The 115343-nt window shown below is 62.3% G+C and carries 108 protein-coding genes (2 of these 108 cut by a window edge); 26 read left to right on the plus strand and 82 right to left on the minus strand.

Annotated elements, in window-relative coordinates:
- The 56 genes from flhA to flgB all read right to left on the minus strand — a co-directional run.
- A protein-coding gene (flhA, locus tag IB229_RS15225; RefSeq protein ID WP_192331587.1) for a flagellar biosynthesis protein FlhA crosses the window boundary here: on the minus strand, positions 1-2007 show its 5' portion. 90 nt of this gene lie to the left of the window's left edge; 2007 of the gene's 2097 nt are visible here — the first part of the coding sequence; it begins with the start codon at positions 2005-2007; the stop codon falls past the left edge of the window.
- A 132-nt stretch (positions 2008-2139) separates the two neighbouring features.
- Entirely contained in the window at positions 2140-2943 is an 804-nt protein-coding gene (locus IB229_RS15230; RefSeq protein WP_192330448.1) for a hypothetical protein, read from the minus strand.
- Positions 2944-3065: 122 nt separating this feature from the next.
- A complete protein-coding gene (gene flhB, locus IB229_RS15235) occupies positions 3066-4202 on the minus strand; it encodes a flagellar biosynthesis protein FlhB (RefSeq protein WP_192330450.1) in 1137 nt (378 codons plus the stop codon).
- A gap of 3 nt (positions 4203-4205) precedes the next feature.
- Positions 4206-4982, minus strand: a complete 777-nt coding sequence (fliR, locus tag IB229_RS15240; RefSeq protein WP_192330452.1) for a flagellar biosynthetic protein FliR — start codon at positions 4980-4982, stop codon at positions 4206-4208.
- Positions 4982-5251 carry a flagellar biosynthesis protein FliQ gene (fliQ, locus tag IB229_RS15245; protein ID WP_192330453.1) on the minus strand — a complete coding sequence of 90 codons (270 nt, stop codon included), beginning with the start codon at positions 5249-5251 and terminating at the stop codon, positions 4982-4984. Before fliQ ends, fliR begins: the two co-directional genes overlap by 1 nt.
- Before the next feature lie 11 nt (positions 5252-5262).
- A complete protein-coding gene (gene fliP, locus IB229_RS15250; RefSeq protein ID WP_192330455.1) occupies positions 5263-6018 on the minus strand; it encodes a flagellar type III secretion system pore protein FliP in 756 nt (251 codons plus the stop codon).
- Complete coding sequence (fliO, locus tag IB229_RS15255; RefSeq protein WP_192330456.1) at positions 6015-6446, minus strand: flagellar biosynthetic protein FliO; 432 nt, start codon at positions 6444-6446, stop codon at positions 6015-6017. The genes fliP and fliO overlap by 4 nt, the downstream gene beginning before the upstream one ends.
- Positions 6447-6453: 7 nt before the next feature.
- On the minus strand, positions 6454-6924 hold the full coding sequence (fliN, locus tag IB229_RS15260) for a flagellar motor switch protein FliN (RefSeq protein WP_192330458.1): 471 nt from the start codon (positions 6922-6924) through the stop codon (positions 6454-6456).
- A gap of 62 nt (positions 6925-6986) precedes the next feature.
- The gene (gene fliM / locus IB229_RS15265) at positions 6987-7958 is read right to left on the minus strand and encodes a flagellar motor switch protein FliM (RefSeq protein WP_192330460.1); all 972 of its coding nucleotides are present in this window, start codon (positions 7956-7958) and stop codon (positions 6987-6989) included.
- Positions 7959-7972: 14 nt separating this feature from the next.
- Positions 7973-8512 carry a flagellar basal body-associated protein FliL gene (fliL, locus tag IB229_RS15270; protein ID WP_192330462.1) on the minus strand — a complete coding sequence of 180 codons (540 nt, stop codon included), beginning with the start codon at positions 8510-8512 and terminating at the stop codon, positions 7973-7975.
- Between the two features lie 344 nt (positions 8513-8856).
- Positions 8857-10140, minus strand: coding sequence for a flagellar hook-length control protein FliK (locus tag IB229_RS15275; RefSeq protein WP_192330464.1), 1284 nt, complete (start codon positions 10138-10140; stop codon positions 8857-8859).
- Positions 10141-10249: 109 nt separating this feature from the next.
- Positions 10250-10600, minus strand: coding sequence for an Hpt domain-containing protein (locus IB229_RS15280; protein ID WP_192330466.1), 351 nt, complete (start codon positions 10598-10600; stop codon positions 10250-10252).
- 29 nt (positions 10601-10629) lie between these two features.
- Positions 10630-12324 (minus strand): fused response regulator/phosphatase, encoded by a 1695-nt coding sequence (locus IB229_RS15285; protein ID WP_192330468.1) that lies wholly within the window; start codon positions 12322-12324, stop codon positions 10630-10632.
- Between the two features lie 5 nt (positions 12325-12329).
- Entirely contained in the window at positions 12330-12635 is a 306-nt protein-coding gene (locus tag IB229_RS15290; protein ID WP_192330470.1) for an STAS domain-containing protein, read from the minus strand.
- A gap of 76 nt (positions 12636-12711) precedes the next feature.
- Positions 12712-13161 carry a flagellar export protein FliJ gene (gene fliJ / locus IB229_RS15295; protein ID WP_192330472.1) on the minus strand — a complete coding sequence of 150 codons (450 nt, stop codon included), beginning with the start codon at positions 13159-13161 and terminating at the stop codon, positions 12712-12714.
- 3 nt (positions 13162-13164) lie between these two features.
- Positions 13165-14526: a flagellar protein export ATPase FliI gene (fliI, locus tag IB229_RS15300; protein ID WP_192330474.1), complete on the minus strand. Its 1362-nt coding sequence runs from the start codon at positions 14524-14526 to the stop codon at positions 13165-13167.
- Positions 14516-15295: a flagellar assembly protein FliH gene (gene fliH, locus IB229_RS15305; protein WP_192330475.1), complete on the minus strand. Its 780-nt coding sequence runs from the start codon at positions 15293-15295 to the stop codon at positions 14516-14518. The genes fliI and fliH overlap by 11 nt, the downstream gene beginning before the upstream one ends.
- 16 nt (positions 15296-15311) lie before the next feature.
- Complete coding sequence (gene fliG / locus IB229_RS15310) at positions 15312-16328, minus strand: flagellar motor switch protein FliG (protein ID WP_192330477.1); 1017 nt, start codon at positions 16326-16328, stop codon at positions 15312-15314.
- Positions 16321-18117 carry a flagellar basal-body MS-ring/collar protein FliF gene (gene fliF, locus IB229_RS15315; RefSeq protein ID WP_192330479.1) on the minus strand — a complete coding sequence of 599 codons (1797 nt, stop codon included), beginning with the start codon at positions 18115-18117 and terminating at the stop codon, positions 16321-16323. The genes fliG and fliF overlap by 8 nt, the downstream gene beginning before the upstream one ends.
- A 15-nt stretch (positions 18118-18132) precedes the next feature.
- Complete coding sequence (gene fliE, locus IB229_RS15320; RefSeq protein ID WP_192330481.1) at positions 18133-18468, minus strand: flagellar hook-basal body complex protein FliE; 336 nt, start codon at positions 18466-18468, stop codon at positions 18133-18135.
- Positions 18469-18607: 139 nt separating this feature from the next.
- The gene (gene fleR, locus IB229_RS15325; RefSeq protein WP_192330483.1) at positions 18608-20020 is read right to left on the minus strand and encodes a sigma-54-dependent response regulator transcription factor FleR; all 1413 of its coding nucleotides are present in this window, start codon (positions 20018-20020) and stop codon (positions 18608-18610) included.
- A 3-nt stretch (positions 20021-20023) separates the two neighbouring features.
- Entirely contained in the window at positions 20024-21250 is a 1227-nt protein-coding gene (locus IB229_RS15330) for a sensor histidine kinase (RefSeq protein WP_192330486.1), read from the minus strand.
- Positions 21251-21409: 159 nt separating this feature from the next.
- Positions 21410-22885 carry a sigma-54 dependent transcriptional regulator gene (locus IB229_RS15335; RefSeq protein ID WP_192330488.1) on the minus strand — a complete coding sequence of 492 codons (1476 nt, stop codon included), beginning with the start codon at positions 22883-22885 and terminating at the stop codon, positions 21410-21412.
- A 203-nt stretch (positions 22886-23088) separates the two neighbouring features.
- On the minus strand, positions 23089-23385 hold the full coding sequence (locus IB229_RS15340) for a flagellar protein FliT (RefSeq protein WP_192330490.1): 297 nt from the start codon (positions 23383-23385) through the stop codon (positions 23089-23091).
- Positions 23386-23413: 28 nt separating this feature from the next.
- Entirely contained in the window at positions 23414-23794 is a 381-nt protein-coding gene (gene fliS / locus IB229_RS15345) for a flagellar export chaperone FliS (protein WP_192330492.1), read from the minus strand.
- A gap of 175 nt (positions 23795-23969) precedes the next feature.
- A complete protein-coding gene (gene fliS / locus IB229_RS15350; RefSeq protein WP_192330494.1) occupies positions 23970-24359 on the minus strand; it encodes a flagellar export chaperone FliS in 390 nt (129 codons plus the stop codon).
- Positions 24356-25783: a flagellar filament capping protein FliD gene (gene fliD, locus IB229_RS15355; RefSeq protein WP_318652115.1), complete on the minus strand. Its 1428-nt coding sequence runs from the start codon at positions 25781-25783 to the stop codon at positions 24356-24358. The genes fliS (IB229_RS15350) and fliD overlap by 4 nt, the downstream gene beginning before the upstream one ends.
- 77 nt (positions 25784-25860) lie before the next feature.
- A complete protein-coding gene (locus IB229_RS15360; protein ID WP_192330496.1) occupies positions 25861-26232 on the minus strand; it encodes a flagellar protein FlaG in 372 nt (123 codons plus the stop codon).
- A 71-nt stretch (positions 26233-26303) separates the two neighbouring features.
- On the minus strand, positions 26304-27494 hold the full coding sequence (locus IB229_RS15365; protein WP_192330498.1) for a flagellin: 1191 nt from the start codon (positions 27492-27494) through the stop codon (positions 26304-26306).
- 287 nt (positions 27495-27781) lie between these two features.
- The gene (locus tag IB229_RS15370; protein WP_192330500.1) at positions 27782-32611 is read right to left on the minus strand and encodes a glycosyltransferase; all 4830 of its coding nucleotides are present in this window, start codon (positions 32609-32611) and stop codon (positions 27782-27784) included.
- Between the two features lie 48 nt (positions 32612-32659).
- Positions 32660-33709, minus strand: coding sequence for an NAD-dependent epimerase/dehydratase family protein (locus IB229_RS15375; protein WP_225579154.1), 1050 nt, complete (start codon positions 33707-33709; stop codon positions 32660-32662).
- A gap of 8 nt (positions 33710-33717) precedes the next feature.
- Positions 33718-35016 (minus strand): FkbM family methyltransferase, encoded by a 1299-nt coding sequence (locus IB229_RS15380; RefSeq protein ID WP_192330502.1) that lies wholly within the window; start codon positions 35014-35016, stop codon positions 33718-33720.
- A gap of 16 nt (positions 35017-35032) precedes the next feature.
- Positions 35033-36490: a glycosyltransferase gene (locus IB229_RS15385; RefSeq protein WP_192330504.1), complete on the minus strand. Its 1458-nt coding sequence runs from the start codon at positions 36488-36490 to the stop codon at positions 35033-35035.
- 153 nt (positions 36491-36643) lie between these two features.
- Positions 36644-37429, minus strand: a complete 786-nt coding sequence (locus IB229_RS15390; RefSeq protein WP_263864167.1) for an SDR family oxidoreductase — start codon at positions 37427-37429, stop codon at positions 36644-36646.
- A 53-nt stretch (positions 37430-37482) separates the two neighbouring features.
- Complete coding sequence (locus IB229_RS15395; RefSeq protein WP_192330506.1) at positions 37483-38235, minus strand: SDR family NAD(P)-dependent oxidoreductase; 753 nt, start codon at positions 38233-38235, stop codon at positions 37483-37485.
- A complete protein-coding gene (locus IB229_RS15400; RefSeq protein ID WP_225579155.1) occupies positions 38225-39055 on the minus strand; it encodes a sugar phosphate isomerase/epimerase family protein in 831 nt (276 codons plus the stop codon). Before IB229_RS15400 ends, IB229_RS15395 begins: the two co-directional genes overlap by 11 nt.
- Entirely contained in the window at positions 39055-39804 is a 750-nt protein-coding gene (locus IB229_RS15405) for an SDR family oxidoreductase (protein ID WP_192330508.1), read from the minus strand. Before IB229_RS15405 ends, IB229_RS15400 begins: the two co-directional genes overlap by 1 nt.
- A gap of 45 nt (positions 39805-39849) precedes the next feature.
- On the minus strand, positions 39850-41631 hold the full coding sequence (locus IB229_RS15410; protein ID WP_192330510.1) for a thiamine pyrophosphate-binding protein: 1782 nt from the start codon (positions 41629-41631) through the stop codon (positions 39850-39852).
- Positions 41632-41655: 24 nt separating this feature from the next.
- Complete coding sequence (locus IB229_RS15415) at positions 41656-42660, minus strand: acyltransferase (RefSeq protein WP_192330512.1); 1005 nt, start codon at positions 42658-42660, stop codon at positions 41656-41658.
- Positions 42657-44615 (minus strand): N-acetylneuraminate synthase family protein, encoded by a 1959-nt coding sequence (locus IB229_RS15420; RefSeq protein ID WP_225579156.1) that lies wholly within the window; start codon positions 44613-44615, stop codon positions 42657-42659. Before IB229_RS15420 ends, IB229_RS15415 begins: the two co-directional genes overlap by 4 nt.
- Positions 44597-45958, minus strand: coding sequence for a sugar kinase (locus tag IB229_RS15425; protein ID WP_192330514.1), 1362 nt, complete (start codon positions 45956-45958; stop codon positions 44597-44599). The genes IB229_RS15420 and IB229_RS15425 overlap by 19 nt, the downstream gene beginning before the upstream one ends.
- The gene (locus IB229_RS15430) at positions 45955-46647 is read right to left on the minus strand and encodes a sugar phosphate nucleotidyltransferase (RefSeq protein WP_192330516.1); all 693 of its coding nucleotides are present in this window, start codon (positions 46645-46647) and stop codon (positions 45955-45957) included. Before IB229_RS15430 ends, IB229_RS15425 begins: the two co-directional genes overlap by 4 nt.
- A complete protein-coding gene (rfbH, locus tag IB229_RS15435; protein ID WP_192330518.1) occupies positions 46647-47969 on the minus strand; it encodes a lipopolysaccharide biosynthesis protein RfbH in 1323 nt (440 codons plus the stop codon). Before rfbH ends, IB229_RS15430 begins: the two co-directional genes overlap by 1 nt.
- Positions 47966-49030 (minus strand): CDP-glucose 4,6-dehydratase, encoded by a 1065-nt coding sequence (rfbG, locus tag IB229_RS15440; RefSeq protein WP_192330520.1) that lies wholly within the window; start codon positions 49028-49030, stop codon positions 47966-47968. The genes rfbH and rfbG overlap by 4 nt, the downstream gene beginning before the upstream one ends.
- Positions 49021-49791 carry a glucose-1-phosphate cytidylyltransferase gene (gene rfbF, locus IB229_RS15445; RefSeq protein ID WP_192330522.1) on the minus strand — a complete coding sequence of 257 codons (771 nt, stop codon included), beginning with the start codon at positions 49789-49791 and terminating at the stop codon, positions 49021-49023. Before rfbF ends, rfbG begins: the two co-directional genes overlap by 10 nt.
- Before the next feature lie 239 nt (positions 49792-50030).
- Positions 50031-51278, minus strand: coding sequence for a flagellar hook-associated protein FlgL (gene flgL / locus IB229_RS15450; RefSeq protein WP_192330523.1), 1248 nt, complete (start codon positions 51276-51278; stop codon positions 50031-50033).
- Between the two features lie 104 nt (positions 51279-51382).
- The gene (flgK, locus tag IB229_RS15455; RefSeq protein ID WP_192330525.1) at positions 51383-53437 is read right to left on the minus strand and encodes a flagellar hook-associated protein FlgK; all 2055 of its coding nucleotides are present in this window, start codon (positions 53435-53437) and stop codon (positions 51383-51385) included.
- Between the two features lie 9 nt (positions 53438-53446).
- Positions 53447-54640: a flagellar assembly peptidoglycan hydrolase FlgJ gene (flgJ, locus tag IB229_RS15460; RefSeq protein ID WP_192330527.1), complete on the minus strand. Its 1194-nt coding sequence runs from the start codon at positions 54638-54640 to the stop codon at positions 53447-53449.
- Between the two features lie 11 nt (positions 54641-54651).
- Positions 54652-55752 (minus strand): flagellar basal body P-ring protein FlgI, encoded by a 1101-nt coding sequence (locus IB229_RS15465; protein WP_192330529.1) that lies wholly within the window; start codon positions 55750-55752, stop codon positions 54652-54654.
- Between the two features lie 14 nt (positions 55753-55766).
- A complete protein-coding gene (gene flgH, locus IB229_RS15470) occupies positions 55767-56480 on the minus strand; it encodes a flagellar basal body L-ring protein FlgH (protein ID WP_192330531.1) in 714 nt (237 codons plus the stop codon).
- Between the two features lie 58 nt (positions 56481-56538).
- Positions 56539-57324, minus strand: a complete 786-nt coding sequence (gene flgG / locus IB229_RS15475; RefSeq protein WP_192330533.1) for a flagellar basal-body rod protein FlgG — start codon at positions 57322-57324, stop codon at positions 56539-56541.
- A 46-nt stretch (positions 57325-57370) separates the two neighbouring features.
- Entirely contained in the window at positions 57371-58114 is a 744-nt protein-coding gene (gene flgF / locus IB229_RS15480; protein ID WP_192330535.1) for a flagellar basal-body rod protein FlgF, read from the minus strand.
- 201 nt (positions 58115-58315) lie between these two features.
- Entirely contained in the window at positions 58316-59809 is a 1494-nt protein-coding gene (locus tag IB229_RS15485; protein ID WP_192330537.1) for a flagellar hook protein FlgE, read from the minus strand.
- 47 nt (positions 59810-59856) lie between these two features.
- Positions 59857-60528, minus strand: coding sequence for a flagellar hook assembly protein FlgD (gene flgD / locus IB229_RS15490; protein WP_192330539.1), 672 nt, complete (start codon positions 60526-60528; stop codon positions 59857-59859).
- A 21-nt stretch (positions 60529-60549) separates the two neighbouring features.
- The gene (gene flgC, locus IB229_RS15495) at positions 60550-60993 is read right to left on the minus strand and encodes a flagellar basal body rod protein FlgC (protein ID WP_192330541.1); all 444 of its coding nucleotides are present in this window, start codon (positions 60991-60993) and stop codon (positions 60550-60552) included.
- A gap of 14 nt (positions 60994-61007) precedes the next feature.
- Positions 61008-61412 carry a flagellar basal body rod protein FlgB gene (flgB, locus tag IB229_RS15500; protein WP_192330543.1) on the minus strand — a complete coding sequence of 135 codons (405 nt, stop codon included), beginning with the start codon at positions 61410-61412 and terminating at the stop codon, positions 61008-61010.
- Here flgB and IB229_RS15505 point away from each other — a divergent pair.
- Entirely contained in the window at positions 61411-61635 is a 225-nt protein-coding gene (locus IB229_RS15505) for a hypothetical protein (protein ID WP_192330545.1), read from the plus strand. The two genes, flgB and IB229_RS15505, sit on opposite strands and share 2 nt — an antisense overlap.
- A gap of 53 nt (positions 61636-61688) precedes the next feature.
- Here the strand turns inward: IB229_RS15505 and cheR are convergent, their stop codons facing one another.
- Both cheR and IB229_RS15515 read right to left on the minus strand, forming a co-directional pair.
- The gene (gene cheR / locus IB229_RS15510; protein WP_192330548.1) at positions 61689-62516 is read right to left on the minus strand and encodes a protein-glutamate O-methyltransferase CheR; all 828 of its coding nucleotides are present in this window, start codon (positions 62514-62516) and stop codon (positions 61689-61691) included.
- A gap of 45 nt (positions 62517-62561) precedes the next feature.
- Entirely contained in the window at positions 62562-63494 is a 933-nt protein-coding gene (locus IB229_RS15515) for a chemotaxis protein CheV (RefSeq protein ID WP_192330550.1), read from the minus strand.
- A gap of 82 nt (positions 63495-63576) precedes the next feature.
- On the opposite strand from IB229_RS15515, the gene flgA reads away from it, so the two are divergent.
- The 4 genes from flgA to IB229_RS15535 all read left to right on the plus strand — a co-directional run bounded on the left by flgA (position 63577) and on the right by IB229_RS15535 (position 66160).
- A complete protein-coding gene (gene flgA / locus IB229_RS15520; RefSeq protein ID WP_192330552.1) occupies positions 63577-64335 on the plus strand; it encodes a flagellar basal body P-ring formation chaperone FlgA in 759 nt (252 codons plus the stop codon).
- A gap of 133 nt (positions 64336-64468) precedes the next feature.
- Entirely contained in the window at positions 64469-64810 is a 342-nt protein-coding gene (flgM, locus tag IB229_RS15525) for a flagellar biosynthesis anti-sigma factor FlgM (protein WP_192330557.1), read from the plus strand.
- A 53-nt stretch (positions 64811-64863) separates the two neighbouring features.
- A complete protein-coding gene (locus IB229_RS15530) occupies positions 64864-65337 on the plus strand; it encodes a flagella synthesis protein FlgN (RefSeq protein WP_192330559.1) in 474 nt (157 codons plus the stop codon).
- Positions 65338-65419: 82 nt separating this feature from the next.
- Positions 65420-66160, plus strand: a complete 741-nt coding sequence (locus IB229_RS15535) for a flagellar brake protein (RefSeq protein ID WP_318652116.1) — start codon at positions 65420-65422, stop codon at positions 66158-66160.
- A 24-nt stretch (positions 66161-66184) separates the two neighbouring features.
- Here IB229_RS15535 and IB229_RS15540 read toward each other — a convergent pair whose 3' ends face one another.
- From IB229_RS15540 to IB229_RS15550, 3 genes are all read right to left on the minus strand, one after another.
- Positions 66185-67525, minus strand: a complete 1341-nt coding sequence (locus IB229_RS15540) for a glutamine synthetase family protein (RefSeq protein ID WP_192330564.1) — start codon at positions 67523-67525, stop codon at positions 66185-66187.
- Positions 67526-67626: 101 nt separating this feature from the next.
- Positions 67627-67863 carry a glutaredoxin family protein gene (locus IB229_RS15545; RefSeq protein WP_192330565.1) on the minus strand — a complete coding sequence of 79 codons (237 nt, stop codon included), beginning with the start codon at positions 67861-67863 and terminating at the stop codon, positions 67627-67629.
- A gap of 36 nt (positions 67864-67899) precedes the next feature.
- Entirely contained in the window at positions 67900-69030 is a 1131-nt protein-coding gene (locus tag IB229_RS15550) for a DUF5610 domain-containing protein (protein WP_192330566.1), read from the minus strand.
- Between the two features lie 163 nt (positions 69031-69193).
- Between IB229_RS15550 and IB229_RS15555 the strand changes: the two genes are divergently transcribed.
- Entirely contained in the window at positions 69194-71155 is a 1962-nt protein-coding gene (locus tag IB229_RS15555) for a monovalent cation:proton antiporter family protein (protein ID WP_192330567.1), read from the plus strand.
- A gap of 77 nt (positions 71156-71232) precedes the next feature.
- Positions 71233-72540: a leucine-rich repeat-containing protein kinase family protein gene (locus tag IB229_RS15560; RefSeq protein WP_192330569.1), complete on the plus strand. Its 1308-nt coding sequence runs from the start codon at positions 71233-71235 to the stop codon at positions 72538-72540.
- 3 nt (positions 72541-72543) lie between these two features.
- Here IB229_RS15560 and IB229_RS15565 read toward each other — a convergent pair whose 3' ends face one another.
- The 6 genes from IB229_RS15565 to IB229_RS15590 all read right to left on the minus strand — a co-directional run bounded on the left by IB229_RS15565 (position 72544) and on the right by IB229_RS15590 (position 78247).
- On the minus strand, positions 72544-73473 hold the full coding sequence (locus IB229_RS15565) for a ZIP family metal transporter (protein ID WP_192330571.1): 930 nt from the start codon (positions 73471-73473) through the stop codon (positions 72544-72546).
- A 137-nt stretch (positions 73474-73610) separates the two neighbouring features.
- Positions 73611-74684 (minus strand): polyamine ABC transporter substrate-binding protein, encoded by a 1074-nt coding sequence (locus IB229_RS15570; RefSeq protein WP_192330572.1) that lies wholly within the window; start codon positions 74682-74684, stop codon positions 73611-73613.
- A gap of 68 nt (positions 74685-74752) precedes the next feature.
- Complete coding sequence (locus tag IB229_RS15575; protein ID WP_192330574.1) at positions 74753-75094, minus strand: cupin domain-containing protein; 342 nt, start codon at positions 75092-75094, stop codon at positions 74753-74755.
- A gap of 17 nt (positions 75095-75111) precedes the next feature.
- A complete protein-coding gene (locus IB229_RS15580) occupies positions 75112-76518 on the minus strand; it encodes an NAD(P)/FAD-dependent oxidoreductase (RefSeq protein ID WP_192330576.1) in 1407 nt (468 codons plus the stop codon).
- Between the two features lie 45 nt (positions 76519-76563).
- Entirely contained in the window at positions 76564-77385 is an 822-nt protein-coding gene (locus tag IB229_RS15585; RefSeq protein ID WP_192330578.1) for a helix-turn-helix domain-containing protein, read from the minus strand.
- Positions 77386-77437: 52 nt separating this feature from the next.
- Positions 77438-78247, minus strand: coding sequence for an AraC family transcriptional regulator (locus IB229_RS15590; RefSeq protein WP_192330580.1), 810 nt, complete (start codon positions 78245-78247; stop codon positions 77438-77440).
- 261 nt (positions 78248-78508) lie between these two features.
- On the opposite strand from IB229_RS15590, the gene IB229_RS15595 reads away from it, so the two are divergent.
- Genes IB229_RS15595 through IB229_RS15605 form a run of 3 tightly spaced genes read left to right on the plus strand, consistent with a single transcriptional unit; the run spans position 78509 to position 80814 of the window.
- Positions 78509-79450: a lipase family alpha/beta hydrolase gene (locus tag IB229_RS15595; RefSeq protein WP_192330582.1), complete on the plus strand. Its 942-nt coding sequence runs from the start codon at positions 78509-78511 to the stop codon at positions 79448-79450.
- A gap of 59 nt (positions 79451-79509) precedes the next feature.
- Positions 79510-80547, plus strand: a complete 1038-nt coding sequence (locus IB229_RS15600) for a lipase secretion chaperone (RefSeq protein WP_192330583.1) — start codon at positions 79510-79512, stop codon at positions 80545-80547.
- Positions 80548-80598: 51 nt separating this feature from the next.
- Positions 80599-80814, plus strand: coding sequence for a DUF2970 domain-containing protein (locus tag IB229_RS15605; protein ID WP_192330584.1), 216 nt, complete (start codon positions 80599-80601; stop codon positions 80812-80814).
- A gap of 6 nt (positions 80815-80820) precedes the next feature.
- Here the strand turns inward: IB229_RS15605 and IB229_RS15610 are convergent, their stop codons facing one another.
- A complete protein-coding gene (locus tag IB229_RS15610) occupies positions 80821-81879 on the minus strand; it encodes an ABC transporter substrate-binding protein (protein WP_192330586.1) in 1059 nt (352 codons plus the stop codon).
- A gap of 472 nt (positions 81880-82351) precedes the next feature.
- On the opposite strand from IB229_RS15610, the gene IB229_RS15615 reads away from it, so the two are divergent.
- Positions 82352-84010 carry a nitrite/sulfite reductase gene (locus tag IB229_RS15615; protein WP_192330588.1) on the plus strand — a complete coding sequence of 553 codons (1659 nt, stop codon included), beginning with the start codon at positions 82352-82354 and terminating at the stop codon, positions 84008-84010.
- Positions 83994-84491 (plus strand): DUF934 domain-containing protein, encoded by a 498-nt coding sequence (locus tag IB229_RS15620; RefSeq protein ID WP_192330590.1) that lies wholly within the window; start codon positions 83994-83996, stop codon positions 84489-84491. Before IB229_RS15615 ends, IB229_RS15620 begins: the two co-directional genes overlap by 17 nt.
- Before the next feature lie 116 nt (positions 84492-84607).
- Here the strand turns inward: IB229_RS15620 and IB229_RS15625 are convergent, their stop codons facing one another.
- A complete protein-coding gene (locus tag IB229_RS15625; RefSeq protein WP_192330592.1) occupies positions 84608-85186 on the minus strand; it encodes a TetR/AcrR family transcriptional regulator in 579 nt (192 codons plus the stop codon).
- Between the two features lie 115 nt (positions 85187-85301).
- On the opposite strand from IB229_RS15625, the gene IB229_RS15630 reads away from it, so the two are divergent.
- Entirely contained in the window at positions 85302-85739 is a 438-nt protein-coding gene (locus IB229_RS15630) for a hotdog fold domain-containing protein (protein ID WP_192330594.1), read from the plus strand.
- A 46-nt stretch (positions 85740-85785) separates the two neighbouring features.
- Here IB229_RS15630 and IB229_RS15635 read toward each other — a convergent pair whose 3' ends face one another.
- Both IB229_RS15635 and sohB read right to left on the minus strand, forming a co-directional pair.
- A complete protein-coding gene (locus IB229_RS15635) occupies positions 85786-86775 on the minus strand; it encodes a YhdH/YhfP family quinone oxidoreductase (protein WP_192330596.1) in 990 nt (329 codons plus the stop codon).
- Positions 86776-86786: 11 nt separating this feature from the next.
- The gene (gene sohB, locus IB229_RS15640; RefSeq protein ID WP_192330598.1) at positions 86787-87809 is read right to left on the minus strand and encodes a protease SohB; all 1023 of its coding nucleotides are present in this window, start codon (positions 87807-87809) and stop codon (positions 86787-86789) included.
- Between the two features lie 209 nt (positions 87810-88018).
- On the opposite strand from sohB, the gene IB229_RS15645 reads away from it, so the two are divergent.
- The 4 genes from IB229_RS15645 to IB229_RS15660 all read left to right on the plus strand — a co-directional run bounded on the left by IB229_RS15645 (position 88019) and on the right by IB229_RS15660 (position 91172).
- Entirely contained in the window at positions 88019-88729 is a 711-nt protein-coding gene (locus tag IB229_RS15645; protein ID WP_192330601.1) for a histidine phosphatase family protein, read from the plus strand.
- Positions 88730-88788: 59 nt separating this feature from the next.
- Positions 88789-89103 carry an SCP2 sterol-binding domain-containing protein gene (locus IB229_RS15650; RefSeq protein WP_076428759.1) on the plus strand — a complete coding sequence of 105 codons (315 nt, stop codon included), beginning with the start codon at positions 88789-88791 and terminating at the stop codon, positions 89101-89103.
- A 209-nt stretch (positions 89104-89312) separates the two neighbouring features.
- On the plus strand, positions 89313-90380 hold the full coding sequence (locus tag IB229_RS15655) for a phosphotransferase family protein (protein ID WP_192330603.1): 1068 nt from the start codon (positions 89313-89315) through the stop codon (positions 90378-90380).
- A gap of 24 nt (positions 90381-90404) precedes the next feature.
- Entirely contained in the window at positions 90405-91172 is a 768-nt protein-coding gene (locus tag IB229_RS15660) for an SDR family oxidoreductase (RefSeq protein WP_192330605.1), read from the plus strand.
- Between the two features lie 67 nt (positions 91173-91239).
- On the opposite strand, the gene IB229_RS15665 is transcribed toward IB229_RS15660, so the two are convergent.
- On the minus strand, positions 91240-91890 hold the full coding sequence (locus IB229_RS15665) for a hypothetical protein (protein ID WP_192330606.1): 651 nt from the start codon (positions 91888-91890) through the stop codon (positions 91240-91242).
- A gap of 101 nt (positions 91891-91991) precedes the next feature.
- Between IB229_RS15665 and IB229_RS15670 the strand changes: the two genes are divergently transcribed.
- Positions 91992-92777 carry a TSUP family transporter gene (locus tag IB229_RS15670; RefSeq protein WP_192330607.1) on the plus strand — a complete coding sequence of 262 codons (786 nt, stop codon included), beginning with the start codon at positions 91992-91994 and terminating at the stop codon, positions 92775-92777.
- On the opposite strand, the gene nudC is transcribed toward IB229_RS15670, so the two are convergent.
- The 7 genes from nudC to IB229_RS15705 all read right to left on the minus strand — a co-directional run bounded on the left by nudC (position 92745) and on the right by IB229_RS15705 (position 100739).
- Complete coding sequence (nudC, locus tag IB229_RS15675; RefSeq protein WP_192330608.1) at positions 92745-93578, minus strand: NAD(+) diphosphatase; 834 nt, start codon at positions 93576-93578, stop codon at positions 92745-92747. The genes IB229_RS15670 and nudC overlap by 33 nt on opposite strands.
- Positions 93578-95251, minus strand: coding sequence for a ferrous iron transporter B (locus tag IB229_RS15680; protein WP_192330609.1), 1674 nt, complete (start codon positions 95249-95251; stop codon positions 93578-93580). The genes nudC and IB229_RS15680 overlap by 1 nt, the downstream gene beginning before the upstream one ends.
- A 33-nt stretch (positions 95252-95284) precedes the next feature.
- Positions 95285-96097 (minus strand): crotonase/enoyl-CoA hydratase family protein, encoded by an 813-nt coding sequence (locus IB229_RS15685; protein ID WP_192330610.1) that lies wholly within the window; start codon positions 96095-96097, stop codon positions 95285-95287.
- Positions 96098-96330: 233 nt separating this feature from the next.
- Complete coding sequence (locus IB229_RS15690; RefSeq protein ID WP_192330611.1) at positions 96331-98577, minus strand: Orn/Lys/Arg decarboxylase N-terminal domain-containing protein; 2247 nt, start codon at positions 98575-98577, stop codon at positions 96331-96333.
- 122 nt (positions 98578-98699) lie between these two features.
- Positions 98700-99434, minus strand: coding sequence for a DNA polymerase III subunit epsilon (gene dnaQ / locus IB229_RS15695; RefSeq protein ID WP_192330612.1), 735 nt, complete (start codon positions 99432-99434; stop codon positions 98700-98702).
- Positions 99427-99882 (minus strand): ribonuclease HI, encoded by a 456-nt coding sequence (gene rnhA, locus IB229_RS15700; protein ID WP_192330613.1) that lies wholly within the window; start codon positions 99880-99882, stop codon positions 99427-99429. The genes dnaQ and rnhA overlap by 8 nt, the downstream gene beginning before the upstream one ends.
- A gap of 98 nt (positions 99883-99980) precedes the next feature.
- Positions 99981-100739 carry a methyltransferase domain-containing protein gene (locus IB229_RS15705; RefSeq protein ID WP_192330615.1) on the minus strand — a complete coding sequence of 253 codons (759 nt, stop codon included), beginning with the start codon at positions 100737-100739 and terminating at the stop codon, positions 99981-99983.
- A gap of 77 nt (positions 100740-100816) precedes the next feature.
- Here IB229_RS15705 and gloB point away from each other — a divergent pair, with 77 nt between their 5' ends.
- Complete coding sequence (gene gloB / locus IB229_RS15710) at positions 100817-101605, plus strand: hydroxyacylglutathione hydrolase (RefSeq protein ID WP_192330617.1); 789 nt, start codon at positions 100817-100819, stop codon at positions 101603-101605.
- Between the two features lie 90 nt (positions 101606-101695).
- Positions 101696-103297: a LysM peptidoglycan-binding domain-containing protein gene (locus IB229_RS15715; protein ID WP_192330619.1), complete on the plus strand. Its 1602-nt coding sequence runs from the start codon at positions 101696-101698 to the stop codon at positions 103295-103297.
- Positions 103298-103306: 9 nt separating this feature from the next.
- Here IB229_RS15715 and IB229_RS15720 read toward each other — a convergent pair whose 3' ends face one another.
- On the minus strand, positions 103307-104728 hold the full coding sequence (locus tag IB229_RS15720; RefSeq protein ID WP_412547805.1) for an HDOD domain-containing protein: 1422 nt from the start codon (positions 104726-104728) through the stop codon (positions 103307-103309).
- A gap of 167 nt (positions 104729-104895) precedes the next feature.
- Between IB229_RS15720 and IB229_RS15725 the strand changes: the two genes are divergently transcribed.
- From IB229_RS15725 to fabI, 6 genes are read left to right on the plus strand one after another with little or no spacing between them, the layout of a single operon-like run.
- On the plus strand, positions 104896-106725 hold the full coding sequence (locus IB229_RS15725) for an extracellular solute-binding protein (protein WP_192330623.1): 1830 nt from the start codon (positions 104896-104898) through the stop codon (positions 106723-106725).
- Positions 106722-108566 (plus strand): extracellular solute-binding protein, encoded by a 1845-nt coding sequence (locus IB229_RS15730; RefSeq protein WP_192330625.1) that lies wholly within the window; start codon positions 106722-106724, stop codon positions 108564-108566. The genes IB229_RS15725 and IB229_RS15730 overlap by 4 nt, the downstream gene beginning before the upstream one ends.
- On the plus strand, positions 108567-109652 hold the full coding sequence (locus IB229_RS15735) for a microcin C ABC transporter permease YejB (protein WP_192330627.1): 1086 nt from the start codon (positions 108567-108569) through the stop codon (positions 109650-109652). It abuts the gene before it with no gap.
- A gap of 1 nt (position 109653) precedes the next feature.
- Positions 109654-110673 carry an ABC transporter permease gene (locus tag IB229_RS15740; RefSeq protein ID WP_192330629.1) on the plus strand — a complete coding sequence of 340 codons (1020 nt, stop codon included), beginning with the start codon at positions 109654-109656 and terminating at the stop codon, positions 110671-110673.
- Position 110674: 1 nt separating this feature from the next.
- Positions 110675-112291 (plus strand): ABC transporter ATP-binding protein, encoded by a 1617-nt coding sequence (locus IB229_RS15745; RefSeq protein WP_192330631.1) that lies wholly within the window; start codon positions 110675-110677, stop codon positions 112289-112291.
- Between the two features lie 17 nt (positions 112292-112308).
- Positions 112309-113103, plus strand: a complete 795-nt coding sequence (fabI, locus tag IB229_RS15750) for an enoyl-ACP reductase FabI (protein WP_192330633.1) — start codon at positions 112309-112311, stop codon at positions 113101-113103.
- Positions 113104-113177: 74 nt separating this feature from the next.
- Here fabI and IB229_RS15755 read toward each other — a convergent pair whose 3' ends face one another.
- Together IB229_RS15755 and IB229_RS15760 are read right to left on the minus strand one after the other, a co-directional pair.
- Positions 113178-115040 carry a SurA N-terminal domain-containing protein gene (locus IB229_RS15755; protein WP_192330635.1) on the minus strand — a complete coding sequence of 621 codons (1863 nt, stop codon included), beginning with the start codon at positions 115038-115040 and terminating at the stop codon, positions 113178-113180.
- 183 nt (positions 115041-115223) lie between these two features.
- A protein-coding gene (locus IB229_RS15760; protein WP_192330637.1) for an HU family DNA-binding protein crosses the window boundary here: on the minus strand, positions 115224-115343 show its 3' end. The gene runs 153 nt beyond the window's last position; the window shows 120 of its 273 coding nt (coding positions 154-273); its start codon lies off the right edge, out of view; it ends in the stop codon at positions 115224-115226.

Below are 115343 nucleotides of genomic sequence, written 5' to 3' on the forward strand. Positions count from 1 at the left end.
GCGCGCAAAGCGCGAGAGCATCGACCGAACCGGGCCGGCAACCAGCAGGATCACCGGTTTGCCCAACATCTCCTGGCGCTGCGCCGCATCCACCAGGGAGCGCTGCAGCTTCTCGGCCATTCCGGGTTCCAGGAGGATGCCATCCTCGGAGCCCTGTCCGGCCTTCTGCAGACTGTTGAGCAATATCTGTTCCAACCTTGGTTCCAATGTGATGACAGGAAGCTCCGGCTCTAGTCCCACAATGCTTTGCACGATTGCGCGGGCCAACGCGACGCGCACCGCAGCGACCATCGCGGCGGGATCTTGACTCTTCGGTGCGACGTTGGCGATGGCCTCTGCGATGGTGCGGATATCGCGCACCGGTACCTGCTCCTGCAACAGCGCCTGCAGAACCTTGAGCAGGGTCGACAACGACACCAGGCCAGGCACCAGCTCTTCGGCCAGCTTCGGCGAACTCTTGGCCAGCAGTTGCATCAGCTGCTGCACTTCCTCGTGCCCAAGCAGCTCGTGGGAGTGCTTGTGCAGAACCTGGTTGAGGTGCGTAGCCACCACCGTGCTGGCATCCACCACCGTGTAGCCAAGCGACTGCGCCTGGTCGCGCTGGGTCGGGTCGATCCACACCGCCTCCAGGCCGAACGCCGGATCTTTGGCGGCAATGCCGTTGAGGGTGCCGAACACCTGCCCCGGGTTGATCGCCAGTTCACGCTCCGGGTACACCTCCGCCTCGGCCACGCTGACGCCCATCAGGGTCAGGCGGTAGGCGTTGGGCAGCAGGTCGAGGTTGTCACGGATATGTACGGAGGGCATGAGGAAGCCCATCTCTTGGGAAAGCTTCTTGCGCACGCCCTTGATGCGCGCGAGCAACTGCCCACCCTGATTACGATCAACCAGCGGGATCAGGCGATAACCGACCTCCAGGCCGACCATGTCCACCGGGGTGACATCGTCCCACCCCAGTTCCTTGACCTCCTGCGCGCGCTGGGCGGGGAGCAGCTCCTGCTGGCGCTGGACTTCCTGGGCCTCCACGTCCTTGGCCTTGCGCTGCTTGTTGGCAATCCAGTAGGCGCCGCCGGCGGCGACCAGGCCCAGGCTGATGAAGGAGAAATGCGGCATGCCGGGCACCAGGCCCATGGCGATCATGATCGCGGCCGACACTGCCAGGGCGCGCGGCGAGGCGAACATCTGCCTGTTGACCTGGGCGCCCATGTCCTCGGAGGTGGAAACCCGGGTGACCATGATCGCCGCGGCGGTCGACAGCAGCAGCGAGGGGATCTGTGCGACCAGGCCGTCACCGATGGTCAGCAGGGTGTAGATGCGCCCGGCGTCGGCGAAGCTCAGGTCGTGCTGAAGGATACCGATCGCGATGCCACCGATGAGGTTGATGAACAGGATCAGCAGACCGGCGACGGCGTCACCGCGAACGAACTTGCTGGCACCGTCCATCGAACCGTAGAAGTCGGCCTCCTGAGCCACTTCGGTCCGGCGCTTCTTCGCCTCGACCTGGTCGATGATGCCGGCATTGAGGTCAGCGTCGATGGCCATCTGCTTGCCGGGCATGGCATCCAGGGTGAACCGCGCGCTGACCTCGGAGATCCGCCCGGCACCCTTGGTGACCACCACGAAGTTGATGATCATCAAGATGGCGAACACCACGATACCGACCACGTAGTTGCCGCCGATAACCACTTCACCGAAGGCCTTGATCACCTGGCCGGCGGCGTCGTGGCCTTCCTGGCCGTGCAACAGGACCACACGCGTGGAGGCCACGTTGAGCGCCAGGCGCAGCAGCGTGGCGGCCAGCAGAATGGTCGGAAACACGGCAAAATCGAGCGGCCGCAGGGCATAGATCGCCACCAGCAGCACGACGATCGACAGAGCGATACTGAAGGTGAACAGCACGTCCAGCAGAAAGGGCGGGATCGGCAGCATGACCATGCCGAGCATGACCAGCAGCAACAGGGGAATACCCAGGTTGCCGTGGCGCAACCCGGCCAGGTTGCTGCGCATGTTGCCGACCAGCTCTGCTCTATCTACTGCCACGCGGTGTTACCCCAGTCGTTCAATCTTTTGACGCAAAACGGCGTCGTGCTGGGGTAAGGGCAAGAAGCATTCCAACTCACCGAAAATCGGCCAACTCGCTTAACCGCGTGGATCGCCCGGCAGGTAAGAGCCAGTGATCTGCCGATAGGCCGCCGAGGTTCGCGGCCCCGCCTCACCGTCGACCTTGACGAAAATGCCGGGAAAACCATTGAGCCAACGCTGCAGCGCCTCGGTTCTGGCAATCAGCAGCGGATCGCCCGGTTTGCTGGTGACGTAACGCACGATCAGCGGCGCATCGTCTGCCGGTACCGGCTGGTCTACGAAGCGCGTCTGGCCGTTCTCGGCCATGCGCCGCAACAGCACCGCGGCACCGCACTGCTTGGACACGGCGGTGTCCGACCAGAGCCCGTCCTTGACGTACTTGCCGCTGACATACTGGTTGGAATAGCTCCACAGGTACGGCGACTGCACCTGCGGATGAAACTGCCGGTAGCCAAAGCCGTTGTAGCGTTCGAGCTGATAGAGCATGCCGGCCAGGCTCCAGTCGATATGCGTGCCGAGCCTCTTGAAGGTCAGCGCATCACTGGCGCTCTCCTCCCAGGTGAATGGCGGCCCGCCGACTTTCGGCCGTCCGGACGGCACCTGCACGGTTCGCGCCGTCAAGGGATCGCCGTTATGCAGGTGTTTGCGAAAATCCAGGCTGCTTTCCATGCAATGGATCACCGCGATGAAATCCCAGGGCACGCCCACGGCGTTGCCGACGTGCTCGTAGCGCGGCTGATTGGCGCGGATCTGGCTGACCAGGCTCTCCACTTCGGCAGCCTTGCCGATGCGGATCTGACAGGTGTTGAACAGGCGTTCGTATTCGCTGCGCAAGGCAGCGGAAAGCGGTATCTGGGCCATGGGGCACTCCTTGAGAAGCAGGCGACTGCATTCAGGTCGAGTACCGCGGCACGAGCCACTCACCACCTACCGGTTTAGGCGGCATGCACGGCTTGTCAAATGGGATGGGAGCGAACGTACGATCAGTTGTCGCGACGCAGGTCCGGCGGGATCGGCAGATCCGGTAGCGGGCCTGGGCGCTTGGCCTTGCCGGCGCGGAACTGGCGCAGCTGGTAGACGTACGCCAGCACCTGGGCCACGGCCAGGTAGAGGCCGGCAGGAATCTCGGCCTCGACTTCTGTGGAATAGAACACCGCCCGCGCCAGAGCTGGCGATTCGAGCATGGTGACCTTGTGTTCCTTGGCGATCTCGCGAATCTTCAACGCGAGGAAATCGCCACCCTTGGCCAGCAGCACCGGCGCATTGCCGGACGCCGGGTCGTACTTCAGGGCGACCGCGAAGTGCGTCGGGTTGGTGATCACCACGTCGGCCTGCGGCACGGACTGCATCATGCGCCGCTCGGCCATCTCGCGCTGCAACTGACGGATCTTGCCTTTGACTTCCGGCTTGCCCTCGGAGTCCTTGTACTCGTCGCGCACTTCCTGCTTGGTCATCTTCAGCTTCTGCTTGGAATCCCACAGCTGAAACGGTACATCCACACCGGCGATCAGGATCAGCCCGCTGGCCAGCCACAAGGCGCTCCAGCCGACGATCTGCAGGCTGTGCATGATCGCCTGCTCGATCGGCTCGTTGGCCATCGCCAGAATGTCGTCCGTATCAGAGGAAAGCACTGCCAGCGCCACCATCAGGATCACCACGAACTTGGCCAACGCCTTGAGCAGCTCGGCCAGGGCCTTGAATGAAAACATGCGTTTGAGCCCGGCAAGCGGGTCCATGCGGCTGAACTTCGGAGCCAGTGCCTCCATGGAGAACAGCCAACCACCGAGAGAAATGGGGCCGAGAATCGAGGCGATCAGCAGGATGATGATGAACGGCTGCATCAGCTGCACGGCCGCCTTGCCGGCAGCCATCAGGTACTGCGCCATGGAGCCGTCGTCCATCAGCACTTCGCGCGGCAGGCTGAAGCTGTTGCGCATGATGCTGAGCAACGCATCACCCATCTCACCGCCGTACATTAGCAACGCGAAGGCACCCGTCAGGGTGATAGCGACGGTATTGAGCTCGCGCGAGCGGGCAATCTGGCCTTTCTTGCGCGCCTCTTCCAGGCGCTTGCCAGTGGGTTCCTCGCTCTTGTCGGCGCCACTTTCGCTTTCGGCCATGGCCTACCTCGCCTGCGCCAGTTCGCGCAGCAACTGCAGGGCATCGACGGTGAGCTCCTGAAAGTGCGCGAGAAAATCGGCCAGGCCGACCCAGAAGATGAAGATGCCCAGCACCAGGGTCAGCGGAAAACCGATGGAAAAGATGTTCAACTGGGGCGCGGCACGGGTCATCACACCGAACGCCAGGTTGACCACCAGCAGCGCGGTGACAATCGGCAACGCCAGCAACAGGCCGGCAGCCATCACCCAGGTCAGTTTGCCGGCCAGCTCCCAATAATGGTTGAGCAGCAGGCCACCACCCGGCGGCAGGGTGACGAAACTCTCGGCCAACACCTCGAACACCACCAGATGGCCGTTCATGGCAAGGAACAGCAGCGTCACCAGCATCAGCAGAAACTGCCCGAGCACCGGCACCGAAACGCCATTGGTCGGATCGACCATCGAGGCGAAGCCCAGGCCCATCTGGATCGCGATGATCTGCCCGGCAACGCTGAACAGGTGGAAATACAGCTGCAGGATGAAACCGAACATCACGCCAATGAGGATTTCCTGGCTAATCAACAGCATCGCCTGCACGCTCACCGCATCCACCACCGGCATCGGTGGCAACGTCGGCACCAGCAGCACGCTGATCGCCAGCGCCAGGTACAGGCGTACCCGCGTCGGCACGATCTGTGTGCCGATGATCGGCATGACCATCAGCATCGACGCGATACGGAACAGCGGAAGGAGGAACTGCCCGACCCAGCCGCCAATCTGCGCGTTCGAGAGCTCGAGCATCAGCCGATCAGCAAGGGAATGTTCTGGATCAGGTTCTGCGTGTACTCCATCAGCTCACGCACCAGCCAAGGCCCGGCCCAGATCAGGGTGAGCAGCATCACCAGCAGGCGCGGCACGAAGCTCAGGGTCTGTTCGTTGATCTGTGTGGCGGCCTGAAACATGGCTACCAGCAAACCGACCAGAAGGCTCGGCAGAACCATCAGGCCGACGATGATGGCCGTCAGCCAGAGCGCCTCACGAAACAGGTCGACAGCGATTTCCGGGGTCATCTGCGCGTCCTCTATAACGTGCCGAAACTGCCGGCCAACGTACCCATGATCAAGGCCCAGCCGTCGATGAGCACGAACAGCATGATCTTGAACGGCAGGGAAATGATCAGCGGCGAGAGCATCATCATACCCATCGCCATGAGAATGCTGGCCACCACCATGTCGATGATCAGGAACGGGATGAAGATCATGAAGCCTATCTGGAACGCAGTCTTCAGCTCGGACGTGACGAACGCCGGGATGAGGATGGTCAGCGGCGCCTGCTCGGGCGACACGATGTCGGTGCGCTTGGACAGGCGCACGAACAGCTCGAGGTCCGAGGCGCGGGTCTGCGCCAGCATGAAGTTCTTGATCGGCACTTCGGCCTTGGCGATGGCATCCTGCGCCACCATTTCTTCACGCAGGTAGGGCTGCAGCGCCTCACGGTTAATCTGGTCGAACACCGGGGCCATGATGAACATCGTGAGGAACAACGCCAGGCCGATGAGAATCTGGTTCGACGGCGTCTGCTGCAGGCCCAACGCCTGACGCAGGATGGAGAACACGATGATGATGCGGGTGAAGCTGGTCATCAGCATGACGAACGCCGGGATGAAGCTCAGCGCTGTCATGATCAGCAGAATCTGCAGGCTGACCGAGTATTCCTGCTGCCCTTCCGGGTTGGTGCTCAGGGTGATCGCCGGGATCGATAGCGGGTTCTCGGCGCCCAGCGCCAGCGGTGCCGCCACGACCAGCAGCAGGGTCAGCAGAATGCGCCAGGCGCTCATGTCTTGTCCTTATTGTCCTTGCCGAGCAACTCCATCAGGCGCTGCGCGAACTCCGGCGTCGCCGGCTCGGCTTCGGTCGCCAGCACCGGCTCTTTGAGCACGTGCAACGGCGTGATGCGCCCTGGGGTCAGGCCGAGCAGAACCTGCTCACCGCCCACCTGCACCAGCAATAGCCGATCGCGCGGGCCCAACGCCTGGCTGGCCACCAGCTTGATCACCTGGCCGCCACGCGGGCCGATCTGCTGCACACGGCGCATGACCCAGGCCAGCACGAAGATCAGGCCGATGACGAACAGCAGGCCGAGCAGCAACTGCACCAGTTGCCCACCAACATTGGTGGTGGCCAGTGGCGTGGCCGCCTTGGCAGCCGGCGTATCAGCCAGCGCGCTCAGTGGCAGTGCCAGCAACAAACCCAGGTAGTGGCGCATCACGGCCTCAGCGCAGCTTCTTGATGCGTTCGCTCGGGCTGATCACATCCGTCAGCCGAATACCGAACTTCTCGTTCACCACCACCACTTCGCCGTGGGCGATCAGCGTGCCGTTGACCAGCACGTCGAGGGGTTCGCCCGCCAGGCGGTCGAGTTCGACCACCGAGCCCTGGTTGAGCTGCAGCAGGTTGCGGATGGAAATATCGGTGCTGCCGACCTCCATGGAGATCGATACCGGAATGTCCAGGATCACGTCGAGGTTGGGGCCATCCAGGCTTACCGGGCCGTTGGATTTGGGCGCGGCGCCGAACTCTTCCATCGCTACGCGTGGCGCACTGGGCGCCGCCGGGGCGGCCTGCTGGGCCAGCATGGCATCAATGTCGTCCTGCCCCGCGTCGCCCGCCTCGGAGAGAGCCGCGGCCCACTCATCGGCCAGGGCCTGTTCCTCGGGAGAGGTGCTTTCGTTCTCGTCTGCCATCGGTCTGCCTCGGCTAACTGTTGTTCAGAAAGACCCGGCAAGCCGGGCCTGTGGGCATGCGCTCAGCGCACGCGCTCGATCGGTTCGATGATCTGCATGGCCAGGTTGCCCTTGTGCGCACCCAGCTTGACCTTGAAGGCCGGCACGCCGTTGGCGCGCATGATCACGTTTTCCGGCAGGTCCACCGGAATCACGTCGCCCGGCTGCATGTGCAGGATGTCGCGCAGGCGCAACTGGCGATGAGCCACGGTGGCGCCGAGCGGCACGCTGACGTCGAGGATGTCCTCGCGTAGGGCCTTGGTCCAACGTTCGTCCTGGTCGTCGACATCGGACTGGAAGCCGGCATCGAGCATCTCGCGTACCGGCTCGATCATGGAATACGGCATGGTGATGTGCAGGTCGCCGCCACCGCCGTCCAGCTCGATGTGGAAGGTCGAGACGACGATCACTTCGCTGGGGCTGACGATGTTGGCCAGCGCCGGGTTCACTTCCGAGTTGATGTACTCGAAGTTGACGTCCATCACCGCGTGCCAGGCTTCCTTGAGGTCGATGAATGCCTGGTCCAGCACCATGCGCACCACGCGCAGCTCGGTCGGGGTGAATTCGCGGCCTTCGATCTTGGCGTGGCGGCCATCGCCGCCGAAGAAGTTGTCGACCAGCTTGAACACCAGCTTGGCGTCGAGAATGAACAGGCCAGTGCCGCGCAGCGGCTTCATCTTCACCAGGTTGAGGCTGGTCGGTACGTACAGCGAGTGCACGTATTCGCCGAATTTCATCACCTGCACGCCACCGACGGCGACATCGGCCGAGCGGCGCAGCAGGTTGAACATGCTGATGCGGGTATAGCGGGCGAAGCGCTCGTTGATCATTTCCAGGGTCGGCATGCGCCCGCGGACGATACGATCCTGGCTGGTCAGGTCATAGCTCTTCACGCTGCCCGGATCGGAGTCGACCTCGGTTTCGACCAGGCCGTCGTCCACGCCGTGCAACAGCGCGTCGATTTCGTCCTGGGATAGCAGGTCCTGCACAGCCATTGCTTAACTCCTGCTCACTGCAATACCAGATTGGTGAACAACACCTGTTCGATCACCAGCTTGCCGGTTTCCTTTTGCGCCAGCTCCTGCACCGTGGCAGTAGCCTGCTGACGCAGCATTTCCTTGCCCACCGGGGTGATCAGCACGCCGAAATCCTGACCGGAAAAGAGCATCACCAAACGATTGCGCAGCACCGGCATGTGCACCTTGAGCGCATCCATCTCGGCCTGATCCCGAGCCATCAGGGCGACGCTCACCTGCATGTAGCGCTGGCGGCCCTGATAACTGAAATTGACCACGAAGGCCGGCACCATCGCTTCGTAGATCGCGACCTTCTTGACGGGGGCAGCCGCTTCGGCAGCAGCGTGTTCTTCCTTCGCGTCGTCCTTCTTGCTGTCGCCCTTGCCGAGGAAAAACCATGTCGCGCCGACCGACAGGCCGATGGCGAGCACCAACGCCACCACGATCAGAATAATGAGCTTGAGTTTGCTCTTGCCTGCCGGTTTATCGCCCGCACCCTCGGCAGGAGGTTGCGGTGCTGGTTTTTTTGCCATGCCAAAAATCCGTCGCTGATCTGGGTTTTGTCTACGGTCAAAGGGTTAGGAGCAAGTGTTATGCCACCTTATAAACAAAGTAGCTGCTCCGGCAACCGACGACACAGGCGGTCGATATACCAAGGCGCTGCCCGGCTGTCACCCGAAAACGACTGCGCCCGGTACATTTGTGCGTACCGGGCGCAATGAAGTTGCAGCGCTGTGCAGGCGTTCGATCCTGTTATGCGCGCGTGAACGAGACCTCTGGCGGATGAAATCGGCTCAGGATGCGAAGCTGCGAGCGGCTCATGAGCAGCCCGCAACATACACCCGCCCCGCTTTCGGCCGATCCGCGTGAACGACCGTCAGGCGTAATAGTCCACCAGACCGCGCGGCGCGGCACTGTTCGGATTACGGATCTCGCTCATGCCGGTGAGGACTTCCTCATCGCCACCGTCGCCACCGCGCCCCGAACCTCCCTGACGTCGACCCTCGTCACCATTGCCCTGCCAACCTCGCGCCAGCGACTGGTCGGAAACGTTGACGTCGAGCTGGCCCATGCCCTGCTGGCTGAACATGTCGCGCAGGCGCTGCATCTGCCCTTCCAGCTGATCACGCACGTTGGCGTTGGCGCTGATGAAGGTCACTTGGGCGGCCTGGTCCTTGTTCATCTCGATGCGCACTTCCATACGCCCCAATTCTGCCGGGTCGAGCTGGATCTCGGCGGACTTGAGGTTCTGGCTGGACAGCCACATCACCCGGTCCACCACTGCCTCGGTCCAAGCGCCCTGCATCGGCACCGGATGCCCCGGCACTACCGGCAGGCGCTGGGCGACGCTGCTCTGCTGATTGATCGCCTGACTCAGCGCACTGAGCTTGCTGGCGAACGCATCGGCACGCGCATCGCTCTGGTTCTCTCGTAACTCGGGCACGCTCTCCAGGCCTTCGGCCAGCAGATCCGCCACGGGGATTTCATCCTCGGCACTTTCTTCCGGCGCCGCCTCACCGGCAAAGGCTGCCAGCGCGTTGGCAAAGCCCTCGGTGGGGCTGACCGCTTTCTCCGCAGCAACCGCCCCCGGGCTCTGCTGCGCAGCCGCAGCGGCCTGATTCTGCGCACCGATCTCCAGTGCCAGGCGCACACCGGGCAGGCTGTTGAGCATGTCGAGCTCGGGATCATGGCTGGCATCGGTCATGCCTGGCGGCGCCCCTGTGGTGCCAAGCGTGCCACTCGGCGACAGCAGGTCACTGGTGCTCTCGACCGCGGGCTCGGTTTCTGCGCTGACACCCTCGACGGGCAACTGCCCGTTCATGGCCAGCAACAGCAGCGGGTCGATCACCTCCTGCTCGCCATCGGCCAGTTCCTCCTCCGGCAACGCATTGCCGCTATCGGCAACGATTGGCTGCTCCGCCGGCGTCTCGGCCTTCGCCGTGTCGCTTGGCTTGGCCTCGTCACTGCGCTCGTCGCGGGCCTTGGCCGCAGCTTCCTTGCGGTCGGCGGCCTTCGCCTGACGCTCCTTGGCGTAGACCTCGGCGAAGCTGGAAGCCTCGTTCTTGGCGGGTTCCGGCGCGTTGGCCGGCGCTTTCGTCGCCGAAGCTTTCGGCCTGACGTCAGGCGCCGGCTGAAGCAGGATATCGGGTGCGACGGACATGGGTACTCTCCGTTCAGGGTGGGTCGTACCGGGATATAGCAAGGCCTGGGCCAGGTTTGTCGCCGTGCAGAAAAACCGTGATCAGGCAGGCGATGGCACGCGGCAGAACCTAGCGGTAGCGCTGGCGCTCGGCGCGGAAGAGGATGCGCACGATGGCGAACTCACGCTCGATCTGCTCGATCAGCGCAGGTACGTCATCGAGTTGTTCGCGACGGGCGGCCTCCTCGAGCTGCTTGCACAGGTTGGCCAGCAGCACCGCGCCCATGTTGCTGCAGCTGCCCTTGAAACTATGCGCGGCCAGGCGCAGTGCCTGGGCATCGGCACTCTGGCGGGCGGCGACCAAGTGGCGCAGGCGCTCATCGGAGTCGGTCAGGAAGGTATCCAGCAGCACCGGATACTCGTCTTCCATGACGTCCTGCAGAGACGCCAGCACCGCGGCATCGAGATGGGAATCGGGCACCTGCTCACTCCATGATCAAGATGCGCGGATTATGCATGAGCCGGCCAGCAGAACTCCACGTTTACCCCGCGACCATCCGCTGCCCACTCGCAGCTCCAGGTCAATTGACGAATCAGGCGCAGGCCACGGCCACGCAGGCTTTGCGGCGCATGCTCAAGGTCCATTGCCGCGGCAACATCGAAGCCGCCACCGCTGTCCTCGATGTGAATCTTCAGACAGCCGAGATCAGGGCGCTGGAGCAGTTCGAGGTTGAAACGCACGTAACCGTCCTGCAGCGCCTGCAGGCGTTGTGTGCGCTCCTGGTAGTAGCGGGCGAAGCCTTCGGCACTGCACTTGAGCGAGGAATCCAGGCCCAGTACGCCATGCTCCAGCGCATTGGAATAAAGCTCGGCCAGCACCGTATAGAGCGGGCCTGCCTGGGCGCGCAGGCCTTGCACCTCCAGCAGCAACTGCAGGAGGAATGGCAACGGATTGAAGCGTTTGAGCGTCTCGGCACGGAATTCGAAACTGGCGGACCAGTCCAGCGGGCTGCTCTGCCCGCTGTCGGAGAACACCAGCGGTGGTCGGTTGAGCGCGCCCTCCTCGACCAGGCACAACTCGATCATGCTGACGTCGTCCTGGGCCTCGCCGCGGAATGCGACCAGTGCCTGCTGGATATCGTCGAACAGCCGTTGCGGGGCGTGCTGGTTGTCGAAGACCGCCTGCAGGCGCTCCTCACCGAACAGCTCACCCTGGGCGTTGCAAGCCTCGAGAATGCCGTCGGAAAGGAGGAACAGCCGATCGCCCTCCTCCAGCGGATAAACCTCGTAGGCGTCATTGAAACGGCTCGACTCCAGCACGCCCAAGGGCAGGTGCCGCGACATCAGGCGCACCCGCTCGCCATTGGCCGCCCGCAGCAGATAGCCATCGGGCAGGCCGCCGTTCCACACTTCGACCACTCGCCGCTGGAAACTCAGGCTGAGCAGCGTCGCACAGCAGAACACGCCAACCGGCAGGATGCGCTTAAGCTTGGCATTCATCTCGCGAAGGATTTCCGCGATGGAAAACCCTTTCGCCGTCATGCCGTAGAACACTTCGGCCAGCGGCATGGCGCCAATCGCCGCCGGCAGGCCATGCCCGGTGAAATCGCCGAGCAGCACGTGCATGTCGCCCGACGGCTTGAACGCGGCGAGCAGCAGGTCGCCGTTGAACAGGGCAAAAGGCGACTGCAGATAACGGATGTTCGGCGCGTTGAGGCAGCCGGAGTGCGCGACCTTGTCGAACACCGCCTTGGCCACGCGCTGCTCGGTGAGCAGATGTTCGTTGTGCTTGGCGATCAGGTCGCGCTGGCGCAGCACGGTGTCCTGCAGGCGCCGCAGGCGATCCATGGCGCGGATCTTGGCTTCGAGGATGGTGCGGTTGTAAGGCTTGGCGAGGAAGTCGTCACCGGCCTCCAGGCAGCGCACCAGGCCTTCACTCTCGGTCAGCGAGGTGAGGAAGATGATCGGTACCAGTGCCTCACCGGCCGCGGCCTTGATCCGCTCGGCAGCCTCGAAGCCATCCATCAGCGGCATCAACGCATCCATCAGCACCAGCTGTGGCCGCTCCTGCTCGAACAGCGCAACGGCCTCCAGGCCGTTGCTGGCGGTGAGCACGCGGTGCCCCTGGCGATTGACGATGGTGGACAGCAGCATCCTGTCCGCGGCGTTGTCCTCGGCAATCAGGATGGCCAGGCGCCCGGGCATGGCAGTCAGCCGATCTGGAACAGTTGTTCGAAGTTGGAGATAGAGAGGATCTTGCGCACATCGGGGTTGCAGTTGATCAGGCTGATGCGCGCATGATCGCCGCCGGCATGGTCGCGCAGCAGCAGGAGCATGCCCAGCGCGGAGCTGTCGAGATAGGTCGCACCCTGCAGGTCGACCAGGTAGCGCTTGGGTGTGATGTTCACCCGCTCGTAGGCATCGCGAAATTCCTGATGCGCGGAGAAATCGAAGCGCCCCTGAATCTGGATGGTCAGTTCCTGGCCATCGCTCGAGGGCAGCGCGGTGATCGTCATGGAGCACTCCTTGTCTGTGATGCGTGCTGTTCTGCGGACAGATTTAGCATTGGTGGCAAATGGCGGCAACCACCGCTCAGTATTGATCGCGAGCCGGCAGGCGTTGAGACAGTTCGTCGAGCAGTTTCTGCTCACGTTTGTCTTCGGCGATACGGGCTTCTTCGATGTAACGCTGGACCAGCTTGCGCAGGCCTTCCAGACGAGCATAGCGCTGCTGCCAGAGTGCGCGAGCCTTGGCCAGATTGTCGCGGTGCCAGTTGACGCTCTGCAGCTGCTGGCCGATGGCGGTTTCCAGCTGCGAGAGGAAGCGTTGATAGTTCATCAGCCACTGCCCGGAAACGCCGTGGCGGCCTTCGTTGATCCATTGTTGCTGATAGTCGCCGCGGTAGCGCTCCAGCTCGCTGAGCTGCAGTTCTGCCTTGCCCAGCAGGCCTTGGCAGTGGCCGAGCTGGCGCGCGGCTTCACGCTCAGCGCGCTCGGCCATGTCGATGACCGGCGCCAGGCGCGCGGCACGGCTGTTAGCCATTCATCAGGCGCCCGGAGCCGAAGGGTTGAGCACCTGCGCCAGTTGCGCGGCGCTGTCGGCCATGCTCTCGCTTTCGCGTAGGCCCTGGCGCAGGTAACGCGCCATCGCAGGCTGGCGGGCGATGGCCAGGTCGGTGTCGGGATCGCCACCCGGCACGTAGGCACCGACGCTGATCAGGTCGCGGCTCTGCTGGTAGCGCGACCACAGCTGCTTGAAGCGCTGGGCCATGCGCATGTGCTCCGGGCTGACCACCTGGGGCATGACCCGGCTGATCGAGGCCTCGATGTCGATGGCCGGATAATGGCCTTCCTCGGCCAGCCGCCGGGACAGCACGAAGTGGCCGTCGAGCACGCCGCGCGCGGCGTCGGCAATCGGGTCCTGCTGGTCATCACCCTCGGAGAGGACGGTGTAGAAGGCGGTGATCGAGCCACCGCCGGCCTCGGCATTGCCGGCCCGCTCGACCAGGCGCGGCAAACGGGCGAATACCGATGGCGGATAACCCTTGGTCGCCGGGGGCTCGCCGATGGCCAGGGCGATCTCGCGCTGGGCCTGGGCGAAACGGGTCAGCGAGTCCATCAGCAGCAGCACGTTCTTGCCCTTGTCGCGGAAGTACTCGGCGATCCGCGTGCAGTACATGGCTGCGCGCAGGCGCATCAGCGGCGCGTCGTCCGCAGGCGAGGCCACCACCACCGAGCGCTTGATGCCCTCCTCGCCGAGGATTTCCTCGATGAACTCCTTGACCTCGCGACCGCGCTCACCGATCAGTCCGACCACGATGATCTCGGCCTCGGTGAAGCGCGTCATCATGCCCAGCAGCACCGATTTACCCACACCGGTGCCGGCGAACAGACCCAGCCGCTGGCCACGGCCGACGGTGAGCAGGCCGTTGATGCTGCGGATGCCGACATCCAGTGGTACGTGAATCGGATCGCGGTTGAGCGGGTTGATGGTCGGCCCATCCATCGGCACCCAGTCCTCGGCCTTCATCCCGCCCTTGCCATCGAGGGCCCGCCCGGCGCCATCCAGCACGCGGCCCAGCATCGACATGCCCATGGGCAGACGGCCGGTATCCGGCAGCGGCACTACGCGCGCGCCCGGCGCGATGCCGGCCAGGCTGCCGACGGGCATCAGGTAGATCTTGCCGGAGGAAAAACCCATCACCTCGGCCTCGACCTGCACCGGGTGGTAACTGTCGTCATTGATCACCAGGCAACGGCTGCCCAGCGCAGCGCGCAGGCCCTCGGCTTCCAGGGTGAGGCCGACCATGCGCAGCAGGCGACCTTCGACCACCGGCTGACTGGGTAGCTCGATCGCCTCAGCGTAACCCGCCAGGCGTTTGGCAAAGCTGACGCGCTCAAGGCGCATGGTTGGCGTCCAGATCGACGGCGATATCCGCCTCCGGCGGGTTGGTGGCCTGTGAGCGTTGCTGGTCGAAGAGCTGCTTCAGGGCCAACGCCAGGCGCGTTTCCGCCGTTGCATCAATGCGGCTCTGCTCGCTCTCGACGCGACAACCTCCTGGTTGCAGGGCGTCGTCTTCAAGAATCCGCCAGCTTTCCTCATGCCGCTCGCGCAGGGCTTTGACCAGGTCGAAGTCCTGGGGATTGATGTGGATGCGCACGTTGCTCGCGCCCATCGGCAGCAGCTTGAGCGCCTCGCGCAGTACATGGCGGATTTGGCTGGAGTCGGTGGACAGTTCGCGCTGGATGATCTGCCGCGTCATCTGGCTTACGAGATTGATCAGCCCCTGCTCGACGGCCTGGTCCTGCTCGGCGATAGGCTCGAACAGCTGGGTCATCACCTGCTCGAGCTGAGCGACCTTGCCCTGCAGCAGTGTGTCGGCCTCCTGCTTGGCCTTGAGCTGGCCAGCCCGGAAACCGTCCTTCTCGCCCGTGGCGAAGCCCTCGTTGTAAGCGTCCTGGCGGATCGCCTCGACCTCGTCGAGCGTCAGCGGTTTGACTTCCTCGACGGCGACGTCCTCGACCTGCGAGATCGGCTCCGGCTCGGCCTGTTGCGGCTCGGGCTCCGGCTCGGGAGCGGCCTCCACCGCGGGGTCGAAACTGGGCAACGCCCAGCGGTCGAAACCACTCACGTCCTTCGCGCGAATCAGTTCGCTGGGAGCTTCCTTGGGGGCCATGCTGGGATTCCGCCGCTTAGATCATCGCCTCGCCGCCAGCCCCGCCGAGAACGATCTCGCCGGATTCGGCCATGCGACGGGCAATGGTGAGAATTTCCTTCTGTGCGGTCTCGACATCGCTGACGCGCACCGGGCCCTTGGCCTCGAGGTCGTCGCGCAGCAGTTCGGCAGCACGTTTGGACATGTTCTTGAAGACCTTTTCCTTGATGCCATCGTCGGCGCCCTTGAGCGCCAGCACCAGCACGTCGGAAGACACCTCGCGCAGCAGCGCCTGGATACCGCGGTCGTCGACGTCGGCCAGGTTGTCGAAGACGAACATCAGGTCCTCGATCTGGCTGGACAGGTCTTCGTCCACCTCGCGAATCGAGTCCATCAGCTGACCCTCCATCGAGCTGTCGAGGAAGTTCATGATGTCCGCTGCGCGCTTGACGCCGCCAAGGGTGGCGCGGGTGGTGTTGGCACTGCCGGAGAACTGCTTCTCCAGAATCAGGTTGAGTTCCTTGAGCGCGGCCGGCTGCACGGTGTTCAGCGAGGACACGCGCAGGACGATATCCAGGCGTACCTTGTGGTCAAAGTGACTGAGCACTTCGCCAGCCTGGTCCGGGTCGAGGTAAGCCACGACGATGGCCTGGATCTGCGGGTGCTCGTAACGGATCACGTCCGCCACGGCGCGCGGCTCCATCCACTTCAGGCTGTCCAGCCCGCTGGTACTGCCACCAAGCAGGATGCGGTCGATGAGGTTGCCGGCTTTGTCTTCGCCCAGAGCCTGGGTGAGCATCTTGCGAATGTAACCGTCGGCACCGACGCCCAGGCTGGTCTGGTCGCCGACGATCTCGACGAACTCGCCCATCACCTGCTCGACCTGCTCGCGGTGCACGTTGCGCATGCCGGCCATGGCCACGCCGACGCGCTGCACTTCCTTCGGCCCGAGATGACGCAGCACCTGGGCGGCATCGGTCTCGCCGAGGGACAGCAGGAGAATGGCGGCCTTGTCGACCTTGCTCAGCTTGGCGGTGGCGCGATTGTCATTCATCGGCGTTGATCCAATCTTTCACGACTTGGGCGACGCGGCCCGGATCTTCCGCCACCAGACTCTTGATGGCGTTCAGTTGCGCATCATACCCCTCCGAGGGGCTCGGCAGCAGGATGCTTTGCGGGCCACCGAGGCTGACCCGATCAGAGGCCAGCTCGCCTTCCAGGCCGCCCATTTCACCCAGTTCGACATCGCCATCACGGCCACCAGAACCGGCAGCACCTTTGCCACCGTTGGTGATGTTGTTGAGCACCGGGCGCAGCACGAACAGCACAAGAATAAGGATCAGCAAAGCCGGGAATAGTTGCTTGAGCAGCCCCATGGCCATCAGGAACAGCTCGCTCTGGTACCACGGGGTCTCGAAGACTTCGCCCACCTCGGTGGTGAATGCGCTGTTGATCACGCTGACGCTGTCGCCACGGCTCGCATCGAAGCCGACGGCATCCTGCACCAGGCGGGTGAAGCGCTCCAGCTCGGCGGCACTCCACGGCACACGGGTGGACTCGCCGCTCTCGGCATTGATGCTGACACGGTCATCCAGCACCACGGCAACCGACAGGCGCTTCAGGCGGCCTTGCTGCTGCTTGGTGTGGCTGATCGAACGGTCCAGCTCGAAGTTGCGCGTGGACTGTTCACGCTTGTCCGCCGGGTACGGCGCCAGCATGGGTTGGCCGGTGGCCGGATCGGTGATCTGCTGGCCGTTGGAGTCCAGCAGCGGTTGCCCAGCGGCAACCGGGCCGGCAGGCGCGGGAGCCGCGGCGGCAGCCTGTTGCGGAGCCGAAGCGGCACCTGGCGGCTGGTTGCTGACGGCACCCGGCACGCCCTGCGGCGGCAAGCTGCTGGTGCGCTGTTCGTTGACCTGCTGTTCGCTGCGCAGCGCCGGTTGGTCCGGGTTGAACATTTCCGAGGTCGACTCGACCGCGCTGAAGTCCACGTCGGCCGAAACTTCGGCCTTGTAACGGCCATTGCCCAGCACCGGCTGCAGGATGTTGTGCACGCGCTGGGTAAACAGGGTTTCCATGCGGCGGCTGTAGTCGAACTGCTTGCCGGCCACGCTCAGCTCGGACATTTCCTGCTGGTCGGAGAGCAGGTTGCCCTTCTGGTCGACCACGGTGACTTGCGATTTGGTCAGCTCCGGCACGCTGGTGGCAACCAGGTTGATGATCGCCATCACCTGGCTCGGCTCCAGCGCACGACCGGGATACAGCTCGACCAGCACCGAGGCACTGGGCTTGCGCTCGTCACGGACGAACACCGAGCTCTTCGGGATCGCCAGGTGCACACGGGCGCCCTTGACGTTATTCAGGCTCGACACGGTGCGTGCCAGCTCACCCTCGAGCCCTCGGCGATAACGAGTGGCTTCCATGAATTGGCTGGTGCCCAGGCCTTGCTCCTGGTCGAGGATTTCAAAGCCGACATTGCCATCGCTCGGCGCGACGCCGGCAGCGGCGAGGCGCATGCGCGCACGGCCGAGGTCTTCGGACTTGACCAGCAGAGCGCCGGAGTTCGGCTCGACGGTGTAAGCGATATCGGCGGCGGTGAGAATCTCCACCACCTGATTGGTATCCATGCCCGACAGATTCGCCAGCAGCGGGCGATAATCCGGCTGCTGCGACCAGAGCACCACGGCAAATCCGATGGCCACACTGGCAGCCAGACCGACCAACAGGCCGACCTGACGCAGCATGCTCATCTGCGAGAGGTTTTCCAGGAATGCCAGCCCGAACAGCGGCTTCTTCTCACCGGAGCCGGTAGTGGCGGGCACGTTTGCAGCGACTGCTTCAGCCATGAGTCAATTCCGCCCTTAAACCGGCATCTGCATGATGTCTTGGTACGCCTGAACCAGCTTGTTGCGCACCTGGGTCATCGCCTGGAAGGAAACGCTGGCTTTCTGCGACGCGATCATCACATCAGTGATATCCACGCCGCTCTGGCCCATCTCGAAGGCCGACGCCAGCTGCCCGGACGCCTGCTGCGTCTCGCTGACCTTGTTCACTGCCTGCCCCAGCATCTCCGAGAAGCTCGGCGCACCTGGCTCCGGCGCAGCGCTGATCATGGCCGGCCTGGACTTGGCCATGGCATCCATCTGCATGGAGCGCATTTCCAACATCAGACGATTGAATTCGATACCTTGGCTCATGATCTTCCTCCGACCGCAATATTTTGACGCTGCGCGGCTCTATACGGAGGTATTTGCAACAAGGGTGCCAAATCTGCAGGCAGGCAAAGGCCCGCACGGGGCGGGCCTTGGGATAGGACGTTGAAGCGTCGGGATGGCGTCAGCTGGCGTAAAGATAGGCCTCGACGTCCATGCCGGCATCACGCATCTGCGCCAGTTTGTAACGCAGGGTCCGCGGGCTGATGCCCAAGCGCTCGGCGGCCTCCTTGCGCCGGCCACGCTCGGAACGCAGGGTATCGATGATCAGCTCGAACTCGCGGCGACGCAGGTCCTCGCCCAGCTGTCCCGCCACTTCGCTCGCGGCCGATTCGACAGGCACTGCCGCCGTGGCAGCCGCGACCAGGGTCAATGGCTGCGGCGCTGGCGAAACGATCGCCATGCCGATTGGCGTGGTCAGACACAGGTCATGGGCCTGGATCTGCCCACCCTGCTGCAGGATCAGCGCGCGCTGGATGGCATTGTCCAGCTCACGAACGTTGCCCGGCCAAGCATGAGCCAGCATCGCCGCACGAGCATTGGGAGAAAGCTGCACCGCCGAGTGATTCATTTTTTTGACGTGCTTGGCCAACAGGCGCTCGGCCAGCGGCAGAATGTCGGCGGTACGCTCGCGCAGTGGCCGCCAGGCCAACGGGAACACCGAGAGGCGGTAGTAGAGGTCTTCACGGAACCGCCCCGCCGCCACTTCGCCCGCCAAGTCACGGTTGGTCGTGGCGATGACGCGGATATCCAGTTCGATGGGCTTGCGCGCACCGACACGTTCGACTTCCCGCTCCTGCAGCACACGCAACAGCTTGGCCTGCAGGCCGATAGGCATCTCGGAAATTTCATCGAGGAGGATGGTGCCACCGTCAGCCAGTTCGAACTTGCCCGGCTGCGCCGAAACCGCGCCAGTGAACGCCCCCTTCTCATGGCCGAACAGGGTCGCCTCCAGCATGTTGTCGGGGATCGCCGCACAGTTGATGGCGATGAATGGCTTGCCCGCCCGCGGCGACTGCAGATGGATATAGCGCGCGAGCACCTCCTTGCCGGTGCCGGACTCCCCGGAAATGAGCACGGTGGAACCGCTCTTGGCCACGCGCGACGCCAGTTCCAGCAGCTGCTGACTGGCGGGCTCGTTGGCGACCGGACCATCGCCCTCACCCGCGCTCGGATGACCAAGCGCGTGACGCCCGACCAGATCGAGCAACGCTTTGGGCTCGAAAGGTTTGACCAGGTAGTCGGCAGCCCCCTGGCGCATGGCATCCACGGCACGCTCGACCGCACCATAGGCAGTCATCAGCAACACCGGCAGTTGCGGGTAGCGGCTGCGGATCAGCCCGAGTAGCTGATGGCCATCCATGCCCGGCATGTTGACGTCGCTGACCACCAAGCCGAAAGACTCCTCGGCCAAGGCGTCCAGCGCATCCTCGGCGCACTCCACGGCGCGGTAGTCATGCCCGCCCAGCAACAAGGTGTCGGCCAGCGCTTCGCGCAACGCGCGGTCGTCTTCGACCAGCAGAACTTTGGCAGTCATGGCCTACTCCTGAATACGCGGCTGGATAGCCGATTGCGCCGCGCCGAGCAGCGGCAGAATGAGGGTGGCGCACGTGCCACGGCCCACGCGCGAGCGCAGTTGCAGCTCGCCCTGGTGAGCGCGTACCACGGCCTGAACCACTGCCAGGCCGAGGCCAGTACCGGTGGTCTTGGTGGTGAAGAACGGTTCGCCGAGACGCGCCAAGGTGGCCTTGTCGATGCCGGGGCCGTTGTCGCTCACGCACAGACGCAGGCTGTTGTCGCGGGCGTACAGGTGGATCTTCAGGCTCGCCTCGCGGCCGCCAGCCTGGATGGCGTTCTGCACCAGGTTGAGTACGGTGCCGACCAGGGTGTCGCGGTTGCACAGCAGCTCACCCAGGCGCGCGTCGCATTGCCAGCGCACATTCATGTCCTGCACGTGCGGCTCGGCCGCTGCGCGCAGCGCATCGAACAGCGCCGGTGGGGCCAGGCGATCCGGCAGCGGCAGCTCGCCGCGGGCGAATACCAGCATGTCGCGCACCTGGTGCTCCAGCTCGTGCAGGCGCTCTTTCAAGCGGCCGGCGAAACGCTGCTGCTGCTCGAGCGGCAACGCCTGCTCGGACAGATGACTGGCATACAGCAGCGCGGCAGAGAGCGGTGTACGAATCTGGTGGGCCAACGAGGCAACCATGCGCCCCAGTGCGGAGAGGCGCTCATGGCGAGAGAGCTGGTCCTGCAGGCGACGGGTTTCCGTCAGATCGGTGAGTAGAACCAGTTGCCCCGGCTCGCCATGCAGCGAACGGGTGGCGATGGACAGCCGGCGGCCATCCTTCAGGGAAATTTCGTGGCCATCGTCTTCGCGGGGGGCGAAGCTGCGCTGGATGACTTCGCGCCAGAGCATGCCCACCAGCGGCTTGACCAGCAGATTGCGGGCGACAGGGTTGGCTTCGCGGACCACGCCCTGGCCATCAATGACGATCACGCCACCCGGCAACAGATCCAGCAGGCTCTGCAGGCGATGCGCCAGACGCTCTTTCTCTGCCAGCTCCTGCATGCGCTGGGCGCTGACCAGCGCCAGCTGCCCCTTGAGCTCGGTGACCCGGGCCTCGAGCATGCTGTAGGACGCGCTGAGCTGCGTGGACATCTGGTTGAACAGGGTAAACGCCTGCTCCAGACTCTCGCGACTGGCCTGCTCGACCGGCGCGTTGGCATCGATCTCGGGGTTCGGGGATTTGGGGGCCGCTTGACTCATACTCATCTCTCGCGTGGCAAACCGTCAGCAGACGGTCAGTCAGCAGAGACATAGCAATCCCCGTGCCTAAAAAAATATCCTTATTTTTCAATGCCATAAAAAATAAAGCCGGAGACTGCGTCAAAGCTCCGGCTTCATTGGCATGGATGGCGACGGCAATCAGTCCTCGTCGACACCCTCATCATCACGGCGACTCATGCCGTACTTGCGCATCTTCTCGACCAGGGTCGTGCGACGAATACGCAGGCGCTCGGCCGCGCGTGCCACCACGCCACTGGCGTCATCCAGCGCCTGCTGGATCAGGCCCTGCTCGAGATTGCCCAGGTAATCCTTCAGGTCCAGGCCTTCCGGCGGCAGCATCGCCCCGCTGGTCATGCCCGGTAGGCCGGCACCGATGGCTGCGCGCTCTTCCAGCTCTTCACGCAGGCTGCTGACCAACTGCTCGTCGTCATCGTCAACATGACGGAATTTCTTCGGCAACTCGCCGACCCCAATAACGCCATAGGGATGCATGATCGCCATGCGCTCGACCAGGTTGGCCAGCTCACGGACGTTGCCCGGCCAGTCGTGACGGCACAGCGACATGATGGCCGCCGAGTTGAAACGGATCGAGCCGCGCTTCTCGAATTCCATCCGCGAAATCAGCTCGTTCATCAGCAGCGGAATGTCTTCCACCCGCTCACGCAATGGCGCCATCTCGATCGGGAAGACATTGAGGCGGTAGTAGAGGTCCTCGCGGAAGGTACCCTCCTCGATCATCTTCTCCAGATCCTTGTGCGTGGCCGCGATGATGCGTACATCGGCACTCTGCGTCTTGTTGCTGCCGACGCGCTCGAACGTCCGTTCCTGCAGCACGCGCAGCAGCTTGACCTGCATCGGCAGCGGCATATCGCCAATTTCGTCGAGGAACAAGGTGCCGCCGTTGGCCAATTCGAAGCGCCCGGCGCGGCTGGTGATGGCACCGGTAAAGGCACCCTTCTCATGCCCGAACAACTCGCTCTCGAGCAGCTCGGCGGGAATGGCGCCGCAGTTGACCGGCACGAAAGGCGCATCGCGGCGTTTGGAGTGGTAGTGCAGGTTGCGCGCAACAACTTCCTTGCCGGTACCGGACTCACCGAGGATCAGCACGCTGGCCTCGGTATCGGCCACCTGCTGCATCATCTGTCGTACCTGATGGATAGCGCGGCTGGTGCCGACCAGGCTGCGGAACAGATTCGGCTCGCGCTGACGGCTGCGCTCGCGAGCCTGGTCATACATTTCGCGGTAGACCTGGGCACGGTGCAGCGAATCGAGCAGCTTGTTGTAGCTCGGCGGCATTTCCAGGCTGGCCAGTACACGGCGACGCAGGTCTTCCGGCCAGTCGGCTGGGGCAACATCGCCGATCATCAACAGCGGCAGGTTCTCATCCCAGCCCGCCAGCTGCTTGAGCAGATCGAGCGCTCCGCCCTTGGCTTCGACATCCCCCAGCAGCACGCAGAGAATCGAACGACTGGAATCGAGAGACGCAACGGCGTCTTTCCATCCAGCGCTGGTGCTGGAGAAGTGCTCTTCGCCAAGGAAATTGAGAATGACCGCCAGATCACGGCGGCGCTCGCTGTTGTCGTCAATCAGCAGGATCTTGGTTTCACGCCACATCTGTTTTGGTCTGACTCGCGAGCAGGAAAAAAGCTGTCTGGAGAAAACACAAACAGCGCCGGCAATTGGCCACTAGTAAAGTCAAAAATCAGGCGTTAGTCAATTTTATGACGTGAATTTACCTGAAAAAACCAGATTCTTTTTAGAGACACCATAAAAACGCAAAAAGCCCCGCAGAGCGGGGCTTTTTTCATTGCTATCGATCAACCAAACAGCTGGTAAACCTTGGCGCCTTGTTGCGCGTGGTTGAGCTGACGCAGCTCGTCGGCAATGCGGCCTTGCTCGGTTCTGCAGGTGGCGACTAACTCGCGGTAGAGGTCGAGAAGCTCCTGCATGCGGTCGCGCAGAGCGGCCTCATCCTGTGGGGCATCGGCCATGGCCTCCTCTACCGCCTGGCGGCACTGGGTATCCAGCTCCCCGATAGCGGCCCAATCCTGACTGGCCAGGGCCTGGCGCAGCGCGGCGCCGGTATCCTGAAGACGTTGAACGGATGCGTTCATAAAATTGCTCCCGCAATAGGCCAAGCCATCACTCACTGATTGCATCCCAGCCGCTTTTGACGTCGCGCAGCAGCCCGGATACCTCATCCAGAATGGCAACTTCGTTCTTCACGTTTGCCTGAATGAGCTTGGAGGTCATGTATTCGTAGAGATTATCTAGGTTACGCGCCAGTTCGCCGCCGGCCTCGAGATTCAAGCCACTACGCAGCCCGCCGATGATAGCAATCGCCTTGCCGATCAGCTCGCCCTTCAAAGCTATCTGCCCGCGCTCCATCGCGCCACGAGCCTGAGCCAGGCGGGTCAACCCACCCTCCATGAGCATCTGAATCAAACGATGGGGAGTCGCATCTACAGCCTGAGCCTGGGTGTTGACGGTTTGATACTGACGCATAGCGCTCATGGCGTTCATGCTGAATGTACTCCAGTGTACAGCGGGAATACTTCATGTATCGGCACCAAGGCGTTCAGCTTTAGAGCCTGGCGCATAAATTCAATACCGCCGATCCTTCGAGCACACCATCAAAAACAAGCCCCGGTTCGCTAGGCGAAACCGGGGCTTTGTTAAACGCTAAAAGCACCTGAAATCAGTTGCTGGCCGAAGGTTCTACTTCTGGCCCGATGACAGCCCAGGCATCACGAATCTCCAGCAGCAGCGCCTTCACTTCCAGAAGGCTGCGGGGCGTATCATCCAACGCTACACCAACCAGGCGACGATTCATGTAGTCGTACAGATTGTCGAGGTTTTGCGCGAGTTCACCACCAAGGTCTTTATCCAGGCTGGATTGCAGCACGCCAATAATGGTAATCGTGGTTCCGACCGCCTCACCGCGCGCACCTGTATTACCCTGCTCTTGAGCAAGCGCGGCCAGGTTCAAGCGCTCCACGGCGCCATCGAGCAACATCTGCACGGCCACATAAGGCGTAACTTCGTGGCTGGTTTTTACGCTTTTGTATGCATCGATCTGCTTTTTCATTTTTTGACGACGCCTGGCAGGTTATCGAGCACTGAACCGAGCTGGCTGCTGGTCCCGTTGAGTTTACCGATCAGCGATTCCATGGCATTGAACTGCGCCAGCAAACGAGTCTGCATCTTGTCCACGCGAAGGGTCAGCGCTTCTTTTTGCTTGGTGATGTCGGTCAACGTCCCCTGCAGCCCGCTCATGCGCTGCTCCAGGATGCCGCCGGTCTCACTGAAACCGCTGATTCGCTTGGTGACACGGCTCATCAGGCCACTGTCCCCCGTCAAGAACTTGCTGACAGAGTCGAAGTCTTCCGTAAGCACATCTTTGAGTTTTGCATCATCGATCTTCAGCGTGCCGTTCTTCTGGGTGGTGATGCCCAGATCAGCCAGTACGCTAACACCACCATTACCAGCTGGATTGACCAATTCGTTACGGATACCACTGAGCAGGCTGCGAACCGTTGCATCACCCACCAGGCCGCCAACGACCGGCGCACTTTCATCGCCGACCTTCGTCACGTTGGTCAGGGTATTACTGGTGGTAATCAGCTTGTTGTAGGCATCGACGAATTTTTTGACGTTCGCCGCTGCAGTGGTGGTGTCTTGGCCAACGGTCAATGTTAGCGGCTTGTCGGTTTCTGTCTTCGCCAGGAGTTCGAAGCTCACACCAGAGATTGCATCAGTCGGTTTGTTGGTTGCACTTTTCAGCAGCAGGCCATCAATCGTGAACTGAGCATCGGAAGCTTTGACGATGGCCCCCTTGGAGGCATCGGTGCTGGTGCCGTCAGGCGCAGTAAAGCTATTGCGACCGTCCACATCAAGAGCGTCGAAACCTGCCTTACCGGTGACGATAATGTCCTTGCCCTCGCCGGTTTCCTTGCCGCTGAAAACCAGGCGACTCTTGCCGCTAGAAGGGTCGGCAATCGTGTTGACGGTAACGCCCTTATCTTTGAGGGCCGTGTTCAACTGATCGCGAATGCTAGCCAAATCGGAGCCGGCGGCAATTTTTACATCGATACCAGCATCGTCCTCACCCAACTGAATGGTGAGGGTCTGCTCGTCATCCGTCTTGAACGTCGACGCTTGAGCAGAAGTCGCCACCTTGCTCGCAGTCGCCAGATTCTTGACTTCAATCTGGTACGTACCTGCGGCGGCGGTCTTCGTCGCAGTAGCGGTCAGAGCGGCGGTATTCGAAGAAGAAGCCGACCGCTTCTCGAACAACGCAGCACTGTTCAAATCCTTCATTGCCGTCTGAAAGTCGGTCAACGCACTCTTGAGCTGGCCCAGAGCGGAGAATCGGGTGGTTGTGGTCTTTTCCAGACGAGCGAGCTGTGCTTCCTTGGGGGCCTTTTCCGCAGCAACCATAGCCGAAACCATGTCGCCGATAGGCAGCCCGGAGTTGAGTCCAGTACTGAGTCCGCCAATTGCCATGTTCATTACCTCGTCAGGAAGTTGGCACTAATCCGTGCACATACCAATCAATAAGTGTGTGCATTCAAAAAGCGCGCCACTGCTTAGGCTTCGGCCGTAAACAGTAGACTGCGTACTTCGGACAAGTTCTCCGCAAGGCGGAGTGCTTCTTCGGAAGGGATCTGGCGAATCACGTCACCCGAGTCAGCATCAGTCACCTTCACGACAACACGACCATCGCCGTCGTCGAGGGAGAAGTTGATGTCACGGCGAACGGATTGCACGAATTCTTGGATGCTGCTTACCGCATCTTCGACCTCTGCCCTGCTTACTACGCTACTTTCAGGAGCAGGTTTTTGCGCAGCTTTTGAAGCCTCGGGCTCGGAAACCTCAGGCGTATCGCTCTTACGATTACGCACTCCATCAACTGATGGAACTTCAGGCTTTACCCAACCACGTATCGAGCTAATGTCCATAATTTTTCCCTCACAAAGAGGTAATGGGGGAAAGGGCTTTGCCCTTCCCCCCATCGATATTGCCTATCGACTTACCCGAGCAGGCTCAGTACTGCCTGCGGCAGCTGGTTTGCCTGGGCCAGGATCGCGGTACCAGCTTGCTGCAGAATCTGATTCTTGGTCAGACTAGCAGTTTCTGCTGCGAAGTCGGTATCTTGAATCCGACCACGAGCTGCCGATACGTTTTCTGCGATGTTCTGCAGGTTACCAATGGTGTTCTCGAAGCGGTTCTGTACCGCACCGAGGTCGGCTCGCTGAGAGTCAATCGCTTGGATAGCTTGGTCGATGACGATTACAGCTTTTTGCGAGCTCAGAACACTATTGATGTCGATATCATCTACCAGGTTGCCATCATCTACTTCTGCCATGGTGATAGCTTCAGTAGTGGCGGCAGTTTTAGCTGCATCTACGGTCGCACCGGTACCGAAAGAGAAGCTCTCGATCTGGCCAGCAGTGCTGCCCGAACCAGCAGCAGACAGCAGGTCAATGCTGCCATCCTCGTTGACGAATGCACCCACGCCGATGTTGGCGTCGTTAATTACGGTCGCCAGAGCCTGAACCTGCTCGTCAGCAGTAGCACCGCTAGCGAAAGTAGTGCTGAACGTACGGGCCTCACCACCTGCCATGGTCACGGAAATCGCGATGGAGCCCGAAGCGGTTGCATCAGCGGTGGCCACATCGGCAGCAGCAATGTTGCCCGAGCTGAAAGTACCTTTCAGGGATTCGGTGCTCATCTCGTCAATCTTGACGCTGATGGTTTCGTTCGCCTTGCTACCTACCTGGAAAGTAGTAGTTTCGAAACTGCCATCCAACAGTTTCTTGCCACCGAAGGTGGTGGTGTTGGAGATACGGTTCAGCTCTTTCTTCAGCTCGTTGACTTCGGAGTTCAGAGCTTTACGTTCTTCGTCGCTGTTAGAGCCGTTGGCCGACTGCAGAGACAGGTCACGCATACGCTGCAGGATGCTGGTGGACTGTTGCAGAGCACCTTCAGCGGTTTGCGCCATCGAGATGCCGTCGTTGGAGTTCTTCACCGCAACGTTCAGACCGTTGATCTGGCTGCTCAGGCGGTTGGAAATCTGCAGACCGGCAGCGTCGTCTTTGGCGCTGTTGATTTTGGAGCCGGTGGACAGGCGCTGCAGGGACACATCCAGGGACTTGGAGGAAGTGTTCAGGTTGCGCTGAGTGTTGAGGGAAGCGATGTTAGTGTTGACTGTCAAAGCCATGATGTATGTCCTCCATAGGACCTAGCTTGTTTGCCTGAGAGCTTGCGAATTTGGCCCTGCAGATCTCAGGCAGCCATTGTGTTCGCATTCGTCCTTTATATCGGCCTTCGCCGCCGGAGCTTTAGGGGCCTGTCGAAATTTTTTTGCGTTACCTTGACAACCGGTACACGCGATTCCGACAACACCCCCTCGCTGATCAGAATATCGACAGTCACCACACAAACTTGAGGGGGCGGTCAGGGTATTTAAGCCCGTTCGTCCCCACGGCCCCACTCATGAATCCTGGCTTAGCGCGAATCAGGCAGCCAGATATCGCGCCATGCCTTGAGGTTGTCACCCTCCAGCATCCAGTCACGCAGTACAACATCTCGCAGTGCATCGCCCGCAGCGGCAGTCGAATCAAGATCGGACAAGTGCATGCGGATGGCTTCGACCCAGTCGCGGAAACGGTTTTTCACTCGGGTAACCGGCAAGTCACCCTGGTAGCACAGTATGTCGCTACAGATCACCGGGAAGCCGCAGGCGCCGTACTCCAGCAAACGCAGGTTGCTTTTGCACTCGTTGAACAGATTCTGCTCCACCGGTGCCAAGGCCAGATCGAGATTGAGGTTCGCCAGCGCTTGCGGGTACAGGTTGATGTCTACGCCCTTGTGCACTTCTTTCATGTAGGGCCGCAGCTTTTCCGGGCACATTCCAAAGAAGACCCAGTCCACTTCACCCGCCAACTCTTTGACCACGTCAGCAATCATTTCCAGGTCGCCGGTGTGGCTCGAGCCGCCAGCCCAGCCAACGCGGGGGCGCTTCGAGGTGCGACGCTTGCCTTGCAAGCCCCCCCACCATTGAACAGGTAGGCGGTTTTCGACCACCCGAATGTCGTCGTGCAGGCCGGCAAACGCCTCGGCAAGCGGTTGAGTCGAAACCACGAAGCGATCTACCAGGCCAAGGCCGTGGCGCAGGGACTTAAGAATGTCCTTGGGCATGTGCTGACGGTGGACGTTTTTAACTGGCAGGTTAGGCAGATAGTCGTCGAGTTCATATACCGTGAAGGCTCTCGAGAATGCCTTCATCCTGCGCATGGCTTCGAGCCGCGCGCCGCCGATCTGCCGCTGCAGCAGAATCACATCGGGGTCATAACGTTCCAGATCGGTCACATGCAACAAACCAACCGATAGCGCGCCATCGACCAGCCCCTCCTGCTTCATCGCCGCGAATGGCTGGATAACTCGATAGTTACCGCAACCATACAGGTCGGCAGGATGCGCCATGACCGTCGGGATCGGACGCCAGGCTTGCAACGGACGCCACGCCAACTGGGCGTCGGCCAGCTTGAAGCCTTGTTCCGCCTGTAAAGAAAGTCCCGGGTTATAGGCAGAGTCATGAGCAAGCACCGGTAACCAGCGGGCGTACATAGCATCTTCCTGCTCATGGCTCGCGGGCAGCGTACGTGGCGACTCAACCAGGAGTTGCACGCGCGGGGTCCAGACATTCAGATAGCCGGCCTGCTGGAGTTTCAGGCAGAAATCGGCATCAGCCCAGCGCGCCAGCAACGGCTCGGTGTCCAGACCGCCAGCCTCAAGGAACAGCTCCTTACGTACCATCAGGCACTCGCCGCCAAGCGCCGAGTAATTCTGGTCGACCTGTAAGCGCTGCATGTAGCCCGGCGCGTCCAGAGACTCACCCAGGAAATGACGTCCAACTGGCCCCTTGAGCCCCAACGTCAGTCCCGCGTGCTGCACCTTGCCGTCAGCGGTCAGCAATTTGCCGCTGACGCTGCCGACTTCCGGACGCTGCGCATGATTCACCAGTTCGTCCAACCAATCGGCATTAATGATGGCCGTATGGGGTGACAGCAACAGCAGGTAGTCTCCTAGCGCCTGAGGCGCAGCCAGATTGAACGCTGTCGCCTGCCCCGCGTGTGCAGAACCAGGCCAGATGGTCCTCATGCGTGCTTCGCCCATGCCCTCGAGCGCCTTCAACCACTCGTGGACATCGCTCGCAGAAGGGTCGCTTTCAATCAACAGCAGCTCGTAATGCGGGTACTGCGTCGTCTCCAGCAGGCTCTCAACACAGCGCTGCAGATGGGCCAGTTGATCGCCTGCCCTGATCAGCACGGAAACAAAGGGCTGCTCCGGATGGCCATAATTAACCTGATAACGCCCAGGTTTGGCCGATGCGACCTGAGCCTGCTCATAGCCACGCCCCTGCAGATGCTTGATAATCGCCCGCCGCTCATCCTCGACATCGGCCAATGAGGGTGCATCGGTAATCAGCGAAGGCTCGGCAATGTGGGTCAATCCAGCCAGCCCGTCGATGTTGATCAAGCGCAGAATCGCTTCGAACTCGAGCGCTTCCTTGAAATCAACGTCGAACCCACCCGCCTCAACCAGCACTTCCCGACGGAACAGCCAATGGCGGGCCATTCCGGCGGGGAAGCTCAACATGTAATCCAGATTGAATGCCGGACGCAGAGCGACACCTACGCGCCCATCCGCCTGGCGATAGACTTCATCGCAGTAGGCTGCACGGCAATTGTCGATGTCCATCAATTTTAGGCTGACCATCATCAAGCCATTGGCGGTGAACTCGTCGCCAGCCTGAGCTATGGTCAACCAGTCAGAGCGGCTATCTCGCAGCACCTGATTGAGAGAGGCGATCCAGTCGTCAGCGGTTACAACGACGGCCTGGTCCGAAATGCCCTCGATGGCCGAGCTTGTGCTGGTCAACACCACTGGCTCGACACGCTCGGCGATACCTTCAAGGCGGCGGAGCGACTGGAGCGTCCTCGAGAGCTTGTCTCTCTCTCCGTGCAGATCCAGAACGACGACGGTAAACGATGGCCCATACTCGCGCTGCTGTAGGTACGCCTCAACCAGCTGCTTCTGCGCCGGGATGAACGTGCGCGCCGCGATCCAGTCGTCAACCACGCTCTTCGTAGCAGGTGTGAACGTCCCCCCCATCTGTTTGAGCTTGGCGGCGCGCGCCCCCTGAACATCGCCATTCGGGTGACGAGAGTAGATGTCGCGATACAGCGTCGGGTAGTTCTTGAACGCTACCTGCGAACGCCGCTCATCGTTGTCGACACGCATGCGGACCTGCACGGTTTCGTGCCGTACATGGTGAAACATCGACCTGGCGGCCAGGCGCAGCAGGAAGTCCCAGTCTTCAAGGCCTGACAGACGCTCGTCGAACCCGCCTATCTCCGCCACCAGCGCGCGAGGCCAAGCGAACGTGTTGATCGGGATGTAGTTATCGACCAGAAGGCGCTCGTAGGAATACAGATCGTGCGGGTAACGCCGCTCTTCGCTGATGACCGTACGGCTTTCATCCGTGATCTTTTCCACGACGATCAACGCGTCGCTGTAAACGACCTCGCCTGGGTGCTCATCGAGCGCATCGGCCAGCGTTTGCAGGTGCTCCGGCAGAAACAGGTCGTCGTCATCGAGGTAGACCAGATAGCGACCACGAGCCAGGCGATGTGCGGCATTGCGTGCGGCAGCAGGGCCTTGGTTGTAACCCTGACGCAGATACATGATGGGAAACGGGTAATCACCGAGCAGCGCCTCGACCGGCTCGCCACAGTCATTGACCAGGACCACATCGAAGTCTCTCAGGCTCTGGCTATCAATACTGTTCAGCGCGTCTTTCAGCAGCTGCGGCCGGTTGTAGGTGATGACAACGATGGAAAACAGCGGGGCTTCATTAAGCTCGGCGAGCGCGTCGAGTCGCTCGATCAAGCTCTTGGCCCGCCTGCCCAGCGGAGAGCCGAGCTCATCTGGAAACAGGGCTAGGCGGCGCTCTACATGAGCTGCTACTTCTCGCTCCCTGCCTCGAAGCTGCTGTGCATCACGCTCAAGAACACCTTCCACAATAGTGAGGTGATCCTCCAGCGGCGCGGTGGAGGCATAGAAGCGAGTGGAGTCTTGTTTGCCATGCCACCGATAGCTGACCCCCGGCGTATCGACATAGGCGAAGTCGGGATATTGCTCGGCCATCTGTACGACCATGTCCCAGTCACCAGCTCCATTGGTCCTCATCGCATGCCAGGTCTTGCGAAAGGCCTCACTACGATGGATAACCGCAGAAGGCGTCATATAACAATCATTGACCAGCAGGTCCGCAACCTCATTGCGTCCACCCACATAGTCGGCATTGCGGTATCCCCGGTGGCGAGGCTGCTTCAAAGCCCGGTCCTGCTCGTCAACCCAGCGAATGGATGTATAGCCGACAGCCACGTGAGGGTGGTTCTCCATAACGGGCAGCAGGCGCGACAGATGGCCTGGATTGAAATAGTCGTCGGCAGACAGGAACGTGAAATAGCGCCCCGTGGAAATGCGCAACCCGTTTATCCAGTTGTGGCCTGCGCCGTAGTTGTAGCGGTTACGCATGTAGCGTATGCGTGGCTCACCACGAAATGCTGCCATGACGTCAGGGGTTTCATCCGTGGACGCATTGTCCAGAACCAGGATCTCTATATCGGTGAAACCCTGATCCAGCACGGACTGGACACACTGCGCGAGATAGCGCCCATAGTTGTAGGCCGGAATAATTACGCTCAATAGCGGCGCAGTGCCACGCACCGCAACAGCGTCCGCGGCGACGGCGGTCGTCACCCAGTGGATCCAGAAATCAGTGGAGTTGGGGTAGCTCTCCATATGATCTGCGCCGGCCTGCGGCAACAACTCTGTTTTCAAGCGAAAGTCGACCGGATCACTGACATAGACCAGTCGCTCGTCGAACGGTGGCAGCTCAGCGGTGACCAATAGCTTCGCAAACACACGCTCATCCGCGACGGATGTACGCTCGGCGGCGCTGCCCATCAGCAGGTACTGACGCAATTCGGCGACGGGTCGAAACAACGGCTGACCTTGCCATGTATGCACGATAAGCAACACGGCATCGAGCTCGGTGTTGTCCGCATCAATGAGACGGTCGAACAGTAAGCCGTTACCCTTGCCATACAGCGACAGAGGTTCGAGCGGCAGCTTACTGACCAGATCGGACCAGTCCGCATCTTCGAGCAGAAACACCTGCTGCTTCTCCAGGCTGAAGCCCACAATGCCCACACGCCATGGCTGCCCCTGGCAGCGCCCGCCCGCAATCGAAGTCCAATCTGTCATGCCACCACTCCTGATTCGTGCATTGTCGTGTGCTGACCGCCCGCCACATCAAGTTCCTTCATGCTTCGCCCATTGGCCCATGCTGTCGATAGCTGTATCCAGCGTCGTCCAAACATCTAACCCCAGTAAGCGCGCCTTGCCGATATCAGGCACATAGTACGAGCGTATGCCGCCCGTCTTACCCAGTATGCGCACCGGCTTGTGCGGTGCCAGGCGGTTGCCGACACGAGTAGCCAAATCTGCAATGCTGATCGCCTCATCCGACCCGACGTTGTAGGCCTCACCCGCCTTACCGAAGGTCAAGAGAAACAGCAACCAGACCGCCAGATCAGCACCGTGCAAATAGCTGCGCACGGCTTCTCCGGAAGAATTCAGCACAATCGCATCCGCGTACAAGGCATCGCGGACAAAATTGCCGATGGCAAAATGAGCCCCTAGCGGCAACCCTGGCCCGGCAAAGGCAAAGCAGCGTGTCAATACGGTTTCGATACCGAACTGCTGCGCGTAAATCGTTGCGAGTGTTTCCTGCACGCGCTTGCCTTCGCCATAGACACTGCCGATTGAGGCGCTGGTGCAGGCATGCGACGCCGCTTCGGAAACAGGCAAATTGCCAGGCAAACTGCCGTACTGCGCACCGGAGCCCGTAAAAAGAATGCGCTGCACACCGCTACGCACGGCTAGATCCAGCACTCTGCGGGCGCCAGCGACAATGGTGTCGAACAGCTCGAGCGGACGGTCATTCGCTGCGGCCGAAGTGTCCGTCGCCGCATGCACAACAAGATCGAAGGTGCTGCCGGGCAGCTCATACAGTTCGCGAACATCGCTGGGTAGCCAATGTAACCAGGTACAGCTGCGGTATACCGGATACCTATCCAGGAAACGCTCAGGCTGGCGCGAAACCACGGTAACTTCGACATAAGCGCCCTGCTCGTTCAACTCATACAGCAGTGCAAGTATCCAATGTCCAAAAAAACCGGTGCCACCGGTCAACAAGAGATGCTTGCCACGCATAGCCGAGGCAATCGCGCCCACCACTGGAATGCTGCGAAAAGCAGAGGCAATGAGATCGGACGTCGGCGATGGGAAGGCAGCTGCCATGCATATGCTCAATAAAAGTACAGCGTGATGTCTTCAAGAATGTCGGCATACAGGCGTATGCCGACGCGGTAGTCCGGGCGAATGGATAACACCTCGTCGATCAACTTCCAGTAATCATCCGCGCGGTGATAGGCACAAACGGCGATGACCGGCTTGTCACGGGCAATCATGGCGCGGGCACCACGTATCGCAGACGCCTCCATTCCCTCGATGTCCAGCTTGAACAGCCCAACCTTGCCCGCTACGACGGCATCCAGAGGCACTCCCTGAATGTAGGAGGTGATATCAGCAGGAACGGTGCTCTCCATCTCGTTGGCGATGTCATAGCTCAGGGCTGGCTGATAGGTTGCACGGCTGGGCGCCGCATCCAACCCCATGTTGAACAGCCAGACTTCGGCACGGGATGCGAAGTGTCTAAGCGCTTCGTAGTAGGCCGGCAATTCCGGCTCGAACAACCACGCCTGCTTGACTGGACCGAACCGGAATTCCAGTCGACGCAAGGTGTCACCCGCGGCAGCACCTGCATCGACGAAGTGTGCAGCATGCACTGGCTGCACGAACTCGGTATCGAAGTACTCTTCGTCATAAGGAGACTTGGCCTGATCTGCCAAGGCGATGGACAGCTGTGTACGCATACCTATCAGCTTGTCGAATACCTGACGTGAGCGCTCATCATCCATACGCAGGAAGGCGGAAATGAAACGAAAGGACTCGAGGGTGGGCGTTTCGACATAGTCAGCAAAATCGCTCGCGGCATGCCGCGCATTCAACGCGTAGAGAAACTCGCTCATGTTGACCAGACGGATGCCCGGTATCTGGCTTAGTTGCTCGTGAATGGCATTGCCATGACGACCGCTGGCGATAAGCACTACCGCATTTTCCAATGCCGTATCGGCAGGATGGCGAATCGGTATGCCTTCATTGACACTGCCTTGCTTGGCGCGGTCATTATCCAGAAACCCCTCGACGGCGATCCCGGATGCGAGCGCCAGTCGCGCCAGCTTCAAGCCAACCTTGTATGCACCAAACACCTGAATGCCTTCGCTCAGCCACTGTCGCACCTGAAGCTTGCGCTGTCTGGCGTAATCAAGGCTGCCCGCCTCGAGCAGCCCGCGCACATGCGGGTAGTCGTCAAGGCGGCGCAACACATCCAGCCTTTCGGGCCGATCTATCAGCACTGCATCCTGGGCTTCTCGCAAAGGAGCGCGCGACCACCGAACCGGAAACGAGCACTCGGACGTGAGCTGAAAGGCAAAGGTCTTGCCTTCTTCTAGGTAGATAGCGCCGCTCTGTGTAGGGGTACTCATCGGATTTAACGCTCTTTTATTTGGCTGATTCGCCGCGCATGGAAATGTGAGAAAGACTCGCTGTTTCGACGAGTGCTTTCCATATCACGATGGGTGTCACTGCGTCGTGGCGCCGGATTAACTCTTCCAGCTCCTCTTCATGGTCGCGTTCCGCACTCAGCACAATCATGTCGACCGGTATATCGCGAGAAACTAGCCAGGAAGGGGGCATTATCGGCACGCCGAGCCATGTGCGCCCCTGACGGGTGATGTTGGAGTCCAGACAGCACACGACATTGGCACCCGCTTCGCGAGCCTCGTTCACCAGCAGTGCGGACACGAGCACGCTTCCGAGAATGACGACGTTCGTTTGTGGCGCAAGCCCGGAAAAGATATTTCTACCTGCACGCCGGCACTCAGCCCAGTGATAAAGCCCGCGCATGGATCGAGGGGCGTGCGCGGTGGGCGCTTCGATCGCGTTCAACACCCGGCAGGCAGCCTCCCCGCCCCCAACCTGCATCAGCAAAACAATAAGAGGCAACAGAGGCTGCCCCGCTCGCGGATTGGCAGTAATTTTGGCAGAGCCCCTGTGCAGCAGACTGATCAGCCGCTTTAGCATGACCCGATCAAGCACTGGCTTCTCAGCATGGATGACTAGGTCCTGTGCTTCAAACCTGGCAATCTGCGCATCGAACATCGGCTCGTATTCGCCTCGATAGGATGTCCTGCGAACGAGGCTTCGCAGCGCCTGAAAACTGTACAGGGCCGCGTGCGCAAGGTGGACGTGGTGGGTTTCCTGCGCCGCGTGCTGGCGGTACCGCAAGAGCGGTGCATTGAGAAACGCAACAGGCCCCTTGAGATTCATCAGCGCGGGCGCGATAAGGTCGCTGCTGCCTTCAGTCGATTTACGCTGGTGCAATACAAGCGCACCTTGATTGTAACTTTCACGCAGGAAGCTGGCCGATGCCAACAGCCGTGGATTGAAGATCAGGCTGCTCGGCGGGTGCCAGAGGTTTTCTTCAGAAGCTCTGGCAATGAACTCGCCCTGTTCAAAAATCCGGTTGTCACCGGGAGGCGTGAACCACGGCTGCACCACTACGCCGTTTTCGTCGATGATGCTTTTGTTGGTCCATACAGCGGTCAGTTCTGGACGGGCAGCGATTAATGCCATCTGTCGCTCGAGCATGTCGGGCTCCATGATGTCATCGTCGTGGGTGATTAAAAGTCGATTACCACGCGCAATCCAGATAGCAGACAGGGCATTGAAGTTAGGAGAACCACCGGGAGCGTTTCTAACGTAGCGAATGCGCGCGTCATTGAATCCCAGGACAGTCTGTGGCGTGTCGTCGGTGCTGCCGTTATCCAGCACCAGCAATTCAAAGTCGCGATAGCTCTGCGAAAGAATTGCGGACAACGACTCCCGGAGGTAGTGAGAGCGGTTGTAGGTCAACAGAGCGACCGTGAGAGGAAATGTCATTGCGTTTGCTTCACTCATACCGAGGTACACGCTGGCATTTTTTTGCCTAGACGAGAAACTGTCCGGCCATGCCATTTTTTAGAGTTTGACTCCAGGTCGCCTGCCGCACGCACATGAAGCGCTGGCAATCAGAGTCGATAACGCACTTAACGTCGCGAGGAGGAGGCCCCCTCACCACACACTGCGCCCACCATCGACGATCAAGTTGGACCCGTTCATGTAGCTGGACGCATCGGAGCAAAGAAATGCCACTGCGCCTCTATATTCGTCGCTCGCCGCCATCCTCCCGAGTGGAATCAGTTGGGTCAATTTGCTGACGAACACGTCATTTTGTCCCGCATAGACCCCGCCGGGAGACAGCGCATTGCAGCGCACGCCCTGCTCACACCAATAGGTGGCTAGATACTTGGTCAGCCCGATCAGCCCATGCTTGACCACCGAGTAGGTCACCGGCTTTACCGGCTGCTGCTCAGCCTCACGTCCGTCGACACGGTAGAGGCGCTGGTCTGGCGCGATGACGCCCAGATCTGACGCGATGTTGACAATCACGCCTGCCTTTTGGCGAGCCATCTGTGCACCGAACACCTTGGCGCAGTTGAAGGCGCCGCCAAGGCCGACGTCCAAGTCGAGGCGCCACTGCTCCCAAGGGAAATTTTCAAGGCGGGAGAAATCACAACCGCCGGTACTCTCCACTTTGGGATTGCGCGCGGCGTTATTGATCAAAATATCCACTCGCTGATGCCGAGCCATGACTTGCTCGGCTGCCGAAACCACAGCATCCAGATCGGTAATATCAGCCTGCAGTATCAATGCTTCGCAGCCTGTTTCCTCGGCCAGCCGGGCAGCGTTGTTCGCCAAGCCCTCAGCATTGATATCAAGCAGCACAGGCTGACCACCCAGCTCGGCAATCGTTACCGCATGCTGGTAGCCGAGCAGACCACCACCTCCTGTGATCATGGCAACCCGACCGTGTAAGTCAAACATCCTTGCCAGGTTAGACTCAGTTTTCGTCATGATCTCAGCTGACCTCCATCAACCACATAAGTAGCGCCAGTGATGAATCCGCCCAGCGGGGATGCCAGGTAGGCAGCGAGCCTTGCCACATCCTGCGGGCTACCCAGACGAGCCAGAGCGACATCGCGCTGCAACATCGACTCCACAGCACCGCGGTCCTCTTTGAGCTTGCGCTCCCATACGGAGCCCTCAAACAATATGTTCCCTGGCGCGATGCTATTGATGCGTACGCCATGCTTGCCAAATGAGCGCGCTGAGTTACGTACGTAGCTCTCTACGGCGGCCTTGGCAGCAGCATATGCCACGGGACATCCTAACGCCTCGATGCCGCAGATCGACGAGATGCAGATGACGTTCCCTCGACTTGCCACCAGCGCATCGCTAGCAGCCCATACAGTCTGTGTCGTGGAGTGGAGATTGAGTTCCAGAACCCGGTGCCATTCGGTGGGGGTTTCCTTGCCCGGTGGCACGGAGGCACCACTACCTACATTACACACCAGCACGTCAAGACGACCGTGCTGTTCGATAACGCGCTGTACCAGCGACTGACAAGCTTCAGGGTCGCGAACATCCGCAAGCACGCTGCTGGCACCCATGATTTGCTCTTGTGCAACCCTCAAGCGCTCAGGGTTACGACCATTGAGCACAACCTGGCATCCTTCAAGAGCAAGCTGCTGCGCAATCTCGAAACCAATGCCCGCGGACGAGCCAGTAACGAGCGCTACCTTACCGTTCAGATTAAGATTCATTGTTGTGCCACCAGGCAGACGTCATCGCGCGATAGCGATCAATCGCGCCGGCATGATCGTCGTCGGCACGTGCCGTCTGCAGAATGAAGTTACCCGTATACCCGGCGGAATGGAGGGCGCGGAAAACCTCGGGGAAATTTGCATTGCCGCTGCCCAGCGGTACGGTAGTGCCGCCCAGAACACGATCCTTCACATGCACATTGTCGATGCGATGACCATAACAGCTGATCTCTTCCGACGCCGAGTATCCAAGCGCGGCGCTGTTGCCAATATCGTAGTTGAGGCCAAAAGCATCGCCCGGAAAACGCTCGATAAAGCGGGCCAAGCGTTCAGGCGCGAAATCCGACTCGAATACAATTTTCAACTTCGCGGCGGTCAGCACGCCATGCAAGGGAAGCAGTCCCTCGAGCAAGGCGCGCTCCTCACTCGGTGAGGTCAGCGAACCGTTGTCCACTAGAGGAATTAACACATAGCGAATGCCCAGATCGGCTGCTGAATCCACAATTGCGCGCAGATCAAGCAGCAGCCCATCTCGCTCCGTGCCCGAAGCTTTGAAAAATGGTGCTTGCATGAAGCAATCCCCCGTAAGGGAAAGTATCCGAACACCATACTGCATCGACAGCTCACGAATGCGCTGGCGGCCAGGCACGCTCATCAACGGGTTTTCATGCAGGCGCTCTTGATCCAGCGTCCACTCCATCAATGAAATGCCCAGTTGCTGGGCCACGGGAAACTCCTTTTCCCAGTTGGGCCACGGGAAAGCCTGGATTTTTCCGTCCACCCGATCACACAGGCGGCCTTGCATGAACCCGATATCCATCACAACCCCTTGGCCGACCAGCCGCCGTCCACCACCAGATCCGCTCCGGTGACATAGCTGCTTGCCGGTGAAGCCAGAAAAACCGCCGCCCCGGACAACTCCGCAACCGAGCCCCAGCGGCCCAACATCGTGCGCTCGGCCCGCGCCGCATGCAGTGCAGGGTCCGAATAGCTCGTATGCGTCATCGCGGTATGTACATAGCCCGGAACGATGTTGTTCACCCTGATGCCCTGACCACCGTAGTCTCTGGCAAGCGCGCGAGTCATCGCGGCGAGTCCCCCCTTCGAGGCGACATAACCCGGGTTACCAGGAAACCCCAGGGCAGAACCGATACTGGTGACATTGATGATCGAGCCATAACCACCGGACAGCATGTGAGGCAACGCCAGGTAGCTGCACGCGAAGGCCGCCACCAAATTCAAATCAAGCGTGCGCTGGAATGTCGTTAGCGGGTCCGCCTCCATCTGATCAGGCATGGTGATGCCCGCTGCATTGACCAGAACGTCGAATCGACCATGGCGCTCGACCAACTCGGCCAGCAAGCGAGAGACACTGTCCTTATCCAGAACATCGCTCTGGCGATACTGGAATATCCCCTCTCCTGCTTCCGTATCGCTTGACCGGCCTATCCCATAGACGCAGGCCCCCGCCTCGCTTAGACCGCGGGCAATGGCACACCCAATGCCTCGGGATGCGCCAGTGACCAACGCCACTCGTCCATCCAACTTGAACGAATCAAGAACATTCATGGCCGGTCAACCTCACGAAGAATGAATGGGGTCATCGCTATCCCGTCACAAAGGCAGCGGCCAGTGTTCCGCCATCTCTTCCCTCGTCAGGAAGGGATACAGATCCTCCAAAGCCCCGGACTCCGGCTTGCCTTGCTCGTTGATGCGAGTCATCACGCGCGGGATCCGCGGTTCTTCGACCTGAACCATGACCTCACATATCACCGGCCCCTCTCGTCCCAGCACTTCGAGCAGGCGCTCATCCAGGCCTTGGTGCGTCTCTATGCGGGCATACCCGACGCCATAGGCAGCACATAGTGGCTGTAGATCGGGCAGGCGCAGGCCGCTGCTGGCGTCGGCGCCCACCAGCAATTTGAAATGGGCGTTCTGCGAAACCCGTATGGAGGCGTAGCCTTGATTGTTGATGACAAAACATTTGACCGGAAGCTTGAGCGCCGCGAGTGTCGAGAGTTCCTGGATGTTCATCTGCAAGCCGCCATCGCCCTCAACGCACAGTGTCTGCCTGCGCCCGGAGGCGAGACAGGCACCAACAGCCGAAGGTATCCCGAACCCCATCGAGCCCGTTCCACGATTGTGGAAACAACGCTGACCCTTCTTGATTCGAAGGTTGAGCAAAAACAGCTCTGCGGCGAATCCCGAACTTCCCGGGGCAATGACATCGCCCTCCTGTAGTAACTCGGAAAGGCGATCGGTGAAGTGATACATGCTTACGCCCTGACTGTCGTCAGCATGCTCCGGGAGTACTAATGGATAACGTTCGCGCCAAACAGCAATCTGAGCTCGCCACGCGGAAAAGTCCGGTAGCGGGTCGGCGGCAATTGCCTTATCCAGCGCCTCAATGAAGGGTTTCACGTCGGCGACTACCGACACCTCTACCGGCATCTGCAGCTTGGCGATTTCTGCCGGATCGATGTCTACCACCACTTTCTTCGCATAGGGGGCAAAATGGGCGTGGTTATAGGCAGTTAACGCCATGTCCAGACGCGAACCCAGGACAATCAAGAGGTCGCAGTTTTGCAGCGTAAAATTGGCCCAGCGAGGAGCAATGCCACCAGGCCTGCCGCCGTACAGGGGATGATCATCCTCGATCAAGTCCATTGCCAGCCAAGTAGGCATGACCGGCACACCAGCGCGCTCAGCCAGTTCCCGGAAAGCCTCTACCGCACCCGCCATGCGGATACCATTTCCCGCGATGATGCCTGGACGTTTCGCTGATTTCAGAAGCGCCAAGGTCCGCGCTACAGGTTCGGCGAACTCGATCGTCGCGGAAGGGGCTGCAAGCCGGGCACGGCGCAGTCGCGCTGGGTCTATCTGTACGGCCTGTATATCCAGCGGCACGTCCAGCCAAACAGGACCACGTCTACCACTCAACGCCGCATGTTCCAATTCATCGAACACCTCGGCAACAGCTTCCGGGTCAGTCAGCGTCACGGCGCGCTTGGTGATCGGTGCCACGATGGAAACGATATCGGCCTCCTGCATACCCAGCATGCGCAGGTTCGTACCTGCCTTCAGATCAGCGCTCTTGACCTGCCCCGAGATGAAGAAAACCGGCGTCGAGTCAAGCCACGCGCCAAGCACGGCGGTTACGGTGTTGGTGGCACCTGGACCACACGTCGTCATGCACGCGCTCGCCCCTCCAGACAACTTGCCGGCGGCCTCGGCAGCGATGGCGGCAGCCTGTTCGTGCAGGCAGAGGATGGGCTCCAGATTGGGGTTCCGGCCCAGCGCATCGTTTAGATGCATCGCACCGCCGCCCGGCAAGAAATAAACCTGGTGAACACCGAGCTGGGCCAGACGCTCCATTATGTAATCCGCGACGCGCATTTGAACTCCGATAAACAAGCAGGCTTAGTAAAGTTTGCAATCCGACACATGAGAGAGGTGCGCAGAACGAGAGAGGTCGTCCTTGCGCCAGGTAATACCTTCTCGCACAACCCTGGCTGGACTTCCGGCGAGAATCACTCCATCCGAGAAGCTTCCAGAGGTCACCGCCCTCGCCCCAACGATGCAGTCATTTCCAATCGTGCAGCCACCAAGAAGAAACGCCTCGAAGCCTACCCACACATGGTTTCCGACAGTGATACTTTTACTCGCGTTGATACGCGCCCCAGAGCTGACGTCGAATATTGGATGTGAATCGAACTGTTGCATGTTCACTCGAACAGAGATCATGCAATCGTTACCGATGCTAATACCGCCTTCATGAGTGGCTGCATTAATACTTTCGAATGTGCACCGCTCGCCGGTTGTGAAATAGCTTTCTGAATTGATCGCGAGTTCCATGTCACCCCCAATCCAATTATCACGCCCTATCTCGACCAACGATCCAGAGCCCGTGAAAGCGATGCGGCAACGACCCGCCAGATGAGCATTCTCACCAATAACTAGACGATTATTTCGCGCTTTAACTGGGGGTTGGCCACTTTTTCCAGATCGCCCGAAATAGATACGGGTATCGGGCGCAGCACTACCGTGCCACTCGATGGTATTCCCTAAGTGATCCGCGTACGCCCCTTCCAGCGAGGCTAGATCCACCACCGGATAATTGACTTCGTCGACGCCCTCGATATCAGCAAATAGACAATGAGGAATACCACTGACAGCCAGCTGCTGGCTGATGTGCGCATAGTTCACTCTTGACGTCGTCACGATCACGAACGGGTCATCAAGTGTGTCAAGACGCTCGGGCGGGATGTAGTCATATCCAAGATGTCGTTGTGCTGCGGTCTGATCATTGTCGGTAACAAAGAGAATGGAAAAGGCTTCACCGAGATAGTCCTGATGGTCCAGAAACACATTTCCCAGCCCCATGAGACAGATACTACGATGACGCCTTATCTCAGCCACCTTCATGAGCTGAAGCCTTCACCTGCGCCAATGGGAGCATGGTCCCCGCCCAACCGCTGCAAGAATCGCAACGCCGACCAAAACCCCGCCCCATGGTCCTTATGGCCCTGCCATACCTCGGGAATAATGCTCACCTGCGGGTATCGCCTTACCTGCCCCCAGGTAGCGGGCCAATCCACGTCACCCGTGCCCATTAGCACACCCTCGCCGTTGATCCCTTTGGCATCGGCCACATGCAGATGCGCCGAGTACGGCAGAAGCAACTCCAATGCCGTTTGGAAATCGAGGCCGAAGTGGAAGCAGGTCATCTGCAAGTGCGACAGATCCAAGCACAAACGCAGGTCATGCTCGCGAGCTTGGGCCGCCAGTTCCTCTGGCATCATGAAAATATTCTGATGACGCTGGCCGCCGAAGTGCCAGGGGAAAGGCGCCATATTCTGTGGAATCAGCTCGGTACCGGCAAAATCGATGCGCGAGCAGGCTTCGTGGAAGCGCTCGTACAACTCGGTTCGCATTGCCAGTGGGCGCGGCTGATCGGCGGAGAAACCGCCAATATTGCCAACGATCAGTCTGTCACCGGCCTGTGGGAAAAACTCAGCAATTTGCAGCGTCGCGTCGACAACTCTTTGCAGGTTGTCGATTGAGCGCTGGCGATACACCGGGTCATCCGATGCCAGGTCCAGTAACTCGCTGTTCTCGAAAAGCTCCGGGGCGTGTACCACCAGCCGGGAACAAGCCACCTCAGCAAGGAAGGATTGCGGTTGCAAACTCAGGTCGCGGTATGACAGATGAAATTCGAAAAGATCTGGGTTAATGCGCCGGCGGTAATCGAGAAAGTCATGGTAGCGCACAGGCACGCCCCAACGGATAGGCAGCTCGAAAGCCAGGGATTCTTCGGCCTGCAGGCTATCTAGGTCACTGTCGAACAGGAAGTCGCCCTGGGCGATGTTTCGCGTTGCAGGCTTCCCCAGCAGCTCGGGCAGACGATACGGCGGCAGGCCTTGGCCTGGGCTGGCGACACGCAGCATGGCTTGGTCGAGGATGGTTCCTCGAGGGATGTTGCAAGCGGCGATGACGCTTTTGCCGAGATTCTCGCGATTGAGCAGCTCACCCTGACTGGCATGGCGGCCCGGCCCCTGCCAGGGCAGCGCCAGCTCTAGCTGACGGATGCCGTCAACCAACTGACGAAACTCTTCCGGCTCCAGGCTGGCCAAGTGATCAGGCCCTTCCATATTGCGATCCAGCGTTATGTGCCGCTCTACCAGCTTGGCGCCTAGGGCCACCGCACCGAGAGTGACGGCAGCACCGCGCTCGTGCCCGGAATAACCGATAAGACCATGAAGCTCCTTTAAACGGCCCAGATACCCAAGCTGGATATCGCTTTCCGGAGCCGGATAGGCGCTATTGCAGTGCAACAACGCAAAGGGGATACCCAAAGCATTGAGCTGCTTGATGGCCGCGATGATCTCGTGCTCGAAGGACATCCCCGTGGATAGAATCATCGGCTTGCCGAGACTGGCAGCTTTGGCAATCAGGTAAGGGTTGCATAGGTCCGCCGATGCAATCTTCAACGCCGCTACGTCGAGTTCCGCCAAGACATCCACGCTGGGCTCATCCCACGGCGTGCACAGGTAGGTAATACCTTTCTCAGCACAATACGCGCGAAGTTGGCGGTGTTCATCGAGGCTCAGCTCTACCTTGTCTAGCAGGTCCTGGATGTACTCAACGCCAAGGTCTTCAGCACGCGAACCATCGGCCTTGCGCCGGTATAGCGCTTCACGGTTACGCAGTTGAAATTTTACGCAGTCGGCACCGCAGCCAATCGCCGCATCCACTAGCTGCTTGGCTAGCGCCAGGGAGCCATTGTGGTTATTACCCACTTCGGCAATGACAAAGACTCGCTCGCCGCCAAGCGGCATACCATTGATAAAAAACGGGGGCATCAGATTTTGGTTCGCCATGAGGTCACACCGCTGGACTCGAAACGGAAGTTCTGGGCCTGGCAGCCCTGGGCACGAACCGCATGCACAACACGTTGCCTGTCTTGCGGTTGAACATAGAACAGGAAGAAACCACCACCACCAGCGCCCAACAGCTTCCCGCCGAGTGCGCCTGCTTTGATAGCAGCCTCATAAATGGTATCTAGCCGACCGTGGCTAATGGCTGAAGAAAACTGCTTCTTCAGTTGCCAGGCCTCATCCAGGCACAGGCCAAAGTCTCGCAACTCGCCACGCACCAGGTAACGGTGCATGCGTCGACATAACGCCACGCTGGCACTGAGCAGCTCATTCTGGGATGACTCGGCCTCTATCTCCTCGCGCTGTAACTCGTGCAGCCGGCCCGAGTCATGAGAAATACCCGTGTCGCACAATACCAGGCAGGACTCCAGCTCATTGCGGATGGCCTCCTCAAGACGGATTGGATGCACGAGATTGCGCTGATTTTCAAACTCGATGAGGTTGAAACCACCGAAAGCCGAAGCGTATTGATCCTGCCAGCCACCAGCGATACCAAAACAAAGACGCTCAGCCTGAAAAGCCAGTTCGGCAATTTCATAGGTGCTCCAGCGATCCTGGCGCAGCTCGTTAAACGCGGCGATGCTGGCAATCGTGGCGGCAGAGGAGCCACCCAGTCCGGAGCCAACTGGAAAGTCCGAGCGCAAGTAAAGATCAAAGCCGTACTTTGGCTTGATCACCGCAACGATGGTCGCCAGCAGACTCTTCTCGTTCGCCGCGAGTAGTGCCGGCAGAGAACCGTAATGCTCCTCACGCCCCAGATCTTCGGAAAAAATACGGATCTGCCTGTCCCCCCGCGGTATCAAGGTGGCATGGGCATATAAGCCTACCGTGCAACTAAGTACAGCCGCAGGATGGTCGATGAAGAAATAGGTTAGATCAGCGCCACCACCGCAAAAACTCATCCGTACCGGCGCTCGCGCACGCGCCAACACCGGTGCTTCTGCACTCGCGGCCATTTGCCGGGTGTAAACCTCCACTAGACGTCCGTCAGCATCCAGGCCGGGAATGGCGGTGTAACCCAAATCGAAGATTTTCAGCAGTTCCTCGCGCGTCGCTCCGCTATGGGCGGCCCGGAACTGCCGGTTCATACAGGCCGTGACAGGCAGGTCGGTCTGTCCGCCCTGCAATAGATAGCGGCGCACATCGCCATTGGTTACAACGCCAAGCAGAAGCATGTCGTCGGTAGTAACGAAGGCTATCTGCAAGTTGCCCGACTCGATGCACTTGACTGCGTCGAGGATACTTTGGCGCTCGTTGATGCTGAGGGTCTGAACGAGCAGGCTCATCGCAATTGGTCCGCTTGAAAGTCGTTGACATACCGAGCAAGGGATTCCGGTGTACCGATGTCGATAAAGCGTCCGGCGTAGTCGATAACCACCACTGGCTGGCGTTCAAGCAACTCAGGTATCAGATCGCGTTCAAGGGAGCACGGGGTAGGAGCAATAACCTCAAACGCCGTACTGACAAAAGCGTAGACACCGGCATTGATCAACCCTTCGCCTTCGAGTCCCTTTTCTCGCAGAGCAATCAAAATACTCTGCTCACCAACCTCCAGACTGCCATACCGACTACGGTCAGCAATACGCACTGCCACCAGTGCATTACCTTCGGAGGCCGCAGCCATACGGTAGGCATCCGCGTCGAGGAAGGTATCGGCATTCAATACGAGATAGCGGCCCTGCGGAGGCCGTTCATGCAACGCATTGAGTAGCGCGCCACCCGTACCCAGCAGCTCAGGGTCCACCACCATATCCAGCGGTAGACCGCAGTCACGTGACAACGCGGTAAGTTGCTCGGCAAGTTGCTCGGCGCGGTAATAGGCGCAGAGCACGACATCAGCGATGCCGGCCTGTTTGAGCTGACGAAGCACCCGGGCCAGAAAGGGCTCACCGTGCACCTGAACCAGCGCTTTCTGCGAGTCGGTCACGCTACGCAGACGGGTCCCGAGACCACCACAAAGAACGTAGGCACGCATCAGCGCACCCTCCGAAGATACGCTTCAATACTGTGTGCAGCGCACTCCAAATGTTTTTCGCCGAGCCCGGGCCACAAGCCTATCCAGAAGGTATCTCGCATCACCTTGTCTGTCGCCGTCAACTCGCCTGACACGCGGTACTCAAGACCGTGCATATACGGCTGACGGGTCAGATTGCCGGCGAACAACAGGCGCGTTCCAACCTGTTGCTCATCCAAGTAGCGCAGCAGCTTGACCCGTTCGACACCGCACCCGTCACGCAGAGTCAACGGAAATCCGAACCAGGACGGGTCACTGCCAGGCGTGGCAAGCGGCAGGATCAGCTGCTCAGCGCAACCGGCCAGCCGCTCGCTGAGCCAGGCAAAATTCTGTTTGCGCGCGGCCACGAACCCCTCAAGGCGATCCATCTGCGCCAAGGCGCAGGCAGCCTGCATATCAGTGATCTTGAGGTTGTAGCCTAGATGGGAGTAGGTGTACTTGTGATCGTAGCCTTCCGGCAGATCGCCCAGCTGCCAGCAGAAGCGCTTGCCGCAGGTGTTGTCCTCACCGGGCGCGCAGTAGCAGTCGCGGCCCCAGTCGCGAAACGATTCGACGATACGCTTCAGCGTCGGGCTGTTGGTGAACACGGCGCCACCCTCCCCCATGGTGATGTGATGCGCCGGGTAGAAACTCAGCGTACCGATATCACCAAAGGTGCCGACCATCTGCCCTTCGTAGGTCGAACCCAGCGCGTCGCAGCAATCCTCGATCAGCCACAGGCCGTACTTGTCGCACAGCGCTCGGACCACGCCGAGGTCAAACGGGTTACCCAGAGTATGGGCCAGCATGATCGCCTTGGTCTTCGGCCCGATAGCCGCTTCGATCTTGGCTGGGTCGATGTTGTAGGTCGCCAATTCGACGTCGACGAAGACCGGCACTGCGCCGAACTGTAGGATCGGGTTGACCGTGGTGGGAAAGCCGGCAGCTACGCCGATCACTTCATCACCGGGCTTGATCGCCCGCTCGCCAAGACGCGGCGAGGTCAATGCGGAGAAGGCCAGCAGGTTGGCCGAAGAGCCCGAGTTGGTGGTGAGCACGCAACGGCGACCTAGGTACTTGGCCAGGCGTTTTTCAAACGCCTCGTTGAATCGTCCGGTGGTCAGCCAGCCATCCAGAACGGCCTCGGTCATTGACTGCAGCTCACCGGCGCCAATCACCTTGCCGGACGGCGGGACCGCACTCGCCCCCGCAACAAATGGCTTGGGCGCCATTTGCAGTTCGGCGTAACGCCCGACCAGCTCGGCAATCTGTTGGCGCAACTGCTGCGCAGTGCTGTCACTCATTCGGTTTCGCCTTGATGAACCGCGATCTGTTCGCGTGTAACGATGTTCATGTCGCGGCCATTCTGCCAGGCCAGCTGCCAGTCCAGGGTGTGCTGCAGGGTGTCGTCCAGCGACCAGCGCGGCGACCAGCCCAGCAGTTGCCGCGCCTTGCTAGAGTCCAGCGCCAGCAAGCCGGCTTCATGCGGTTGGGAATCCGCGGACGCCGACCAGCGTGCCTCGCCCGGCCAGCGCTCAGCGAGGCGACGGACGACTTCGCCAACGGTAGCCAGCCCTGCACTGTCCGGACCGAAGTTCCAGGCGCTGGCGTGAGCCTGCGGATCACTCAGCAGACCTTGCGCAAGTTGCAGATAGCCCATCAGCGGATCGAGCACATGCTGCCAGGGACGCGTCGCCTGGGGATAACGCAGGATCACCTCGCGACCTTCCTGCCAGGCGCGGAAAATGTCCGGTATCAGACGCTCGGACGACCAGTCACCACCACCCAGTACGTTGCCGGCACGCGCGGTCGCCAATGCCACGCCGGATGCACGCAGGAAGGAGTCCCGGTAACTCGCACACAGCAGTTCGACGCAGGCCTTGCTGTTGCTGTAAGGGTCGAACCCGCCCAGTACATCCTGCTCCCGGTAAGGCCAGACCCATTCGTGATTTTCGTAGCACTTGTCGGTAGTCACCACCAGCACGGCGCGTACCGACGGTGTGGCGCGTACCGCTTCCAGCAGGTTGACCGTGCCCATCACGTTGGTGGCATAGGTTTGCGCCGGCTCCCGATACGATTCGCGCACCAGCGGCTGGGCGGCAAGATGCAGCACGACCTCCGGCTCGAAGTTTCGCAGGGCAACGGTCAGCGCCGTTGCATCGCGGATGTCGGCTAGATCGCCGGCGATCTGCCGTTCAAGTTGAGCGACATCCCACAGCGCCGGGGTGGTCGCAGCCGGTAATGCATAGCCACGCAGATCGGCACCCAGCTGGCGCAGCCACAGGGCCAGCCAGCCACCCTTGAAGCCGGTGTGGCCAGTCAGCAGCACCTTGCGTCCGCGCCAGAAGTCCGGGCTCAACGCCACAGTTGCCACTCCGCCTCGCCACTTTTCCAGCGCTCTTCAAGCAGCACACGATCACGCAGGGTGTCCATGGGTTGCCAGAAGCCGCGATGCAGGTGGCTCATCAGCTGACCCTCACTGGCGAGGGTGCGCATCGGCTCCAGCTCCCAGGTGGTGGCGTCGTCTTCGATGTAGTCGATCACGGCAGGTTCGAGGACGAAGAAGCCGCCGTTGATCCAGCCACCATCGCCCAGAGGCTTTTCCTGAAAGCCGCTCACCTGCTGCCCTTGCACATCCAGAGCACCGTAGCGGCCGGGCGGCTGCACCGCCGTCACCGTGGCGAGTTTGCCGTGCTGTTTGTGAAAGGCAATCAGGGCAGGAATGTCGATATCGGACACACCGTCGCCGTAGGTGAAGCAGAAGGCTTCATCGCCCAGATACTCGCGAACGCGCTTGAGACGACCACCAGTGCCCGTGGCCTCACCGGTGTCGACCAGAGTCACGCGCCAAGGCTCGGCATGGCGTTGATGAATATGCATGCGATTTTCGGCCATATCGAAGGTTACGTCCGACATGTGCAGGAAGTAGTTGGCGAAGTACTCCTTGATCACATAGCCCTTGTAACCCAGACAGATCACGAAGTCGTTGATCCCGTAGTGGGAGTAGATCTTCATGATGTGCCAGATGATCGGCTTGCCACCGATCTCGATCATCGGTTTAGGCCTGAGATGGGACTCTTCGCTGATCCGCGTCCCCAGGCCACCGGCCAAGATTACTGCCTTCATCCTAACAACCTGCCTTATCCGGTTGGTCAATTCTCTGACACTGAATCGTTGTAGAGCAAAAGACAAGCCAAGCAGGGTCAAGATTACGCATTTACGGTTATAAAGTCAGCGCAAGCCATTGATACTAATCAAAGAAATCACACAGCTCGGAAATGGAACATGAGGCATCACGGGGCCGGGCATGTGTTACCTGGGTACTTGGCGCTTGAGTTTGCCGGCGCTCAAAGGCGCCTGACCGCTCAAATCTTGTTGAACAGATTCAGCTGCGCAATCTTCACGTAACTCTGCTGAGACGCCTCGAGGATGATCGTCTGGAACGACAGGCGCGACAACGCCTCCGGGTAGTCCAGCTCGCGCAGGTCGGCCTGGACGCCCTGATTCACCAGGGCTACGTCTTCGTTATCGGTCAGCGCAGTATCGATCACGTTGAGGCGTGCGCCGATCTCGCCACGCACGCTGTCGACGTTGACCATGGCGTTGTCCATGTTGGTCAGGTTTTCGGCGATTGCATCGCGGATCTGCCCACTGGTGGACGCCGGGTTTTCCAGGGTTTTGCGCAGGTTGGCGATGGTATCGAGCACGCCCTGCTTCTGCCGCGCGGGATCGCTGGTGATCTGGATGGTCTCGCCGCCGACCGGGGTGCCACCTAGCTGCATGGTTACACCGCGAAATGACAGCTGGTCCGCGGTATCAGGGTTGCCATCCATCTTGCCGCTACCCAGCACGGGCGCGGGAGCCGCTGCACCGATCTCGAAGATTTCATAACTGCTGGCATCCGGATTGCCGAATACCACCTCAACGCCCGCTGTCGGGAACGCCGGGGTGCCGGTAAAAGGCACTTCGTCGATCACCAGCGGCGCCGAGGCCGTGAGGGTCGAGCCAGGCGCACCGGTGATATCCAGCGCGCTGTCAACGCGACCGGCGTTGCTGATGTTCTCGAACAGGCGCTTGCCGTTGTCGCTGATCGCCACTTCCAGAGAGCTGGCCACCTGCAATTTGCGCTGACCTTCATCGCCCTGGTAGGCGTAGTTGCCATTGGCATCGCGAACGAAGGCCTGGGTCTTGCCCTGGAAACCGGAAAACAGGTACTCGCCGCGGGCGTTGCGGGTGTTCATCAGGGAGAACAGCTCTTCCTCGCGCTCGCCCAGCTCGGCGGCAATCGACTTGCGGTCCTCCGGTGATAGCACGCCATTGCCGGCACTCGCGGCCAACTCGCGCACGCGCTGCAGCACGGTGTTGACCGAGTTCAGCGTAACTTCCTCCTGGGTCAGGCTGTTGTCCGCCGCCACCAGGTTGCTGTTGTACTGATCGAGCACGTTCTTCTGCTGCTCCAGCTGCAGCAGGCGCACCGAGGCCACCGGATCGTCGGCCGGCGTGAGGATGCGGTTGCCGGTGCTGATCTGCTCTTGCGTGCGGGTCACGTTGGCATAGTTGCGTTGCAAGCCCTGCACGCCGCTGTTGAATGCCTGGATGGTGGAGATACGCATGGTTGAGCCTCTTTGTCGCGTTCCAGGCCCGGCGTCCCGGGCTTGGCTCCCTTCCGTGGAAGGGTGGAATGTCAGCTACGCGCCGGTAACGGGCGGAGCACGATCTAGAACGTGTTGATAAGGGTATCGAACAGCGAGCGCGCAACTTGAATGATTTGCGCGCTGGCGTTGTAGTACTGCTCGAACTTGATCAGGTTCGCCGCCTCTTCATCCAGGCTCACGCCGGACAGCGAATCGCGGCTGTCGGTGGCCTGCTTGAGGATGGCAGATGTCGCCTCGCTGTCCTGGCGGGACTGGGCGGTCAGCGTACCGATGCGCTCGACCATGTCGCCGTAGCCATCGGTAAAGCTCACCCCCGTGCCCACGCTGGTCACCGTCGGGTCGACACCGATGGTCTGCTTGCTTTGCAGATCGGCCAGCTTCAGCGCGTTGCGGTTGTCGGACACGCCGTTCTGGTTGAACGCCACGTTGAAGGTATCGCCTGCCTGCGGGCGACCGCTGAGGGTCATGCGCACGCGGCTGCCGTCGGACAACTGCAGCTCGTAGGTGTTCTGCTGGCCCGGCTGGAAGTTGGGATCGGCGGCGGCAGTGCCATCGCTGTTGATACGGGTCAGCGTGGCGCCAGCCGGAACGGTGAAGCCGGTTCCGGCTGCGTTGAGGGTCAGCGTCACCGGCAGCGCGGCACTCAGTGTGGCCGGGTTGATGTTGGCGCCGGTCGACTGCAGGTCCGGCTGGCCGATGACGCCCGAGCCCTGGTTCTGTAGGCCGGCGGTGGAACGTACCGGCGCGGCGAACGCCAGCTGGTCCGGCTGATCCAGCTCGGTACTGATGTCGGTCGCACCCCGGCGGGTCGGCTGCAGCAGGTACTGGTCATTGTTGGCGGCCTGGGCCAGCTCACCAGCGCTCAAGGTCACTTCGAAGCCCTGATCGCGGCCCGCTGCATCCTGGAAGCCCAGGGTGTAGTTGCCGGAACCATCATCGGTGGCGGTAATGTTCATCGCCGCGCCATCGGACAGGCGCCGTGCCGAAAACACCGGCGGCGGTCCGGAGTTGTCCAGGGTCAGCCGGTAGTCACTGGTGGTCAGCACGCTGGTGTCGGTGATGTTCAGCAGCGGCTGCGCACCACCGACGTTGCTCGAGTACGCGCGCGCGCGCAGGGTGGCCAGGGCCGGGTCGTTGTAGTCACCGAACAGAGGGCTGCCAACATTGCCCTTGAGGTCCAGGCCCTGCCCCAGCTGACTGTTGACCTGGTCGCTGACGGCCAGGGCAATGCGCCCCAGCGAGTTGAGCGTCGGGTCGAGCGATTCGGCGCGATAGCGGATCAGGCCGCCGAGCTCACCGCCGGTCAGTAACGAAGTCACGCCCTGGCGCGAGCCGCCGCTGACCAGCTGCACTTCGGCGCGGGTCGGGTCACCATCGCCTGGCACGACTTCCAGGCGGTTGGCGGAATTGCCCACAACCAGCGGCTGGCCAGAGCCGACGAAGACGTTGACCGAGCTGTCGTCCTGCGCCACCACATTGACGCCGACGAAGGTCGACAACTGGCGAATCGCCTCATCGCGCGCATCGAGCAGGTCGTTGGGCTGCTTGCCATTGGCCTTGGCCACGGCGATGGCATCGTTATAGCCGGCAATCGAGGTCGCCAGACGATTGACCTGCTCGCTCACCGCGGTCATCTGCTTGTTGATGAACTGGTTCTGCTCGTTGATACGGTCGTAAACAGTATTGAAACGCTTGGCCAGGCCTTCGGCCTCGGACAGCACCAACTGGCGAGCCGGGATGTTGGCCGGGTCTTCCGCGGCGGTCTGCAGCGCGGAAAAGAACTTCTGCAGTGCCGGCGTGACACCGGTGGTGGTGCCGGCCAGCAGCGAGTCGAGCTGCTCGATCTGGCTGCGATAGGACTCGACATCGGCACTCAAGGCGGTGCTGGTGCGCACCTGCGAGGTGAGGAATTCGCTGTAGTTGCGGCGGATATCCACCAGCGTGGTGCCAGAGCCGATGAAACCAGCGCCACTGAACTGCGGCACACGCGTGGCCTGCACCGCATCCTGCCGCGAATAGCCCGGCGTGTTGACGTTGGTGATGTTGTGTCCGGTGACCGACAGCGCGGTCTTGTTCGCGGACAGGCCCGACAGGCCAATGCTCAGTAAGTCAGCCATAACTCAGCCTCAGGTCCTCGTGGTCGAGCTGTCGGCAGCGGCTACGGCTTCGTAGGTCTGCATCTGCCGGGCGATCTGCGCGATCTTGCGGGCGTACTGCGGGTCGGTGGCGTAACCGGCCTCCTGCAGTTCACGGACGAAACGCTCCGGGTTCTCGGTGGAGTCCAGCGCCTCCTGGTAACGGCCATTGCCCTGCAGGAAGCTAACGTAATCGTTGAAGCTCTGCTGGTACGAGTCGTAGGCGCGGAACGACGCCGCTTCCTTCACCGCGGTGTCGCCCTTGTACTCGGTGGTCAGCACGCGAGCAGACTCGCCCTGCCAGCCGCCATGCGCCTTGATGCCGAACAGGTTGTGGCTGCTGGAACCGTCCTGCTGGCGGATGATCGACTTGCCCCAGCCGGTTTCCAGCGCCGCCTGGGCCACCAGGTAGCGGGCGTCGACGCCGATCTTCTGCGCTGCCTCCTCCGCCATCGGCAACATGGTTTCGATGAATTCCTTGGCCGACCCGAACGCCGACTTGCCCGGCGCCAATGGCGGCTGGGCCACGCGACGACCGCTGATGGCGTCGCTGTCGGCAAGGTTGAGCGGTTTGTCGCTCACCCCATGCGCCTGCGCCGGCACCCAGTCGGCGCCGGCCAGGGTCTGCTCGGCATTCTCATTGGTGCTCGGCACGATGCCAGCCAGCAGGCGATCGGTCAGTTTGCTCGGCAGGCTCAGGCGGCGCTGGTTGAGCAACTGCGAATCGTCGCGGGTAGGCATGCCGTCGGTGCCCTTGAAGCCGGCAGAGGTCACGCCAGATGCGGCAGACGCTGAGGCGGATACATCAGCAGCGGCGCTGGCAAACGGGTTCGGCCGCTGGCTGCCGCCCTTCATCTTCGACAATTGGCGCTCCAGCACTTCGGCCAGGCCGATGCCGTTCTTGTTCTTGGACAAGGTTACGGACAGCTGCTGGTCGTACATGTCCTGGTAGGTCTTGCTCTCATTACTGTTCATGAAGTTGCCTTCGCCGAACACTTCGTTCGCCTTACGCATCGCCTTCATCATTTCATTGAGAAACAGCGACTCGAATTCCTGAGCCACTTTTTTGATATTGCCGTCGCTGTCGCCGCCCACCTTGAACTGGTTCAGGCGGTTCAGATCGTTGTAGGAGCCGCTGTCGTACGCCTTGCTGCCCGAAAGGCCGGCTGAAATTCTGGAATCCATGACCGCCTCCGTTAGATCACGATGAGGTCAGCCTGCAGGGCGCCGGCTTGCTTGAGCGCCTCCAGGATGGCCATCAGGTCGGAAGGAGCGGCACCTACCTGGTTTACCGCACGTACGATCTCATCCAGCGTGGTGCCCGGGCCGAACTTGAACATCGGCTTGGCTTCTTCCGCGGCATCGACCTTGGAGCGCGGAACCACGGCCGTCTGGCCACCGGAAAGCGGACCCGGCTGGCTGACGATGGGGTCTTCGGTGATGGTCACCGTCAGGCTGCCGTGCGTGACTGCGGCCGGCTGGACCTTAACGTTTTGACCGATGACGATGGTGCCGGTTCGGGAATTGATGATGACTTTGGCCACCGCCTGTCCGGCTTCCACTTCGATATTTTCCAGCACCGACAGGTAATCGACGCGCTGGTTAGGGTCGAGCGGCGCGCTGACGCGGATCGAGCCGCCATCCAGGGCTTGCGCCACGCCTGGGCCGAGCATGCCGTTGATCTGGTCGACGATGTTCTTCGCCGTGGTGAAGTCCGGACGATTGAGGTTGAGGGTCAACGTGTTGCCCTGATCGAAACCGCTCGGCACCGGTCGCTCGACCGTGGCCCCAGCCGGAATCCGCCCGGCCGACGGAACGTTGACGGTGATACGCGAACCGTCGCCACCGGTGGCGTCGAAGCCGCCGACGACCAGGTTGCCCTGGGCCACGGCATAGACGTTGCCATCGATACCTTTCAGCGGCGCCATGAGCAGGCTGCCGCCGCGCAGGCTTTTCGAGTTACCGATCGAGGAGATGGTCACGTCGATGGTCTGCCCCGGCTTCGCGAAGGGCGGCAGCTCGGCATGGATCGACACCGCCGCGACGTTCTTCAGCTGCACGTTGCCACCGCCGGTGGGCACCTTGATGCCGAACTGGGCGAGCATGTTGTTGAAGGTCTGCAGGGTGAACGGCGTCTGCGTGGTCTGGTCGCCGGTGCCATTGAGGCCCACGACCAGGCCGTAGCCGATCAACTGGTTGCTCCGCACCCCTTGAATGCTGGCCAGGTCCTTCAGGCGCTCGGCCTGCGCGGTGCCGGCGAGCAACAACAGGCAGATGACGGAAATCAGTCGCTTCATGATCAGGCTACCTATCAGAACGGGAACAACGGGCTCATGAAGAAACGATCGAACCACCCGGGCTGGTTGGCATCGGCGAACGCGCCGGTACCGGAGTAGGTGATGCGGGCATTGGCCACACGGGTCGAGGAAACGGTGTTGTCGGTGGCGATGTCGTCCGCACGGATCAGGCCGGCGATACGCACCAGCTCGTCGCCGGTGTTGAGGGTCATCCACTTCTCGCCGCGCACGGCGAGAATGCCGTTGGGCAGCACCTCGGCGACGGTTACGGTCACCGAGCCGGACAGGCTGTTGCTCTGGTCGGCAGCGCTGTCGCCCTGAGTGGCGCGGGTACCGCCGTAGCTCGCGCTCAAACCCAGTTTTTCGCCAGTCAGCGGGTTGATATCCGTGTCAGGGTTGTCGACCGAAACGCCAGTGCCAAACAACGAGGTCAGCCCCAGACTGGTATTGCTGTTCTTGCTGAGCTGAGAGCCAGCCGACTTGCTCGCCTGGGTGCGCTCGCTGAGGGTGATGGTGATGATGTCGCCAACGCGATAGGCCTTGCGGTCGTCATACAGGTTGGTTTCGAACCCGGCCTGATAGATCGAGCCGTTGGTCTGCGCAGCCGGCAGCGGCGTGCGTGGCAATACCGGTGCGTAATAGGGATCGTCCGGCTTGGGCGGAGGCGACACACAGCCACTCAGGGCAGTGACGCTCAGCACGGTAAGAAGAGTAAACAGCCGGTTCATAACCACATACCTCACGGTGTTGCGTGTTGCGAGCGTCCCGAAAAACCGGGATCACCCATTAAAGATTCTGCGTAATGAAGGACAACATCTGGTCGGCGGTGGAGATCACCTTGGAGTTCATCTCGTAGGCGCGCTGGGTGGTGATCATGTTCACCAGTTCCTCAACCACACTGACGTTGGAGTTTTCCAGGGTGTTCTGCAGCATCACGCCGAGGCCGGTGAGGCCCGGCGTACCGACCTGCGGCGCGCCGCTCGAGCCGGTTTCCAGGAACAGGTTGTTACCGATGGCCTGCAGGCCAGCCGGGTTGACGAAGTCGGCGATCTGGATGTTGCCGATCACCTGCGGTGTCGGGTTGCCGGCGGTGGTGACGGACGCGGTGCCGTCTTCACCCACAGTAAATGTCAGGGTCTGCGCGGGCAGCACGATCGCTGGCTCAAGAGCAAAGCCCTGGCTGGTGACGATCTGACCGTCCGAGTCGAGGTGAAAGCTGCCGTCACGGGTATAGGACACCGTGCCGTCGGGCTGCAGCACCTGGAAGAAGCCACGACCATTGACCGCCAGATCCAGCGGCTGCTCGGTGGTTTGCAGGCTGCCCTGGGTGAAGATCTTCTGCGTACCGGCAATGCGCACACCGGTACCCAGCTGCAGACCGGTGGGCAGCTCGCTGTCCTGGCTTGACTGGCCACCCGGCTGGCGACGGATCTGGTACAGCAGGTCCTCGAATTCGGCGCGATCGCGCTTGAACCCGGTGCTCGATACGTTGGCCAGGTTGTTCGAAATGGTGGTCAGGTTCATGTCCTGGGCGGACAGACCGGTTTTACTGACCCACAGAGCCGGAATCATCTTTCTTCTCCTCGAGCGCCGGTTTTACGGCACATCGCGCTGGTAATTAGGTGAGTTGCATGACGCGTGCCATGGCAGTGGCGTTGTCGTCGGCGGTACGCATCATCTTCACGTGAAGCTCGAACTGGCGGGACAGCGACAGCATCGCGGTCATCTCTTCCACGGCGTTCACGTTGCTCGCCTCGAGGAAGCCGGAGGTAACACGTACGGTGGCGTCCGCTTCCATGGGCTGAGTGGCGCCCTTGATGCGAATCAGGCCATCGGTGCCCTTCTCCATGGTCTTCGGGTCCGGATTGACCAGTTTGATGCGGTCGACCTCGGCCATTACGCTCGGCGCCTCGCCGAGGGCACGGATACTGATGGTGCCGTCCTGGCCGATTTCGACTTTCTGCTCTGGCGGCACGGCGATCGGCCCGCCGTTGCCGAGGACCGGCATGCCATTGCCGGTGCGCAGCTGGCCGAGCGCATCGATCTGCAGGCTGGCAGTGCGCACATAGGCTTCGCTGCCGTCGGCAGCTTGCACAGCGATCCAGCCCTGCCCGTCCACGGCCACGTCCATGTCGCGACCGGTTTCCTGCAGCGACCCCTGGGAAAAGTCGGTACCGGGGCGCTCGCTCATGGCGTACACCCGCGCCGGGTAGCCATCACCGAAAACCGGCATCGAACGCGCCTGCTCGAAGTCACGGCGGAAGCCGGTGGTGGAAATGTTCGCCAGGTTGTTGGCATGGGCGCGCTGGGCCATGGTGTTCTGGCTGGCGCCTGTCATGGCGACGTACAGCATCTTGTCCATGTTCTTCTCCGAGGGTCGGCACTTGCCGCTCGCTAACTCTGTTGCAAGCTATTCAGCAAATGCCGTGCCACTCGAATAAAAAACCAACAAGCCACTGATATATAAGGATTTATAAAAACAAAAAAGCCCCCGAAGGGGCGTTCTTGAAGCGTGATCGGCGAGGCCTTGCCGCCAGCGGCAAGGCCCTTCCCCACCCTGGCATCAACGCAGGTTGATGATGGTCTGGGTGATCGCACTCTCGGTTTCGATGGTCTTGGCGTTGGCCTGGTAGTTGCGCTGGGCAACGATCAGGTTGACCAGTTGGTCCGACAGCTCGACGTTGGAATCCTCCAGCGCACCGGCCTGCAGGGCGCCCATGGTGCCCGAGCGCGGTGTACCGACTACCGGCTCGCCCGACTCGAAGGACTGCGTCCAGGCCGTCTTGCCCATCGGGGTCAGGCCCTGCACGTTGGCGAAGTTGGCCAGCACCACCTGCCCCTGCACCTTGGACTGGCCATTGGTGTAGCGGGCGAAGATCACGCCGGTGTCGTCGATTTCCAGGCCCGACAGCTGACCGGTGGTGTAACCGTTCTGGCTTACCGAGCTGACGGCGAAGGCGCTGGAAAACTGGGTGGACTTGCGCAGGTCCACCGTGATGTTTTCGGGGCTGGCATTAGCGCCGTTGTCGCTCCAGATCGGCGGCGTGCCGCCATTGGAGGCCACCGGGTTCCAGGTCCCCAGGGTGATGGTGCCGTCGGCGTTGACGGTGAAGTCGGTCGATGTGGTCGACAGCAACTGGCCGGACTCGCTGAAGTTCAGCTGCGCGGTATACGGCGTGGTGCCCTGCGCCTCGGAGGCGGAGAAGATCGCCGCCGCCACGCTGGACGCGGTCGCGCCCGGCAATGCCGCCGCCGCCGCTGCTGCCGCGCTCACAGCCGCCGTGGTACCACCCGGAAGCGATGCCACCACGCTGGCAGGTGTTGCACCCGGTGCGATTGCCGCAGCATTGGCAGCCGTCACTGCCGCCGCGTCACCGTCGCCGTTGGCCGGGTTCCGGCCATCGATCAGCACGTTCATGCTCCAGGTATTGGCCCCGGTCTTGACGAAGTACTGGGTCATGACGTGGGCGTTGCCCTGGGTGTCATAGATGTTGGTCGAAGTCGACGAGTTGTAGGTCGTCGGGTCCGCCGGGTTGAACGGGGTCACGGTGGGCGGCGCATTGGTCGAGTTCAGGTTGAACGTTTGCGTCATGGTCGATGTGGCTTTCGGCGCCTGGCTGGCGGTCTGGATCTGGATGTCCGAGACCACGCCGTTCTGCAGGTTGCCGTTGGCATCCACGGCATAGCCCTGCAGCTTGTAGCCGAAGTTGTTGACCATGAAACCGTCGCGGTCGGTACCGAAATAACCGGCGCGGGTGTAGCTGATCTCACCGTTGTTGCTGGTGACGAAGAAGCCGTTGCCGTTGATGGCCAGGTCCAGGGCGTTCTGCGTGTAGTTGATGTTGCCCTGGTTGAACAGCTGCGACACATCGGACAACAGCACGCCGCTACCGGTCGGGTTGGAGCCGCTGCCGAGCATGGACGCCGCGTAGACGTCGGCGAACTCCGCACGCGACTGCTTGAACCCCGCCGTCCCGGCGTTGGCGATGTTGTTGCCGGTGACGTTGAGGTCACTGGTGGCCGCGCGCAGACCGCTGAGACCGATGTTGAAAGCCATGGAGTGCTCCTTTGCCGTTTACTGCCGGCAGCTGAAAGCTGAAGTGGTTATTGGCCGATGATCTGTACTTGTGACAAAGGCACTGCGCCGAGACCTGCGAGGTTGAGCATCAGCTCGCCGCCGTTCTGGCCCAGGGTGACGCTGTCGACGTTCGCCGGCAGCATGGTGTAGAGCCCCTTGGTACCGTCCGGGTAGGTCGCCTGCGCCTCGAACTTGTAGGTGCCGGGCGGCATGACTTTGCCGCTCGAGTCCTTGCCGTCCCACATGAAGCTGACGTTGCCGGCCGATTGCTGCCCCAGGTTCACCCGGTTCACCACCGCGCCCGTGCTGTCGTAGACGTTGACGTACACGTTGCTGCTGGTCACGGGCAACACGACACTGCCCTTGAAGGTTTCGCTGGTATCGACCACCGCCTTCTCGCTCGGGATGATCACCTTGCGACCGACCAGCGACGATGCCTGCAGCGCCTGCGACGACTGATAGCCGGAGAGCAGCGAGGTCATGCTGGTGTTGAGTTCCTGGATGCCCTCGACCTGGCTGAACTGCGCCAGCTGGGCGATGAACTCGCCGTTGCCCTGCGGCTCCAGCGGGTTCTGGTTGTTCAGCTGCGCGACCAGCAGGTTGAGGAACTCGTTCTTGCCGAGCTCCTTGTTCTGCGTGGTGTCCTGCTTGATCTGATACTGATCAAGCGCTGCCGCACCGACTCCGTTAACGCTCATTTATCGCTCCTCGTTCGCGGCTCACTGACCAAGCGTCAGCACGCGCTGCATCATCTGCTTGGCGGTGTTCATCATTTCCACGTTGGTCTGGAAGGCACGACTGGCGGAAATCATGTCGGCCATCTCTTCAACCACGTTGACGTTCGGGTAGTACACGTAGCCTTTCTCGTCAGCCGCTGGATGGTTCGGCTCGTAGCGCGGCATCAGGCTGCTCTGGTCCTCGACCACACCCAGCACCTGCACGCCACGGCCAGGCTGGTCCTGGTCGGCAAACAGCGAGCCACGGTCACCGTCCATGGTCGACTCGAAGACGGTAGCGAACACCGGATGGCGGGCGCGGTAGGTCTGGTCGATGCTGGAGGACACGGTCTCGGCGTTGGCGATGTTGCTGGAGATGGTGTTCAGGCGAGTGCTCTGGGCGCTCATGCCGGTACCGGCGATGTTGAAGACACTGGCGAGTGACATGGTGGTATCTCCCCTTATTCGCCGCGCAGGGCGCTGACCAGCCCTTTGAATTTGCTGTTGAGCAACGTGAAGCTGGCCTGGAACTGCACGGAGTTTTCCGCGTAGTTGGACTGTTCCAGCTGCAGGTCTACGGTGTTCTGGTCGATGGATGCGTGCAGCGGCGTGCGGAAGCGCAGCGCTGGATCAGCAAGCTCGATACCGGCAGACGGGATGTGCATGCTGCTGGTACGACTCATGCTGAACTTATTGTTCTGGCCGGCGTTCTGCTCGGCGAGAACGCTGGCGAAATCCAGATCACGCGCCTGGTAATTGGGGGTATCGGCGTTGGCGATGTTGTTGGCCAGAACCTCGGCGCGTTGAGCGCGGAAGCCCAGGGCGCTTTCGTGGATGCCAAGTGCGTTAGCGAAGCTGATACTCATGACCGTGAACCCTTGCGTGATCTGGTGGTGCTACGCCAGAGATATAGCAAAGGCTGTGCCATTTTATTTTTTTGCTTATTTTTCAATGATTTGCCAATTTATTCGCCCCATAAAAAGCGGCAAGCGGCAAAGCCTTTCCGCCCTCCGGCAAGACCAGAACGGCAAAACGGCAAAACGGCAAAACGGCAAAACGGCAAAACGGGCAGGATGCCGAGGCAAATGAAAACGGGAGGCCATTGGCCTCCCGTTTATTGTTCTCGTGTGACACCCGCGTCGTCACTTCACCTTGTAGATGATCCCCGGGCTGCACTGAACCATCTGATACAGGTCCGGCAGACCATTCAGCGCTTCGGATGCACCGAGGAACAAGTAACCACCCGGCTTCAACGTCGCATGGATGCGCGTGAGGATGTCCTTCTTCACCTCGGCAGAGAAGTAGATCAGCACGTTGCGGCAGAACACGATGTCGAACTTGCCCAGACTGGCATAGCTGTCGAGCAGGTTCAGAGCGCGAAACTCGACCCTTCCCTTGATCGGCGCCTTCACCGCCCAACGCCCCGGCCCTTTCGGATCGAAGTAACGTTGCAGGCGATCCTGGGAGAGACCGCGGCCCATCGCCAGGCTGTCGTACTCACCGCCCTTGCAGGCCGTGAGCATGGAGCCCGAGAGGTCGGTAGCAACGATCTGCACACCGGACTTGAGCTGACCCAGGTTGGTCTTCTCGAATTCGTCGATGGCCATCGACAGGGAATACGGCTCCTGACCGGACGAACAGGCCGCCGACCAGATGCGCAGACGCTGATTGGGACTGGCCTTGATCATTTCAGGTAGAACGCGGCTTTTCAGCACTTCGAAGGGATAGGTATCGCGAAACCACAGCGTTTCGTTGGTAGTCATGGCATCGACCACCTGCTCGCGCAGACCACCGCGCGGCTGCGCCTGCATCTTCTGCACGAGTTCGCCGAGCGTCTTGATGCCCTGCTGTTCCATCAGCTTGTTGAGGCGGCTGGAAACCAGATACTGCTTGTTGCTACCGAGCAGGATGCCGCAGGCCTTTTCCAGAAAGGTGCGAAATTGCTCGAAATCCAAATTGCCAGAAGACACTAATGCCGCCTCACCATACATAGAAACCACAGAGGGCCAAGGCCCTCAGCCCCCATCGGATGCCCGAATGCGCTCAACCACACGGGAAGCGAGCTCGTCCGGACGGAATTTCGCAAGGAAATCGTCCGCGCCGACCTTCTTCACCATGGCCTGGTTGAACACGCCAGACAGGGAAGTATGCAGAATCACATGCATGTTCTGCATCCGCGGATCAGCGCGTATCTCCGCGGTCAGCGTATAGCCGTCCATTTCCGGCATCTCGATGTCGGAAATCAGCATGAGAAATTCCTGCTCGGGACGCTTGCCCTCCTCGACCATCTTGCGCAGGTAGTCATAGGCCTGGCGACCATCGTTCAGCGCGACCACCTCGACACCGACACTTTCCAGGCAACGCGACACCTGCTTGCGCGCCACGGAGGAGTCGTCGCAGATCAGTACGCGTAGCGATACCGCCTTGGCCTGGGTTTCGACATCGACCACGCCCTCGGAAATCGCTTCCGACATCGGCGCGACCTCGGCGAGGATCTTCTCGACGTCAATGATCTCGACCAGCTGATTGTCGACACGGGTGACGGCCGTCAGGTAGTGGTCGCGACCGGTGCCCTTGGGTGGCGGATGGATCTCTTCCCAGTTCATGTTGACGATGCGCTCGACCGAGCGAACCAGAAAGCCCTGAACCTTGGTGTTGTATTCGGTAATGATGACGAAGCTGTTCTTCAGATCATCGAGCTCTTTGCGCCCGGTGGCCAATGACAGGTCCAGAATCGGAATGGTGCCGCCACGAATGTTGGCCACCCCGCGCACCACGCGGCTGGACTTCGGCATGATGGTGAGCTTGGGGCACTGCAGCACCTCCTTCACCTTGAATACGTTGATGCCATACAGCTGCTTGCCCTCAAGACGGAACAGCAGCAGTTCGAGACGGTTCTGCCCCACCAGTTGGGTACGCTGGTTAACCGAATCCAATACGCCGGCCATGCCCAGACTCCTAATTTGTTGTAAGTCACCGCACGCTTCGCATTAGCGTAGCAGGCGGCACGGGGCTTGCTTTGCCCTAGCCATGAACGTATTCACGACGATTTTCCGACACCTGATGGCAAAACGCCGCATGCTCGCTGGTGTTTTACCTGCTTTATGCCTGCTCGGCTACAGTCCCGCACGCGCAGCGGCAGACACCCTGCCTGAAGTGCTTATCGGCGCCACCGAGGGCTTTCTTGAGTTCACCGTTGAAGACTATCTGGAGCGTAGCGAAATCGATGCCCGCTATGAAATCCGGGTCAATCCACTCGACCCGCGGTTACGCCTTGCTTCGTGTGACAGTGATTTGACGCAATCGTTGGAAAGCAGCCCGCCGCCGGTCGGTCGAGTTACGGTGAAAGTGAGTTGCGAGGGCAGCGCGCCCTGGTCGGTATTCGTACCCGCGCAGGTGCGCCTGTATCGTGAAGTCGTCGTCCTGATCAACCCGCTGAAGCGCGACAGCCTCATTGGCGAGGCGGACGTGGCAATGGTCGAGCAGGATGTCTCGACACTCAGCCGTGGCTATCTGGTCAGCACCGAGCTCGCCATCGGCAGGAAATTGACCCGCGCGATGCCGGCAGGGCAGCCCCTAGTGCCGAACAACCTGCAGATTGCCGAATCCATCCGCAAGGGCGATCAGGTGGTGATCAGCGCACGCAGTGGTGGCGTTGCCGTGCGCATGCCGGGCGAAGCGCTCGCCAATGGCGTGCTGGGCGAACAGATCAATGTGCGCAACCTTGCCTCCAAACGCGTGGTGCGTGCGCGGGTAACCGGACCAGGACAAGTTGAAGTTGCGCTGTAGTGATGATTTCTATGGCGCAACAGGAAGGCGTTTTTCTACACTGCAGAACAAAGTGCATTAATAGCCCTAAAGTTTCCACGGCACTGGCCGACAAGCTAGGCAAGCGTCCAGATACCGTCCGAGGTTTTGAATCATGGTCATCGACTTTAACCGGCTGAACAATGCCGCCAACCCCACCAGCACTGGGCGGGCGAACAGCGCGCAATCCAGCGGCCGTAACGAAACGGTCAGCAACAATGCACCTGCCCAGCCGGCAGCCGAAGAGCTGGCCAAAGCGGCCAAGAGCAGCGGTGAACCTGTGCAGCTGAGCCGTGAAGCCCAGCAACTGCAGAAAGTGAACGACAAGCTGCGTGATCTCCCGACCGTGGATAAAGAGCGCGTCGCCAAACTGAAACAGGCGGTTGCCGATGGCAGCTACCAGGTCGACAGCAAACGCGTTGCCGATAAACTGCTCGACTTCGAATCCCAGCGCTAGTTAGTTCCAAGGCTGCGCTGGGGAGACTGGACGCCCAATCCCCAGAGCCGAACATGCACGACAAGAACCTACTGCAACTCTTCACCGACGATATCGGCACCGCCAGGCAATTGCTTGAGCTCATCAATGCCGAATATGAGGCCTTGAGCGAACGCGACCTGCCGCGCCTGCAAGACGTACTCACCCAGAAGCTGCCCCTCCTCACCCTCCTCGACCAGCACGGCAACGCACGTAGTCGCCTGCTCGGCGAACTGCAACTGAGCGCCGATCGCATCGGCCTGGAAGCACTTGCCGCGCGCTCACCGCTGGGTGATGCCCTGCTGCAGAACAGCGACGAGCTCGGCCAACTGCTTGCCGACTGCCGTGAAGCCAACCTGCGTAATGGCCGCATCATCCGCTCCAACCAGGCCTCCCTGACCAGTGTGATGGGCATCTTGCGCGGCGGCGAAAGCGACACGCCAGGGCTCTATGACAGCCGCGGCAGCGCGGCTAAAATCGGCCAGCAGCGCCCGCTCAGCCAGGCCTGACACACCCAAGAACGGCGCGACATGCCGGCTATATGCCAGTATTCTGAGCGCCGAATTATTAGTGCCTGGAGATTTTTGGACCGTGTCCAATCCATTCATCGAGGAAGATGGCCCACAGCCACCCAAGGTGCTCACCGCGCCATTGGAAATCTTTGCCAACCTGCGTCTGCTGCAACAGCACAACGATCCCCTGATCATCACCTTCAAAGACCGCAACCAGCGCTTCCAGACCTTCCTGGTCGAGGTCAATCGCGAGCGCGGCCTGATTGCGCTCGACGAGATGATTCCGAACACCGGCGAACGTTTCCTGCAGGCGGAAGAGCCGTTTCGCGTCGAAGGTTTCCACGATGGCGTACGCATCGCCTGGAGCTCGGAGGACGCGGTACAGATTGGCGAGCTGGCCGGGGCACGCTGCTACTGGTGCCACATGCCGGAGGAGATCATCTACCACCAGCGCCGCAACGCCTACCGTGCCCAGGTACAGGCCGGCACCGCGGTGCCGATCGAGCTGTCCGGCAGCAAACTGGCGCGACCGATCAGCGGCCAGATGCTCGACATCTCGGCAACCGGCTGCAAATTGCGTTTCGCGGGCAATGTGACATCGCGCCTACAACCCGGCCAGGTCTACGAAAGCCTGCGCGTCCAACTGCCATTCGGCGTAATGACCACCTCTGCCGAGCTGCGCCACCTCTCCTACGAAGAGAAGGTGGATAGCAGCTTCGTCGGCCTGCGCTTTCACCGCATGAGCGGACTGGAGCAACGCCAGGTCGAGCGCTTCGTCTACCAGTTGCAACGGGAAGCGCGGCGCGAAGAAAACGAGTAGCGCGCTACCGCGCTACTTGCCCCCTCAAACCTGCCCGGCCAGCACGCGCCGCTCCCACGGCGTGATCTCGTCGAAGAAACTGGTCAGCTCCAGCGTCTTGCTGGCAATGTAGCCCTCGACGAATTCCTCGCCGAACAGTTCACGGGCCAGCACGCTGCCCTGCAGGCGCTCCAGCGCCGCGTGCAATGTGCACGGCAGACGCTGTTCGACCGGCACCTCGAACTCACCCTGAATCGGCTCGCTCGGCTGCCGTTGCTGACGCAGCCCGTGCAGACCGGCACCGAGGCTCGCAGCGAGGGCCAGGTACGGGTTGGCGTCGGCGCCCGGCAATCGATTCTCCACCCGCCGTGCAACCGGTGCGCTGGCCGGTACCCGCAGGCCCGCCGCACGGTTGTCATGCGACCAGCAGGCGTTATTCGGCGACGCATAGGGATGGCACAGGCGATGGTAGGAGTTCACGTTCGGCGCGAACAACGCCGTGAACTTGGCCAAGGCCAGCTGCTGACCACCGATGAAATGATGGAACGCGGCAGTGGCCTGTCCATCGGCGTCGTTGAAGATGTTCCGCCCCGCCTGATCGACCACGCTCTGGTGGATGTGCATGGAGCTGCCTGGCATGTGTGCCAGCGGTTTGGCCATGAACACCACATTGAGGCCGTGCTTGAAACCGACCTCGCGCAGCAGATGCTTGAACAAGAAGGTCTGGTCAGCCAGTTTCAGAGCATCGCCGTGCAGCAGATTGATCTCGAACTGGCTGACGCCCATCTCGTGCATGAACGTATCGCGCGGCAGGCCCAGCGCCGCCATGCTTCGATAGACCTCGTCGAGAAACGGGCGCAGGCCATTGCCCGATGACACGCTGAACGCCGCACAGCCGCTCTCACGCTGTCCATCCAGGCCAATCGGCGGCCTGAACGGCTGCTGCGGGTCGTTATGCCTGTCGAAGATGAAGAACTCCAGCTCGGTTGCCACCACCGGACTCAACCCCAGCTCGGCGTACCCGGCTAGCACCCGTTTGAGCAGACCGCGGGTGGACAGGCCAGAGCTGCGACCATCCAGCTCGTCGGCATCGCAGATGGCAAAACCGCGCGGCGGCTCGCTCCAGGGCAGGCGGAAGACTCGACCCGGCTCGGTGGTCAGCTGCAGATCGCCGTCGTCACTGCCGTAGAAGCGCGCCGCCGGGTAGCCACCCATGATGCACTGCAGCAGCACGCCCCGCGCCAGCTGCAGGCGCCGCCCTTCGAGAAAGCCTTCGGCGGTCATCACCTTGCCGCGCGGCACGCCATTGAGATCGGGAGTAACGCATTCGATTTCATCAATGCCGGTCAAGCGCTCTGCAAGCGAACTGCTGCCGTCGGTGATCATGACTCTTGTCCTTGTGGGCGCGCGGGCCGCTTTCGCGGCGATGGCGTACAAAATACGCATCGCCCGTTCGAAATATCAAGCAGGAACACACCACGCGCGCCTCACCCGAGAAAGCGCACGACCTCTTCAGGACCGAAGGGCCAGCCCAGCTCGGCACCGTTGTCATTGCGACGCAGCACGGGGATACGCAGGCCGTAGCGCTCGACCCAGTCTTCGCGTTCGGCGATGTCGACCAGTTCGACCAACAGGCCGTGTTCGACGAAAGGCATCAGCACCCCTTCCGCCACCTCGCAGAGGTGGCAGCCCAGGGTGCCGAAGAGTTGGCATTCAGGGGGCATGGAACACGTCTCCGACGTTATCGGAAGCGCAGTTTATTACCGCTCGGTAGTAGCGTCGACTTCCTTGGCTGCAGGGCCGATCAAGCCCTGCATGCCCTCGAGCAGACGCTCGTTGAGGGTCTTGGCCTTTTCCAGCGCCGTCTCGTCGAAACGCTCGTCGAGGCTGAAACCACCTTCGAGCAGTTGCTCCAGCGTGCCCTTGGCGTCGGCGGTGATCTGGTCGGTACTGCGCAACGCGTCCAGCAGGCTCTTGGCGTAATCGGCCAATGTGCCATTCACCGCGCTGGCCGGCTGGCCACTCTGCTCGGCAACACTGCCATAGGCATCCGAGGCCTGGCGCACGCTGGTCTGGGTCAGGCGCAGCGACATCGAGGCGAGCTGCTCGCTGTCCATGTTCAGCTGCATGGCACGGTCGAATGCACCGGTCAGGTCGCCCGAATAGAACTTGTTGGAAATGTCCTGCACCTGGCCGAACAGATCCTCCAGGGCCTTGCGCTCGCCTTCATCCAACTCGCCTTCCACCTCGACCTGCCAGCCGCCAATCTGCAGGCTGCCGGACGTACGCGTGCTGCCATCGGCAGACGGAGTGTTCGACCAGTTGGCCGACGCCTGGGCAACCGAAACTTTCAAACGGTCGCCGTCGCGCGTCTTGATCTCCATGTCGAACGTTTCCGACTTGGCCGACAGGCGCTGGGCACTGCCGCTGACACCTTCAGTGCTCGAGCCACCGGAGGCGCGATCAGGCAGGAAGCCTTTCTCCAGGGCATTGAGGCCGTCCTGGATCTTGGTGTAGGTGGTATCGATGTCTTCGGCGATCTTGCCCTTGAGCACGCCCATGCCATCGAGGATCTTGCGCGCTTCCTCGAAGCCCTTTTCCACGCCCTTGCGGGCCTGGGCCAGGAGTTTCTCCAGCTCGGCGGTGTCGCCGCCATTGGCCTGCGCGCTCTGCAGGCGCTGCTCGATGAAGCCGAGGACAGTGTCCGCCACCTTGCTCGGGGCGAAGGCCTCGCTCTTGCCTTTCAGCGCGCCGGGCTCGAGGCCGAGGCGCTCGGCGAGGCGGTTGGTCAGGGTGTTCTGGGCGTCGGCACTGGTGCGCTGTTGCGCCGCGGTGTTCAGCGGCGAGGAGCTGCGGGCCAGCGCAGGGGAAAGAGAAGCCAGCGTAGTCATGGCGAAATACCTGGGCGGAATACCTGTCTCTTTGACGGCCGATCGCCGGGAAACTTGAAGCAGCCCGACAGACGGACATTTCCTTGCCGCAGGTCAAGGCGCACACATGGACCTTTACCCGCGGCCTGGGGCATGCTCGCACTCCCATGCGGAGACCTCAACCTTGTTCGCCGACCTGCTGATCATCCTCGCCTGCTCGCTGCTGGTCATCGCCCTCTTCCGTCGCCTGCGCCTGCCGCCCGTCCTGGGTTACCTGTGCGTAGGCCTGATCGTCGGCCCGACCTCGATGAACTGGGTGCACCAGTCGCAGGACCTGCCGCGCCTCGCCGAACTCGGTGTGGTGTTCCTGCTATTCACCCTGGGCCTGGAGTTCTCGCTGGCCCGCATGCTGGCGCTGCGTCGTACCGTGTTCGGCCTCGGCAGCCTGCAGGTGCTGGTGTGCGGCGCCGTGCTCGGCGGCTGCCTGGCCCTGTTCGGCCTGCCACTGCTGACCGCCGTCCTGCTCGGCCTGGGCCTGGCGCTGTCATCGACGGCCATCGTCGGCAAGGAGCTGAACAGCCTCGGCGAAATCTTCAGCAGCCACGGCCAGAACGCCATTGGCGTGCTGTTGTTTCAGGATCTGGTCGCGGTTCTGCTGCTGACCCTGGTGCCCGCCTTTGCCGGCACCGCTGGCGAGCAGTGGTACTGGGCGCTGCCGATCACCCTGAGCAAGACCGTGCTGCTGTTCTTCGGCCTGCTGCTGGCCAGTCGCTGGCTGCTGCCACGGCTGTTCCGCGAGGTGGCGGAAGCGCACTCCCCCGAGCTGTTCGTCATGCTGGCACTGGTGATCGTGCTGCTCACCGCCTGGCTCACGCACCTGCTCGGCCTGTCCATGGCCCTTGGTGCCTTCCTCGCTGGCATGCTCCTGGGCGAGAGCCATTACCGCCACCAGATCGAGGCGGACATCCGCCCGTTTCGCGACATTCTCCTGGGCCTGTTCTTCGTCAGTGTCGGCATGCTGATCGACCTGCACCTGTTCGTCGACCAGGGCTGGCTGATCCTCGCCGCGACCCTCGGCCTGCTCGCGCTCAAGGCGCTGCTGGTCAGCGTACTGGTCAGGCTGCGTGGCGAGAACGGCGAAACCGCCTGGCGTACCGGTCTGGCGCTGGCCCAGGCCGGCGAGTTCTTCTTCGCCCTGGTCGCCCTGATGCGCCACACCCACCTGCTCGATGAACAGGTCGGCAGTCTGCTGCTGGCCGCGGCGTTCTGCTCCATGGCGCTCACCCCGCTCTTGATGCGCGCCGCGCCGAGCCTGGCCAGCTGGCTGAATCGTGGGCCAGGCCGGCAGACGCAGATCGAGGAAATCGCCAACAGCAGCGCACAGCTCAGCGGCCATGTGGTGATCTGCGGTTACGGCCGGGTCGGCCAGTCGATTGCGCGCTTCCTGCAACGCGAGCAGGTGGTGTTCGTCGCCCTGGATGACGACCCGGTACGGGTCGAGGAAGCCAGCGCCGGCAAGGACAACGTGCATTTCGGCGACTCGCGCCGGCGCGACCTGCTGCAGGCCGTGGGCATCGAACGCGCACGGCTGCTGGTGGTGGCCGTGGACAACGCCGATGCTGCGCTGAGCATCGTCGAGCAGGTCCGCCACCAGTGCGAACACCTGCCGATTCTGGTGCGCACCCGCGACGACAGCCGCCTGGCGGAACTGCAGGCCGCCGGCGCCACCGAAGTGGTGCCGGAAGTGCTCGAGTCGAGCCTGATGCTGGCGTCCCACGCCCTGCTGCTGCTCGGTATCGGCGAGCAACAGGTACAGGCGCACATGGATGAAGTGCGCAGCAGCCGCTACCGCCTGCTGCATGGCTTCTACCACGGCGGCCAGACCAACCTGCTGGAGTCGCAAGGCAAGCCGCGGCAGCTGCTGCACGCCGTCAGCCTGTCAAACGGCGCACATGCCTGCGGGCAGAACCTGTCCCGGCTCGACCTGGAGACCCTCGGCGTGGAGGTCCAGGCCATCCGCCGAGCCGGCGCGCAGCTGGAAGCGAGCGAGAACCCATGCCTGCAGGAAGGCGACGCGGTGGTGCTGTCCGGCCCGCTGCACGCGATAGAAGCCTGTGAATCGCGCCTGCTCGGCGGTCGGGACTAGACGAGGTCGGCACTGACTTAGCGGCAAACCTCAACACGGTGCTACCCTCGCCGCCTTCGCAGACCCGAGCCGACGCCATGCACACACTCGAACAACTGCGCCGCGGTGAGCTGGCCGGCATCCGCCGCCTGGACCTGTCCGCCAACCTCAGTGAATTCCCGGCGGAAATCTTCGACCTGGCCGACAGCCTGGAGGTGCTCAACCTCTCTGGCAACCGGCTGAGCAGCCTGCCCGCCGACCTCACGCGCCTGCGCCACCTGCGCGTGCTGTTCTGCTCGGACAACCCGTTCAGCGTGGTGCCCGAGGTGCTTGGCGAGTGCCCACATCTGGAGATGGTCGGTTTCAAGGCCAACCGCCTGCGTCACCTGCCGGCCGCCGCGCTGCCGGCACAGTTGCGCTGGCTGATCCTCAGCGATAACCAGCTCGCGGAACTGCCGGGCACGCTGGGCGAACGCCCGCGTCTGCAGAAGCTGATGCTCGCCGGCAACCGCCTCAGCGCCCTGCCCGAGAGCCTCGCCAATAGCCATAACCTGGAACTGCTGCGCATCGCCGCCAATCGTTTCACGGCGCTGCCGGGCTGGCTGACGCAATTGCCGCGCCTGGCCTGGCTGGCCTTTGCCGGTAACCCGATCAGCGATGCCGGCGAAGCAGCGGCCCTGGCACGCCACCCGCTGCCGGCCATCCCGCGCGAACAGCTCAGCCTCGGCGAAGTGCTCGGCCAAGGCGCCTCGGGCATCATCCAGCGCGCCAAGTGGCAGCGCCCCGATCAGCCGCCCCAGGCAATGGCCGTCAAGCTGTTCAAGGGTGAATTGACCAGCGATGGCCTGCCGCACAGCGAAATGGCGGCGTGCATCGCTGCCGGCGAACACCCGCATCTGATTCGTGTGGCCGGCCCGCTGGCTGAACAAGCAGGCGCCCCACCCGGCCTGCTGCTGGAACTGATCGACCCGCACTACCAGGTGCTCGCCGGGCCACCGTCGCTGGCCAGCTGCACCCGTGATATCTACGCCGACACTCGCCGCTTTACGCTCGATGAGGCGCTGCGCATCGCCCGTGGCGTGGCCGCCGCGGTGGCGCATCTGCACGGCGAAGGCATCCTGCATGGCGACCTGTACGCGCACAACCTGCTGGTCGACGACGGCGGCCACTGCCTGCTCGGCGATTTCGGCGCAGCTTCTTTCTTCGCCGCCGGTGACGCCCAGGCCGCGGCGCTGCAACGCATCGAGGCGCGCGCCTTCGGCTGTCTGCTGGAAGAGTTGCTGCAGCGCTGCGAGTCGGACGATCAGCAGCGCATGGCTCGCCTGTGGCAACTGCAGGCGCGTTGCGTCAACCTGACGCCGAGCGAGCGCCCCGCCTTCGTCGAGATCCTCGCCGCACTCGGCTGAGGATCAGCCCAGCGCGGTGTCGAGGAACATCATCACCGCGAAACCACCCATCAGGCCCAGCGTCGCCGGAGTCTGGTGGCCGTTGCGGTGGGTTTCCGGAATGATCTCGTGGGACACCACGAACAGCATCGCCCCGGCCGCCAGCCCCAGGCTCACCGGGTAGGCCAGCGCGTAGCCGCTGGAAATGCCCAGGCCGACCAGCGCGCCAAGCGGTTCCATCAGGCCGGTCGCCCCGGCGATCAGGCTCGCGCGCCAGGCGCTGAGGCCGATGGTGCGCAGGGCCATGGCCACCGCCAGGCCCTCGGGAATGTCCTGAATCGAAATCGCGCTGGCCAGCGGGATGCCGACGCCCAGGTCGCCACCGGCGAAGCCGACGCCGATGGCCATGCCTTCGGGCAGGTTGTGCAAGGTGATGGCGAACACGAACAGCCACACGCGGTTGATCCGCTCGCTGTCCGGGCCACAGGGGCCGGTGCTGTCGTGTTCGTGCGGGGTGAAACGGTCCAGGCCAAGCATCAGCAATGCGCCCAGGGCCAGGCCGAGGACCACGGTGCCAGCGGCGAAGTAATTGTTGCCGGTAATGCCCTTGGCCGCGTCGATGCCCGGCAAGATCAGCGAGAACGCGCTGGCCGCGAGCATCATCCCGGCGGCGAAGCCAAGCATGGTGTCCTGGGTACGCGCCGAGATATTGCGCAGCCCCAGCGCCAGCAACGCACCGAACGCGGTAGCGAGAAAGCCTGCGCTGCCACCGTACAGGCCGTAGCGCAGACGCTCATGCGCCTGCTCGCCGTCGAAGGCATTGATGCCGCTGCCGACCAGCAGCCAGAGCACAGCCGCCAGCGCCACTGCGAGGCCGGCGCTGACCCAAGGGTAGGCCTGCACCTGGGCCAGCCAGGCGGCGCGAAAGGTCTGCGGATGGGTCGTGCTGTGCATGGGCGGGCTCACCTGGGTCGATGGCCCGACTATCCGCCGCTGCCGCACGGGAAACAAGCCGACACCCGGTTGCCAATTTCAATCAACCCAATAGCGACAAGGCCCGCATAAGCGGGCCTTGAAGGTACGATTACGGCTCAGATACCGCTCTTCACCTTGCTCCAGATGCGCGTGCGGATGCGGTCGATCTTCGGCGGCATGGCCTCCAGGGCGTAGAGCTTGCTCATCACGTCCTCGGGCGGGTACACGGTGGCATCGGCCTTGAGCGCCGGATCAACCAGGCTGTCGGCCTTGGCGTTGCCGTTGGCGTAGTGCACGTAGTTGCTGATTTCGGCCATCACCTTGGGCTCGAGCAGGTAGTTCATGAAGGCGTAGCCGGCCTGCTCATCGGTGGCGTCGGCGGGCATGCTGACCATGTCGAACCACATCGGCGCGCCTTCCTTGGGAATCACGTAGGCGATGTTCACCCCGCTACCTGCCTCCTTGGCGCGGTTGCCGGCCTGCATGATGTCGCCGGAGAAACCGACCGCCACGCAGATGTCGCCATTGGCCAGGTCACCGACGTACTTGGAGGAATGGAAGTAGCGCACGTTGCCGCGCATCTCCATCAACAGCGCCTCGGCCTTCTTGTAGTCCTCGACGTTCTGGCTGTGGTGCGGCAGGCCGAGCTGATGCAGGGCGATGGGCAGCATTTCCGGGCCGTTGTCGAGGATGGCCACGCCACACTGGGCGAGCTTGGCCATGTTTTCAGGCTTGAAGATCAGGTCCCAGGAATCCACCGGCACGTCGCCGAGCACGGCCTTGACCTTGTCGACGTTGTAACCGATGCCGGTGCTGCCCCACAGGTAGGGAAAGCCGTGCTGGTTGCCCGGATCGTTGGTTTCCAGCGCTTTCATCAGTGTCGGGTTGAGGTTCTGCCAGTTCGGCAGGCGGCTTTTGTCGAGCTTCTTCAGCGCGCCGCCCTGGATCTGCCGAGCCATGAAGTGGTTGGAGGGGAACACCACGTCATAACCGGAGCGGCCGGCCATCAGCTTGGCATCGAGGGTTTCGTTGCTGTCATAGACGTCGTACTGGGTCTTGATGCCGCTGCTCTTCTCGAAGGCCTTGAGCGTGTCCGGGGCGATGTAATCGGTCCAGTTGTAGATCCGCACGCTTTCGGCGGCCTGACTGACCGATGCCACGAGCATCAGCGGGATGAGTTTTTTCAGCATGATTCACCTCAACGTTTGTTGTTCGATTTAGCGAAGCGGCAGTTGCAAGTACGACGCGGAAAGCAGACTCAGAAAATCAGTACGTACGTCTTGCGCACGGTTTCTTGTATGTCCCACACGCCGGTGGTGTTGGCCGGCATCATCAGCGCGTCACCGGCCTGGATGGCGATCGGTTCGCCGCCATCGGGGGTGAAGGTGCAGCGCCCGGCGATGAAGTGGCAGAACTCCTGTTGCACGATCTGCCGCCGCCAGCGCCCCGGCGAGCACTCCCAGACGCCGGCTTCGACGCCGTCATCGCGTTCGACGCTGGTGGTCGAAGTAACCGCCGCCGGCTCGCTGAGCGGCACGGCGACCGGGTTGGATTCGTCCAGCAGCAGGCTGGCGGTGTCCTTGAAATGGCTGATATTCATGTCGACTCCGTCGTCGGTCAGTGCATGAAGCTTTCCATGAAGCCGGCCACGCCCTGCGCCAGGCGACGCCGCCAGGGCGCGCTGTGCAGGTCGGCGAGAACCCGGTCTTCATGGACGAAGCTGCGGATGATGGCGTTGTAGCCGAGCCAGCGGCATGGCTCCGGCTCCCAGCCGCGCAGGCTGCCAAGCGCGCCGTCGGTGGCGACCCAGGGCTGGCGGGTGAGCAGGCTGTCGTGGCCGAGAATCAGATCAGCCAGGGTGCGCCCGCCGAGGTTGCTCGCGCCCACGCCTTCACCGCCGTAGCCGCCGGCCAGGGCGATGCGTTTCTGCCGGTCGGCCAGCATGTGCGGGCGGAAGCGCCGGGACATGCCCAGGTTGCCGCCCCAGGCATGGGTCAGGCGCACATCGCGCAGCTGCGGGAACAGTTCGCCGAGCAGGTAGTGGCGCAGGTCGCGCTCATCGCGGGTCAGGTTGAAATCGCTGCGCAGCTGGCCGCCGAAGCGATAGCCGCCGCGCGCGCCGAACACCAGGCGATCATCCGCGGTGCGCTGGCCATAGGTGACCTGGCGACTGGCTTCGCTGAACGCCTGGCCGCGCTCCAGGCCAATGCCGGCCCAGATCTCCGCGGACAACGGCTCGGTGGCCACCAGCAAACTCTGCACCGGCAATTGATAGCGGCCCAGCGGCGGCAGGCTGGCGGCATAGCCCTCGACGGCTGGGACAACCCAGTCGGCGCGCACCAGGCCCTCGGCCGTGCGCACCAGGCCGGGCTGCCAGTCGAGTACGCGGCTGCCTTCGTAGATGTCCACACCCATGGCTTCGACACAGCGCGCCAGGCCGCGCACCAGCAACGCTGGCTGGATGGTCGCGCAATGCGGCGTGTACAGCGCGCCGTAGGGCGTGCTCACGCGCAGTTGGCGGGCCAGCTCGTCAGGCTCCAGCCAGCGGTAATCCTCTTCGCCGAGGCCGGCGCTGCGCAGGTCCTGCAGTTGCGTTTGCAGGCGTACGCGCTGCTCGGGGTAACGCGCGGCGCAATACAGCACGCCACCCTTGCGGTAATCGCAGGCGATCTGTTCGCGCTGCAGCACCTCGCCGACTTCATCGGGAATGCCGTGCAGCAGCGTGTGGCTGTCGTGGCGCTGCGCCGGCGACAGTTCGGCGAGCATGCGCTCCTCGCCGAGCAGGTTGCCCATCAGCCAGCCGCCGTTGCGCCCGGATGCACCGAATCCGGCGATCTGCGCTTCGAGGATGACGATGCGCAGCTGCGGCGCCTGGCGTTTGAGGTAGTAGGCGGTCCACAGACCGGTGTAACCGGCACCGATGATGACCACGTCGGCCTGCCGCTCGGCCGCCAGCGCGGGACGTGGCGTCAGCGGTTCGTCGAGCTGGTCCATCCACAGGCTGATGCTGCGCCAATCGGTCATCGCACACTCCGGCAAAACGAGAATGCGTTGAGACTAGAGACTCCGTCAGGCCTTTGCTTGCGTGCGTGCCCGCGAGGAAATTTGCTTGAGGTAGGCCTTGGGCGTCATGCCCAGGCGCTCGCGGAAGCACTTGTAGAACGCCGACAGCGAGTTGAAGCCGGCGGCGAAGGCCAGATCGTCCACGCGCCCGGGATCACCGCCCGCCTCCAGGCCATCGAGCAGGTGCTGCAGACGCGCCTGGTTGACGTAGCGGTAGAAGCTCTGCCCCAGCACCTGGTTGAGCAGATGGGAGATCTGGTTGCGGCTGTAGCCGGTGGCGGCGGCGACCTGCTGCAGGTCCAGCTGCGGATCGAGGAACGGCGTGTGCTTCTGGAAGTAGTCCTGCAGGTCCTGCGCCAGCATGCTCAACTGCCACGCGGACAGCCCCAGGCGGCTGGTAGCCGGGCGGGCGCTGCCGCCCTTGCTGCTCGAGCGGGACTCGTGCACCAGCGTCGCGTACTCGTTGATCCGCCAGATCAGCCCGTCGCGCACGGTGATCGACTCGCCGGTACGGAACGATGCCAGCCCCTGGCTGCCCTGCAGGGCGAAGCGGTACTGGATGAACGCGGTGTGGCCGTCGATGCGGATGCGGTCGACGTGCTCGAGCATTTCACCGGGCCGCCGCGGCAGGTTGTCCTCGACGTACTCGCGCAGCTCGCCCAGGTGCATGCTGCGCTGCTGAAAGAAGTCGTTGTACTCGATGTCCGGGTGGAACAGCGCCATCACCGCCTCGAGATCCCGGCAACGCCAGCTCAGGTGGTAGCGCAGGATGGTCTCGCGGGTGCGCTCGGTCTGCTCGGGGCCATCGGGAAGGTCGAGGTCGGACATGCCAGGCTCATGATCGGTAAGCGTTGCAGAGTGCCGCACTCCTCGTCGCGACTCAATCCTGACGCACGGCAATCTGCGGTGCATTGCCGGCGAACAGGCGAATGCGATGCGCCTGTGCCAGCACCGTCGACGGCTTCATGCCGATGATGGTGCGGAAGGTGTGGCTGAAGTGCGCCGAATCGGTGAAGCCGGCCATCACCGCCGCCTCGGTCAGGCTCATGCCGCGGGCGACACCGACGCTGGTGACGAACAACCGGTGCCACTGGCGGTAGCGACGGATCGGGATGCCGATCTTCTGGCGAAACAGCTGGGTCAGGCGTGGCACCGAGAGGCCGACCTGTTCGGCCAGGTATTCGATCGACTGGTTGGACGATACGTCGGCCTTGATCAGCTCCACGGCGCGGACGATGCGCGGGTCGATGACGAAGCCGGCGGGCGGGCATTGCTGCGGGTTGATCACTTGCTCCAGCGCGGCGTAGATCTGCTCGGGCGTTGCCACCAGTTGATGCAGGCGATCGAAACGGCGGATCCAGTCGGCCTCGTCCGCCAGGCCGAACCAGATGCCGCCCGGGCTGGCCGTCATGCGCGGCGCGAGCAGGGCGAAGTCCTCGCCGAACACGTCCAGATAGCACAGCGCCACCCGCGAGCCACGGCTGTCGACCAGCAGCTCCAGGCCGGCCGGCAGCAGCGCGCTGCTGCAGGTCATGTCGACGCCCTGGCTGTGCATGCGCATCGGCCCGTCCAGGCTGATCAGCAGCATGGCCGCGGCCTGGGACAGCTGCAGCGACTCGTCGAACTGGCTGAGAAAAAACGTGCGCTTGTCCCACAGATACAGCAGGAAGGGGGCATTGATAGACGACATAAGCGTTCCCGCAAGGCAGCCATCGCGAGGCAGCTGCATTTGTTGTTTTTGTAGCCGCAGGGTTATCACAAGGCGTGGCGAACGAGCGCCGTGGTGGCCACTTAATGTGACGTAAATCACATTTATAGGCGCACCGTTCGCGCCACTTCATCAGTTCTTACAAGCCGGACCAGCGTCCCGGTGTTCAGATAACCGCCATCTCCGCTGCTGTGTGCGGGGCTACAACAAAAACAAAAATCAGAAACACACAGGTACCCCACCATGAAGAAACTGCTCGCCTCGGCATTGGTCGCTTTCGGCCTGTGCACCACCGTTCCCACCGTCTCTGCCAATACCCAGTCGCAAACCAAGAACCCGATCGTCCTGGTTCCCGGGATCTTCGCGTTCGACAGCATCGCCACCATCGACTACTGGTACCAGATCCCCAGCGCGCTGCAGAGCCAGGGTGCCAAGGTCTACGTACCGAAGATCAACGCCTTCGACAGCTCAGCCAAGCGCGGCGAAGCGCTGATCAAGCAACTGGAACAGATCCGCGCCAGCTCGGGCGGCAGCATCAAGAAATTCAACCTGGTCGGTCACAGCCAGGGCGGCATCACCGTGCGCTACGTGATGAACGTACGCCCGGACCTGGTGGCGTCGGTCACCACCCTGCACTCGCCGCACAAGGGCTCGCCGCTGGCCGACCTGGTCACCGGCGTGGCGCCAGCCGGTAGCCTGCAGGGCGTGGCCTTCGACGTGTTCGCCAACACCGTCGGCAACCTGGTCAACCTACTGTCGAACAACAAGAAGAGTGCCTCGGACGTGCGCGCCATGCTCGCCGAGTTCAACAAGAACGGCGCCGCCGCCAACAACCGCACGTTCCCGGTCGGTGTGCCGACCAGTGCCTGCGGTGAAGGCCCGGAGAACGTCACCATCAACGGCAATGCCATCCGCCTGTACTCGTGGAGCGGCACCTCGAAGCTGACCAACGCGCTGGACATCTCCGACCCGCTGTTCGGCATCACCTCCCTGGGCATCAGCGAAGCCAACGATGGCGTCACGGGCCGCTGCTCCAGTCACTTCGGCAAGGTGATCAAGGACAACTACACGATGAACCACCTGGACGTGACCAATCAAGTGCTGGGCCTGGTGTCGCTGTTCGAGAGCAGCCCCAAGACCCTGCTGCAGAACCAGGCCAACCGCCTGAAGAACCTCGGTCTGTAAGGCTCCTGCCGGCCCCGCTCACCTGCCGGTGACGGGGCCGTCTGCCGTGGAGAGAAGAGATGTCCGGCAAACTCCTGCTTGCCAGCCTGGCCGTGGCGCTCGTCGTCGCCCTCGGCATTGGCGCCACCCTGCTGCTGAACCCCGAACCCCGTACCGTTGCCGACCCCGTCGTCAGCGCTCCCCACGCGAATGCCAGTGCTCCCGCCGATGCCCGCACGCAACAGGCCCGCACCACCAACGCCAGCCTCAGCCAGACGCCCGTCGCCGCCCTGGCCGATCCCGGCCCGCTGCCGCCGTCGCTGCAGGGCAGCCGTCCCGACGTCCGCCTGCAGGTCGATGCCAACGGCAACCTGCGTATCGCCGAAGATATCCTGCGCATCTTCGATTTCTACCTGAGTGGCCTGGAAGAGGAAGACATCGCCACGGTGCTCGCGCGCATCCACCGTGACCTCGCCGACCAGCTGCAAGGACCGGCCCTCGCCCAGGCCCGTGATCTGCTGCGCCGCTACGTCGACTACCGCATCGCCCTGCAGGACCTGCCCCAGGCCGGCAGCGAACTCGACCTCGCCCAACTGCGCAGTCGCCTGGATGCCGTCACCGCCCTGCGCAACCAGTACTTTTCCGCCGAGGAAGCCAGCACCTTCTTCGCCCGCGAGAGCGCCGAAGACCACTACATGCTGCAGCGCCTGGCCATCACCCGCGATGCCACGCTGCCAGCCGATCAGCAGCAACAGGCACTCGCCGAACTGGAAAACCAGTTGCCCGACGAGCTGCGTGAAAGCCGCGCCAGCGCCAGCCGCTACGCCGAACTGTACGACACCACCAGCAGCATGCAGGCCAACGGCGCCAGTGCCGAGGAAATCCGCCTGGTGCGCGAGAAAGCGCTGGGCAGCGCGGCGGCGGACAGCCTGGCCGAACTCGACCAGCAGCACGCCGCCTGGGATCGCCGCCTGGCGGACTACGCCAGCGAGCGCAACAAACTGCGTGGCGCAGGCCTCAGCGCCGCCGATCTGCAGAGCGCGTTGCTCGACTTGCAGAGCAGCCGCTTCGACGAACTGGAGCGCAAGCGTGTGCAGGCTCTCGATGCCGACCTGTAAGCAGCGGGCGCCGATGGCGACGAGCGACTAAGCTCTGCCCAGGAGGTGCCCATGGACGACAACGACGACAAACCCTTGACCCTGCGTGAGATGCTCTTCAGCGTGCTCGCCGCGGCCTTCGGCGTACAGAGCGGCAAGCGCCGCGCGCGCGACTTCACCCACGGCAAGCCGAGCCACTTCATCATTCTCGGCGTGCTGTTTACCGCGGTGTTCGTGCTGGTGATCTTCTCGATCGTAAAACTGGTGCTGCACCTCGCCGGCGTGTGAACCGACTCAGCGCAGCAGCGCGTCGATGGAGAAGTCGTAGCGCTGCAGACGCGGATTGCGTGCCGCACTGAAGCGCTTGAAGTCCAGCTTGCTGCCGGACGCCTGAAGGTTACGCAGCAACCGGCGCGCCTGCTGCGCATCGAGCAGGCGGAACAGCCGGGCCATCTGGTCCTTGCCCCCACGCGTGGCGAAATCCAGGCCCGCCGCGTAATCGTGAACCATCACCAGCGCACAACCACCCAGAATGAAATGCCCGCTGCTGAGTACGCTGAGCCGACCATCGACCCGCGCCTGCAATGCCGCCACGGAATTGTTCAGCCCCGAGTAGCGCAGCGCACGCCCCTGTTCCCGCGCCGCACGCATCACGCCGAAGGCCATGTTGTCGTTCGCCGACCACACCAGGTTGACCTGCGGGTATCGCGGCAACAATGTACTGGCCTGTTCGTAGGCGCGCTGCTCGAACCATTCGCCATAGACGAGCTGGCGCAGGCGCACGTGCGGATGCTCGTTCAGGGCACGCTGCAAGCCGACCTCGCGCAGGGTCGCGGACGGCGTCTGCTTGATGCCGGAGAAGGCGATCATCTCGCCCACGCCGGCCGGCGTCAGCTCGATCAGCGCCTTGGCCATCAGGTAGCCGGCTTCCTCGTCGTTGGGCACCAGGCTGCCGATCCAGTTGCTGTACTTGTCGCGAGAGCCGCCGGTGATCATCTGCTGCTCGGGCGTCAGCGTGCTATGCACGGAAAACAGCTTGATACCGCTGCCGACGTACATGCGCAGGATTTCCGGGCCGACGAACTGTTCATTGACGAACAGCAGGTAGTCCGGCTTCTGCTTACGCGCCAGCACATCGCGGGCGAGGTCGAGAATGCCCTGGGCGGTGCGTTCGCCGTAGCGCACTTCCAGGTCGATGCCCAGGTCGTCGGCGGCCTGCTGCATGTAGGCGGAATATTCGACCCAGAACGCCTCGTCCGAGCGCCCGGGGTTGAGGAATACCACGCTGGTGGCCTGGGCAACGGTGCAGGCCAGTAACAGGCACGCGCTAATAATGAGACGGAGGAAGGCCATCGTTAGGGGGTCGGTAACGGAGTGCGCGCAGTATACAGACGGCCGGCGCCAAGTTGCCGGCATTAAAAAGCCAGCGCCGGATGATCCGGCGCTGGCCGTCTGACTGCGCTACTGGTGGCTGACCCAGAACACCGCGGTACTGACCGCCAGGACGATCAGGACGAAGATGGCCCAGGCATCGACGATGCTGTCGCTGTTCTCGGATTCGGAATGTTCGCTCATGGCTTCCCCCTTTGTTGTGGTTATTGGGTGGTTCGCCCAGAGAGTTAAGACCAGCCACGCGCGTGCCTCAAGGCAAAACGTTTAGAAGCTGCATTTCTTAGTACTTTTTGATTGGTGCTTATACACAAACATCACTTTTGCGCATAAACCTTAGCTGGTATCTTCCCCCGGCTCCGCCAGGAGTGCGCAGCCGTGCGCGCAAAAAGCCTTAGTTGTCTGATGAAGCAGTAGCCTGACCCACAGGACATATATGTACGTATACGACGAGTACGATCAACGGATCGTCGAGGACCGCGTCAAGCAGTTCCGCGATCAGACCCGCCGCTATCTGGCCGGTGAGCTCTCCGGTGAAGAGTTCCGCCCGCTGCGCCTGCAGAACGGCCTGTATATCCAGCGCTACGCGCCGATGCTGCGCGTTGCCGTGCCGTACGGCCTGCTGTCGTCCACGCAAGTGCGCATGATGGCCAAGATCGCTCGTGACTACGACAAGGGCTATGCCCACATCAGCACCCGGCAGAACGTGCAGTTCAACTGGCCGGAGCTGGAAGACGTGCCGGACATCCTTGCCGAGCTGGCCACCGTGCAGATGCACGCGATCCAGACCAGCGGCAACTGCATCCGCAACACCACCACCGACCAGTTCGCCGGCGTGGCCAAGGACGAACTGATCGACCCGCGCCCCTGGTGCGAGATCATTCGCCAGTGGTCGACCTTCCACCCCGAGTTCTCGCACCTGCCGCGCAAGTTCAAGATCGCCGTCAACGGCGCCGTGAGCGACCGCGCAGCCATCGAAGTGCATGACATCGGCCTGGAAGCGGTGAACAACGACGCCGGCGAGCTGGGCTTCCGCGTTTCCGTCGGCGGCGGCCTGGGCCGTACCCCGATCGTCGGCAGCTTCATCAACGAATTCCTGCCGTGGCAGCACCTGCTCAGCTACCTCGACGCGATCCTGCGCGTATACAACCGCTATGGCCGTCGTGACAACAAGTACAAGGCGCGCATCAAGATTCTGGTCAAGGCGCTGACCCCGGAAGTCTTCGCCGAGCGCGTGGACGCCGAGTGGGCGCACCTCAAGGATGGCCCGACCACCCTGACCGAGGCCGAAGTACAGCGCGTCGCCGCCCACTTCATCGACCCGGCCTACCAGGCCCTGGACGACCAGGACGCCACCCTGGCGCAGCTCGAGGCCGAGCATGCCGGATTCGCCCGCTGGCGCCAGCGCAACACCTTCGCCCACAAGAAGCCAGGCTACGTTGCCGTGACCTTGTCGCTCAAACCCACCGGCGTGGCACCGGGCGACGTCACCGACAAGCAACTCGACGCCATTGCCGACCTGGCCGACCGCTACAGCTTCGGCGAAGTGCGCAACAGCCATAACCAGAACATCATCCTCGCCGACGTCGAGCAGTCCAAGCTGTTCACCCTCTGGGGCGAGCTGCGCGAACAGGGCTTCGCCACCCCGAACGTGGGCCTGCTGACCGATATCATCTGCTGCCCGGGCGGCGACTTCTGCTCCCTGGCCAACGCCAAGTCAATCCCGATTGCCGAGGCCATTCAGCGTCGCTTCGATGACCTCGACTACCTGTTCGATATCGGCGAGATCGAGCTGAACATCTCCGGCTGCATGAACGCCTGCGGTCACCATCACGTCGGCCATATCGGCATCCTCGGCGTGGACAAGAAAGGCCAGGAGTTCTACCAGGTCTCGCTTGGCGGCAACTCCGGTCGCGAAGCCAGCCTCGCGCAGATCCTCGGCCCCTCCTTCGCCGAAGCCGACATGGCCGACGTGGTCGACAAGATCATCAAGGTCTACGTCGAAAAGCGCACCGAAGACGAAAGCTTCCTCGACACCTACCGCCGTGTCGGCATCGACCCGTTCAAGGAGCGCGTATATGCAGCAAATCATTAAGAACGGCCAGGTCGTCGAAGAAACCTGGCACCTGCTGCCCAAGGACGCCAGCCTCGACGGCCTGCCCAACTGCGACGACCTGATCGTGCCGCTGGCGCTATGGGTCGAACACGCCCACGCGCTGAAGGCTCGCGACGGTGGCCTCGGCGTGTGGCTGGAAGCCGGTGAAGAAATCGAAGAGATCGCCGACCAGCTGGACAACTTCCAGGTGATCGCCCTTAACTTTCCGGCTTTCACCGACGGCCGCCACTCATCCACCGCCTATCTGCTGCGCACCCGCTACGGCTACAAAGGCGAAGTGCGCGCCATCGGCGATGTCCTGCGCGACCAGCTGTGGGCCCTGCAACGCTGTGGTTTTGATGCCTTCGCCCTGCGTGAAGACAAAGATCCGCTGGATGCGTTGAACGCCTTCACCGAGTTCAACGAGGTCTACCAGGCCTCTGCCGATCAGCCGCTGCCACTGTTCCGCCGCAAGGCCTGATCGATCGCGAAATCAAAAGGCCCCGCCAATGCGGGGCTTTTTTATGCCTGCGGCAAGAGTGGGCGCTTTGTAGGGTGCGCCGCGTCGCCACCAGCAGCCCTTGCTGCGCACCGCATCTACGCCCGCACGCTTTCCCAGGCGACCTGCGCCAGCAATTCCCGACATTCGCTAAATCCGCTTTGCGTCCTGCCGGCCAGCCAGTTGCGCGCGAAGTCGTGGGTGGGCCCAATCACCACCGACGCAAAACAATCCGCCGGCATGGCCTTGAACAACCCCTGCTCGCGGTAATCGGCCAACGCCTGCTGGATTCGTGCGAAATGCACGCGGTTGACCTCGCGCAACTGCTCGCCCAGCTCGCTGGCCTCGACCCTGCCACGGCTGTGCAGGATGAAGCGCGCCCAGTCCGGATTGGCCACGACCCAATCCACATAGCTGGTTACCAGCAACTTGACGACCGTCTCGGCGCTGTCGACCTTGGCAAAGCCTTCTTCCAGCAGCGCGGCGTACTCGGCGGTGCCGGCCATGTACAGGGCGCCGAGAATGCGCTCCTTGTTACCGAAGTGGTGATAGAGGCTGCCAATGCTTGCGCCGGACCGATCGCGAATCATCTCGATGGTGGTGGCATCCACGCCAATCTCGGTGAAGCACGCCAGTGCGGCCTGAAGAATCTCGTCTTTGCGGGAGGGACGGGCCATTGAATTCCTACACTTGCTGATGACTAGAATATTTTTCTAGAATTAATTTCTAACAGCAGTGATACTGCCTCGGCGCGCACATCCATTCAATCGTTAAAACGCTTTTGGAGTTGCCATGAGTCAGATGATGCAGATGTACCAACAAGCCGGTGCCGCCCAATTCAGCGGCATGATCGGCCAAGTGGCGCCCTACTTCGCGACTATCGCCCCGCAATTCGTCGAACTGCGTCCGGGCCACGCGGAAATCACCTTCGCCAAGCGCCGCGAAGTGCTCAACCACATCGGCACCGTGCACGCCATTGCCCTGTGCAACGCCGCCGAGCTGGTCGCCGGGACCATGACTGACGTGTCGATCCCCAAGGGCCGCCGCTGGATTCCGCGCGGCATGACAGTGGAGTACCTGGCCAAAGCCGACGGTGACATCCGCGCCGTGGCCGATGGCGCCGCGCTCGACTGGAGCCAGCTGGGCGATGTGAAGGTTCCGGTGATGGCCTATGTCGGCGACAAGGCCGTGCTGCGCGCCGAGATCACCATGTACGTCAGCGAAGCCTGAGAGCACGAAGGCCCGGCATCACCGGGCCCTCACTCCAACAGCGCTCTCAGCCCAGGTTGACCAGCACTCGACCAACCAGCTTGCCGGCGAGTATTTGCTCGATGGCCTTGGGCAACGCTTCCAGGCCAATTTCACGGGCCAACCCGTCGAGGTTGCCGAGTTTCCACTGCACGGACAGCTTGTCCCACATCGACGCCTTGACCACCAGCGGCAGCTCGACCGAGTCGACCCCCAGCAGGTTCACACCGCGCAGGATGAATGGCATCACGCTGCCCTTGAAACCGACGCCCGCCGTCAGGCCGCAGCAGGCGACACTGCCGCCATAGCGCAGCGACTTGACCACGTTGAACAGAATGTCGCCGCCGACGGTATCCACCGCACCCGCCCAACGCTCCTTGAGCATCGGCTTGTCGGCGCCTTCCTGCAGCTCACTGCGCAGGACGATCTGCTGCGCGCCCAGCTGGCGCAGGAACTCGCTCTGCTCGGCCTTGCCGGTGGACGCCGCCACGCTGTAACCCAGGCGAGCGAGCAAGGCCACGGCGATGCTGCCGACCCCGCCGGTGGCCCCCGTGACCAGCACCTGACCGGCTTCCGGCGTCAGTCCAGCCTGCTCCAGCTTGTCGATGCACAGCGCCGCGGTCAGGCCGGCAGTACCGAGCAGCATGCTCTCGCGCAGGCTCAGGCCAGCCGGACGCTTGATCAACCAGGCCGCCGGCACGCGAATGTACTGGGCGAAACCGCCCGAGGTGTTCATGCCCAGGTCGTAGCCGGTGACCAGCACCTCGTCCCCCACGGCGAACTCGGCCACGCGGGAATCTTCGACCACGCCAGCGGCGTCGATGCCCGGCGTGTGCGGGTAGTTTCTGCTCACACCACGGTTGCCGCTGGCGGACAGCGCGTCCTTGTAGTTGAGCGAGGAATACTGCACCCGTACCAGCACGTCACCGCCTGGCAACTCGCTGGTATCGCGCTCGACCACGCGCGGTACGAACGCGCCATTTTCTTCGCTGACCAGCAGCGCCTTGAACTGACTCATGGAACCTCCCGTTACCAGAAGCGTTGCTGACTGAGGCGACTCCACCAGTTCAGCAGCACACGATCGATCGTCACGCTGGCAGCCAGGCCGAAACGCTCCGGCAGGCTTTTGCGCTCAGCGTAATGCAGGTGATACAGGTCGGCCTCGCGCGCACGCTCGGCCAGGTATTCATCGCTGGTCTTCAGTTCGTCGACCAGCAGCTTGCCCAGCGCAGCAAGGCCCAGCCAGACCTCGCCGGTGGCGATCTCGTCAATCGACAACTGCGGGCGGTAACGCGCGACGAAGTTCTTGAACAGCTCGTGGGTGATTTCCAGGTCTTCCTGGAATTTCTCCCGGCCCTTCTCGGTATTCTCGCCGAACACGGTGAGGGTGCGCTTGAATTCACCGGCGGTGAGCACTTCGAAATCGATGTCGTGCTTCTTCAGCAGCCGGTGCACGTTGGGCAACTGCGCGACGACGCCGATAGAGCCGAGGATGGCGAATGGCGCCGAGAGAATCTTGTCGCCGATGCAGGCCATCATGTAGCCGCCGCTGGCAGCCACCTTGTCTACGCAGACGGTCAAGGGCACGCCGGCCTGGCGGATACGCGCCAGCTGCGAAGACGCCAGGCCGTAGCCATGCACCATGCCGCCACCGCTTTCCAGGCGCAGCACCACTTCATCCTGCGCCGTGGCTACGCTGAGCAGCGCCGTCACTTCATGGCGCAGGTTCTCGGTGGCGGAGGCCTTGATGTCACCGTCAAAATCGAGGACGAACACCCGAGGCTTGCTGGCGGGGTTCTTCTTCTCCAGCTTGGCGGCTTTGGCTTCGGCCTTGCGCTGGGCCTTGAGCTGCGCCTTGTCCAGCAGCGTATGCTCCAGGCGCTCGCGCAGGGCTTTGTAGAAATCATTGAGCTTGTTTACATCGAGATGGCCGCTGCTCTTGCTGCGACCCTTACCGCGCAATGCAGCGATGCTCGCCAGCACCACGATCACCGCCACCACCAGGGTCACGGTGCGGAGCAGAAACTCCGCGTAATCCACCAGAAACTCCACAGCGTCCCCTCGTTCGTGCCAATGCAGAGCGGCCGCCATCGGCGCCTGCCTGTCCCAAGCATACCGACGCCGCCCTTGAGCGGCCAGCCGCAATGGGCCGGCAAAGTGGCAAGATGTGAATTCAAACAAGCGTATGTTTTTTCGTTGACAGGGCACCAGCTCTGCCCATAACCTCGCGAAACTTCAACCCGCCGGGGATCGACTGCAACGTGGGCAGCATCTACCTGATTCGACATGGCCAGGCCTCCTTCGGCGCCGACGACTACGACGTGCTGTCGCCGACCGGTATTCGCCAGGCTGAAGTGCTCGGCGACCACCTGGCCACCCTCGGCCTGAGCTTTGATCGCTGCCTGAGTGGCACCCTGCGTCGCCAGCAGCACACCGCGACATCCGCGCTACAACGCTGCGTGGCGGTGGGCATGGCGGCTCCGGAACTCGAGCTGGATGCCGGCTTCAACGAATTCGATGCGGAAGCGGTGATCCGCGGCCTGCTCCCGGCGATGCTGGCGGACGAACCGAACGCCCTGCACATCCTGCAGAACCCCAAGGAAAACCGCGCCGAATTCCAGCATCTGTTTTCGCGCATCATCCAGCGCTGGGTCACCGGCGAACACGACCAGCCCGACCACGAGACCTGGCAGGGTTTCGTCGGCGCCGTGCGGGCCGGGCTCGAGCGCGTGCTCGAACAGGCCCACAGCAAACAGAACATCGCGATTTTCACGTCCGGCGGTACCATCACCGCTATGCTGCATGTGCTCACCGGAGTGCCGGCGCACAAGGCATTTGAACTCAACTGGCAGATCGTCAACACCTCGCTGAGCCGCCTGCAGTTTCGCGGCCGCGACGTGACCCTGGCTTCCTTCAACAGCCGTGTGCATTTGGAGCTGTTGAAGGCCCCGGAACTCATCACCTACCGCTGAGTTCCGGCCCCCTGCGGCCCCAAGGCCGCCAGAAACCCTTGATAAAAAGGATAGAAACCATGAGCTCCGTTGCCGATACCATCAACTCCATGAAATCCAAGTTCAACGCCAGCGCCGCCGCCGGCCTGGACTTGGTATTCCAGTTCAACATCGAAGACGGTGAGAACTACGCGCTGATCGTCAAAGACGGCACCTGCGACGTGCAACAGGGCGACAACCCGAACGCCAACGTCACCCTGATCATGGACAGCGCCACCCTGGCCGGTATCGCCAGCGGCGAAACCGACGGCATGCAGGCCTTCATGGGCGGCAAACTGCGCGCCGAAGGCGACATGATGCTGGCCATGAAACTGGCCGAACTGTTCCCGGTCTGATTTCAGCGTCTACGCTGTAGCGCACCGCGAAGAACCGGAGTCCTGGACTCCGGTTTTTTTTGCCCGGCGAATTTTCACCAGCGAATCAGGGCCTTTGATCGACCAGCAACACCCGCATCTATAACGGCCGGCCAGGCTTGTGGGTACCCGGCGGCACCATTAGATTAGCCAATGATTAATGGCCCCCATCATAAGCAGAAGGGATAAGCATGACGCTTACAGACCAGTCCACCGGTATCCGTGACGGCGAAGAGCTCGACGCCGCGACCATCGACGGCTACCTCAAGGCACATATCCCCGGCCTCAGTGGCACGCCAAGCATCAGCCAGTTTCCCGGCGGCGCCTCGAACCTGACCTACCTGCTGGAATACCCCGAACAGGAGTTCGTCCTGCGTCGCCCGCCTTTCGGCCACAAGGCCAAGTCGGCGCACGACATGGGCCGCGAGTACCGCATTCTCAACCAGCTCAACGCCGGTTTCCCGTACTGCCCGAAAGCCTACGTGCACTGCACCGACGAAGCGGTGATCGGCAGCGAGTTCTATGTCATGGAGCGGGTCAAGGGCATCATCCTGCGCTCCGACATGCCGGCCGAGCTGAACTTCAGCGCCGAGCAGACCCGTGAACTGTGCAAGAGCTTCATCGACAAATTCGTCGACCTGCACAGCGTCGACTACCAGGCCTGCGGCCTCGCCGACCTGGGCAAGCCGGATGGCTACGTGAAGCGCCAGATCGAAGGCTGGAGCGATCGCTACGAGAAAGCCCTGACCCCCGACGCCCCAACCTGGGAACCGGTGAAGGCCTGGCTCAAGGACAAAATGCCGGCTGACCACCACAAGCCGGGCATCGTGCACAACGACTACCGCTTCGACAACGTCATCCTCGACCCGGCCAACCCGATGCAGATCATCGGCGTGCTGGACTGGGAGCTGACCACCATCGGCGATCCACTGATGGACCTGGGCAACACCCTCGCCTACTGGATCGAGGCGGCCGATCCGGCGCCGGTGCAACTGATGCGCCGCCAGCCGAGCAACGCACCCGGCATGCTCACCCGCCGCGAATTCGTCGACTACTACGCCGAACGCTCGGGGATCCAGATCGACAACTTCGACTTCTACTACACCTACGGCCTGTTCCGCCTGGCCGGCATCGTGCAGCAGATCTACTACCGCTTCTTCCATGGCCAGACCAAGGACAAACGCTTCGCGCAGTTCGTCATGATGAACAAACTGCTGGAGCAGATGAGTCTGCAAGTCATCGGCAAATCCACGCTCTAACCCGGCTCAGACAAGGTAATAGCAATGTCCAAGACAAACCTGTTCGACCTCGACGGCAAGATCGCTTTCGTTTCCGGCGCCAGCCGCGGCATCGGTGAAGCCATCGCCAAACTGCTGGCCCAGCAAGGCGCCCACGTGATCGTCTCGAGCCGCAAGATCGACGACTGCCAGAAAGTCGCCGACGCCATCGTCGCCGATGGCGGCAAGGCCACCGCGATTGCCTGCCACATCGGCGAGATGGAGCAGATCAGCGGCGTCTTCGCCTTCATTCGCGAACAGTTCGGCCGCCTCGACATCCTGGTCAACAACGCCGCCACCAACCCACAGTTCTGCAACGTACTGGACACCGACCTCGGCGCCTTCCAGAAGACCGTCGACGTGAACATCCGCGGCTACTACTTCATGTCCATCGAAGGCGGCAAGCTGATGAAGGCCAACGGTGGCGGTTCGATCATCAACGTCGCCTCGATCAACGGCGTTTCCCCGGGCGAATTCCAGGGCATCTACTCGGTGACCAAGGCGGCTGTGATCAGCATGACCAAGGTCTTCGCCAAGGAATGCGCGCAGTTCGGCATCCGCTGCAACGCCCTGCTGCCGGGCCTGACCGACACCAAGTTCGCCTCGGCCCTGACCAAGAACGACGCGATCCTCAACGTTGCCCTGCAGCGCATCCCGCTCAAGCGCGTGGCTGCACCGAGCGAAATGGCCGGCACCGTGCTGTACCTCGCCAGCGATGCCTCCAGCTACACCACCGGTGTGGCGCTGAACGTGGACGGCGGCTTCCTTTCCTGAGCCTCCGCTGACGCGAATCGCAGCCACAAAAAAGGGACCTTCGGGTCCCTTTTTCATTGCCTGGCGCTTACTGCCAGTCCTTCAACGCCTGGTTCGCCGCCTGGTTCATCGGCTTGGCGAGCAACCCGGTCGGGCTTAGCGTGACGTTGAACATCGCGCCATCGGTGATTGGCAGGTAAGTCACCCGCGCGGCCTCCGGGTCGAACAGGAACAGGTCGTGCTGGCCCAGGCGCAGCCAGCGCCACAGGTCGATGCCGTAGGGGCTCTGCGCCAGGGTGATCTGAGCATTGCGGGCGCTTTCCTGCTGTTCGATGGCGAGGAAGCGGCCAGAGAGTTTCTCCAGGCGATAACCGGGCTGCAGGCCAATCAGCGAGGCCAGGCCCTTCCAGCGCAGCAGGCGCGCATCCAGCTGCCAGAGATCGCCTTCCAGGGTCACCTGCCGCTCCTCGCCGCCCTCCAGCAGGCTGACGCGGTAGCGCTGCGGGCCATCGGCACTGAAGCTCAGGGTCAGAAGCGGCTTGTCTTCCGGCAGTGGGCTGTAGCTGAGCAGGTCATAGGCCACCACGCCAACCAGCGCGGCCAGTGCCAGGAAGGCCAGGCCGAACGTGCCACGCAGCCAGCCGAGGAACCAGCTGCGGTTGAACAGGATGCGTACCGCCACCACAATCGCCAGTACTGCCAACAGGCCAACGAACCAGGCCAGGCCGTCATACTGCATGTGTGCAATTCCTTCTCCGTGAAATTGCCGGCATTATGCGCAGCAGGCCGAGCAGCCGGCCAGCGGCAGCCCCGCACAATTGAACCCATGTCGAGTTTTTTATGCCTTTTCCGTTGGAGCTTGGCGTCGAGCCACTCACTCTGGTTATTCTCGTTCTCGTCGCATTCACCGCCGGCTTCATCGATGCCATCGCCGGTGGCGGTGGCCTGCTGACCATCCCCGCCCTGCTCACCGCCGGTCTGCCGCCACACCTGGTGCTCGGCACCAACAAGCTGTGCGCCACCTTCGGCTCGGCCACGGCCAGCTACACCTTCTACCGCCGCAAGCTGTTCTTCCCTGGGCAATGGCGCAACGCGCTGATCGCTACCGCCATTGGCGCGGCACTCGGCGCATTGCTCGCCCACTGGCTACCGGCCGAGTGGCTCAATCGTATCCTGCCGGTGATCGTCTTCGCCTGCGGCCTGTACCTGCTGTTCGGCAACACCCCGGACACCCAGCAGCAGGACGACATCCCCATCGCCCAGGGTCGACAATGGCCGCAAGGGCTCGGCCTGGGTTTCTACGATGGCGTCGTCGGGCCGGGCACCGGCGCGTTCTGGACCGTGACCACCCTGCTGCTCTATCCGCTCGACCTGCTGCGTGCCAGCGGCGTGGCGCGCAGCATGAATTTCGTCAGCAACGGCATGGCACTGGTGGTGTTCATCATCACCGGCCAGGTGGCATGGCTACTGGGCATCAGCATGGGCATCGCGCTAATGGGCGGTGCCTTTCTCGGCGCGCGTACGGCCATCAGCGGCGGTTCGAAGTTCATCCGCCCGGTGTTCATCGTGATGGTCTTGGCGTTGACCGCGCGTCTAGCGTGGCAGCACTGGTTCGGCCAGGCCTAGGCGGCGCGCCACGTAGAGGTCGATCAGGTAGCGGGCAATCGAGCGACCCATCGGCAAGGGCGGCAGCTGCTCGATGTGGAACCAGCCGGCGTCTTCGATCTCGTCCGGCTGCGGCACGATCTCACCGCCGGCGTACTCGGCGTGGAAACCGAGCATCAGCGAATGCGGGAACGGCCAGCTCTGGCTGCCAAGGTACTGCAGGTTGCGCACCTCGACACCAACTTCCTCGCGCACTTCACGCGCCACGCACTCCTCAGCCGACTCGCCTGGCTCGACGAATCCGGCCAGCGTGCTGTACATGCCCTGCACGAAACGCGAAGAGCGCGCCAGGAGGACCTCGTCACCGCGGGTCACCAGCACGATCATGCTCGGCGAAATGCGTGCATAGCTGTCCAGGCCGCACTCCGGGCAGCGCATGCAGCGTTCCCCCGGCACCTGGCGATTGCGCGTGCCACAACGACCACAGAACTGGTGCTGACTGCTCCAGTTACCCACCTGCTCGGCAAACGAGAGCATGCGGAAAGTCGGGTAGTCGGCCTGCATCATGACCTGCCGCAGGCCCAGCCACTGACAACCGGGCATCTCGACGGGCTGGCTCAATTCAAGCAACCACACCGGGTCGGCGGAGAAATGACCCAGGCCGTGCTCGCCGACGATAGGCAGGTCCTGGCGCTTCAGCCAGTCGCGCGGAAACAGCACGCCATTGGCATCGGACAGAAAGCCCTGAGCGCAACGCACCACCGCCCAACCGCCCGCCTGCTCATTGCTCAGCGGCGGTGTGGTCTGCCAGCCGTCCTGCATTAGGCGGCCACCGACAGGCCGAGCGCGCGCACGCTTTCCTCGGCGAGGTCGAGCACGCTTGGCGTGGTTTCCGGACGCAGCACCGCTCCCCCTTCGAGGTAGTACTCAAGGCTGCTCAAGGCGTCGGCCAGGGTTTCCAGCATCTGCTCGGAGGGCATCTGCCGGGATTCGATCATCTGCAGCTGGATGTAGTCGGCGCAGGCACCAATCAAGCGAGCGGCACGCTCCTGACCGAGGAACCACAGGCCACCGCGCACCGCTTGCAGACTGAACGGCACGTTGGCCAGATGCAGCTTCTCGCCTTCGGACTCCAGGTAGGCGGTGATTGCACGCTTGGCCAGCGCCAGGCCGGCCTGCGCCTCGTCGACCACGACAATGCGCGCTTCGATCAGCTGGTGCGTGGCGAAGGCCTCGCCTTCCTGACCTGGCTCGACCGGAGCAGGACGCTGCTCACGACGCTCGCCACGTTCCAGGCTGGCGACCATGCTTTCCACATAAAGCACCGCCTCGGCTAGCTTGTGCAGATCGGCACTGGCTGCCGGAGACTCTTCACTCCAGCCCGCCACGACCGGCAACTGCACCTGCAGCGCATTGGCCGCCGAGCTGAGGCCGACCATGCCGAGGGTCTTGGCCATCTTGCCGAGCAGCGCGTGGAGGTTGGCGAAGCTGTCCGGCTGCGCGGTTCCGCGCTCGATCAGATCGAGCAGGTCCTTGACGCTGGCCAGTTCCTCGCGGATCGCCGACGACAGCGAACGCATCACGCCCTGCCCCGGGCCGGACAGGCGTTGGTATTCCTCGTCGAGCAGGTGGTCGGTGAATGGCAGCGCGTTCAGGCCGAATACGTCGCGCACCGAACTGGCCTGCGGACCCTGACTGTCGGCCAGGGCCACCAGATAGAGCAACTCCTTGAGCAGGTTGCGCGGCGCTTCGTAGTCGGGGTTGGCCAGGGCCTGCTTCAGCTCGCGATCCAGGCGCGAGAACAGTTGCTTGCGCGTCTTGCGCAGCAGCAGTTGGCCATCGAGCTGTGCTTCCGCAGCGGCGGCACCGACCCAGAACAGGCGCCCGCGGGCTTGCCCGGCGTACAGACTGTCCAGGCGCGCCAGGGCACGCAGCATCAGCTTGAGACCAGCTTGCGGGTTGTCTTCGCGGATGAAACCAAGCAGGCCGACCTGGTACATGTGGCGCAGGCGGCGGCTGTCTTCGGCCCGTACTTCGGCAACAGCCGGTACGCCTGCCGGGCGCGCCTGATCGAGGCGCACACTGAAGAAAAAGCTTTCCGGCAGCGGCGGCTGGGCACCGGCCTGGCGCAGGTCGTTGATCGCCGGGAGCAGCAACTCGGGCATTTCCTGGCGATGCGCGTCGACGTTTTCCAGGTAGCGGCGCAGCACATACAGCGCGTTGCTCAGTGCCGAGAGCTGGACGTCGCGCTCTTCGCCGGCGCCGGCGGGAATGTCGGTCGCCTGCTGCAACACTTCCTGGGCCAGCAGTTCGGCGCCAGCCAGTTCGATCAGGTTGAGCGTACCGCGCACCTGTTGCAGGTTCTCCACGGCTTGCTGCAGGAGGCTGCCGTTGTTCCGTTCGGCAATGAAGTGTTCGAGACTCTGTTCGGTCTCTTCCATGGTCGTGAACAGCTCGTCACGCACCAGGCTCAGGGATGTCGCTCCAGTGACCATGGGCCTACTGCACCTCTCTAGGCTGGTACCGCATCAGTCGGCGAATTCCGCTTTCTGCTTGCTCATGTGCGCGGCGATGGCCACGCGCAGATCGGCAGATTGCAACATGGCGCCATTCCAGTTCGCCATGTATTCCAGGCCATCATCGACCCGGTGGTCACGCATGTAGCGGACCATGTGTTTGGTGCCGCGAATGGCGATCGGCGATTTTTCGGCGATTTCGCGGGCGATGGCGAACACGCCTTCCAGCAGTTCTTCCTGGCTGGCATAGGTGCGGTTGACCAATGCAATGCGCAGGGCTTCAGCACCGTCGATGGTGCGGCCGGTGTAGGCCAGTTCGCGCATCATGCCGTCACCGATGATACGCGGCAGGCGCTGCAGGGTGCCGACGTCGGCGGCCATGCCCATGTCGATTTCCTTGATGGAGAACTGCGCATCGACAGTGGAATAGCGCATGTCGCAGGCGGAAATCAGGTCGATGGCGCCGCCCAGGCAGTAACCCTGGATCGCCGCCAGCACCGGCTTGCGGCAGTTGTCGACGGCGTTGAAGGAGGCTTGCAGCTGGAGGATCTTACGGCGCAGGGCTTCGGCGTTGCGCCCAACATCCTTGCCCAGTTGGCTGCCGGCCTGGGCCAGCAACATCAGGTCGATGCCCGAGGAAAAGTGCTTGCCGGCGCCCGAAAGCACTGCCACGCGCACTTCATCGGTGTCGTCGACCCAACGGAAGATATCGATGATCTCCGTCCAGAAGTCCGCGTTCATCGCGTTGATCTTCTCGGGGCGGTTGATCTGCACGTGGGCAATCTTGTCGGTCAGTTCGACGCGAAAGGCTTTGTAGTCAGGCACGCAGATCATCCTCGGAGGCAGAAGCGCAGTGAGGTGCGCTTGGAAATATTGTTATGGTTAACCGCCCAACTATAACAAGCATGCACCAAATGTCGATGCTGGCCACTGTGACGCAGGGCACGCCCACCGAGTTGAGACGTTTTATGACCAACTTCGGTTAAGCGGTTGATCTGCCTCGACCTGCATCACGAGCAAATCGGGGACTGCGCAGCCGGCACAGCGCACGGAGCGGCTCACTCGGCGATGCAGTCCACGGTGTACTGCCCGCCCTCTTTCTGCAGCCCGTGGACGTCGGCGTCGAAACCGGGAAAACGCTCGTCGAAGGCACGGGCGAAGGCCAGGTACTCGATGATCGAGCGGGTCGCCGGGGTAAAACGTTCACCCGGCATGATCAGCGGAATGCCTGGCGGATACGGCACCAGCATCACCGCCGCCACGCGCCCTTGCAGCGCTTCGATCGGCACCGCTTCGACGTCACCACGCACCAACTGGTTGTAAGCGTCCGCCGGCTTCACCGCGACTTCGGGCAGCGTCGTGTACATGCGCTTGAGCGCCTTGGCCGTGGCGTTCTCGCGGTAGCAGGTGTGCAGTTGGGTGCACAGATCGCGCAAGCCCATGCCGGCGTAGCGCGCGGCATCCTCGCGCGCCACCGATGGCAAGGCGTCGAGCAGCGGCACGTTGGCATCGTAAGAGCGCTTGAACTCCAGCAGCTCGGTGAGCAGCGTGCTCCACTTGCCCTTGGTGATGCCCATGGAGAACAGCACGAGAAAGGAGTACAGGCCGGTCTTCTCCACCACAAGACCGCGCTCCCAGAGGAATTTGCTGACCACCGCCGCCGGAATACCGGACTCGGCCAGCGCGCCGTCGGCAGACAGCCCCGGCATCACCAGGGTGACCTTGATCGGGTCGAGCAGCACGTAGTCCTCGGCCACCTCGCCGAAACCATGCCAGTCGGCATTCGGCTGCAGCAGCCAGTCGCCAGTGGTCTGCGGCGCGTCGCTGCCTTCGGGCTGCGGCGGCTGCCAGATGCTGAACCACCAGTCGTCCGCCGCCAGGTTCTTGCGCAGGTTGGCCAGAGCGCGGCGGAAGCTTAGCGCCTCGTCGAAGGTTTCCTGGATCAGCGAGCGGCCGGCCGGGCCTTCCATCATCGCCGAAGCCACATCGAGCGAGGCAATGATGCCGTACTGCGGCGAGGTGGAGATGTGCATCATGAACGCCTCGTTGAAGCGGTCACGGTCGAGCTGGCGCTGGCCGCCATCTTGTACATGGATCATCGATGCCTGACTGAACGCCGCCAGCAACTTGTGCGTGGAGTGCGTGGTGAACACCAGCGGGGTCTTTTCGCCCTCGCTGGTGCCCATGCCGTAGCGCCCGGCGTAGAACTCGTGGAACGCGGCGTAGGCGTACCAGGCCTCGTCGAAGTGCAGCACCTCGACCGAGTCGCCGAGGGTCTGCTTGATCATCTCGGCGTTGTAGCAGAGGCCGTCATAGGTCGAGTTGGTCACCACCGCCAGCTTGACCTTCGGCGCACGACCGCGAGCCAGCGGGCTGGCGTCGATCTTCGCCTGGATCGACTCGCGGCTGAACTCGCTCAGCGGAATCGGCCCGATGATGCCCAGCTCGTTGCGCTCCGGGCACAGGTACAGCGGGATCGCGCCGGTCATGATGATCGAATGCAGGATCGACTTGTGGCAGTTGCGGTCGACCAGCACCAGATCGTCGCGACCGACCATCGAGTGCCAGACGATCTTGTTCGCGGTCGAGGTGCCGTTGATCACGAAGAAGGTGTGGTCAGCGCCGAAGTTGCGCGCCGCGCGCGCCTCGGCTTCCGCCAGCGGGCCGGTGTGGTCGAGCAGCGAGCCCAGCTCCGGCACTGAAACCGACAGGTCCGAGCGCAGGGTGTTCTCGCCGAAGAACTGGTGGAACGCTTGCCCCACCGGACTCTTGCGGTAGGCGACACCGCCGCCGTGCCCCGGCGTGTGCCAGGAATAGTTGGACTGTGCGGTGTGCTGCACCAGCGCCTTGAAGAACGGCGGCAGCAGGCCATCGAGGTAGCTGTGCGCCGCTCGCGCAACCTGGCGGGCGAGGAACGACACGGTGTCTTCGTAGAGATAGAGGATGCCACGCAGGTGGTTGAGGTCGGCCATCGCCTCGGCCGGCGCATTCTCGATGGTCACCTGCTCGCCCAGAGCGAAGATCGGTAGGTGCGGTGCACGCACGCGAGCGATGCGGATCAGCTCGACCATGTCCTGCAGCAGGCGCTGGTTTTCCCCGGCGCCTTCGGCGGCGACCAGGATGCAGGCCAAGCCGTGATGGGTCGAAGCGACGATACGCCCTTCCGCCGAGGTCGCCGTGGAGAGGATGCTGAAACCGTCCTGACTCAGTTCCTGGGCAATCGCCCGGACGCGCTCCCCGGCCACGGTGTCGGCCTTGATGTCGCGGTGGACGATGAGGACGGGGAATTTCAGGTCTTTGTACATGGCGTGATCCTGAGGGGTGGGCGCGGGCCTATCCCCTCAGGGTAGAAGTTCGCCCGAACGGGCGGAACCCCTCATGCGGCAAGCTGTAAGAAAAGGTCGCCTGGGCAACCTTTAACCCGACCTCAGGCCTCGGCCGGGGCTTCCAGCTGTATCCACAACGCTGGCGCGCCGGCAGACTTCTCGATGGCGGCGAGACGCGAGACATGTGCGGCGAGGTCTTCCTCGCTGGCGCGAATCACCCGGGTCGGCGCACGGCCAGCAGCCAAACGACGAATCGGACTGGGCACCTGGCGGCCACTGCCATCGCCACCCTCGCCGGCCAGGGACAGGTGAGTCTGCCCGCCAGTCATGGTCAGGTAGACGTCGGCAAGAATCTCGGCGTCGAGCAAGGCGCCGTGCAGGTCGCGACCGGAGTTGTCGACACCGTAGCGCTTGCACAGGGCATCGAGGTTGTTGCGCTGGCCCGGATGGCGCTCACGGGCCATCAACAGGGTATCGAGCACCGAGCAATAGTCGGCAACTTCGGCACGCTCGCTCTGCCCGAGCAGGGCGAATTCGTTGTTGATGAAGCCGATGTCGAACGCCGCGTTGTGGATGATCAGCTGCGCGCCGTTGATGAACTCGAAGAATTCGTCGGCGACATCGCGAAAGCGCTGTTTGTCGGCGAGGAACTCGCTGGTGATGCCGTGCACCGCCACCGCGCCTTCGTCGATTTCGCGATCGGGCTGCAGGTAGACATGGAAATGCCGCCCGGTCAGGCGCCGCCCTTCGAGCTCGACGCAGCCGATCTCGATGATCCGGTGGCCATCGGTGACCGGCATACCGGTCGTTTCGGTATCGAGAACCACACTACGCACGTTGCACACCCCTCACTTCATCGACGCCACGGTTGGCCAGTTGGTCGGCCCGTTCATTGCCCGGATGGCCGGTATGCCCGCGCACCCATTTCCACTCGACCTGGTGGCGATTGACCTGCTCGTCCAGCGCCTGCCACAGGTCGGCATTCTTCACCGGCTCCTTGGCGGCGGTCTTCCAGCCGCGCTTCTTCCAGTTCGGCATCCACTCCTGGATACCCTTCATCACATACTGCGAGTCGGTGACCAGGCGCACGGAACAGGGACGGGTCAGCGCGATCAGCGCGCAGATCGCCGCCATCAGCTCCATACGGTTATTGGTCGTGTTGGGCTCGCCGCCCCAGAGTTCTTTCTCGGCACCCTTGAAGACCAGCAGCGCCCCCCAGCCGCCGGGGCCGGGATTGCCCTTGCAGGCGCCATCGGTGTAGATCTCGACTAGTTCTTCGCTCATTGACTGCTTTATCTATCAAGCTGCTTAAAAACCATCTGCGCTGGCAATACGGCAACGTCTGCCTGGTATTCGGCATCGCCTGCGCTTTCAACGGCCTGTCATTGTTCGGAATCGCGGCGGCTGACCTTGGCCACCGGCATTGGCAGCAACTTGCCCATCGTGGCGCGTTGCACCGGGCGCAGCGGGCGCAAGCCGATCACCAGCTTGCGCGCCACCAGCAGGTAGAAGCCGCCGCCGGGCGTCTGCCAGGCATCGCCCCAGCGCTCCAGCCGGGCCAGGCGAGACTGCCAGGCTGCCGAAGCAAGCGGCGGACGATAGCACCCGAAGCGGCGTTTCTCCAGCGCGAAGCCGAGCAGGTTGAGCCAGTCGGCCAGGCGGTTCGGCGCGATGCAGCGGGCGCTGCGAAAACCGTCGCCGGCGAAGTAGTGACGCAGCCCCCAGGTACTCCACGGGTTGACCCCGACCACCAGCAGGTGCCCACCCGGACGCACGCTCTGCGCCGCCTCGCGCAACAGGCCGTGGGGCGACAGGCAGAAATCCAGGCCGTGCTGCAACACCACTACGTCGGCGGCATGCTCACCCAGCGGCCAGGCCTGCTCCTCGCAGGCGATGTCCACACCCGCCAGCGGCGCACCGAGGCGCACGTTGCAACGTACCTGCGGCGCACTGGGTGGCGTGGCCTCGGCCGGGCCGTAATGCACCAGGTAACCGCCGAAGTAGCGCGCCAGTTCGGCGTCCAGTGCCCGCCGCTCTTCGTCGAGCAGCAACTGGCCGAGCGGCGACGCCAGCCACTCGCGCGCATCCTGGGTGAGTTTCAGCCAGTCCGCATCGGCCTGGGCGAACGGTTCTTCGCGCATGGTGTGCTCCTGCATGGCCAATCAAGGCAGTTGCTGACTAAGATGCGCCAATGTTCCGAGCTTGGCGACCCCAGAAAATGTTTCAGATCGACGCACTCCCGGCTTTCAGCGACAACTACATCTGGCTCATCCAGGACTCGGCCACCCGGCGCTGCGCCGTGGTCGACCCAGGCGACGCCAAGCCAGTGCAGGCCTGGCTCGATGCACACCCCGACTGGCGTCTGAGCGACATCCTGATCACCCATCACCACCCCGATCACGTCGGTGGCGTGTCGGCGCTCAAGGCCGCCACCGGCGCCCGCGTATGGGGGCCGGCGCTGGAGAAAATCCCCGAGCGTGACGTGGCCCTGGACGATGGCCAACGCATCGAGGTGCTGGGCCTCGACTTCACCGTGCAGCTGGTGCCAGGCCACACCCTCGGCCACATCGCCTACTACCACGCTGCGGAGGGACAACCCTGGCTGTTCTGCGGCGACACACTGTTCGCTGCCGGCTGCGGACGTCTGTTCGAAGGCACGCCGCAACAGATGCACGACTCGCTGCAACGATTCGCCGACCTTCCGGACAGCACCCTGGTCTACTGCACCCACGAATACACCCTGAGCAACCTGCACTTCGCCCGCGCGGTGGAACCGCACAATGCGCAGATCGCCGCGCGCTTCGCCGAGGTCGAGGCCTGGCGAGCCGAGGGTCGCATCAGCCTGCCGTCAAACCTGGCCCTGGAGAAAGCCAGCAATCCGTTCCTGCGCTGTGAAGAGCCCGAGGTACGGAAAAAAATAGACGAGCGGGACGGCACACACGCACGCAGTGCAAGCGAGGTATTTGCTCGCCTGCGCGCCTGGAAGGACGAATTTCGTATCAATTGAGCCAGGACGGCCGACTGGTGAAAACTTGACCAGCCCCCAGGCCGTTCCTAGAATCGCCCCACTTTTTGTGTCGGACGATCCTAAAGACCAATGCCTTTATTACCTTTTGGAACCCTTGATTCAGCGGCATTGGCACGACGAGCAAGGGCTCTGACGGTGATGCTGTGCATCGGCCTCAGCGGCTGCCAGAGCATGAACAACAGTGCTCCGGTGGATACCAGCGCCGACACCGACCGCGCCGTCAGCCTGCAGCAGGAGCCCGAGTGGCTCAACGCCGCCGTCGAGACGCAGCCCCCGGTGGACATCTGGGATCGCATGCGCGACGGCTTCAAGCTGCAGGACTCGATTGGCGTCAACCCGCGCATCGAGAACCAGCGCCTGTGGTTCGTCAGCAACCCCTCCTTCCTCGAAAACGCCAGCGAACGCGGCAGCCTTTATATCCATTACGTGGTCGAACGCCTCGAAGAGCGCGACATGCCCATGGAGCTGGCGCTGCTGCCGGTGATCGAAAGCGCCTACAACCCCTTCGCCTACTCGCGCAGCCACGCGGTCGGGCTGTGGCAGTTCATCCCGTCGACCGGCAAGCACTTCAACCTGCGCCAGACCAACTGGTACGACGGTCGCCGCGACATCACCGCCTCGACCAACGCGGCGATGACCTACCTGAGCCGCCTGCACGACATGTTCAACGGTGACTGGCTGCTCGCCCTCGCCGCCTACAACGCCGGCGAAGGCACCGTCAGCCGCGCGATCGAGCGCAACCAGAAGCTCGGCCTGCCGACCGACTACTGGAACCTGCCGCTGCCCAAGGAAACCCAGGACTACGTGCCCAAGCTGCTGGCGCTGTCGCAGATCGTCATGTCGCCGGAAGCCTACGGCGTGGCGCTGAGCCCGATCGCCAACGAGCCGTACTTCGAGCAGATCAACATTGCCCAGCGCCTGGACCTGTCGCGCGTGGCGCAGATGGCCGAGATCGACGAAAACGAGCTGTACAACCTCAACCCGGCCTTCAAGAAGCGCATCACCATGGATGGCCCGCAGCACCTGCTGGTGCCCAGCAGCAAGGCCGAACTGCTCAGCGCCAACCTGGCCCTGATGACACCGCAGCAACTGGTGAGCTGGCAGGAATACCGCGTGCGCCCCGGCGACAACCTGCACACCATCGCCAACCGTTACCACCTGACGGTCGCCACCCTGAAGCAGGCCAACAACCTGCCGAGCAACAACCTGCGCGTTGGCCAACTGTTGAGCATCCCCACCGAGGGTGGCAGCGAGCCGAGCCGGCCGCTGCATCAGCAGGTCGCCAGCACCGCAGCGCCGGCCAGCAGTGCAGCACGACGCCACACCGTGCGCAGCGGCGACACGCTCTGGCAGATTGCCAATGCCAACAAGGTCTCGCTCAAGGATCTGCAGCGCTGGAACAAACTGAGTGCCACCAGCAGGCTGAGCCTGGGCCAGGAGCTGCTGGTCCAGGGCGGCGGCATGAGCGGCGGCACCGGCAATTCGGTGGCGGCAGCGCCAGCCAGCAACGGCCGGCAGTCGGTGACCTACTACAAGGTCAAGGCCGGCGACTCGATGTACCTGATCGCCCGCCGCTTCAAGGTCGAGATGGAACACCTGCAGCGCTGGAACCCGCGTAGCGGCCAGGCACTCAAGCCGGGCCAGACCCTGACCCTGTACCTCGCCAACTGACCGGTCCGATCAGCGCTTGCTCACCGCTTCCAGGCAGCGCCCGGTCAGCTGGGTGAAGCGCTGGAAGGCCACGAACTGCTCGTGCTTCAGCGCTCGCCCGGACAGCCGGCAATCGGCGTAGAGCACGCCGATCTCGCGCGTGCCGGCCAGGATCGGCGCGATGAAGAACATGCCCTGCCCCAACGCCTGGCGCATCGGCAGCGTGACCAGCTCATTGAGGTTGTAGCTCGCCGGCACGCCCAGCCATAACGCCTCGCGGTTGCGCAGCGCATAACTGAAGATGTGCGGCTGCTCGAGCTGGGTGGCAGGTAGCTGAAAGGTCTCCAGCCAGGTTTCCGTGCCCTCGCCGACCACGCGCTTGGCGCGAAAGCGCGACTGCCCGTCGGCCAGCACCGCCAGCATCACCCGCTCCAAACCGGCGCCCTGGTGCAGGCCTTTGAGCAGCGTGTCGAGGATCAAGCCGACATCGGCCTTCTTGCTGACCATCATGCCGAGATCCTGCAGCGCCTGCTGCAGGACCAACAGGTTCGGTTGCAGCAGGCGCGCCTTGCGCTCCTGCTGTTGCAGCTTGATCTGCTCGGGGTCGGTATTGGGGATCAGCCGGCACAGCTTGCCGGCGCCGAAGGTGGTCGCCACCTTGACCGTTTCCTCGGCGCTTTCCAGCATCTGGCGCAACGCGTCTTCGCGGCTGATGCCGGTGAAGTCGGCAATCTGCGCCACCAGCGCTTCCATGGCGGGCGAATCCCAGCCGTCGAGCGCCGCCTCACTGATTTTCACGCCCAGGCTCACCGCACGCACCGCCGGATCGTTCTGGCTGCTGGAGCTGTGCGCCAGGCTGGCGATCTCGCCGAGGTTCCAGCTTTTCACCAGGCCCAGGGTCAACTGGCGGAAGCTGGTGCCGAGGACATCGCGCGCCGCATGGTCGGGGTTCACTCCGGGCTGGTCGAGCGCCGCGGCCAGTTCATCCGCCTGCTCGCCACCGCAGCCCCAGAAGGCCAGCTCGCCGACCTGGTTGAGCAAGGCCGCGATGAACACCTCTTCCTGATTGCGCGTGAGTACGTAGCCGGCGATGTTGCGCGCCTGCACGGCGGCGTGGAACGAGCGCGCCAGCAGCATCTGCAACTGCTCGCGCGGCGCACGGGTCATCAGGCCGTCGATCAGGCTGACCGACATGCCGATCAGGCGCACGTTGTCGAAGCCGATCAGCACGATGGCCCGCGAAATGGTACGGATGGCTTCCTGAGACGGGTTGTAGTACGCGCTGTTACCGACGCGCAGCACCTTGGAGGTCAGCGAGGCATCGCGCAGCAGCACGTCGGCCAGTTGCTGGACCGACGACTTGTCGGCCTGGGAAAGTCGATGCAAGTCTTGGACGACCGCGGCTAGAGCGGGTAATTCGGCCTGATTCAAACGATCTATCCATGCCTGCACACCCACACTGCGTTCACCCAAGACCAACACCTCATTTCATTTTGTTTCCGTGTTATCAAAATGATGGCACATCCAGCTGAAAAGGCACTCTTTTTCCTGCGGATACAAGCTGTTACTGTACCGCCCGAGAAGCCCGAAAAGCCGCCATGGACTGGACCTTGCGCCCAATGCGTCCCCTGCTCCCGCTGATACTTGGCCTGGCCATGAGCTTTCCCACCTTCGCGACGATCAGCGAAAGCCACGGTTACGCCCAGTTCGGCACCCTCAAGTACCCTGCCAGCTTCACCCATTTCGACTGGGTGAACCCCGACGCGCCCAAAGGCGGCACCTTGCGCGTGATGGCCTACGGCACATTCGACACCCTCAACCCGTACAGTTTCAAAGGCAGCAGCCCATCGGCCGCGCCCAACTTCCTGCAGTACGGCGTCACCGAACTCAACGAAACGCTGATGGCCGGCACCGGCCAATACGACCCGTCGGGTGACGAGCCGGCCTCCAGCTACGGGCTGATCGCCCGCTCGGTGGAATACAGCGAAGACCGCAGCTGGGTGGTATTCAACCTGCGCAAGGAGGCCCGCTTCCACGACGGCAAGCCGATCACCGCCTACGACGTGGCCTTTTCCTATCGCCTGCTGGTCAAGCAGGGACACCCGCAGTACCGCACCAACCTGCAGGAAGTGCAGCGGGTCGACATCCTCAACCGCCACCGCATCCGCTTCGTCTTCAAGCGCGCCGGCAACCCGCTGCTGATCCTGCGCCTGGGCGAGTTGCCGGTGCTGCCGCAGCACTACTGGAAAGACCGCGACTTCAAGGCCACCAGCTTCGAACCGCCGCTCGGCAGCGGCCCCTACCGCGTAAGCAAGGTCGACCCGGGCCGACGGCTGGTCTTCGAGCGAGTCAAGGACTGGTGGGGCGAGCGCCTGCCGGTCAACCGTGGCAAGTACAACTTCCAGCACGTCGAAGTGGATTTCTACCGCGACAGCAATGTCGCCTTCGAAGCATTCAAGGCCGGCGAGTTCGACTTCTACATCGAGCACCAGGCGAAGAACTGGTCGACCGCCTATCGCTTCCCGGCCATCGCCCGCGGCGACGTGATCCGTGCCGAGATCCCGCACCGCATTCCCACCCAGACCCAGGCGCTGTTCATGAACAGCCGCCGCAGCGTGTTCGCCGAACGCCCGGTGCGCGAAGCGATGGCGCTGATGTTCGACTTCGAGTGGACCAACCGCACGCTGTTCAACAACGCCTACCAGCGCGCCAGCAGCTACTACCCGAACAGCGAATTCGCCGCCACCGGCAAGCCCGAAGGCCTCGAGTGGCTGATGCTCTCGCCCTACCGCAAGCAACTGCAACCGCGCCTGTTCAGCGACTCCTTCCAGGTACCCACTACCGAAGGTCGTGGCATCCCGCGCGAAACCCTGCGTCGCGCGCTCGGTCTATTGGCCGAAGCCGGCTGGAAGCCCTCCAGCCGCGGACTGCTGAACGCCAAGGGAGAGCCGTTGCGTTTCGAGATACTGCTGGTCAACCCCAACCTGGAGCGCATTCTCCAGCCCTACAGCGAGAACCTCGCCAGCCTGGGCATCAAGGTCGTCTTGCGCACCGTGGACCGCGCCCAGTACAAACAGCGTCTCGACCATTTCGACTACGACATGATCCTCATGACCCTGCCGCAGACGCTCAGCCCCGGCCTGGAACAATGGCAGTACTTCCACTCCAGCCAGGCCGGCATCAAGGGCAGCAAGAACTATGCAGGCGTCGCCCACCCGGTGGTCGACCACCTGCTGGAAAAACTCCTCGCCGCACAGACCCGCGACCAACAGGTGGCCGCCAGCCGCGCCATCGACCGGACCCTGCTCTGGCAGCATTACAGCATTCCTAACTGGTACATCAATTATCACCGCCTGGCCTACCGCAATCGGTTCGCCTTCGTCACTACCCCGCCTTACACCCTCGGTCTGCGGGCCTGGTGGCTGAAACCCACGGAGATTGCACCATGAGCAACACCCTGCGCGCCCTCGCCCTGCACGGCACCGGTCTGCTGATGCTGGGGCTTGCCAGCCTCGGCCAGGCCGCCCCGCAAACCGCGATGACCCTGTATGGCGAGCCGCCCAAGTATGCCGAGGGCTTCAGCCACTTCGACTTCGTCAACCCGGACGCGCCCAAGGGCGGCACCCTGCGCCTGCCAGCCTTCAACGGCTTCGACAGCCTCAACCCGTTCATCCCCAAGGGCAATGCCGCCGACCAGATGGGGCTGATCTACGACAGCCTGACCTACCACTCGCAGGACGAGCCGTTCACCGAGTACGCCCTGCTCGCCGAGAAGATCGAGCGTCCCGCCGACAACAGCTACGTGCGCTTCTTCATCAACCCCAAGGCGCGCTTCCACGATGGCAGTCCGGTGACCGCCGACGACGTGGTGTTCACCTTCAACGCCCTGGTCGAGAAAGGCCACCCGCAATACCGCCACTACTACGCCGACGTGGCCAAGGTCGAAGCCGAGGACAAGCTACGCGTGCGCTTCGACTTCAAGCACACCGGCAACCGTGAGCTACCTCTGATCCTCGGCCAGCTGCAGGTGCTGCCCAAGCATTGGTGGGCCGAACGCGACTTCAGCAAGGGCAGCCTGGAAATCCCGCTGGGCAGCGGCCCGTACAAGATCGCCAAGGTTTCGCCGGGTAGCTCGATTCGCTTCGAGCGGGTCAAGGACTGGTGGGGCAAGGACCTGCCGGTCTCGCGCGGCCTGTACAACTTCGACGTAATCAACGTCGACTACTACCGCGACATGTCGGTCGCCCTGGAAGCCTTCAAGGCCGGGCAGTTCGACACCAACCTGGAATACTCGGCCAAGGACTGGAACACCGGCTACGACTCCCCAGCGCTGCGCGCCGGTCAGTTCGTCAAGGAAGCCATCCCCAACCACAACCCCGTGGGCATGCAGGGCTTCGTGTTCAACACCCGCAAGCCGGTGTTCCAGGACCGCCGCGTGCGTGAAGCCATCGCCCTGCTGTTCGACTTCGAGTGGGCCAGCAAGCAGCTGTTCTACGGCGCGTACAAGCGCACCCACAGCTACTTCGAGAACTCGGAAATGGCCGCCACAGGCCTGCCGGATGCCGAGGAGCTGAAACTGCTCGAACCACTGCGCGACAAGCTGCCGCCGGAAGTCTTCACCCAGGAATTCAAGCCGCCGGTCAGCGACGGCAGCGGCATCATCCGCGAACAGAGCCGCCGCGCCTACCAGCTGTTGACCGAGGCCGGCTACCGCATCGACAACGACAAGATGGTCGACGCCAGCGGCAAGCAACTGAGCTTCGAGTTCCTCAACACCCAGGCCAACCTGGAACGCGTGATCCTGCCGCTCAAGCGCAACCTCGCCGAACTGGGCATCGAACTGAACATCCGCCGGGTCGACGCCTCGCAGTACATCAACCGCCTGCGCTCGCGCGACTTCGACATGACCTCGTCGATCTGGCCGCAGTCGACCTCGCCCGGCAACGAGCAGCGTGAGTTCTGGCACTCCAGCAGCGCCGACAACCCCGGCAGCCGCAACCTGATCGGCCTGCGCGACCCGGCCATCGACCAACTGGTGGACGGCCTGATCCGCGCCGACTCGCGCCAGGCGCTGATCACCCACGCCCGCGCCCTGGACCGCGCCCTGCTCTGGGGTCATTACGTGATCCCCAACTACTATGTCGACACCTGGCGCATCGCCTACTGGAATCGCTTCGGCCACCCGACAACCACGCCGCTGTACGACTACGGCCTGATGAGCTGGTGGGAAGAACGCCCGGTCGGCGCCGTAAAACCGGTCAGTGACGCACCCGCCAAGGATGCGAACTGAATGCTCGCCTACATCGTTCGCCGCCTGCTGCTGATACTGCCGACCCTGCTCGGCATCCTGATCATCAACTTCATCATCATCCAGGCCGCCCCCGGCGGTCCGGTGGAACAGATGATTGCCAAGCTGGAAGGCTTCGACGCAGCCTCCGGCGGCGCCACCGGGCGGATTTCCGGCGGCGGCGGCGAAGTCGCGGTGGCCGGTTCCAGCTACCGCGGTGCCCAGGGCCTCGACCCGGACCTGGTGGCGGAAATCGAGCGTATGTATGGCTTCGACAAATCCGCCCCCGAGCGCTTCTGGCTGATGATCAAGAGCTATGCGCAACTGGACTTTGGCGAGAGCTTCTTCCGCGACGCCAGCGTGATCGACCTGATCATCGAGAAGATGCCGGTATCGATCTCCCTCGGCCTGTGGAGCACGCTGATCACCTACCTGGTATCGATTCCGCTGGGCATCGCCAAGGCCACCCGCCACGGCAGCGCCTTCGACGTCTGGACCAGCACTGCCATCGTCATCGGCTACGCCATCCCCGCCTTCCTCTTCGCCATTCTGCTGATCGTGCTGTTCGCCGGCGGCAGTTACTGGGACTGGTTCCCCTTGCGCGGACTGACCTCGGGTAACTTCGCCGAACTGAGCATGACCGGCAAGGCCCTCGACTACTTCTGGCACCTGGCGCTACCGGTGACCGCCCTGGTCATCGGCAACTTCGCCACCCTCACCCTGCTGACCAAGAACAGCTTCCTCGACGAGATCGGCAAGCAGTACGTGACCACCGCCCGCGCCAAGGGCCTGAGCAACAGCCGCGTGCTCTACGGCCACGTATTTCGCAACGCCATGCTGCTGATCATCGCCGGCTTCCCCGCGGCGTTCATCGGCATCTTCTTCACCGGCTCCCTGCTGATCGAGGTGATTTTCTCCCTCGATGGCCTGGGCCTGATGAGCTTCGAGGCAGCGATCAACCGCGACTATCCGGTGGTGTTCGGCACCCTGTTCATCTTCACCCTGCTCGGGCTGGTGGTGAAACTGATCGGCGATATCGCCTACACCCTGGTCGATCCGCGCATCGATTTCGAAAGCCGGGAGAATTGATATGAAGCTCTCCCCGCTCAATCAACGCCGTTTCGCCCGTTTCAAGGCGCACAAGCGCGGCTGGTGGTCGCTGTGGCTGTTCCTCGGCCTGTTCATCCTCAGCCTAGGCGCCGAGCTGATCGCCAACGACAAGCCGCTGGTGGTGCGCTACGACGGCGAGTGGTACTTCCCGGTGGTCAAGCGCTACCCGGAAACCGCCTTCGGCGGCGAATTCCCGCTGCAGGCCAACTACAAGAGCCCGTACCTGCGCGAGCTGATCGCCGAGAAGGACGGCTGGATGCTCTGGCCGCCGATTCCGTTCAGCTACTCCAGCATCAACTACGAGCTGCAAGTACCGGCCCCCGCGCCGCTATCGGCGCAGAACTGGCTGGGCACCGACGACCAGGGCCGCGACGTGCTGGCCCGGGTGATCTACGGTTTCCGCGTGTCGGTGCTGTTCGCCCTGACGCTGACCCTGCTCAGCTCGGTGATCGGCGTCATCGCCGGCGCCCTGCAGGGCTTCTACGGCGGCTGGGTCGACCTGGCCGGGCAACGCCTGCTGGAGATCTGGTCGGGCCTGCCGGTGCTCTACCTGCTGATCATCCTGGCCAGCTTCGTGCAACCGAACTTCTGGTGGCTGCTGGGCATCATGCTGCTGTTCTCCTGGATGAGCCTGGTCGACGTGGTGCGCGCCGAGTTCCTCCGTGGCCGTAACCTGGAATACGTGCGCGCCGCCCGCGCGCTGGGCATGGGCAACGGCGCGATCATGTTCCGCCACATCCTGCCCAATGCCATGGTCTCGACCATGACCTTCATGCCCTTCATCCTCACCGGCGCCATCGGCACGTTGACCGCGCTGGACTTCCTCGGTTTCGGCCTGCCGGCCGGCGCGCCGTCGCTGGGCGAGCTGGTGGCCCAAGGCAAATCCAACCTGCAGGCGCCCTGGCTGGGCATCAGCGCGTTCACCGTGCTGGCCCTGATGCTGAGCCTGCTGGTGTTCATCGGCGAAGCCGCCCGCGATGCCTTCGATCCGAGGAAATGAGATGAGCACGGACAATCCCAACCTGATCGAAGTGCGCGACCTCGCCGTCGAATTCGTCAACGGCAGCGACGCCCAGCGCGTCGTCGAAGGCGTCAGCTTCGACATTCGCAAGGGCGAAACCCTGGCCCTGGTCGGCGAGAGCGGCTCGGGCAAGTCGGTCACCGCCCACTCGATCTTGCGCCTGCTGCCCTACCCACTCGCGCAACACCCCAGCGGCAGCATCACCTACGCCGGGCAGGACCTGCTCAAACTCAAGGAAGCCAGACTGCGCGGCATCCGTGGCAACCGCATCGCCATGGTGTTCCAGGAGCCGATGACCTCGCTCAACCCGCTGCACACCATCGGCAAGCAGATCGCCGAAGTGCTCGCCCTGCACAAGGGCCTGAGCGGCAAGGCAGCAACCAGCCGCACCCTGGAGCTGCTCGAACTGGTCGGCATCAACGAACCGCACAAGCGCCTGCGCGCCTACCCGCACGAACTGTCCGGCGGCCAGCGTCAGCGGGTGATGATCGCCATGGCCCTGGCCAACGAGCCGGAGCTGCTGATCGCCGACGAGCCGACCACCGCGCTGGACGTCACCGTGCAGCTGAAAATCCTCGAATTGCTCCAGGAACTGCAGGCGCGCCTGGGCATGGCCCTGCTGCTTATCAGCCACGACCTCAATCTGGTCAGAAGAATTGCCCACCGCGTATGTGTCATGCAGCGCGGTCGCATCGTCGAACAGGCGTCGTGTGACGAATTGTTCCGCGCCCCGCAGCATCCGTATACCCAGGAACTGCTCGGTGCCGAGCCCAGCGGCGAACCGGTGGCCTTGCCCGCCGGCGCACCGCTGTTGGAGGTGGACGACCTGCGCGTGTGGTTTCCGATCAAGAAAGGACTGCTGCGCCGTACGGTCGACCATGTGAAAGCGGTGGACGGAATCAACTTCAGCCTGCCCCAGGGCCAAACCCTGGGCATCGTTGGCGAAAGCGGGTCCGGCAAATCCACCCTCGGTCTGGCGATCCTGCGTCTGCTTGCCAGCCAGGGTGAAATCCGCTTTCAGGGCCAGGCGCTCAACGGGTTGTCGCAGGAAGCCATAAGGCCGATGCGCCGGCAGATGCAGGTGGTGTTTCAGGACCCGTTCGGCAGCCTCAGTCCGCGTATGTCGGTGGGGCAGATTGTCGGCGAAGGCCTGCGCATCCACCGCATGGGCACTGAGGCGGAGCAGGAACAGGCGGTCATCGACGCGCTCAAGGAGGTAGGTCTGGACCCGGAAACCCGGCACCGCTACCCCCACGAGTTTTCCGGGGGGCAACGGCAGCGCATCGCCATTGCCCGGGCATTGGTACTGAAACCGGCGCTGATCCTGCTGGATGAGCCCACATCGGCGCTCGACCGTACGGTGCAGCGTCAGGTGGTGGAGTTGTTGCGGTCGTTGCAGGCCAAGTACAACCTGACCTACCTGTTCATCAGCCATGATCTGGCGGTGGTCAGGGCACTGAGCCACCAGCTGATGGTGGTGAAACAGGGCAAGGTGGTTGAACAAGGCCCGGCTGACGCGATTTTCGCCGCCCCACAACATGTTTATACCCGGCAACTGCTGGAGGCTGCTTTCCTGGCCCCCGCCGCTGTCGACTAACCAGAAGGAACAAGCACATGGGTTTTCTCGCCGGTAAGCGCGTACTGATCGTTGGCGTGGCCAGCAAACTGTCGATCGCCTCGGGCATCGCCGCCGCCATGCATCGCGAAGGCGCCGAGCTCGCCTTCACCTACCAGAATGAAAAGCTCAAGGGCCGTGTCGAGGAATTCGCCGCGGGCTGGGGCTCTAGCGCCGAGCTGTGCTTCCCCTGCGACGTCGCCAGCGACGAAGAGATCGCCAGCGCCTTCGCCGCGCTGGGCAAGAAGTGGGACAGCCTGGACTGCATCGTCCACTCGGTCGGTTTCGCGCCCGGCGATCAGCTCGACGGCGACTTCACCGAAGTCACCACCCGTGAAGGCTTCAAGATCGCCCACGACATCAGCGCCTACAGTTTCGTCGCCCTGGCCAAGGCCGGCCGCGAACTGATGCAGGGCCGCAACGGCAGCCTGCTGACCCTGTCGTACCTGGGCGCCGAGCGCACCATGCCGAACTACAACGTGATGGGCATGGCCAAGGCCAGTCTGGAAGCCGGCGTACGCTACCTGGCCGGCAGCCTCGGCCCGGACGGTACCCGCGTCAATGCCATCTCCGCCGGCCCGATCCGCACCCTCGCCGCAAGCGGCATCAAGAGCTTCCGCAAGATGCTCGCCGCCAACGAGAAACAGACCCCACTGCGCCGCAACGTCACCATCGACGAAGTGGGCAACGCTGGCGCGTTCCTCTGCTCCGACCTGGCCTCGGGCATCAGCGGTGAAATCCTCTACGTCGACGGCGGCTTCAATACCACAGCGATGGGTAACATCGAAGAGTGATTCTTCCACCCATAAAAAGGCCGCTTTAAGCGGCCTTTTTTATTGCGCTGCCCCGGAGGGCAGCTGAGCGTGGATCAGAAGCGCTCGATATCCGCTTCAGCCTTCAGCTCGGCACGGTAGGCATTGAAGTCCTGCTGACCGACGCGCGAGGCAAGATAGCGGCGGTACATGACCTTCTCTTCATCCTTCAGCGCCGAATCCGGCGCGGCAACGCCTTCCAGGCGCAGCAGCACGTAGTCGCCATTGTTCAGGCTCACACCCGCAAAGGTCGGCTTACCGGCTTCAGTCGGCTTGGGCATGCGGAACAGCGCCTGCAGCACCACCGGATCGAGGCCTTCCTGGCTGCGGGTAACGGCCTCGGTGGCTTTCCAGTCCTTCTGCTCGACGGCCTTGCCTTCGCGAAGACTGGCCAGCAGCTCGGCACCATTGGCCTTCACGGCCTCTTTCGCACGCTGCAGGGTCAGGGTTTCGCGAATGCTGGCAACCACGGCCTCGAACGGCAGCAGCTCCGGCTTCTTGTGCTCCTTGACGCGAACCACGACGACGGTATCCGGATCGAGTTCGATCGCGCCGCTGTTGGCGCCCGACTCAAGCACGTCCTCGCTGAACGCCATCTGGATCACCTGACGATTGGCCGTCAGGCCTTCGCTACCGCCTTCACGACCGAAAGCCGGCGTGGTCTTGACCTGCAGACCTTGCTCCTGCGCTGGCTGGACCAGGTCGGAGGCTTCGAACGCGGCGTCTTCCAGGGCCTTAGTGGCCTCGACGAAACGTTGCTCGACGCGCGGCGCCTTGATGTCCTTGACCAGCTTTTCCTTCAGGCTGTCGAAGCTCGGCACGTCCGCCGCCTGCACGCCCAGCAGCTTGATCAGGTGCCAGCCGTAGTCGGTACGCACCGGAGCCGATACCTCGCCCTGCTTCAGCGCATACAGCGCTTCTTCGAAGGCCGGATCGTAGACGCCAGGACCGGCATAACCCAGGTCACCACCATTGGTGGCTGAGCCCGGATCCTGGGACAGCTCCTTGGCCAGCGTAGCGAAGTCCTCGCCCTGCTCCAGACGCTTCTTCGCCTCGTCGAGTTTGGCCTTGGCCTGCTCGTCGGTAAGTTTGTCGTTCACTTCCAGGAGGATGTGCGCCGCCTGGCGCTGCTCGGACAAGCCGGCGATTTCCTTCTGGTACAGCTCCTGCAACTCCTCGTCCTTCACCTCGACCTGATCGAAGAACGCATCCTTCTTCAGCTCGACGTAGTCCAGAACCACCTGCTCGGGGCTCATGAAATTGTCGGAGTGGTCCTTGTAGTAGGCCTGCAGCTCGTCATCGCTGAGCGAGACCGACTTGCTGTCGGCATGCAGAGTCAGCGCAGCGAAGTCGCGGGTCTGCTTTTCCAGACGCACGAAAGTGTCCAGTTCGGCATCTGTGAGGAAGCTGCTGCCAACCAGGCCGGCCTGCAGCTGGCTGATCAGTACGTCCTGCTCCAGGCGCTGACGGAAGTCCATGCGTGTGTAGCCTTCCTGCATGATCACCTGATCGAAGCGGGCAGCATTGAACTTGCCCTCCTGCTGGAACAGCGGCATGCCCAGAATCAACTGATCGAGAGCTGGCTGGGAAAACGCCAGACCGGCGTCCTTGGCACCCTGCAGCAGCAGGTTGCGTTCGATCAGCGAATTGAGCGCCGACTCACGCAGCATCTTGTCGTCCAGCTGGGAAACGTCGAAATCCTTGCCGAACTGCTGAATGTACTGACGGCGCTGCATTTCGACGGCGCGGTTCAGTGTGTCCAGGGTAATTTTTTCACCATTCACGTCGGCCGCGTTGCGGGCGTTGCTGGTGGAGTTGACGATGGCATCGAACCCTGTGAAGGCCATCAGCGCAACGATCACGCCCACGATGGTCTTGGCAATCCAGCCCTGTGAATTGTCCCTGATATTCTGCAGCATGCATCCCCCAAAACGGCTGCGATGAGCAAGCAGCCATGCAGCGTGGGTAAAATCCGGATAAAAGAAAGGCGCATCCTAGGATGCGCCTTCTCGTAACTGATGGAGCGACTGAGGTTCGTCTGAACCGCCGCTCCGACCAGGTCGGGACCAGCCCGACCTGGAAGGGCAAGGCCAGAGAGACGCTTAGTTAACGGCGTCTTTCAGGGCTTTACCAGCTTTGAAGCCAGGGATCTTGGCAGCAGCGATCTTGATCGGGTTGCCAGTCTGCGGGTTGCGGCCAGTACGAGCAGCGCGCTCTTTGAC

The sequence above is a fragment of the Pseudomonas sp. PDM14 genome (assembly GCF_014851905.1).
GTDB lineage: Bacteria > Pseudomonadota > Gammaproteobacteria > Pseudomonadales > Pseudomonadaceae > Aquipseudomonas.

Coding starts and splice junctions, on each gene's coding strand:
- fabI (WP_192330633.1), top strand. CDS start 112,309: ATGGGTTTTCTCGCCGGTAAGCGCGTACTGATCGTTGGCGTGGCCAGC.
- flgA (WP_192330552.1), top strand. CDS start 63,577: ATGAACGTATTCACGACGATTTTCCGACACCTGATGGCAAAACGCCGC.
- flgM (WP_192330557.1), top strand. CDS start 64,469: ATGGTCATCGACTTTAACCGGCTGAACAATGCCGCCAACCCCACCAGC.
- IB229_RS15425 (WP_192330514.1), bottom strand. CDS start 45,958: ATGAGCCTGCTCGTTCAGACCCTCAGCATCAACGAGCGCCAAAGTATC.
- IB229_RS15570 (WP_192330572.1), bottom strand. CDS start 74,684: ATGCTGAAAAAACTCATCCCGCTGATGCTCGTGGCATCGGTCAGTCAG.
- IB229_RS15365 (WP_192330498.1), bottom strand. CDS start 27,494: ATGGCTTTGACAGTCAACACTAACATCGCTTCCCTCAACACTCAGCGC.
- IB229_RS15330 (WP_192330486.1), bottom strand. CDS start 21,250: ATGAGTCAAGCGGCCCCCAAATCCCCGAACCCCGAGATCGATGCCAAC.
- fliJ (WP_192330472.1), bottom strand. CDS start 13,161: ATGGCTAACAGCCGTGCCGCGCGCCTGGCGCCGGTCATCGACATGGCC.
- IB229_RS15650 (WP_076428759.1), top strand. CDS start 88,789: ATGAGCTCCGTTGCCGATACCATCAACTCCATGAAATCCAAGTTCAAC.
- IB229_RS15615 (WP_192330588.1), top strand. CDS start 82,352: ATGTACGTATACGACGAGTACGATCAACGGATCGTCGAGGACCGCGTC.
- flgC (WP_192330541.1), bottom strand. CDS start 60,993: ATGTCACTCGCCAGTGTCTTCAACATCGCCGGTACCGGCATGAGCGCC.
- IB229_RS15635 (WP_192330596.1), bottom strand. CDS start 86,775: ATGAGTCAGTTCAAGGCGCTGCTGGTCAGCGAAGAAAATGGCGCGTTC.
- IB229_RS15715 (WP_192330619.1), top strand. CDS start 101,696: ATGCCTTTATTACCTTTTGGAACCCTTGATTCAGCGGCATTGGCACGA.
- IB229_RS15705 (WP_192330615.1), bottom strand. CDS start 100,739: ATGCGCGAAGAACCGTTCGCCCAGGCCGATGCGGACTGGCTGAAACTC.
- flgB (WP_192330543.1), bottom strand. CDS start 61,412: ATGAGTATCAGCTTCGCTAACGCACTTGGCATCCACGAAAGCGCCCTG.
- IB229_RS15565 (WP_192330571.1), bottom strand. CDS start 73,473: ATGCACAGCACGACCCATCCGCAGACCTTTCGCGCCGCCTGGCTGGCC.
- IB229_RS15550 (WP_192330566.1), bottom strand. CDS start 69,030: ATGACTACGCTGGCTTCTCTTTCCCCTGCGCTGGCCCGCAGCTCCTCG.
- IB229_RS15275 (WP_192330464.1), bottom strand. CDS start 10,140: ATGTCCGTCGCACCCGATATCCTGCTTCAGCCGGCGCCTGACGTCAGG.
- fliS (WP_192330492.1), bottom strand. CDS start 23,794: ATGAACGCCATGAGCGCTATGCGTCAGTATCAAACCGTCAACACCCAG.
- fliI (WP_192330474.1), bottom strand. CDS start 14,526: ATGCGCCTTGAGCGCGTCAGCTTTGCCAAACGCCTGGCGGGTTACGCT.
- IB229_RS15670 (WP_192330607.1), top strand. CDS start 91,992: ATGCCTTTTCCGTTGGAGCTTGGCGTCGAGCCACTCACTCTGGTTATT.
- IB229_RS15665 (WP_192330606.1), bottom strand. CDS start 91,890: ATGCAGTATGACGGCCTGGCCTGGTTCGTTGGCCTGTTGGCAGTACTG.
- IB229_RS15620 (WP_192330590.1), top strand. CDS start 83,994: ATGCAGCAAATCATTAAGAACGGCCAGGTCGTCGAAGAAACCTGGCAC.
- IB229_RS15660 (WP_192330605.1), top strand. CDS start 90,405: ATGTCCAAGACAAACCTGTTCGACCTCGACGGCAAGATCGCTTTCGTT.
- IB229_RS15540 (WP_192330564.1), bottom strand. CDS start 67,525: ATGATCACCGACGGCAGCAGTTCGCTTGCAGAGCGCTTGACCGGCATT.
- flgJ (WP_192330527.1), bottom strand. CDS start 54,640: ATGGATTCCAGAATTTCAGCCGGCCTTTCGGGCAGCAAGGCGTACGAC.
- IB229_RS15590 (WP_192330580.1), bottom strand. CDS start 78,247: ATGTCGTCTATCAATGCCCCCTTCCTGCTGTATCTGTGGGACAAGCGC.
- IB229_RS15745 (WP_192330631.1), top strand. CDS start 110,675: ATGAGCACGGACAATCCCAACCTGATCGAAGTGCGCGACCTCGCCGTC.
- IB229_RS15410 (WP_192330510.1), bottom strand. CDS start 41,631: ATGCGCGTCGCGGATTACATAATGGAGCGTCTGGCCCAGCTCGGTGTT.
- rnhA (WP_192330613.1), bottom strand. CDS start 99,882: ATGAGCGAAGAACTAGTCGAGATCTACACCGATGGCGCCTGCAAGGGC.
- fliM (WP_192330460.1), bottom strand. CDS start 7,958: ATGGCTGTGCAGGACCTGCTATCCCAGGACGAAATCGACGCGCTGTTG.
- flgF (WP_192330535.1), bottom strand. CDS start 58,114: ATGGACAAGATGCTGTACGTCGCCATGACAGGCGCCAGCCAGAACACC.
- rfbF (WP_192330522.1), bottom strand. CDS start 49,791: ATGAAGGCAGTAATCTTGGCCGGTGGCCTGGGGACGCGGATCAGCGAA.
- IB229_RS15585 (WP_192330578.1), bottom strand. CDS start 77,385: ATGTCCGACCTCGACCTTCCCGATGGCCCCGAGCAGACCGAGCGCACC.
- IB229_RS15285 (WP_192330468.1), bottom strand. CDS start 12,324: ATGCCCGGGCGCCTGGCCATCCTGATTGCCGAGGACAACGCCGCGGAC.
- IB229_RS15730 (WP_192330625.1), top strand. CDS start 106,722: ATGAGCAACACCCTGCGCGCCCTCGCCCTGCACGGCACCGGTCTGCTG.
- IB229_RS15740 (WP_192330629.1), top strand. CDS start 109,654: ATGAAGCTCTCCCCGCTCAATCAACGCCGTTTCGCCCGTTTCAAGGCG.
- IB229_RS15380 (WP_192330502.1), bottom strand. CDS start 35,016: ATGAGTACCCCTACACAGAGCGGCGCTATCTACCTAGAAGAAGGCAAG.
- fleR (WP_192330483.1), bottom strand. CDS start 20,020: ATGACTGCCAAAGTTCTGCTGGTCGAAGACGACCGCGCGTTGCGCGAA.
- fliL (WP_192330462.1), bottom strand. CDS start 8,512: ATGGCAAAAAAACCAGCACCGCAACCTCCTGCCGAGGGTGCGGGCGAT.
- IB229_RS15340 (WP_192330490.1), bottom strand. CDS start 23,385: ATGAACGCATCCGTTCAACGTCTTCAGGATACCGGCGCCGCGCTGCGC.
- IB229_RS15680 (WP_192330609.1), bottom strand. CDS start 95,251: ATGGTCACTGGAGCGACATCCCTGAGCCTGGTGCGTGACGAGCTGTTC.
- fliG (WP_192330477.1), bottom strand. CDS start 16,328: ATGAATGACAATCGCGCCACCGCCAAGCTGAGCAAGGTCGACAAGGCC.
- flgH (WP_192330531.1), bottom strand. CDS start 56,480: ATGAACCGGCTGTTTACTCTTCTTACCGTGCTGAGCGTCACTGCCCTG.
- fliO (WP_192330456.1), bottom strand. CDS start 6,446: ATGCGCCACTACCTGGGTTTGTTGCTGGCACTGCCACTGAGCGCGCTG.
- IB229_RS15580 (WP_192330576.1), bottom strand. CDS start 76,518: ATGACCGATTGGCGCAGCATCAGCCTGTGGATGGACCAGCTCGACGAA.
- nudC (WP_192330608.1), bottom strand. CDS start 93,578: ATGCAGGACGGCTGGCAGACCACACCGCCGCTGAGCAATGAGCAGGCG.
- fliR (WP_192330452.1), bottom strand. CDS start 4,982: ATGCTCGAGCTCTCGAACGCGCAGATTGGCGGCTGGGTCGGGCAGTTC.
- IB229_RS15610 (WP_192330586.1), bottom strand. CDS start 81,879: ATGGCCTTCCTCCGTCTCATTATTAGCGCGTGCCTGTTACTGGCCTGC.
- gloB (WP_192330617.1), top strand. CDS start 100,817: ATGTTTCAGATCGACGCACTCCCGGCTTTCAGCGACAACTACATCTGG.
- IB229_RS15400 (WP_225579155.1), bottom strand. CDS start 39,055: ATGGATATCGGGTTCATGCAAGGCCGCCTGTGTGATCGGGTGGACGGA.
- flgK (WP_192330525.1), bottom strand. CDS start 53,437: ATGGCTGACTTACTGAGCATTGGCCTGTCGGGCCTGTCCGCGAACAAG.
- flhB (WP_192330450.1), bottom strand. CDS start 4,202: ATGGCCGAAAGCGAAAGTGGCGCCGACAAGAGCGAGGAACCCACTGGC.
- fliQ (WP_192330453.1), bottom strand. CDS start 5,251: ATGACCCCGGAAATCGCTGTCGACCTGTTTCGTGAGGCGCTCTGGCTG.
- IB229_RS15335 (WP_192330488.1), bottom strand. CDS start 22,885: ATGTGGCGTGAAACCAAGATCCTGCTGATTGACGACAACAGCGAGCGC.
- IB229_RS15530 (WP_192330559.1), top strand. CDS start 64,864: ATGCACGACAAGAACCTACTGCAACTCTTCACCGACGATATCGGCACC.
- IB229_RS15595 (WP_192330582.1), top strand. CDS start 78,509: ATGAAGAAACTGCTCGCCTCGGCATTGGTCGCTTTCGGCCTGTGCACC.
- IB229_RS15725 (WP_192330623.1), top strand. CDS start 104,896: ATGCGTCCCCTGCTCCCGCTGATACTTGGCCTGGCCATGAGCTTTCCC.
- IB229_RS15575 (WP_192330574.1), bottom strand. CDS start 75,094: ATGAATATCAGCCATTTCAAGGACACCGCCAGCCTGCTGCTGGACGAA.
- IB229_RS15360 (WP_192330496.1), bottom strand. CDS start 26,232: ATGGACATTAGCTCGATACGTGGTTGGGTAAAGCCTGAAGTTCCATCA.
- fliH (WP_192330475.1), bottom strand. CDS start 15,295: ATGGCCCCCAAGGAAGCTCCCAGCGAACTGATTCGCGCGAAGGACGTG.
- fliP (WP_192330455.1), bottom strand. CDS start 6,018: ATGAGCGCCTGGCGCATTCTGCTGACCCTGCTGCTGGTCGTGGCGGCA.
- fliD (WP_318652115.1), bottom strand. CDS start 25,783: ATGAACATGGCAATTGGCGGACTCAGTACTGGACTCAACTCCGGGCTG.
- IB229_RS15545 (WP_192330565.1), bottom strand. CDS start 67,863: ATGCCCCCTGAATGCCAACTCTTCGGCACCCTGGGCTGCCACCTCTGC.
- flgG (WP_192330533.1), bottom strand. CDS start 57,324: ATGATTCCGGCTCTGTGGGTCAGTAAAACCGGTCTGTCCGCCCAGGAC.
- IB229_RS15605 (WP_192330584.1), top strand. CDS start 80,599: ATGGACGACAACGACGACAAACCCTTGACCCTGCGTGAGATGCTCTTC.
- IB229_RS15375 (WP_225579154.1), bottom strand. CDS start 33,709: ATGGCAGCTGCCTTCCCATCGCCGACGTCCGATCTCATTGCCTCTGCT.
- IB229_RS15415 (WP_192330512.1), bottom strand. CDS start 42,660: ATGAAGGTGGCTGAGATAAGGCGTCATCGTAGTATCTGTCTCATGGGG.
- IB229_RS15370 (WP_192330500.1), bottom strand. CDS start 32,611: ATGACAGATTGGACTTCGATTGCGGGCGGGCGCTGCCAGGGGCAGCCA.
- IB229_RS15690 (WP_192330611.1), bottom strand. CDS start 98,577: ATGTACAAAGACCTGAAATTCCCCGTCCTCATCGTCCACCGCGACATC.
- IB229_RS15515 (WP_192330550.1), bottom strand. CDS start 63,494: ATGGCCGGCGTATTGGATTCGGTTAACCAGCGTACCCAACTGGTGGGG.
- IB229_RS15755 (WP_192330635.1), bottom strand. CDS start 115,040: ATGCTGCAGAATATCAGGGACAATTCACAGGGCTGGATTGCCAAGACC.
- IB229_RS15395 (WP_192330506.1), bottom strand. CDS start 38,235: ATGAATCTTAATCTGAACGGTAAGGTAGCGCTCGTTACTGGCTCGTCC.
- IB229_RS15630 (WP_192330594.1), top strand. CDS start 85,302: ATGAGTCAGATGATGCAGATGTACCAACAAGCCGGTGCCGCCCAATTC.
- IB229_RS15405 (WP_192330508.1), bottom strand. CDS start 39,804: ATGAATGTTCTTGATTCGTTCAAGTTGGATGGACGAGTGGCGTTGGTC.
- IB229_RS15420 (WP_225579156.1), bottom strand. CDS start 44,615: ATGGCGAACCAAAATCTGATGCCCCCGTTTTTTATCAATGGTATGCCG.
- IB229_RS15600 (WP_192330583.1), top strand. CDS start 79,510: ATGTCCGGCAAACTCCTGCTTGCCAGCCTGGCCGTGGCGCTCGTCGTC.
- fliN (WP_192330458.1), bottom strand. CDS start 6,924: ATGGCAGACGAGAACGAAAGCACCTCTCCCGAGGAACAGGCCCTGGCC.
- IB229_RS15625 (WP_192330592.1), bottom strand. CDS start 85,186: ATGGCCCGTCCCTCCCGCAAAGACGAGATTCTTCAGGCCGCACTGGCG.
- IB229_RS15735 (WP_192330627.1), top strand. CDS start 108,567: ATGCTCGCCTACATCGTTCGCCGCCTGCTGCTGATACTGCCGACCCTG.
- IB229_RS15230 (WP_192330448.1), bottom strand. CDS start 2,943: ATGGCCCAGATACCGCTTTCCGCTGCCTTGCGCAGCGAATACGAACGC.
- IB229_RS15560 (WP_192330569.1), top strand. CDS start 71,233: ATGCACACACTCGAACAACTGCGCCGCGGTGAGCTGGCCGGCATCCGC.
- fliE (WP_192330481.1), bottom strand. CDS start 18,468: ATGAGCCAAGGTATCGAATTCAATCGTCTGATGTTGGAAATGCGCTCC.
- IB229_RS15390 (WP_263864167.1), bottom strand. CDS start 37,429: ATGATCACAGGAGGTGGTGGTCTGCTCGGCTACCAGCATGCGGTAACG.
- fliF (WP_192330479.1), bottom strand. CDS start 18,117: ATGGCTGAAGCAGTCGCTGCAAACGTGCCCGCCACTACCGGCTCCGGT.
- IB229_RS15485 (WP_192330537.1), bottom strand. CDS start 59,809: ATGGCTTTCAACATCGGTCTCAGCGGTCTGCGCGCGGCCACCAGTGAC.
- IB229_RS15385 (WP_192330504.1), bottom strand. CDS start 36,490: ATGAGTGAAGCAAACGCAATGACATTTCCTCTCACGGTCGCTCTGTTG.
- rfbH (WP_192330518.1), bottom strand. CDS start 47,969: ATGAGTGACAGCACTGCGCAGCAGTTGCGCCAACAGATTGCCGAGCTG.
- IB229_RS15465 (WP_192330529.1), bottom strand. CDS start 55,752: ATGAAGCGACTGATTTCCGTCATCTGCCTGTTGTTGCTCGCCGGCACC.
- fliS (WP_192330494.1), bottom strand. CDS start 24,359: ATGAAAAAGCAGATCGATGCATACAAAAGCGTAAAAACCAGCCACGAA.
- IB229_RS15655 (WP_192330603.1), top strand. CDS start 89,313: ATGACGCTTACAGACCAGTCCACCGGTATCCGTGACGGCGAAGAGCTC.
- flgL (WP_192330523.1), bottom strand. CDS start 51,278: ATGCGTATCTCCACCATCCAGGCATTCAACAGCGGCGTGCAGGGCTTG.
- IB229_RS15505 (WP_192330545.1), top strand. CDS start 61,411: ATGACCGTGAACCCTTGCGTGATCTGGTGGTGCTACGCCAGAGATATA.
- IB229_RS15430 (WP_192330516.1), bottom strand. CDS start 46,647: ATGCGTGCCTACGTTCTTTGTGGTGGTCTCGGGACCCGTCTGCGTAGC.
- flgD (WP_192330539.1), bottom strand. CDS start 60,528: ATGAGCGTTAACGGAGTCGGTGCGGCAGCGCTTGATCAGTATCAGATC.
- IB229_RS15290 (WP_192330470.1), bottom strand. CDS start 12,635: ATGACGATCACCGCGCTGCCCTCGAGCGATGGCCAGGAACTGACCATC.